At 69.4% G+C, this 110,851-nt stretch carries 107 protein-coding genes, 4 tRNA genes, 1 other RNA gene and 1 pseudogene (2 of these 113 only partly in view); 51 read left to right on the forward strand and 62 right to left on the reverse strand.

Features of this window, described 5'->3' with window-relative positions:
• Window positions 1-2,485, forward strand: partial view of a bifunctional proline dehydrogenase/L-glutamate gamma-semialdehyde dehydrogenase PutA gene (putA, locus tag L8951_RS10865; protein WP_244383075.1) — the 3' portion only. The gene continues 659 nt to the left of window position 1, outside the view; the window shows 2,485 of its 3,144 coding nt (coding positions 660-3,144); its start codon lies off the left edge, out of view; its stop codon occupies window positions 2,483-2,485.
• A gap of 135 nt (window positions 2,486-2,620) precedes the next feature.
• Here putA and L8951_RS10870 read toward each other — a convergent pair.
• Together L8951_RS10870 and L8951_RS10875 are read right to left on the reverse strand one after the other, a co-directional pair.
• Window positions 2,621-2,695, reverse strand: a tRNA-Asn gene (locus L8951_RS10870).
• A 58-nt stretch (window positions 2,696-2,753) separates the two neighbouring features.
• Window positions 2,754-3,536 (reverse strand): NAD kinase, encoded by a 783-nt coding sequence (locus tag L8951_RS10875; RefSeq protein ID WP_244383076.1) that lies wholly within the window; start codon window positions 3,534-3,536, stop codon window positions 2,754-2,756.
• A 135-nt stretch (window positions 3,537-3,671) separates the two neighbouring features.
• Here L8951_RS10875 and L8951_RS10880 point away from each other — a divergent pair, with 135 nt between their 5' ends.
• On the forward strand, window positions 3,672-4,484 hold the full coding sequence (locus L8951_RS10880) for an EAL domain-containing protein (protein ID WP_244383077.1): 813 nt from the start codon (window positions 3,672-3,674) through the stop codon (window positions 4,482-4,484).
• On the opposite strand, the gene mfd is transcribed toward L8951_RS10880, so the two are convergent.
• From mfd to L8951_RS10895, 3 genes are all read right to left on the reverse strand, one after another.
• The gene (mfd, locus tag L8951_RS10885) at window positions 4,481-7,987 is read right to left on the reverse strand and encodes a transcription-repair coupling factor (RefSeq protein ID WP_244383078.1); all 3,507 of its coding nucleotides are present in this window, start codon (window positions 7,985-7,987) and stop codon (window positions 4,481-4,483) included. The two genes, L8951_RS10880 and mfd, sit on opposite strands and share 4 nt — an antisense overlap.
• Window positions 7,984-8,244, reverse strand: coding sequence for an FAD assembly factor SdhE (locus L8951_RS10890; RefSeq protein WP_244383079.1), 261 nt, complete (start codon window positions 8,242-8,244; stop codon window positions 7,984-7,986). Before L8951_RS10890 ends, mfd begins: the two co-directional genes overlap by 4 nt.
• Before the next feature lie 152 nt (window positions 8,245-8,396).
• A complete protein-coding gene (locus L8951_RS10895) occupies window positions 8,397-9,005 on the reverse strand; it encodes a hypothetical protein (RefSeq protein WP_244383080.1) in 609 nt (202 codons plus the stop codon).
• 119 nt (window positions 9,006-9,124) lie between these two features.
• Here L8951_RS10895 and L8951_RS10900 point away from each other — a divergent pair, with 119 nt between their 5' ends.
• Complete coding sequence (locus L8951_RS10900) at window positions 9,125-10,018, forward strand: LysR family transcriptional regulator (protein WP_244383081.1); 894 nt, start codon at window positions 9,125-9,127, stop codon at window positions 10,016-10,018.
• Window positions 10,018-12,060, forward strand: coding sequence for an ATP-dependent DNA helicase RecG (recG, locus tag L8951_RS10905; RefSeq protein ID WP_244383082.1), 2,043 nt, complete (start codon window positions 10,018-10,020; stop codon window positions 12,058-12,060). Before L8951_RS10900 ends, recG begins: the two co-directional genes overlap by 1 nt.
• On the opposite strand, the gene tyrS is transcribed toward recG, so the two are convergent.
• Window positions 12,057-13,283 carry a tyrosine--tRNA ligase gene (gene tyrS, locus L8951_RS10910; RefSeq protein WP_244383083.1) on the reverse strand — a complete coding sequence of 409 codons (1,227 nt, stop codon included), beginning with the start codon at window positions 13,281-13,283 and terminating at the stop codon, window positions 12,057-12,059. The two genes, recG and tyrS, sit on opposite strands and share 4 nt — an antisense overlap.
• A gap of 68 nt (window positions 13,284-13,351) precedes the next feature.
• Between tyrS and L8951_RS10915 the strand changes: the two genes are divergently transcribed.
• Complete coding sequence (locus L8951_RS10915; protein ID WP_244383084.1) at window positions 13,352-13,864, forward strand: DOMON domain-containing protein; 513 nt, start codon at window positions 13,352-13,354, stop codon at window positions 13,862-13,864.
• On the forward strand, window positions 13,861-15,066 hold the full coding sequence (locus L8951_RS10920; protein ID WP_244383085.1) for an exo-beta-N-acetylmuramidase NamZ family protein: 1,206 nt from the start codon (window positions 13,861-13,863) through the stop codon (window positions 15,064-15,066). The genes L8951_RS10915 and L8951_RS10920 overlap by 4 nt, the downstream gene beginning before the upstream one ends.
• Here the strand turns inward: L8951_RS10920 and L8951_RS10925 are convergent.
• Window positions 15,008-16,012: a phosphatase PAP2 family protein gene (locus tag L8951_RS10925; RefSeq protein WP_244383086.1), complete on the reverse strand. Its 1,005-nt coding sequence runs from the start codon at window positions 16,010-16,012 to the stop codon at window positions 15,008-15,010. The two genes, L8951_RS10920 and L8951_RS10925, sit on opposite strands and share 59 nt — an antisense overlap.
• A gap of 70 nt (window positions 16,013-16,082) precedes the next feature.
• Window positions 16,083-17,264, reverse strand: a complete 1,182-nt coding sequence (locus tag L8951_RS10930) for a vWA domain-containing protein (RefSeq protein ID WP_244383087.1) — start codon at window positions 17,262-17,264, stop codon at window positions 16,083-16,085.
• Window positions 17,265-17,378: 114 nt separating this feature from the next.
• Between L8951_RS10930 and L8951_RS10935 the strand changes: the two genes are divergently transcribed.
• From L8951_RS10935 to L8951_RS10945, 3 genes are all read left to right on the forward strand, one after another.
• On the forward strand, window positions 17,379-18,785 hold the full coding sequence (locus L8951_RS10935) for a methyl-accepting chemotaxis protein (RefSeq protein WP_279614772.1): 1,407 nt from the start codon (window positions 17,379-17,381) through the stop codon (window positions 18,783-18,785).
• An 85-nt stretch (window positions 18,786-18,870) separates the two neighbouring features.
• Window positions 18,871-19,320, forward strand: coding sequence for a DUF2975 domain-containing protein (locus L8951_RS10940; RefSeq protein ID WP_244383088.1), 450 nt, complete (start codon window positions 18,871-18,873; stop codon window positions 19,318-19,320).
• The gene (locus L8951_RS10945) at window positions 19,320-19,565 is read left to right on the forward strand and encodes a helix-turn-helix domain-containing protein (protein ID WP_244383089.1); all 246 of its coding nucleotides are present in this window, start codon (window positions 19,320-19,322) and stop codon (window positions 19,563-19,565) included. Before L8951_RS10940 ends, L8951_RS10945 begins: the two co-directional genes overlap by 1 nt.
• Here the strand turns inward: L8951_RS10945 and L8951_RS10950 are convergent.
• From L8951_RS10950 to L8951_RS10975, 6 genes are all read right to left on the reverse strand, one after another.
• Window positions 19,562-20,410: an AAA family ATPase gene (locus L8951_RS10950; protein ID WP_244383090.1), complete on the reverse strand. Its 849-nt coding sequence runs from the start codon at window positions 20,408-20,410 to the stop codon at window positions 19,562-19,564. The two genes, L8951_RS10945 and L8951_RS10950, sit on opposite strands and share 4 nt — an antisense overlap.
• Window positions 20,411-20,484: 74 nt before the next feature.
• Window positions 20,485-21,168, reverse strand: a complete 684-nt coding sequence (locus tag L8951_RS10955) for a DUF6975 family protein (protein ID WP_244383091.1) — start codon at window positions 21,166-21,168, stop codon at window positions 20,485-20,487.
• 166 nt (window positions 21,169-21,334) lie between these two features.
• Window positions 21,335-21,628, reverse strand: a complete 294-nt coding sequence (locus L8951_RS10960) for a PspC domain-containing protein (protein WP_244383092.1) — start codon at window positions 21,626-21,628, stop codon at window positions 21,335-21,337.
• A gap of 260 nt (window positions 21,629-21,888) precedes the next feature.
• Window positions 21,889-23,886: an RNA polymerase sigma factor RpoD gene (gene rpoD / locus L8951_RS10965; RefSeq protein ID WP_244383093.1), complete on the reverse strand. Its 1,998-nt coding sequence runs from the start codon at window positions 23,884-23,886 to the stop codon at window positions 21,889-21,891.
• Between the two features lie 16 nt (window positions 23,887-23,902).
• The gene (gene dnaG / locus L8951_RS10970) at window positions 23,903-25,747 is read right to left on the reverse strand and encodes a DNA primase (RefSeq protein WP_244383094.1); all 1,845 of its coding nucleotides are present in this window, start codon (window positions 25,745-25,747) and stop codon (window positions 23,903-23,905) included.
• Between the two features lie 43 nt (window positions 25,748-25,790).
• Complete coding sequence (locus L8951_RS10975; protein ID WP_244383095.1) at window positions 25,791-26,249, reverse strand: GatB/YqeY domain-containing protein; 459 nt, start codon at window positions 26,247-26,249, stop codon at window positions 25,791-25,793.
• 146 nt (window positions 26,250-26,395) lie between these two features.
• Here L8951_RS10975 and carA point away from each other — a divergent pair, with 146 nt between their 5' ends.
• From carA to L8951_RS10995, 4 genes are all read left to right on the forward strand, one after another.
• On the forward strand, window positions 26,396-27,553 hold the full coding sequence (gene carA / locus L8951_RS10980) for a glutamine-hydrolyzing carbamoyl-phosphate synthase small subunit (RefSeq protein ID WP_244383096.1): 1,158 nt from the start codon (window positions 26,396-26,398) through the stop codon (window positions 27,551-27,553).
• Window positions 27,553-30,906, forward strand: coding sequence for a carbamoyl-phosphate synthase large subunit (gene carB / locus L8951_RS10985; protein WP_244383097.1), 3,354 nt, complete (start codon window positions 27,553-27,555; stop codon window positions 30,904-30,906). Before carA ends, carB begins: the two co-directional genes overlap by 1 nt.
• A gap of 78 nt (window positions 30,907-30,984) precedes the next feature.
• A complete protein-coding gene (gene greA, locus L8951_RS10990; RefSeq protein WP_244383098.1) occupies window positions 30,985-31,461 on the forward strand; it encodes a transcription elongation factor GreA in 477 nt (158 codons plus the stop codon).
• The gene (locus tag L8951_RS10995) at window positions 31,461-32,090 is read left to right on the forward strand and encodes a rhomboid family intramembrane serine protease (protein ID WP_244383099.1); all 630 of its coding nucleotides are present in this window, start codon (window positions 31,461-31,463) and stop codon (window positions 32,088-32,090) included. The genes greA and L8951_RS10995 overlap by 1 nt, the downstream gene beginning before the upstream one ends.
• 159 nt (window positions 32,091-32,249) lie before the next feature.
• On the opposite strand, the gene L8951_RS11000 is transcribed toward L8951_RS10995, so the two are convergent.
• The 5 genes from L8951_RS11000 to L8951_RS11020 are packed head-to-tail and all read right to left on the reverse strand — an operon-like array spanning window position 32,250 to window position 34,555.
• Window positions 32,250-32,483, reverse strand: a complete 234-nt coding sequence (locus L8951_RS11000) for a DUF4170 domain-containing protein (protein WP_244383100.1) — start codon at window positions 32,481-32,483, stop codon at window positions 32,250-32,252.
• 53 nt (window positions 32,484-32,536) lie between these two features.
• Window positions 32,537-33,076 carry a hypothetical protein gene (locus L8951_RS11005; protein ID WP_244383101.1) on the reverse strand — a complete coding sequence of 180 codons (540 nt, stop codon included), beginning with the start codon at window positions 33,074-33,076 and terminating at the stop codon, window positions 32,537-32,539.
• Window positions 33,076-33,582, reverse strand: coding sequence for a hypothetical protein (locus tag L8951_RS11010; protein ID WP_244383102.1), 507 nt, complete (start codon window positions 33,580-33,582; stop codon window positions 33,076-33,078). Before L8951_RS11010 ends, L8951_RS11005 begins: the two co-directional genes overlap by 1 nt.
• Window positions 33,579-33,929, reverse strand: a complete 351-nt coding sequence (locus L8951_RS11015) for a phage holin family protein (RefSeq protein WP_244383103.1) — start codon at window positions 33,927-33,929, stop codon at window positions 33,579-33,581. Before L8951_RS11015 ends, L8951_RS11010 begins: the two co-directional genes overlap by 4 nt.
• 11 nt (window positions 33,930-33,940) lie before the next feature.
• Complete coding sequence (locus tag L8951_RS11020; RefSeq protein ID WP_244383104.1) at window positions 33,941-34,555, reverse strand: hypothetical protein; 615 nt, start codon at window positions 34,553-34,555, stop codon at window positions 33,941-33,943.
• 161 nt (window positions 34,556-34,716) lie between these two features.
• Between L8951_RS11020 and eno the strand changes: the two genes are divergently transcribed.
• The 6 genes from eno to L8951_RS11050 all read left to right on the forward strand — a co-directional run bounded on the left by eno (window position 34,717) and on the right by L8951_RS11050 (window position 40,162).
• Window positions 34,717-36,006 carry a phosphopyruvate hydratase gene (gene eno / locus L8951_RS11025; RefSeq protein WP_244383105.1) on the forward strand — a complete coding sequence of 430 codons (1,290 nt, stop codon included), beginning with the start codon at window positions 34,717-34,719 and terminating at the stop codon, window positions 36,004-36,006.
• 106 nt (window positions 36,007-36,112) lie between these two features.
• Window positions 36,113-36,394, forward strand: coding sequence for an FtsB family cell division protein (locus L8951_RS11030; RefSeq protein ID WP_244383106.1), 282 nt, complete (start codon window positions 36,113-36,115; stop codon window positions 36,392-36,394).
• Window positions 36,395-36,557: 163 nt separating this feature from the next.
• Entirely contained in the window at window positions 36,558-37,613 is a 1,056-nt protein-coding gene (pdhA, locus tag L8951_RS11035; protein WP_244383107.1) for a pyruvate dehydrogenase (acetyl-transferring) E1 component subunit alpha, read from the forward strand.
• The gene (locus L8951_RS11040) at window positions 37,613-39,001 is read left to right on the forward strand and encodes a pyruvate dehydrogenase complex E1 component subunit beta (protein ID WP_244383108.1); all 1,389 of its coding nucleotides are present in this window, start codon (window positions 37,613-37,615) and stop codon (window positions 38,999-39,001) included. The genes pdhA and L8951_RS11040 overlap by 1 nt, the downstream gene beginning before the upstream one ends.
• 25 nt (window positions 39,002-39,026) lie before the next feature.
• Entirely contained in the window at window positions 39,027-39,644 is a 618-nt protein-coding gene (locus L8951_RS11045) for a squalene/phytoene synthase family protein (protein ID WP_341848519.1), read from the forward strand.
• 59 nt (window positions 39,645-39,703) lie between these two features.
• Window positions 39,704-40,162, forward strand: a complete 459-nt coding sequence (locus L8951_RS11050) for a CREC-EF hand family protein (RefSeq protein ID WP_244383110.1) — start codon at window positions 39,704-39,706, stop codon at window positions 40,160-40,162.
• Here the strand turns inward: L8951_RS11050 and trmFO are convergent, their stop codons facing one another.
• Window positions 40,163-41,515, reverse strand: a complete 1,353-nt coding sequence (gene trmFO, locus L8951_RS11055; RefSeq protein ID WP_244383111.1) for a methylenetetrahydrofolate--tRNA-(uracil(54)-C(5))-methyltransferase (FADH(2)-oxidizing) TrmFO — start codon at window positions 41,513-41,515, stop codon at window positions 40,163-40,165.
• A 104-nt stretch (window positions 41,516-41,619) separates the two neighbouring features.
• Between trmFO and L8951_RS11060 the strand changes: the two genes are divergently transcribed.
• Window positions 41,620-43,146, forward strand: coding sequence for a S41 family peptidase (locus tag L8951_RS11060; protein ID WP_244383112.1), 1,527 nt, complete (start codon window positions 41,620-41,622; stop codon window positions 43,144-43,146).
• 63 nt (window positions 43,147-43,209) lie between these two features.
• On the opposite strand, the gene L8951_RS11065 is transcribed toward L8951_RS11060, so the two are convergent.
• From L8951_RS11065 to L8951_RS11075, 3 genes are all read right to left on the reverse strand, one after another.
• The gene (locus L8951_RS11065) at window positions 43,210-43,683 is read right to left on the reverse strand and encodes a host attachment family protein (RefSeq protein WP_244383113.1); all 474 of its coding nucleotides are present in this window, start codon (window positions 43,681-43,683) and stop codon (window positions 43,210-43,212) included.
• A gap of 56 nt (window positions 43,684-43,739) precedes the next feature.
• Window positions 43,740-46,529, reverse strand: a complete 2,790-nt coding sequence (gene gyrA / locus L8951_RS11070; protein ID WP_265535985.1) for a DNA gyrase subunit A — start codon at window positions 46,527-46,529, stop codon at window positions 43,740-43,742.
• Between the two features lie 132 nt (window positions 46,530-46,661).
• Window positions 46,662-47,426 carry a YaaA family protein gene (locus L8951_RS11075; protein WP_244383114.1) on the reverse strand — a complete coding sequence of 255 codons (765 nt, stop codon included), beginning with the start codon at window positions 47,424-47,426 and terminating at the stop codon, window positions 46,662-46,664.
• A 164-nt stretch (window positions 47,427-47,590) separates the two neighbouring features.
• Here L8951_RS11075 and L8951_RS11080 point away from each other — a divergent pair, with 164 nt between their 5' ends.
• From L8951_RS11080 to L8951_RS11090, 3 genes are all read left to right on the forward strand, one after another.
• Window positions 47,591-48,817, forward strand: coding sequence for a hypothetical protein (locus L8951_RS11080; RefSeq protein ID WP_244383115.1), 1,227 nt, complete (start codon window positions 47,591-47,593; stop codon window positions 48,815-48,817).
• 215 nt (window positions 48,818-49,032) lie between these two features.
• Entirely contained in the window at window positions 49,033-50,679 is a 1,647-nt protein-coding gene (locus tag L8951_RS11085) for a histidine kinase dimerization/phospho-acceptor domain-containing protein (protein ID WP_244383116.1), read from the forward strand.
• 57 nt (window positions 50,680-50,736) lie between these two features.
• A tRNA-Ile gene (locus L8951_RS11090) sits at window positions 50,737-50,813 on the forward strand.
• Window positions 50,814-50,878: 65 nt separating this feature from the next.
• Here L8951_RS11090 and L8951_RS11095 read toward each other — a convergent pair.
• The 5 genes from L8951_RS11095 to L8951_RS11115 all read right to left on the reverse strand — a co-directional run bounded on the left by L8951_RS11095 (window position 50,879) and on the right by L8951_RS11115 (window position 56,042).
• Window positions 50,879-50,955: transfer RNA gene (locus tag L8951_RS11095), tRNA-Pro, on the reverse strand.
• A 43-nt stretch (window positions 50,956-50,998) separates the two neighbouring features.
• Window positions 50,999-52,360, reverse strand: a complete 1,362-nt coding sequence (locus L8951_RS11100; RefSeq protein WP_244383117.1) for a M20/M25/M40 family metallo-hydrolase — start codon at window positions 52,358-52,360, stop codon at window positions 50,999-51,001.
• Between the two features lie 43 nt (window positions 52,361-52,403).
• The gene (locus L8951_RS11105) at window positions 52,404-53,504 is read right to left on the reverse strand and encodes a PA0069 family radical SAM protein (RefSeq protein WP_244383118.1); all 1,101 of its coding nucleotides are present in this window, start codon (window positions 53,502-53,504) and stop codon (window positions 52,404-52,406) included.
• A 70-nt stretch (window positions 53,505-53,574) separates the two neighbouring features.
• Window positions 53,575-55,269, reverse strand: coding sequence for a transglycosylase SLT domain-containing protein (locus L8951_RS11110; protein WP_244383119.1), 1,695 nt, complete (start codon window positions 55,267-55,269; stop codon window positions 53,575-53,577).
• On the reverse strand, window positions 55,266-56,042 hold the full coding sequence (locus tag L8951_RS11115; protein WP_244383120.1) for a uracil-DNA glycosylase family protein: 777 nt from the start codon (window positions 56,040-56,042) through the stop codon (window positions 55,266-55,268). Before L8951_RS11115 ends, L8951_RS11110 begins: the two co-directional genes overlap by 4 nt.
• A gap of 95 nt (window positions 56,043-56,137) precedes the next feature.
• On the opposite strand from L8951_RS11115, the gene L8951_RS11120 reads away from it, so the two are divergent.
• Genes L8951_RS11120 through L8951_RS11140 form a run of 5 tightly spaced genes read left to right on the forward strand, consistent with a single transcriptional unit; the run spans window position 56,138 to window position 62,799 of the window.
• Window positions 56,138-57,790, forward strand: coding sequence for an electron transfer flavoprotein-ubiquinone oxidoreductase (locus L8951_RS11120; protein WP_244383121.1), 1,653 nt, complete (start codon window positions 56,138-56,140; stop codon window positions 57,788-57,790).
• Window positions 57,791-57,821: 31 nt separating this feature from the next.
• Complete coding sequence (locus tag L8951_RS11125; RefSeq protein ID WP_244383122.1) at window positions 57,822-59,435, forward strand: tetratricopeptide repeat protein; 1,614 nt, start codon at window positions 57,822-57,824, stop codon at window positions 59,433-59,435.
• Window positions 59,404-60,255 carry a 4-(cytidine 5'-diphospho)-2-C-methyl-D-erythritol kinase gene (locus L8951_RS11130; RefSeq protein WP_244383123.1) on the forward strand — a complete coding sequence of 284 codons (852 nt, stop codon included), beginning with the start codon at window positions 59,404-59,406 and terminating at the stop codon, window positions 60,253-60,255. Before L8951_RS11125 ends, L8951_RS11130 begins: the two co-directional genes overlap by 32 nt.
• Window positions 60,256-60,265: 10 nt before the next feature.
• The gene (locus L8951_RS11135) at window positions 60,266-61,615 is read left to right on the forward strand and encodes an NAD(P)H-hydrate dehydratase (RefSeq protein WP_244383124.1); all 1,350 of its coding nucleotides are present in this window, start codon (window positions 60,266-60,268) and stop codon (window positions 61,613-61,615) included.
• Window positions 61,612-62,799 (forward strand): class I SAM-dependent RNA methyltransferase, encoded by a 1,188-nt coding sequence (locus tag L8951_RS11140; protein ID WP_244383125.1) that lies wholly within the window; start codon window positions 61,612-61,614, stop codon window positions 62,797-62,799. The genes L8951_RS11135 and L8951_RS11140 overlap by 4 nt, the downstream gene beginning before the upstream one ends.
• Here the strand turns inward: L8951_RS11140 and L8951_RS11145 are convergent.
• The 4 genes from L8951_RS11145 to L8951_RS11160 form a co-directional block, all read right to left on the reverse strand.
• Complete coding sequence (locus L8951_RS11145; protein ID WP_244383126.1) at window positions 62,796-63,236, reverse strand: MAPEG family protein; 441 nt, start codon at window positions 63,234-63,236, stop codon at window positions 62,796-62,798. The genes L8951_RS11140 and L8951_RS11145 overlap by 4 nt on opposite strands.
• An 11-nt stretch (window positions 63,237-63,247) precedes the next feature.
• Window positions 63,248-63,694 carry an MAPEG family protein gene (locus tag L8951_RS11150; RefSeq protein WP_244383127.1) on the reverse strand — a complete coding sequence of 149 codons (447 nt, stop codon included), beginning with the start codon at window positions 63,692-63,694 and terminating at the stop codon, window positions 63,248-63,250.
• A 64-nt stretch (window positions 63,695-63,758) separates the two neighbouring features.
• Window positions 63,759-64,835, reverse strand: a complete 1,077-nt coding sequence (locus L8951_RS11155) for a 1,9-bis(guanidino)-5-aza-nonane synthase (protein ID WP_244383128.1) — start codon at window positions 64,833-64,835, stop codon at window positions 63,759-63,761.
• Window positions 64,836-64,875: 40 nt separating this feature from the next.
• Window positions 64,876-66,063 carry a type III PLP-dependent enzyme gene (locus tag L8951_RS11160; RefSeq protein ID WP_244383129.1) on the reverse strand — a complete coding sequence of 396 codons (1,188 nt, stop codon included), beginning with the start codon at window positions 66,061-66,063 and terminating at the stop codon, window positions 64,876-64,878.
• 190 nt (window positions 66,064-66,253) lie between these two features.
• Here L8951_RS11160 and L8951_RS11165 point away from each other — a divergent pair, with 190 nt between their 5' ends.
• Entirely contained in the window at window positions 66,254-67,195 is a 942-nt protein-coding gene (locus tag L8951_RS11165) for a threonine ammonia-lyase (protein ID WP_244383130.1), read from the forward strand.
• On the opposite strand, the gene L8951_RS11170 is transcribed toward L8951_RS11165, so the two are convergent.
• Complete coding sequence (locus tag L8951_RS11170) at window positions 67,192-67,446, reverse strand: hypothetical protein (protein WP_244383131.1); 255 nt, start codon at window positions 67,444-67,446, stop codon at window positions 67,192-67,194. The genes L8951_RS11165 and L8951_RS11170 overlap by 4 nt on opposite strands.
• A 51-nt stretch (window positions 67,447-67,497) precedes the next feature.
• Here L8951_RS11170 and L8951_RS11175 point away from each other — a divergent pair, with 51 nt between their 5' ends.
• Complete coding sequence (locus L8951_RS11175) at window positions 67,498-67,671, forward strand: hypothetical protein (RefSeq protein ID WP_244383132.1); 174 nt, start codon at window positions 67,498-67,500, stop codon at window positions 67,669-67,671.
• On the opposite strand, the gene L8951_RS11180 is transcribed toward L8951_RS11175, so the two are convergent.
• Together L8951_RS11180 and L8951_RS11185 are read right to left on the reverse strand one after the other, a co-directional pair.
• The gene (locus tag L8951_RS11180; protein ID WP_322597145.1) at window positions 67,668-68,123 is read right to left on the reverse strand and encodes a GNAT family N-acetyltransferase; all 456 of its coding nucleotides are present in this window, start codon (window positions 68,121-68,123) and stop codon (window positions 67,668-67,670) included. The genes L8951_RS11175 and L8951_RS11180 overlap by 4 nt on opposite strands.
• A complete protein-coding gene (locus L8951_RS11185) occupies window positions 68,120-68,776 on the reverse strand; it encodes an alpha/beta hydrolase (RefSeq protein ID WP_244383133.1) in 657 nt (218 codons plus the stop codon). The genes L8951_RS11180 and L8951_RS11185 overlap by 4 nt, the downstream gene beginning before the upstream one ends.
• Window positions 68,777-68,891: 115 nt before the next feature.
• On the opposite strand from L8951_RS11185, the gene L8951_RS11190 reads away from it, so the two are divergent.
• The 10 genes from L8951_RS11190 to L8951_RS11235 all read left to right on the forward strand — a co-directional run bounded on the left by L8951_RS11190 (window position 68,892) and on the right by L8951_RS11235 (window position 79,365).
• Entirely contained in the window at window positions 68,892-69,965 is a 1,074-nt protein-coding gene (locus L8951_RS11190; RefSeq protein ID WP_244383134.1) for a cysteine desulfurase family protein, read from the forward strand.
• Window positions 69,962-71,053 (forward strand): cysteine desulfurase family protein, encoded by a 1,092-nt coding sequence (locus L8951_RS11195; protein WP_244383135.1) that lies wholly within the window; start codon window positions 69,962-69,964, stop codon window positions 71,051-71,053. Before L8951_RS11190 ends, L8951_RS11195 begins: the two co-directional genes overlap by 4 nt.
• On the forward strand, window positions 71,050-71,379 hold the full coding sequence (locus tag L8951_RS11200) for a 2Fe-2S iron-sulfur cluster-binding protein (protein ID WP_244383136.1): 330 nt from the start codon (window positions 71,050-71,052) through the stop codon (window positions 71,377-71,379). Before L8951_RS11195 ends, L8951_RS11200 begins: the two co-directional genes overlap by 4 nt.
• 138 nt (window positions 71,380-71,517) lie before the next feature.
• Window positions 71,518-71,611, forward strand: an RNA gene (gene ffs, locus L8951_RS11205) — signal recognition particle sRNA small type.
• A 153-nt stretch (window positions 71,612-71,764) separates the two neighbouring features.
• Window positions 71,765-73,594: a DNA polymerase III subunit gamma/tau gene (locus tag L8951_RS11210; protein ID WP_244383137.1), complete on the forward strand. Its 1,830-nt coding sequence runs from the start codon at window positions 71,765-71,767 to the stop codon at window positions 73,592-73,594.
• Between the two features lie 8 nt (window positions 73,595-73,602).
• The gene (locus L8951_RS11215) at window positions 73,603-73,926 is read left to right on the forward strand and encodes a YbaB/EbfC family nucleoid-associated protein (RefSeq protein WP_244383247.1); all 324 of its coding nucleotides are present in this window, start codon (window positions 73,603-73,605) and stop codon (window positions 73,924-73,926) included.
• A 115-nt stretch (window positions 73,927-74,041) separates the two neighbouring features.
• Entirely contained in the window at window positions 74,042-75,676 is a 1,635-nt protein-coding gene (locus L8951_RS11220) for a long-chain fatty acid--CoA ligase (protein WP_244383138.1), read from the forward strand.
• Window positions 75,673-76,116, forward strand: coding sequence for a hypothetical protein (locus L8951_RS11225; protein ID WP_244383139.1), 444 nt, complete (start codon window positions 75,673-75,675; stop codon window positions 76,114-76,116). The genes L8951_RS11220 and L8951_RS11225 overlap by 4 nt, the downstream gene beginning before the upstream one ends.
• Window positions 76,117-76,159: 43 nt before the next feature.
• Entirely contained in the window at window positions 76,160-77,839 is a 1,680-nt protein-coding gene (gene ettA / locus L8951_RS11230; protein WP_244383140.1) for an energy-dependent translational throttle protein EttA, read from the forward strand.
• A gap of 116 nt (window positions 77,840-77,955) precedes the next feature.
• Window positions 77,956-79,365, forward strand: a complete 1,410-nt coding sequence (locus tag L8951_RS11235; protein ID WP_244383141.1) for a GGDEF domain-containing protein — start codon at window positions 77,956-77,958, stop codon at window positions 79,363-79,365.
• Window positions 79,366-79,378: 13 nt separating this feature from the next.
• On the opposite strand, the gene L8951_RS11240 is transcribed toward L8951_RS11235, so the two are convergent.
• The 4 genes from L8951_RS11240 to L8951_RS11255 form a co-directional block, all read right to left on the reverse strand.
• Window positions 79,379-79,915: a hypothetical protein gene (locus tag L8951_RS11240; protein ID WP_244383142.1), complete on the reverse strand. Its 537-nt coding sequence runs from the start codon at window positions 79,913-79,915 to the stop codon at window positions 79,379-79,381.
• 97 nt (window positions 79,916-80,012) lie between these two features.
• Window positions 80,013-80,777 (reverse strand): transporter, encoded by a 765-nt coding sequence (locus L8951_RS11245; protein WP_244383143.1) that lies wholly within the window; start codon window positions 80,775-80,777, stop codon window positions 80,013-80,015.
• Window positions 80,778-80,888: 111 nt separating this feature from the next.
• A complete protein-coding gene (locus L8951_RS11250) occupies window positions 80,889-81,443 on the reverse strand; it encodes a hypothetical protein (RefSeq protein WP_244383144.1) in 555 nt (184 codons plus the stop codon).
• Window positions 81,444-81,584: 141 nt separating this feature from the next.
• The gene (locus tag L8951_RS11255; protein WP_244383145.1) at window positions 81,585-82,169 is read right to left on the reverse strand and encodes a pyridoxamine 5'-phosphate oxidase family protein; all 585 of its coding nucleotides are present in this window, start codon (window positions 82,167-82,169) and stop codon (window positions 81,585-81,587) included.
• 70 nt (window positions 82,170-82,239) lie between these two features.
• Here L8951_RS11255 and L8951_RS11260 point away from each other — a divergent pair, with 70 nt between their 5' ends.
• On the forward strand, window positions 82,240-82,557 hold the full coding sequence (locus tag L8951_RS11260) for a hypothetical protein (RefSeq protein ID WP_244383146.1): 318 nt from the start codon (window positions 82,240-82,242) through the stop codon (window positions 82,555-82,557).
• Between the two features lie 68 nt (window positions 82,558-82,625).
• Here L8951_RS11260 and L8951_RS11265 read toward each other — a convergent pair whose 3' ends face one another.
• The 3 genes from L8951_RS11265 to L8951_RS11275 are packed head-to-tail and all read right to left on the reverse strand — an operon-like array spanning window position 82,626 to window position 84,194.
• On the reverse strand, window positions 82,626-82,862 hold the full coding sequence (locus L8951_RS11265) for a hypothetical protein (protein WP_244383147.1): 237 nt from the start codon (window positions 82,860-82,862) through the stop codon (window positions 82,626-82,628).
• A gap of 12 nt (window positions 82,863-82,874) precedes the next feature.
• A complete protein-coding gene (locus tag L8951_RS11270; RefSeq protein WP_244383148.1) occupies window positions 82,875-83,402 on the reverse strand; it encodes a pyridoxamine 5'-phosphate oxidase family protein in 528 nt (175 codons plus the stop codon).
• Window positions 83,403-83,462: 60 nt separating this feature from the next.
• Complete coding sequence (locus L8951_RS11275; protein ID WP_244383149.1) at window positions 83,463-84,194, reverse strand: NYN domain-containing protein; 732 nt, start codon at window positions 84,192-84,194, stop codon at window positions 83,463-83,465.
• 112 nt (window positions 84,195-84,306) lie between these two features.
• Between L8951_RS11275 and L8951_RS11280 the strand changes: the two genes are divergently transcribed.
• Complete coding sequence (locus tag L8951_RS11280) at window positions 84,307-84,642, forward strand: YMGG-like glycine zipper-containing protein (RefSeq protein WP_244383150.1); 336 nt, start codon at window positions 84,307-84,309, stop codon at window positions 84,640-84,642.
• Here the strand turns inward: L8951_RS11280 and L8951_RS11285 are convergent.
• Genes L8951_RS11285 through L8951_RS11295 form a run of 3 tightly spaced genes read right to left on the reverse strand, consistent with a single transcriptional unit; the run spans window position 84,639 to window position 86,511 of the window.
• Complete coding sequence (locus L8951_RS11285; protein WP_244383151.1) at window positions 84,639-85,262, reverse strand: carbonic anhydrase; 624 nt, start codon at window positions 85,260-85,262, stop codon at window positions 84,639-84,641. The two genes, L8951_RS11280 and L8951_RS11285, sit on opposite strands and share 4 nt — an antisense overlap.
• The gene (locus L8951_RS11290; protein WP_244383152.1) at window positions 85,262-85,567 is read right to left on the reverse strand and encodes a P-II family nitrogen regulator; all 306 of its coding nucleotides are present in this window, start codon (window positions 85,565-85,567) and stop codon (window positions 85,262-85,264) included. The genes L8951_RS11285 and L8951_RS11290 overlap by 1 nt, the downstream gene beginning before the upstream one ends.
• Window positions 85,567-86,511, reverse strand: a complete 945-nt coding sequence (locus L8951_RS11295) for a sodium-dependent bicarbonate transport family permease (protein ID WP_244383153.1) — start codon at window positions 86,509-86,511, stop codon at window positions 85,567-85,569. Before L8951_RS11295 ends, L8951_RS11290 begins: the two co-directional genes overlap by 1 nt.
• An 80-nt stretch (window positions 86,512-86,591) precedes the next feature.
• Between L8951_RS11295 and lipA the strand changes: the two genes are divergently transcribed.
• Window positions 86,592-87,512, forward strand: coding sequence for a lipoyl synthase (gene lipA, locus L8951_RS11300; protein ID WP_244383154.1), 921 nt, complete (start codon window positions 86,592-86,594; stop codon window positions 87,510-87,512).
• Window positions 87,512-87,973: a type II toxin-antitoxin system RatA family toxin gene (locus L8951_RS11305; RefSeq protein ID WP_244383155.1), complete on the forward strand. Its 462-nt coding sequence runs from the start codon at window positions 87,512-87,514 to the stop codon at window positions 87,971-87,973. Before lipA ends, L8951_RS11305 begins: the two co-directional genes overlap by 1 nt.
• On the opposite strand, the gene L8951_RS11310 is transcribed toward L8951_RS11305, so the two are convergent.
• Both L8951_RS11310 and L8951_RS11315 read right to left on the reverse strand, forming a co-directional pair.
• The gene (locus tag L8951_RS11310; protein WP_244383156.1) at window positions 87,934-88,425 is read right to left on the reverse strand and encodes a CinA family protein; all 492 of its coding nucleotides are present in this window, start codon (window positions 88,423-88,425) and stop codon (window positions 87,934-87,936) included. The genes L8951_RS11305 and L8951_RS11310 overlap by 40 nt on opposite strands.
• Entirely contained in the window at window positions 88,422-89,570 is a 1,149-nt protein-coding gene (locus L8951_RS11315; protein ID WP_244383157.1) for a bifunctional 2-C-methyl-D-erythritol 4-phosphate cytidylyltransferase/2-C-methyl-D-erythritol 2,4-cyclodiphosphate synthase, read from the reverse strand. The genes L8951_RS11310 and L8951_RS11315 overlap by 4 nt, the downstream gene beginning before the upstream one ends.
• Window positions 89,571-89,656: 86 nt before the next feature.
• Between L8951_RS11315 and dusB the strand changes: the two genes are divergently transcribed.
• The 5 genes from dusB (at window position 89,657) to hflX (ending at window position 96,103) form a co-directional block, all read left to right on the forward strand.
• On the forward strand, window positions 89,657-90,661 hold the full coding sequence (gene dusB / locus L8951_RS11320) for a tRNA dihydrouridine synthase DusB (RefSeq protein ID WP_244383158.1): 1,005 nt from the start codon (window positions 89,657-89,659) through the stop codon (window positions 90,659-90,661).
• A 90-nt stretch (window positions 90,662-90,751) separates the two neighbouring features.
• Window positions 90,752-93,001 (forward strand): sensor histidine kinase NtrY-like, encoded by a 2,250-nt coding sequence (locus L8951_RS11325; RefSeq protein ID WP_244383159.1) that lies wholly within the window; start codon window positions 90,752-90,754, stop codon window positions 92,999-93,001.
• Window positions 93,001-94,380: a nitrogen assimilation response regulator NtrX gene (gene ntrX, locus L8951_RS11330; RefSeq protein ID WP_244383160.1), complete on the forward strand. Its 1,380-nt coding sequence runs from the start codon at window positions 93,001-93,003 to the stop codon at window positions 94,378-94,380. Before L8951_RS11325 ends, ntrX begins: the two co-directional genes overlap by 1 nt.
• Window positions 94,381-94,385: 5 nt before the next feature.
• A complete protein-coding gene (hfq, locus tag L8951_RS11335) occupies window positions 94,386-94,817 on the forward strand; it encodes an RNA chaperone Hfq (protein ID WP_244383161.1) in 432 nt (143 codons plus the stop codon).
• Entirely contained in the window at window positions 94,814-96,103 is a 1,290-nt protein-coding gene (hflX, locus tag L8951_RS11340) for a GTPase HflX (RefSeq protein ID WP_244383162.1), read from the forward strand. The genes hfq and hflX overlap by 4 nt, the downstream gene beginning before the upstream one ends.
• A gap of 39 nt (window positions 96,104-96,142) precedes the next feature.
• On the opposite strand, the gene mazG is transcribed toward hflX, so the two are convergent.
• A complete protein-coding gene (gene mazG / locus L8951_RS11345; protein WP_244383163.1) occupies window positions 96,143-96,916 on the reverse strand; it encodes a nucleoside triphosphate pyrophosphohydrolase in 774 nt (257 codons plus the stop codon).
• A 94-nt stretch (window positions 96,917-97,010) separates the two neighbouring features.
• On the opposite strand from mazG, the gene L8951_RS11350 reads away from it, so the two are divergent.
• Window positions 97,011-98,264, forward strand: a complete 1,254-nt coding sequence (locus L8951_RS11350) for a DUF819 family protein (RefSeq protein ID WP_244383164.1) — start codon at window positions 97,011-97,013, stop codon at window positions 98,262-98,264.
• A 410-nt stretch (window positions 98,265-98,674) separates the two neighbouring features.
• On the opposite strand, the gene L8951_RS11355 is transcribed toward L8951_RS11350, so the two are convergent.
• The 8 genes from L8951_RS11355 to L8951_RS11390 form a co-directional block, all read right to left on the reverse strand.
• Entirely contained in the window at window positions 98,675-99,262 is a 588-nt protein-coding gene (locus L8951_RS11355; protein WP_244383165.1) for a retropepsin-like aspartic protease family protein, read from the reverse strand.
• A 16-nt stretch (window positions 99,263-99,278) separates the two neighbouring features.
• Complete coding sequence (locus tag L8951_RS11360; RefSeq protein WP_244383166.1) at window positions 99,279-100,043, reverse strand: MBL fold metallo-hydrolase; 765 nt, start codon at window positions 100,041-100,043, stop codon at window positions 99,279-99,281.
• Window positions 100,040-100,819: a TatD family hydrolase gene (locus L8951_RS11365; RefSeq protein ID WP_244383167.1), complete on the reverse strand. Its 780-nt coding sequence runs from the start codon at window positions 100,817-100,819 to the stop codon at window positions 100,040-100,042. Before L8951_RS11365 ends, L8951_RS11360 begins: the two co-directional genes overlap by 4 nt.
• The gene (gene metG, locus L8951_RS11370; protein ID WP_244383168.1) at window positions 100,816-102,321 is read right to left on the reverse strand and encodes a methionine--tRNA ligase; all 1,506 of its coding nucleotides are present in this window, start codon (window positions 102,319-102,321) and stop codon (window positions 100,816-100,818) included. The genes L8951_RS11365 and metG overlap by 4 nt, the downstream gene beginning before the upstream one ends.
• Window positions 102,322-102,331: 10 nt before the next feature.
• On the reverse strand, window positions 102,332-103,300 hold the full coding sequence (locus L8951_RS11375) for a DNA polymerase III subunit delta' (protein WP_244383169.1): 969 nt from the start codon (window positions 103,298-103,300) through the stop codon (window positions 102,332-102,334).
• Entirely contained in the window at window positions 103,297-103,926 is a 630-nt protein-coding gene (gene tmk / locus L8951_RS11380; RefSeq protein ID WP_244383170.1) for a dTMP kinase, read from the reverse strand. The genes L8951_RS11375 and tmk overlap by 4 nt, the downstream gene beginning before the upstream one ends.
• A 7-nt stretch (window positions 103,927-103,933) precedes the next feature.
• Window positions 103,934-105,088 carry a D-alanyl-D-alanine carboxypeptidase family protein gene (locus L8951_RS11385; RefSeq protein WP_244383171.1) on the reverse strand — a complete coding sequence of 385 codons (1,155 nt, stop codon included), beginning with the start codon at window positions 105,086-105,088 and terminating at the stop codon, window positions 103,934-103,936.
• Window positions 105,089-105,166: 78 nt separating this feature from the next.
• Window positions 105,167-106,261, reverse strand: a complete 1,095-nt coding sequence (locus L8951_RS11390) for a lytic murein transglycosylase (protein ID WP_244383172.1) — start codon at window positions 106,259-106,261, stop codon at window positions 105,167-105,169.
• A 149-nt stretch (window positions 106,262-106,410) separates the two neighbouring features.
• On the opposite strand from L8951_RS11390, the gene L8951_RS11395 reads away from it, so the two are divergent.
• Window positions 106,411-106,500 (forward strand) — tRNA-Ser (locus L8951_RS11395).
• A gap of 75 nt (window positions 106,501-106,575) precedes the next feature.
• On the opposite strand, the gene L8951_RS11565 is transcribed toward L8951_RS11395, so the two are convergent.
• The 6 genes and pseudogenes from L8951_RS11565 to L8951_RS11420 all read right to left on the reverse strand — a co-directional run.
• A complete protein-coding gene (locus L8951_RS11565; protein ID WP_265535991.1) occupies window positions 106,576-107,373 on the reverse strand; it encodes a putative bifunctional diguanylate cyclase/phosphodiesterase in 798 nt (265 codons plus the stop codon).
• 27 nt (window positions 107,374-107,400) lie between these two features.
• Window positions 107,401-108,528: pseudogene (locus L8951_RS11570) on the reverse strand (diguanylate cyclase domain-containing protein); the annotation flags it as partial.
• A gap of 12 nt (window positions 108,529-108,540) precedes the next feature.
• Window positions 108,541-109,104: a GAF domain-containing protein gene (locus tag L8951_RS11405; RefSeq protein WP_244383174.1), complete on the reverse strand. Its 564-nt coding sequence runs from the start codon at window positions 109,102-109,104 to the stop codon at window positions 108,541-108,543.
• An 83-nt stretch (window positions 109,105-109,187) separates the two neighbouring features.
• Window positions 109,188-109,841, reverse strand: a complete 654-nt coding sequence (gene msrA / locus L8951_RS11410) for a peptide-methionine (S)-S-oxide reductase MsrA (RefSeq protein ID WP_244383175.1) — start codon at window positions 109,839-109,841, stop codon at window positions 109,188-109,190.
• Window positions 109,841-110,383 (reverse strand): sterol desaturase family protein, encoded by a 543-nt coding sequence (locus L8951_RS11415; protein ID WP_244383176.1) that lies wholly within the window; start codon window positions 110,381-110,383, stop codon window positions 109,841-109,843. Before L8951_RS11415 ends, msrA begins: the two co-directional genes overlap by 1 nt.
• Window positions 110,380-110,851, reverse strand: partial view of a fatty acid desaturase gene (locus tag L8951_RS11420; RefSeq protein ID WP_244383177.1) — the 3' portion only. Its footprint extends 275 nt past the window's final position; 472 of the gene's 747 nt are visible here — the last part of the coding sequence; its start codon lies beyond the right edge, outside the window; it ends in the stop codon at window positions 110,380-110,382. Before L8951_RS11420 ends, L8951_RS11415 begins: the two co-directional genes overlap by 4 nt.

The following is a 110,851-nucleotide window of genomic DNA, read 5'->3' on the forward strand; positions in this document are numbered from 1 at the left end:
CCGCCTCGGCGCCGAGGGCAGGGCGGCCAGCTTCCACGGCGCGCCCGGCATCTCGGTCAAGCTTTCCGCGCTGCATCCGCGCTACGAATGGAGCCACGCCGAGGAGGCGAAGGCCGCGATCGTGCCGGTGCTTGCCGACCTCGCGCGCAAGGCGGCCGCCGCCAACGTCCATCTCACGGTCGACGCCGAAGAAGCCGACCGGCTCGAACTCAGCCTCGACATCATCGAGGCGATCGCTGCCGACGACCGCCTCTTCGCCGAGGGCTGGGAGGGCTTCGGGATGGCGATCCAGGCCTATCAGAAACGCGGGCTGCACGTGTGCGACTGGGCGATCCGGCTGGCGCAGACCTATCGCCGCAAGCTGTTCGTGCGGCTCGTCAAGGGCGCCTATTGGGACACCGAGATCAAGGCCGCGCAGGTCGCCGGGCTCGAGGACTATCCGGTCTTCACCCGCAAGCTGGGCACCGACGTCTCCTACCTCGCCTGCGCGCGCAAGCTGCTCTCGGCGCCGGGCACGATCTTCCCCGCCTTCGCCACCCACAACGCCAACACCATCGCCGCGATCAAGGCGCTCGCGGGCCCGCGCCCGGGCAAGCCGGGGTTCGAATTCCAGCGGCTCCACGGGATGGGCGATGAGCTCTATACCGAGCTGCACGCGCTCGAGGACGGGCTCGGCGAAGAGCATAGCCCGGTGCGCATCTACGCCCCCGTCGGCAGCCACAAGGAACTGCTCGCCTATCTCGTCCGCCGCCTCCTCGAGAACGGCGCCAACTCCTCGTTCGTCAACCGCATCGCCGACGAGCGCGTCAGCGTAGAGGATCTCGTGCGCGACCCCGTCGCGCTGATGGACAGCCTCGAGCCCAAGCGCAATCCGGCGATCCCGCTGCCCGACCAGATCTTCGGGCTCGGGCGCAAGAACAGCGCGGGAGTCGACCTGTCCGACCCGCTGGTGCGCGAACCGCTGATGGAGCGGCTCGACCAGCTCAGCGCGCAAAGCTACGAGGCGATCCCGACCGAACGCTCGAAGGACGAGCACCCGGTGCGCCGCATCACCAGCCCGCACGACGATCGCATCGAGATCGGCATCGTCCACGAGGCGACCGAGGGCGCGATCGACCGCGCGATGCACGAGGCCGCCGCCGCGCAGCCGGCGTGGGACCAGCTCGGCGGCGAGAAGCGCGCCGACCTGCTCGACCGCACCGCCGACCTGTTCGAGCAGCATGCCGAGACCTTCTTCAGCCTGTGCATCCGCGAAGCTGGCAAGACGCTGCCCGATGCCATCCTCGAGGTGCGCGAGGCGGTCGATTTCCTGCGCTATTACGCCGCCGAGGCGCGCCAGAAGTTCAGCCACCCGATCCCGCTTCCCGGGCCCACTGGCGAACTCAACGAACTGCGGCTGCACGGGCGCGGGGTGTGGACCTGCATCAGCCCGTGGAATTTCCCGCTCGCCATCTTCACCGGCCCGGTCGCCGCCGCGCTCGCTGCGGGCAATGCGGTAATGGCCAAACCTGCCGAACAGACCCCGCTGATCGCCGATTTCGCCATCGACCTGATGCACCAGGCGGGGATCCCGCGCGCCATCGCCCAGTTCATGCCGGGCGACGGCAAGGTGGGGGCCGCGCTGGTCGCGCATCCGCTCACCGCGGGGGTCGCCTTCACCGGCTCGACCGAGACCGCGCGGATCATCAACCGCACCATCGCCGACCGGCAGGACGGGCCGATCGTCCCGCTGATCGCCGAGACGGGCGGGCAGAATGCGATGATCGTCGATAGCAGCGCGCTGCCCGAACAGGTCACCCGCGACGTCGTCGCATCCTCCTTCCAGTCGGCGGGGCAGCGCTGCTCGGCGCTGCGCGTGCTCTACATCCAGGACGATGTCGCCGACGGCATGATCGAGATGATCGCGGGCGCGCTCGAAGCGCAGCAGATCGGCGACCCGCGCCTGCTCACCACCGACGTCGGCCCGGTGATCGACGCGCAGGCGCGCCAGGCGCTGCGCCGCCACCTCGACTGGCTCGACCATCACGCCAAGTGCATCGTGCGCCGCGAGATCCCCGAGGAACTCGACGCCTACGGCTATTACGTCAGCCCGAGCATCTACGAGATCGAGCATCTCTCGCAGCTCCAGGGCGAGAATTTCGGCCCCATCCTGCACATCATCCGCTGGAAGGCGGGCGAACTCGACAAGGTGGTCGAGGCGATCAACTCGACCGGCTACGGGCTCACGCTCGGGCTCCAGAGCCGGATCGACCTCAACCGCCGCTATGTCGAGAAGCACGCGCGCGTCGGCAACCTCTACGTCAACCGCAACCAGATCGGCGCGGTGGTGGAATCGCAGCCCTTTGGCGGCGAGGGGCTGAGCGGCACCGGCCCCAAGGCGGGCGGCCCGCACTATGTCGAGCGGTTCGCGACCGAACGCGTGACCTGCGTCGACACCACCGCGGCGGGCGGCAACGCCAGCCTGATGGCGAGCCTCGAGGGCTAGGCGGGACCGTCGCGGGGCGGCAGTAGGGGGGCGGGAGGCGCTCGCGTCCCCCCGAGCCCGCCTTCGCCGGGCCCTGAAACGCCTTGGGGCGCGATCCGAAGATCACGCCCCAAGCGGTTGCCGTAGCAGGAAAAATGGCTCCCCGAGTTGGATTCGAACCAACGGCCGTTCGATTAACAGTCGAATGCTCTACCGCTGAGCTATCGGGGAGCAGCCCGAAGGCAGTGACGGCGCGTATAGCGCAGCCGCCCGGTGATGCAACCCCCTTTTAGCCGGTTTCGAACTGCTCCAGCGCGATGCGCTCATCGAGCGCGTGGTCGGGGTCGAACAGGAGCGTCATCGGCCGCTTGCGGTCGAGCGACACCGTCACCTCGGTGACGTCGCGCACCTCGAATTGGTCGGCCACCGCCGAGACCGGTCGATCCTCGGGATCGATCACCCGAAAGGTCACCGCCGTGTCCTCGGGCAGGATCGCTCCGGGCCAGCGGCGTGGGCGGAACGGGCTGATCGGGGTGAGCGCGAGCATGTTCGCCGACAGGGGCAGGATCGGCCCGCCCGCCGACAGGTTGTAGGCGGTCGAGCCCGCCGGGGTCGCCACCATCACCCCGTCGCACACCAGTTCGTCGATCGCCGGGCGCCCCGCGACCTCGATCGCGATCTTGGCGGTGCGCCCGGTCTCGCGCAGGAGGCTGATCTCGTTGATCGCGGGGCGGGTGATGACCTGCCCCTCGAGCGTGCGCGCCGCCATCATCAGCGGCAGAATGTCGATCGGCTTGGCCGCCGCGATCCGCGCCGCGAGGTCGTTCTCGCGCCACTCGTTCATCAGGAAGCCGTGGGTGCCGCGGTTCATCCCGAATACCGGGCGCGCGGGGATCTCGCCCTCGAGCATCTGGTGGAGCGTGCGCAGCATGAAGCCGTCGCCCCCGAGCGCGAGCACCGTGTCCGCTTCGGCGAGCGGGACGAAATCGAATCGCCGCCGCAACGTCTCGCCCGCCGCCGCCGCGCTGGCGCGACGCGACACGGCCAGGCCGATCCGGGGGTGCTCGCTCATCGACAGGAATCCCTCATTTGCGTGGGTCTTGCCCAAGGCATAGAAGAGGTGGGGGGTTTAGGCTACTGTCTCATTGAGGGGCAGGGGGCCAATGCCCCGTTGCGGCGATGGTTAAAGCCGGCTGGAGAGGGGGTCATGTTGCACCGTTCCGATCCGATGATGAGCGACCTGCCCGTGCACGAGCAGGACCCCGACCTTTTCGAGGCGCTGACCGAGCGCGCCATCTCGATCCATTACCAGCCGATGATCGACCTGCATTCGGGGCGCGTCGTCGCCGCCGAGGCGCTCGCGCGCTGGGAGCCCACCGGGACCGGCGCCGATGCGCTGTTCCAGCGCGCCCGCGCGGCGCAGCTCGAGGGGCCGCTGTCGCGCTCGATCCAATATGACGCGCTCGAGAAGGCGGCGCGCTGGAGCGGCCCGCTCGGGCAGGTCGGGCTGTCGCTCAACCTGCTGCCCGACGAACTGCTCGACCGCGATTTTCCCGACAGCTTCATCGAGATGCTGCGCGACAGCGGGTTCGCGCCCGAGCGGCTCACGCTCGAACTGGTCGAGAACGGCCATGTCACCGAACATCCCGAGGCGGCGCGGCGGCTCGCGCGGCTGCGCGCGCTGGGGATCCGCATCGCGGTCGACGATTTCGGCACCGGCTATTCGAGCCTCGCCTACCTCACCAGCCTGCCGATCGACACCTTGAAGATCGACCGCGGGCTGATCGCCGACATCGTCGGCGGCGACAAGGACCGGATCGTCGTGCGCGCGCTGCTCAAGATGGCGCAGGAGCTGGGCATGCGCACCGTCGTCGAGGGCGTCGAGAATGCCGCCCAGCTCGACCTGCTCACCGAATGGGGCGCCGATCTCTACCAGGGATTCCTCGGCTCGGGCCCGCTCGACGAGGATGCGCTCGGGCGCTTCGTCGCCTTCGCCAACCGGCCGCGCCAGCGCCACTAGGCGGGCTCGGCCTCCTTCGTCTTCGCCGCCTTCCGCTCCGCCGCGCGCGCCACCTTGGCGAGCCCGCGCGAGAGCTGCAGCGCGCCGTTGATCCGGTCATGCTCGCCCGGCCAGTTGCCCGACACGACGAGCTTGCCGTCGGGGCGCAGCCGGGCGCGCCCCTTCAGCCGCTCGACATAGCCGATCAGCCCCGGCACGTCGGCAAAGCCGTCCTTGGCGAACTGCACCACCGCGCCCTTGGCGCCGGCGTCGAGCTTGGCGATCCGCGCCTTGCGGCAGTTGACCTTGATCTCGATCACCTCGAGCAGGTTCTGCGTCTCCTGCGGCAGCTTGCCGAAGCGATCGATCAGCTCGGCGGCGAAGGCGTCGATGTCGGCGCGGCTCTCCAGATCGCCGAGGCGGCGGTAGAGCCCCATCCGCAGATCGAGGTCGGCGACATAATCGTCGGGGATGAGGATCGGCGCGGCCACGTTGATCTGCGGGTTGAGCGCATCGCCCGCCACCTCGCCCCCGCCATCGGCGCGCAGCTGCACGATCGCCTCCTCGAGCATCGACTGGTAGAGCTCGAAGCCGACCTCCTTGATGTGCCCCGACTGCTCGTCGCCGAGCAGGTTGCCCGCGCCGCGCTGGTCGAGGTCGTGGCTGGCGAGCTGGAAGCCCGCGCCAAGGTTGTCGAGGTTGGCGAGCACCTGCAGCCGCTTGGCCGCGCTGTCCGACACGAGATGCGGCTCGGGGGTCGTCAGATAAGCGTAGGCGCGCGTCTTCGAGCGCCCGACCCGCCCGCGCAGCTGGTAGAGCTGCGCCAGCCCGAAGCGGTCGGCGCGGTGCACCACCAGCGTGTTCGCGCTCGGGATATCGAGCCCGCTCTCGACGATCGTGGTCGACAGGAGCACGTCATACTTGCGGTCGTAGAAGGCGCTCATCCGTTCCTCGACCTCGGTCGGGCTCATCTGCCCGTGCGCGACGAGATATTTCACCTCGGGCACTTCCTCGCGCAGATATTCCTCGATCGCGGGCAGGTCGGCGATCCGCGGGGCGACATAGAAACTCTGCCCGCCGCGATAATGTTCGCGCAGCAGCGCCTCGCGCACCACCACCGGGTCGTGCGGCATGACATAGGTGCGCACCGCGAGGCGGTCGACCGGGGGGGTCTGGATGACCGAGAGGTCGCGCAGCCCGGTCATCGCCATCTGCAGCGTGCGCGGGATCGGGGTGGCGGTCAGCGTGAGGACGTGGACATCGGACTTGAGCGCCTTCAGCCGCTCCTTGTGCGCGACGCCGAAATGCTGCTCCTCGTCGACGATCACCAGCCCGAGCTTCTTGAACTTGACGCTCTTGCCCAGCAGCGCATGTGTGCCGATGACGATGTCGATGCTGCCCTTCTCCAGCCCCTCCTTGGTCGCCTTCGCCTCGGCCGGGGTGACGAGCCGCGACAAGCGCCCGATCTCGACCGGGAAGCCCTGGAAGCGCTCGCAGAAATTCTGGTAATGCTGGCGCGCGAGGATGGTGGTCGGCGCTACCACCGCGACCTGGTAGCCCGCCATCGCCGCGACGAATGCGGCGCGCAGCGCGACCTCGGTCTTGCCGAAGCCGACATCGCCGCACACCAGCCGGTCCATCGGCCGACCGCTCTCGAGGTCGGCGAGGACATCGGCGATCGCGGCCTCCTGGTCGTCGGTTTCCTCATAGGGGAAGCGGTCGACGAACTGCGGATAGGCGCTGTCGACCGGCGCGGGCTGGCCCTCGCGCAGCGCGCGCTCGGCGGCGACCTTGATGAGCTTGCCCGCGATCTCGCGGATCCGCTCCTTCATCTTGGCCTTGCGCCGTTGCCACGCCTCGCCGCCGAGGCGATCGAGGCTCACGCCTTCCTCGCCGCTGCCGTAGCGCGACAGGACGTCGATATTCTCGACCGGGACGTAGAGCTTGTCCTCGCCCGCATATTCGAGCGCGACGCAGTCGTGGGGCGAGCCGCCGACCTCGATGGTGACGAGGCCCTTGTAGCGGGCGATACCATGTTCGTCGTGGACGACGAGGTCGCCCGGGGTCATCGCCGACAGTTCGGCCATGAAGGCGTCGGCGGACTTCCTGCGCTTCTTGCGGCGAACGAGGCGGTCGCCGAGCATGTCCTGTTCGGACAGCACCGCGACCTTGTCGGTGGTGAAGCCATGGTCGAGCGGCAGCACCATGAGCGCGGGCGCCTTGCCACCTAGCGCTTCCTGCCAGCTCGCTGCCATTCGCCGGGACTCGACGCCATGATCCTTGAGCAGGCCGTCGAGGCGCTCGCGCGCGCCCTCGGAATAGCTCGCCAGAACCACGGTGCGCCCGCCCTTGGACAGCTTGGCGATATGGTCGGCGACGGCCTCGTAGACATTGGCGTTCTGCGCGCGTTCGGGCGCGAAGTCGCGCGGCCCGCCCACCCCGACGTCGATCACGTCGTCGCTCGACGGGGCGGGGAAGGGGGTGGCGAGGTGGACGGGGAGCGCCTGCTTTTCCTCGGCCCACTCTTCGTCGGTGAGATAGAGCGCCGAGGGTTGAAGCGGGCGATAGCTGCCCGCTTCCTGCGCCTCGACGCGGCGGCGGTTCTGGAAATAGTCCTCCACCGCCTCGAGCCGCGAGCCGAGCGCGGCGTCGGCATTAGCATCGCGCACCACGATATCATTATCGCCGACATAGTCCTCGAGCGTCGCCAGCGTCTCCTCGAACAGCGGCAACCAATGCTCCATGCCGGCGAGGCGGCGGCCGTCGCTGACCGCCTCGTAGAGCGGGTCGCCCGTCGCGGTGGCGCCGAACAGCTCGCGATAGCGCGAGCGGAAGCGCTTGATGCTGTCCTCGTCGAGCAGCGCTTCGGAGGCGGGCATGAGCGTGAAGCGCTCGACCCGCCCGGTCGAACGCTGGTCGGTCGGATCGAAGGCGCGCATGGTCTCGATCTCGTCGCCGAAGAAGTCGAGCCGCACGCCCGAGGCGAACCCCGCGGGGAAGAGGTCGACGATCGCGCCGCGCACGGCGAACTCGCCCGCGTCATGCACCGCGTCGACGCGGGCGTAGCCGTTGGCCTGGAGCAGCTTCACCAGCGTGTCGCGCTCGATCTCGCTGCCCTCGCTGAGGCGCCGCACCAACCCCTTGATGCGGTCGGGGCAGAGCATCCGCTGGGCGACCGCGGTGGCGGTGGTGACGACGAGCTGCGGCGCCTTGGGCGCTCGCGCGATACGGGCGAGCGCGCCCATGCGGTCGGCCATCACCTTGAGCGCGGGGCTGGCGCGGTCGTAGGGCAGGCAGTCCCACGCCGGCAGCTGGATGACCTCGACCTCGGGGGCGAAGATCGGCGCGGTATCGGCAATCGCCCGCAGCGCCGCTTCGTCGGCGGCAATGACCCACGCGCGCCCGCCGCGGGCGGCGGCCCCGCGCGTAAGGTCGCCTGCCAGCCATGGCAGGTAGCCGGTCGGCGCGCTGGCAAGCGTGAGCGGCGCCGACGCCGCGAGGATGGCGGGGACGGTCTCGCTCAACGCGCGATCCGGATGAAATCGAGTTTCTGGAGCTTTTCGAGCATCGGACCGTGGTAACGCGCCGGCGCGGGCAGGGTGCCGATCGCCCACGCCATGATGTCGACGTCCTGCTCCATCAGCAGCGCCTCGAACCAGTCCATGTCGGCCTCGCTCATGCCCTCCTGGTGCGCGTCGAAAAAGCCGCCGATCATCATGTCGGCCTCGCGCGTTCCGCGGTGGTGACTGCGGTATTTCAGGGCGCGGCGACGCTCGTCCATGGCTCATCCTCTACACGGCAAAAGCCCGCTTGGCCGTTCGCCAGCGGGTCGATTGCCGCCCATGTAGGGGCTGGAGGCGCGGAAAGCTAGGGAGCCGGCGGGGTGAAGGCGACCGGCTCCCTTGCCGCGCCCGACGCGCGCCGAACGCGTGCCTAATGCTCGCCCATGGTGGGTGCGTGGTCGCAGGTCACGTTGGGATTATACTGCGCGTACAGCCCGTTGGGGTTGGGTTCGTGGACCCACACATGCAGGTCGTAATGCGGCGCGAAGCCGTGCGCCTCGTCAAGGTCGGTCGAGGGATCGTCGGCCATGTAGTTGTACATCCGCCCGCGGAAATTGGGGCGCCGCCCGCCATGTTCGGCATCCCACGCCGCCTTGAATACGAGGTTCTCGACCGCGACCAGCTTCATCGAGCCGTCGGCCTGCGGCTCGTAGACCAGCACCGCGGGCTCGTTGAAGTCGGTATGGGTGCCCACGCCGTCGACGCGCGGCTCGAAGGCGGTCAGCTGGAGGAGGTCGGGGCGCGCATAATGCACCCCCATCGCGCCGAGCGCGGGGTCCTTGCCCATCATCGCGGCGGTCTCGCACGGACTGGCGGGCACATAGCCCTCGGCCTCGGCGACCGCGACATCCTCGAAGCGCTTGGTGAGCTCGCGGATTTGGTGCACCGACGGGTCGGGCTGGGTGCGCGGCGGCGTGGCCTGCGCCAGTGAAGCGATCATCGCCGTCGCGGCGGCGGCACTGAGAAATTTCACGATCATCGATCTATCCCTTGTTAACTTTGCGTTATCACGCTCGCTGGGGGAATGTCCGCGAAGCGCTTGACCGCGCCAATAGAAATGGTCGAAACAGGTTATTCACGAATGAATAGGGGGGCGCATTGCAGGACGACCTGGCGATCTTCATTGCGCTGATGCGCGAGGGGACGACCGGTCGCGCCGCCGAGCGCGCGCGCTGCAGCCAGCCCACCGTCGTGCGGCGCATCGCCGCGCTCGAGGATCGCCTCGGCCTCACGCTGTTCGAGCGCAGCGCGCAGGGCTACCTCCCGACCGACCATGCCCGCCAGCTCGAGCCCCTCGCACAGCGTGTCGCCATCGCCCGCCAGCGTCTCGAGGACCATGCGCACGCGCTGGCCGAGACCGACAACGAGACCATCCGGGTGACCTTCCTCGACGACTTCCGGCGCCAGATGCTGCCGGCCTTCCGCGCCTTTGGCGCGACCTGGCCCGGGGTTCGGCTCCAGCTCATTCCTTCCTATCGCATGGTCGATATCGCGCGCGGCGAGGCCGACATCGCGGTGCGCGGCCGCATCGCGCCCGAGGACGAGGGGCTCGTCGTGCGCGCGCTGCCGACCCCGCGCTGGGGGGTCTATGTCGCCGCCGACGAGGCCCGCGTGCCGAAAGGTCCTGACGAGCTCGACCCCGCCGCGATCGCCGGTCTTGCCGGTCCCGTCGGCCGGCTGTTGCCGTTCGAGCGGGTCCGCGCGATCGCGCACGACGCGGGGCACGAGGTGATGGAATATCCCAGCTACAGCGCGCTGATCTCGGCCATCGCCTCGGGCGTGGCGGTGTCCGTGCTGCCGTTGGCGATGGGCGATCCCGAGCGCGAGATCCGGCGGGCCTTCATCGTCGACGAGGACCGCGCGGCGCTTCCCGGGCTGTTCCTCGTCGGCCGCCGGAGCGCGCTGCGCCGCCGCCCCGTGCGCGACCTGTTCGACGGTATCATCGCCAGTTTCGAGGCGCAGGGCGATTGCTTTGCGATGCGTCCGGCCTGATGCGTCCCGAGGTCCTCCAGCCGCTGTTCGCCGAGACCATCGCGCTCGACGGCGTCGGTCCCAAGATCGCCAGGGCGCTGGGGCGGCTGAAACTCGAACGCTCCGTCGATCTCGCCTTCCACCTGCCCAGCGGTACCCTCGAACGGGTCGCGACCGACCGGCTCGGTCACGACCTCGTCGGGCGGCGGATCGTCATCACGCTGACGCCGATGGACCTGCGCGAGGGCAGGGGGCGCGCGCCGCTGCGCATCTTCGCCGCCGACCGGCAGGGCAACATGGTCGGGCTGACCTTCTTCAACAATCCGGGCTGGGCCAAGAAGCAGTTTCCCCTCGGCGAGCCGGTGCGGATCACGGGCAAGCTCGACGCCTATGGCGAGGAGCTGCAGATCGTCCATCCCGAGAAGGTGGACGAGGACCCGCCGCTGTCGGAGCCCGTCTATCCGCTGTCCGAGGGGCTGACCAACAAGCGCATGCGCGAGCTCGTCCGGCAGGTCCTCGAACGCGCCCCCGAGCTGCCCGAATGGATCGAGCCATCGGTTAAGGCCGAGCGCGACTTTGCCGACTGGCGCAGCGCGCTTGCCGCCGCGCACCGCGACCCGAAGGAAGAGCGCGCCCGGGCCCGGCTCGCCTATGACGAGATCTTCGCCAACCAGCTGACCCTGCTCCTCGTGCGCCAGTCGGCGCGGCGCCGCGCCACCCGCCCGCTCGAGGGCGACGGCAGCCTGTCGGCAAGGCTCAAGCTCCCCTTCGCGCTGACCAACGCGCAGGCGCGCTGCGTGGGCGAGATCCGCGGCGACATGGCGCAGGAGCGCCCCATGCTGCGGTTGCTCCAGGGCGATGTCGGCTCGGGCAAGACGCTGGTCGCGCTGCTCGCCATGCTCGAGGCGGTCGAGGCGGGCGCGCAGGCGGCGATGCTCGCGCCCACCGAGATCCTCGCGCGCCAGCATTACGAGGGGCTGCGCCGCCTCGCCGAGCCGATCGGGGTGCGCGTCGCCATCCTCACCGGGCGCGACAAGGGCAGGGTGCGCGAGAGCACGCTGATGGGGCTCGCCGACGGCTCGATCCACATCCTCGTCGGCACCCATGCGATTTTCCAGCAAGCGGTCACCTATCACGACCTCGGGCTTGTCGTGGTCGACGAGCAGCACCGCTTCGGCGTCTCGCAGCGGCTGATGCTTTCGGAAAAGGGCAAGCGTCCGCCGCACCTGCTCGCGATGACCGCGACCCCCATCCCGCGCACGCTGACGCTCACCCAATATGGCGAGATGGACGTCAGCCGGATCGACGAATTGCCCCCCGGGCGCCAGCCGATCGAGACGCTCGTGATCGCCGAGGAGAAGATCGGCGACGTGGTTGCCGGGCTCGGTCGCCATATCGACGCAGGCGGACAGGCCTATTGGGTCTGCCCGCTGGTCGAGGAGAGCGACAAGTCCGATGCCGCCGCGGCCGAGGATCGCGCCGCCGCGCTCATGGCCCGCTTCCCCGGCAGGGTGGGGCTGGTCCACGGGCGCATGAAGGGCGAGGAAAAGGACGCGGTGATGGAGCGCTTCGCGCGCGGCGAGCTGTCGGTCCTCGTCGCCACCACCGTAATCGAGGTCGGCGTCGACGTGCCCAATGCCACGCTGATGATCATCGAAGGCGCCGAGCGCTTCGGGCTGGCCCAGTTGCACCAGCTGCGCGGGCGCGTCGGCCGCGGCTCGGGCAAGTCGCGCTGCCTGCTGCTGCGGGGCGGCAACCTGTCGGAGACGGGCCGCGCACGGCTTGCGCTGATGCGCGAGACCAACGACGGCTTCCGCATCGCCGAGGAGGATTTGCGGCTGCGCGGTCCCGGCGAGATCCTCGGCACGCGCCAGTCGGGCGACCATGTCTTCAAGCTCGCAGAGGCCGAGGACATCGCCGCGCTGGCGCCCGGGGCGCAGGCCGACGCGCAGCTCCTGCTCGACCGCGACGGCGGGCTCGAGGGGCCGCGCGGGCAGGCGGCGCGCACCTGCCTCTACCTGTTCGAACGCGACGCCGCGGTGGGGTTGCTGAAGGGCGGCTAGGCCGTCAGCAGCCCGTGCTTCTTCTTGCCGAGGCTGAGCTTCACCGGATCGCCCGCCACCGTGACGAGCAGCTGCGGATCGCTGACGACCGTATCGTCGAGCTTGACCGCGCCTTCCTTGATCTTGCGCTTGGCTTCACCGTTCGAGGCGCAGAAGCCGAGCCCGGTGAGCGCCGCCATGATGCCGATCTCGCCGCCCGTCGACAGGCTCGGCAGGTTGGCGTCGGACGCACCTTCCTCGAACGTCCTGCGCGCGGTCTCGGCCGCGTCCTTCGCCGCCGTCTCGCCATGCAACATCGCGGTGGTCGCGTTGGCGAGCACGATCTTGGCCTCGTTGATGTCCTGCCCGCTGAGGTTCGAAAGCCGCTCGATTTCCTCGAGCGGGACATCGGTGAACAGCTTGAGGAACCTGATCACGTCGGCATCGGCGGTGTTACGCCAGAACTGCCAATAGTCATAGGCCGACAGCTGGTCGGCGTTGAGCCACACCGCGCCCTGGGCGGTCTTACCCATCTTCTTGCCCTCGGCAGTGGTGATGAGCGGGGTGGTGACGCCGAACAGTTCCTCCGCACCGCCCATCCGGCGCGTCAGTTCGACCCCGTTGCAGATATTGCCCCACTGGTCCGAACCGCCCATCTGCAGCCGGCAGCCGTAGCGCGCGTGGAGTTCGCGAAAGTCGTAGGCCTGGAGGATCATGTAGTTGAACTCGAGGAAGGTGAGCGGCTGCTCGCGCTCGAGCCGCAGCTTCACGCTGTCGAAGGTCAGCATCCGGTTGATGGTGAAATGCGGCCCCACCTCGCGCAGCAGGTCGAGGTAGTTGAGGCTCCCCAGCCACTCGTCATTGTTGACCATGATCGCGCCGGTCTCGCTGCCATCGAAGCGAAGGAAGCGCTCGAACACCTTGCGAATGCTCGCGATATTGGCCTCGATGCCCGCCGCGTCGAGCAGCTGGCGGCTCTCGTCCTTGCCCGAGGGGTCGCCGACCTTGGTGGTGCCGCCCCCCATCACCACGATCGGGCGATGGCCCGCCTGCTGGAGCCGGCGCAGGAGCATGATCTGCACGAGGCTGCCGACATGGAGCGACGGCGCGGTCGCATCGAAGCCGACATAGCCGGTGACCACCTCGCGCGCGGCCAGCGCGTCGAGCCCCTCGCGGTCGGTGGCCTGGTGGATATAGTCGCGGCTCGACAGGAGGTCGAGGAGGCTGCTCTGGTAGGTCGTCATGGGGGATGCCGATAGCAGCACGCATCGCCCCTTGCCACCGGAAGGTGAGGGCGGCATGCGGTGGAGCGATGTTGCGCCTGATCCCCCACCCCGACCACCCCCCGCGCGCCGCCACGGGCGTCGAGGTGGCGATCGCCGCCGACGGCGAGCGGGTCGCGCTGACCTATCGGCTGCACGGCGATCTTTCGCGGCTCCGCCTGCCCGGGCTGGGGCGGTTGCGGCGCGAGGACCGGCTGTGGCGCTCGACCTGCTTCGAACTCTTCCTGCGGCAGGGGCCCGTCGGCTATCGCGAGTATAATTTCGCCCCCGACGGGCGCTGGTCCGCCTACCGCTTCGCCAGCTATCGGCGCGCGCGCTCGAACCTTGCCCAGCGCTGCCTGATCGAGACGCGCCGCGAGGAGGGGCTCTATATCCTGTCCGCGCACGTCCTCGGGCAGCGGGTCGCGGGGCACGAGATCGGGCTGTCGACCATTGTCGAGGAGGAGGATGGCCGGATGAGCTACTGGGCGGTGGCGCACCCGCCGGGCGCGGCGGACTTCCACCATGACGACTGCTTTGCGCTTCGAGGAGACGATTTGTGAAATTCGGCATCGACCGCCTGCTCGCCGACCCCGCGCTGCGCCGCGACCTTCGCGGCCGCCGCGTCGCGCTGTGCGCGCACCCCGCCTCGGTGACCGGCAACCTCGTCCACGCGATGGACGCGCTGGCGATCCTCGACGACATCGACCTCACCGCCGCCTTCGGCCCCCAGCACGGGATCAAGGGCGACAAGCAGGACAATATGGTCGAGACGCCCGACGAGATCGATCCCGTCCACCGCGTCCCCGTCTACAGCCTCTATGGCGAGGTGCGCCGCCCCACCCCCGCGATGATGGACAGCTTCGATGTGATCCTCGTCGACCTGCAGGACCTCGGCTGCCGCATCTACACCTTCATCACCACGCTGCTCTACATTCTCGAGGAGGCGGCGCGCTGCGGCAAGTCGGTGTGGGTGCTCGACCGCCCCAATCCCGCCGGGCGCCCGATCGAGGGACTGACGCTGCGCCCGGGCTACGAGAGTTTCGTGGGCGCGGGGCCGCTGCCGATGCGCCATGGGCTCACGCTGGGCGAGCTGGGCCACTGGTTCATCACCCATTTCGGGCTCGAGCTCGACTATCGCGTGATCGCGATGGAGGGCTACGACCCCAAGGCCGCTCCCGGCTTCGGCTGGCCGCCCGAGCGGCTCTGGATCAATCCCTCGCCCAACGCGCCCAACCTCAACATGGCCCGCGCCTATGCGGGCACGGTGATGCTCGAGGGCGCGACGCTGAGCGAGGGGCGGGGCACCACGCGCCCGCTCGAACTGTTCGGCGCCCCCGACATCAACGCCCGCAGCGTGATCGCGCAGATGCAGCGGCTGGCCCCGCAATGGCTCGAGGGCTGCGCGCTGCGCGAGACCTGGTTCGAGCCGACCTTCCACAAGCATGTCGGGCAGCTCTGTCACGGGGTCCACATCCACGCCGAGGGCGCCTTCTACGACCATCACGCCTTCCGCCCGTGGCGGCTGCAGGCGCTCGGCTTCAAGGCGATCCGCGCGCTGTTCCCCGACTATGCGCTGTGGCGCGGCGAGGACTTCGCCTACGAATATACCGAGGGGCATCTGGCGATCGACGTCATCAACGGCGGCCCCGAGTTGCGGCAATGGGTCGACGATGAAGGCGCCGAGCCGGGCGACCTCGACGCGCTCAGCCGGCCCGACGAGGCCGCCTGGGCGGACGCGCGCGCCCCGCACCTTCTCTACTGACCGGCGCGATCGCGGCGCGCGCGATCGCCCAGCTCGCCGCCACCACGATGATCGCACCGAGGCTGTCGAGCGCATAATGCCAGCCGAGGTGGACCGAGCCGATCATCACCACCAGCGCATAGCCCCAGCCGAGCAGCGCCGCGCGCGGCAGGTAGGTGGCCACGCACAGCCCGACCCACAGCGACAGCGCGACGTGGAGCGAGGGCATCGCCGAGATCCCCGTCCCGGGCAGCCCGCCTCCGGCCTGGTAGTCGGCCCACAGATAGTCGCGCCCGCTGATCACCAGCGGCTGGTAGGGCAGCTCGGCGAAGCGATCGGAGATGCCCAGCAATTGCCAGAAGACCGGCCCCGCCGAGGGCAGCAGGTACTGCACCAGCGCGGTCAGCGAGATGACGAGGAAATAGGACAGGATCAGCCGCCCCTTGGCGGGGCTCTCGGGGGCGAAGACGATCAGCAGCAGGCACCCCGTCTTGACCGGCCCCCACGCGGCATAGGCCCAGTCGAAGGCGGGCGAGGCCCAGCCCAGCAGCGCGTGGGTGAGCCGCCACGGGTCGGTGCCGAGGAAGAGCGCGGCATCGAGATCGGCGAGCAACGGGTCGGCCCAGAACCCCGCCACCATCGGCAGCATCGACTTGAGCCACATCAGCGCCGCAAGCTCGAGCGCCATCAGCCCGACGAGCAGCACGAAGACGACGACCGGGCGGCGCGGTTCGGCGCGCAGCCGCGCCAGCGGGCGGGGTTCGCGCTGCCACGCATAGATCGCCAGTTTGGCGACGATCCCCGCGAGCACCACCGCGACCGCGATCGTCATGAAGGCGATGAAATAGGCGTCGAAGGGCAGCCGGTAGGGATAGCCGTGGCGCCAGCCGATGACGAGCGCCGCACCATAGGTCAGCGCCACGACCAGCGCGGAGAGGGGGAGCCAGCGGGGCAGGGCGGGCAACATGGCGGCCAGCATGGCACAGCCGCGCCCGCGCGCAAGGGGCCCCCCGCGCGCGTCCCGCCGCGGCACGCGCTCAGTGCTTGCGGCTCAACTCGCGCATCGCCGCGTCGAGCCCGTCGAGCGTGAGCGGGTACATGCGATCATCCATCAGCTCCTTCAGGATCCGCGTCGAATGGCTGTGGTTCCAATAGGCCTCGGGCGTGGGGTTGAGCCACACCGCGCTCCTGTACTGGTCGGTCAGCCGCTCGATCCAGGTCGCGCCCGCTTCCTCGTTGTAATGCTCGATTGCCCCGCCCGGATGGGTGATCTCGAAGGGGCTCATCGAGGCATCGCCGACGATCACCAGCTTATGGTCGGGGCCGAACTTGTGGATGATGTCGAGGGTCGGCGTCTGGTCGTCCCAGCGGCGCCGGTTCTCCTTCCATACCCCCTCGTAGATGCAGTTGTGAAAATAATAATGCTCGAGATGCTTGAACTCCGAGCGCGCCGCCGAGAACAATTCCTCGACCTGCCGGACATGCGGGTCCATCGACCCGCCGATGTCGAGGAAGAGCAGCAGCTTGACCGCATTGTGCCGCTCGGGACGCATCTTGACGTCGAGCCAGCCCTGCCGCGCGGTGCCCTCGATGGTGCGCTCGAGGTCGAGCTCCTCCGCCGCGCCCTCGCGGGCGAAACGGCGCAATCGCTTGAGCGCGACCTGGATGTTGCGCGTGCCCAGCGCGACGTCGCCGTCGAGGTCGCGAAACAACCGCTTTTCCCAGATCTTGACCGCGCGGCCATGCCGCCCCGGCCCGCCGATCCGGACCCCCGCGGGATTGTAGCCCGAATGGCCGAAGGGCGAGGTCCCCCCGGTGCCGATCCACTTCGACCCTCCCTCGTGTCGCTCCTGCTGCTCGGCGAGCCGCTGCTTGAGCGTCTCCATGATCTCGTCCCAGTCTCCGAGCGCCTCGATCGCGGCCTTTTCCTCGGGGGTGAGGAAGCGTTCGGCGACCGCCTTGAGCCATTCCTCGGGCAATTCGACCGGAGCCAGCTCGTCCTCGGCGCGGGTCACCCCCTTGAAGGTCGCGGCGAACACCTGGTCGAAGCGGTCGAGCATCTTCTCGTCGGACACGTAGGTCGCCCGCGCCAGGAAATAGAATTGGGTGGGGTCGGCCGCGATCACCTCGCGGTCGAGCGCCTCGAGCAGCATCAGATGCTCCTTCAGGCTGGCCTTGAACCCGGCTTTGCGCAGCGCGTCGAGGAAGGAGATGAACATGCTCGCAGCCTCTAGCCTGCCGTCCCGCGCCGGGCAAATCGCTTGGTTAACGAATTGGTAGGGGGGGGCGCATAAACACGGCAGCGTAACGGGGTGAACAAGGAAGCGTCGAACATGGCCACGCAGGGCATCGAAGAAGTCACCGAAAACGCCATCCGCCTGGTAGCGCGCGACTGCGGCTCGTTGAGCCTCGAGTGCAGCGACGTCGCCGAATATGTCGAGACCGTCACCGAACGCGTGTCGGCCAGCCTCGAGACGCTCGACACGCTCGAGCAGGTCACCGAACAGCTGATGCGCGACCAGGCGCGGGTGTCCGATTCGACCGACGAGGCGCGGCTGCTCTCGCAGCAGGCCAAGGACAAGCTCGACAACGGGCGCGCCGCGATCGAGAGCACGATCGAGGGGTTCCGCGGGCTGACCGACCTCGTCGTCCAGCTGGGCGAGCGGATGGAACGCTTCGCCGGCGCGATGAACCAGGTGCAGTCGGTGTCGGCGACGATCGAGACGATCGCGCGCAAGACCAACATGCTGGCGCTCAACGCCACCATCGAGGCGGCGCGCGCGGGCGATGCCGGGCGCAGCTTTGCGGTCGTCGCCGCCGAGGTGAAGAAGCTCGCGCACGACACCCGCAATGCCACCGGGCAGATCGCCACCACCCTCGGCGAGCTCACCCGCGAGGCCAATGCCGTCAACGACGAGATCACCAGCGGGGTCGATCGCAGCCGCGCCGCGCAGGCGGGGATCGCCACCATCGGCGAGACCGTCCGCGAGGTCTCCGAGATCGTCGACATGGTGGATTCGCAGTCGGAGGGCATCGCCCAGTCGACCAGTCTCATCCAGACCAGCGTCGACCGGGTGAAGGCGGGGCTCAGCGAATTCTCGGGCGGGGCGCGCGCCAACAACGGCGAACTCGTGCAGGCGCAAAAGCGGCTCGCGCACCTCGAGCAGATGGCCAACGAGATGCTCGACACGCTCGCCAATTCGGGGGCCGAGATCGACGATACCCCGTTCATCGCGCGCGCGCAGGACGCGATGCGCGACATCCAGCGTATCGTCGAGCAGGCGGTCGAGGCGGGCGAGATCGACCTCGAGGCGGTGTTCGACCGCGACTATGTCGAGATCGCCGGAACCAATCCCAAGCAGTATCGCAACGGCTTCTGCGAGTTCGCCGATCGCCATATCCAGGGCGTGCTCGACGCCTTCAAGGCGAGCGACAACCGCATCATCGCCTGCGCGCTGACCGACGTGAACGGCTATTTGCCGACCCACCTGTCCGAGCGCAGCCTGCCGCAGGGCGAGGACCCGGTGTGGAACGACAAGCATTGCCGCAACCGCCTCATCCTGATGGACGAGGCCACGCGGCGCGCGGTCGAGAGCGACAAGCCGGCCACGCTCTACACCTACCAGATGCAGCTCGGCGACCAGAGCTTCCCGGTCAAGAATGTCTTCGTGCCGCTGCACTTCAAGGGCCGGCGCTGGGGCAATTTCGAGCTTGCCTATCGCGACACCGGCGCCGCCTGAGCGGGGAGGGCGCGCGCGCATGGCGCTTGACGCTGCGCGCGCGCGCGCCAACACTGCCGCGCGGGCCGGACAAGAGGGGGCGCGGATGGACGGATTGCAGGCAAGAACCCGCTGGATGGCGCTGCTCGCGCTGTTCGTGTTCGCGGTGATGATGCTGCTGTTCGCGCTCCAGCTCGCGGCGATCGACGCGCAGGTCGAGGATCGCCCCGACCTGTGGGCGCATTTCCTCCCGACCCCCTTCTACCTCTACGCGGTCGGCGCGGTCTGGTGGGCGTTGCGCTCGATCTCGGCCGGCAAGGGGTTCGCCCCGCAGGTCGCGCGGCTGCTGCGCCGGGTCGGGCTCGCGCTCGCGGTGGGCGGCATGATCGAGCTGGTCGGGCAGAACCTCCTGCCCGTGTTCCTGACCCGCGCGCCGCTGTTCGAACTCGACTCGACCGCCATCGCGATCGCCATCGTCGGCGCCGGGCTGTGGGCAATGTCCGAACTGATCGACGAGGCCCGCGCCGCGCGCGACGAACTCGACAGTTTCGTCTGATGGGGATCAAGGTCACCCTCGATGCGCAGCTGCAGCGCGCGGGCATGACGGGCAAGGATCTCGCCGAGGCGATCGACCTGTCGCAGACGCAACTGAGCCTGTTCCGCTCGGGCAAGGTCAAGGGGATCCGCTTCGCCACGCTGGCCGCGATGTGCGCGGCACTCGGCTGCCAGCCCGGCGACCTCATCCGCTTCGAGCTCGACGGCGAGGACGCCGGGGACACGGACGAGGGCGAGCCGCGTTAGCGGCCCTGCGGCCGCCGCGCGAGGAAGGCCAGCTTCTCGAACAGCATCACGTCCTGCTCGTTCTTGAGCAGCGCGCCGTGGAGCGGCGGGATCGCCTTCTTGGGATCGGCATCGGCGAGCACCTCGAGCGGCATGTCCTCGTGGAGGATGAGCTTGAGCCAGTCGATCAACTCGCTGGTCGAGGGCTTCTTCTTGAGCCCCGGGGTCTCGCGCACCTGGTAGAACAGGTCGAGCGCGCGCCGCACCAGCATCTTCTGGATGCCCGGGAAATGCACCTCGATGATCGCTTCCATCGTCTCGGCGTCGGGGAAGGCGATATAGTGGAAGAAGCAGCGCCGCAGGAAGGCGTCGGGCAGGTCCTTCTCGTTGTTCGAGGTGATCACCACCACCGGGCGCTCGGCGGCCTTCACCGTCTCGCCCGTCTCGTAGACATGGAACTCCATCCGATCGAGTTCCTGCAGCAGGTCGTTGGGGAACTCGATGTCGGCCTTGTCGATCTCGTCGATCAGCAGCACCGGGAGCCGTTCGCTGGTGAAGGCCTCCCACAGCTTGCCCTTGCGGATATAGTTGGAGATGTCGTGGACCCGGTCCTCGCCGAGCTGGCCGTCGCGCAGCCGGGCGACGGCGTCATATTCGTACAATCCCTGCACCGCGCGGGTGGTCGACTTGACGTGCCACTCGATCAGCGGCGCGTCGATCGCCTTGGCGATCTCGTGCGCGAGCACGGTCTTGCCCGTGCCGGGCTCGCCCTTGACGAGGAGCGGGCGGCGCAGCGCGACCGCCGCATTGACCGCGACCTTGAGATCGTCGGTGGCGACATAGGAGGAGGTGCCGTCGAATTTCATCCCGCCCCCCTATGGGAAGGGCGTTGCCGGTGCAAGCGGGCAGGGGCGTGGGACGGTCGCCCCGCGCAGCCCGCTCAGCCGATGCCGTCGGCCTTGTCGCGCGCCTCGGCGCGCGCCTCGAGCAGGTCGAACAGCCCGGCGTGCTGGAGGAGGAGTTGTTCGGCGCCGAAGGCGAAGGCGCGGCGCGGTCCCGCGCCCTCGAGCCGGTCGCGCATCGCCTCGCCCTGCGCGGGTTCGGGCAGCGCGCAGGCGGGCGCCTCGACCCCGTGCCGCGCGGCGACATGGTCGAGCAGCGCGCGCAGCGCCGCCCAGTCGGCGACCAGCGCGCTCGCCGCGCCCAGCGCGCAGCCGTTGCGCTCGGAACGGCCGAGCGTGTCGATCGCGTGCTGCTGCGCCTTGAGCGTGTTCTCGGTCTGCGCGGCGCCGCTGGTCGAGGGCAGGGGGCCGACTGCGGCGGTCAGCGTCACCAGGTAATGGCGTTCCTGCTCGAAGGCGGCCGCGCTCGCCATTGCCCAGTCGCGCTGCGGCCCGGCGCCGATCCGCCCGAGCGCGGTCTCGATCATCGTCGGGTGGCAGCCGTGCAGCTTGCACAGGCAGTGGACGAAGTCGGCGAGGTTGCGGGCGCTCGAGGGGGCGGTGTCGACCAGCAGGCGGCGATAGTGCGGGTGGATCGCGACCCCGCCGGCGGCGAGACCGTCGAGGGGAGCGAGCGCCGACACGGCATCATCCGGTCCGACCTTCACATGCGCCACCATCATCGTCACTCCCTCGCTGAACCTGTCAATGTCATCGTCTTCTGGTGGGGGGAAAAGCGCTAGCAGCCGCCGATTAAGACCCGGTTACCGGCGCCGAAACCTTTTGGTCAGAGGCGTTAATTTCCGCCCCGAAACGGGACAGGCGCGAAACAGGCGCGCCCGCCGCGCATCAGGCGGCGTCGGACAGCCCGACCTCGCTGTTGGCCGCCTCGGCGCCGACCAGCTGTGCGCCGGTCTGCGGCGCGGCCTCGGCGGCGGGCACCGCGCGCTCCTTGAACATCAGCCGCGAGGCGAGCACCACCAGCCCCAGCCCGGCATAGGTGATCGCCACCTCGAGGGGGAACCAGAAGAGCGGAAGGATGAGCGCGATCCGCAGCAGCGTCGGGTTGAACCCGAAATCCTCGCCCAGCGCCTCGCAGACGCCAAAGATCGTATCGTTGCGCAGGAACAGGTTCGCTTTCATCGTTCTTCCCTTGTCGACGGGCGGGAAATTCCGCCTTGCCGTGTTGATGCACCCATCGTGCCAATCGTGCTTCGCCCCGGTTTTCCGGGAATTTTTGAGCAATGCGCTCCCGGCAGGGTGGGAAATCCCACCGCCTGTCGGCGGATCGCACGCACGTTGTGCGATGCATCAAGCCAATGAAGCGCGGATGAAAAGGTGCCGCCCGCTTCGATGAACGGGCGGCCCCCTACGACCAGTTGCGATCGACTACCGACTAAGGTCTATTGGTCGAGGAAGCTGCGCATCTTGCGGCTGCGGCTCGGGTGCTTGAGCTTCCTGAGCGCCTTGGCCTCGATCTGGCGGATGCGTTCGCGCGTCACGCTGAACTGCTGGCCGACTTCCTCGAGCGTATGGTCGGTGTTCATGCCGATGCCGAAGCGCATGCGCAGCACGCGCTCCTCGCGCGGGGTGAGCGAGGCCAGCACGCGGGTGACAGTTTCCTTGAGGTTGGACTGGATCGCCGCATCGACCGGGATGACCGCGTTCTTGTCCTCGATGAAATCGCCGAGGTGCGAATCCTCCTCGTCGCCGATCGGGGTCTCGAGGCTGATCGGCTCCTTGGCGATCTTCATCACCTTGCGCACCTTCTCGAGCGGCATGGAGAGGCGCTCGGCCAGTTCCTCGGGGGTCGGCTCGCGGCCCGTCTCGTGGAGGAACTGGCGGCTGGTGCGGACCAGCTTGTTGATCGTCTCGATCATGTGCACCGGGATGCGGATGGTGCGCGCCTGGTCGGCGATCGAGCGGGTGATCGCCTGCCGGATCCACCAGGTCGCATAGGTCGAGAACTTGTAGCCGCGGCGATATTCGAACTTGTCGACCGCCTTCATCAGCCCGATGTTCCCCTCCTGGATGAGGTCGAGGAACTGCAGCCCGCGGTTGGTATATTTCTTGGCAATCGAGATGACGAGCCGCAGGTTGGCCTCGACCATCTCCTTCTTGGCGATGCGCGCCTCGCGCTCGCCCTTCTGGACCTGGTTGACGATGCGGCGGAACTCGGGGAGGCTCATCCCCGTCAGCTGCGCGATCTCGGCGATCTCGCCGCGGATGCGTTCGACCGTCTCGGCCTCGCTCTTGGCGAAGCTGGCCCATTTCTTGTCGATCTTGGCGACGCGGTCGAGCCAGGCATCGTCGAGCTCGTTGCCCTCATATTCCTCGAGGAAGCTCTTGCGGCTGACGCGATGGCGCTCGGCGAGGCGCAGCATCTGCCCACCCAGCGTCATCAGCCGCCGGTTGTAGCCGTAGAGCTGGTCGACCAGCATCTCGATCTTGGCATTGTGGAACTGCATCGATTCCACCAGCGCGGTCAGCTCGCCCGACAGCGCCTGATACTTCTTCTCCTTGGCGGCGCTCAATTCCTCGCCCGCCTCGAGCGCCTCGAGCCGCTCGGCCTGGAGCTTGGAGAATTTCTTGAAGACCGCGGTGATCTCGGCAAATTTCTCGAGCGCGGTGGGCTTCAGCGCCTCTTCCATCTGCGCGAGGCTGAGGGTGTTGTCCTCCTCCTCTTCCTCGCGGCGCTTGCGCGCGGCATCGCCGCCGGCTTCGCCGTCCTCGCCGTCGCCGGCCTCGCCGTCGTCTTCGTCCTCATCCTCGGCGATGGTCGGCCCGGCGTTCTTCTCGCTGATCTCGCCGTCGTCGTCCTCATCCTCCGACTGCGCCATCTGCTCGGCGGTCGGTCCCTTCGAGATCATCGCCTCGAGATCGAGGATCTCGCGCAGCTGCATGGTCTCTTCGTTGAGATTCTTCGACCATTCGATGATCGCGTTGAAGGTGATCGGGCTTTCGCACAGCCCCCAGATCATGAAGTCGCGCCCCGCCTCGATGCGCTTGGCGATGGCGATCTCGCCCTCGCGGCTGAGGAGTTCGACCGCGCCCATCTCGCGAAGGTACATGCGCACCGGGTCGTCGGTGCGGTCGGCGCGTTCCTTGGTGTTGGTGGTGGCCTTGACCTTCTCGGGCTTGGCATCGTCGCCGAGCGGCTCGACGTCCTCGTCGTCCTCGTCCGATTCGACGATGGTGATCCCCATTTCCGAGATCGCGGTCATCGCGTCCTCGATCTGGTCGGGGCTCATCTGGTCGGAGGGCAAGGCCTCGTTGACCTCGTCATAGGTGAGGATGCCGCGCTTCTTGCCGCGGGCGAGCAGCTTCTTGATCGCGGCATTGTTGAGGTCGATCAGCGGCTGATCGCCGTCGGCCGGGGTGTCTTTGTCGGTCTTCGCCATAGATCTCAAATTTCAATCATTCCATGCGGGCCAGCACTGCCAGCCTGTCCGTTGCATCCCTGCGAAGCCCGAGGAGCCGCTGCTGCTCGCCAAAGGCCTCGTCGCTAAACTCCCGTTCCAAACGCTCGGTGGCGGCCTCGAGTGCCGATTCGATCTCGGCGGCGGCCAATATGGTCTCGAGCGTTGCCGACAGGTCGTGCGCAGCTTGCGCGCGGTCCGCGTCGGGCTTGACGAAACTATATCCCATGAGCGGCCGGGACGGGCTGTCCAGCCTTTCGTCCGCCAATATGGGAAGAAGGGTGCCGGGATCAAGCGACTCGGCGGAAAAGGCTGCATCGAGGAGTTTTTCGCGCAACGCCGCGAGGCGCGGGTCGGACAGCTCGAGGCGGACGAGGTCCTCGGCGTCCTCGAGGAGGCGCTGCGGATGCCGGGCATAGCCGATCAGCAGCGCTTCGAGCAGGTGGGGCACGATCCCGTCGGCGGACAGTCGGCGCGCCGCCGCGCCGACGGGCGGCGCGGGGGGCACCCAGCGCCCGTCCTTGTTCTTCTTCCACGGCTTGCGCTGGCCCCCGCCGGGCCCGCCGCCGCCGCCGCGCTCGCGCCCCACCAGCCGGTCGAACCGCGCCAGCCAGTCGTCGCGATAGAGCTGCGACAGCCCCGGGTTCTGGATCGCGCGCGCATGGTCGAACAAGCGCTGCTTGAGCCCAGCGCGCTGTTCGGGGGTGTCGAGCGGGCCGGCCGCGACCTCGTGGCGCCACAACCGCTCGACCAGCGGCTCGGGCGCCTCGAGCAGCGCCTCGAACGCCGCGCGCCCGCCCGCGCGCACGACGTCGTCGGGATCCTGCCCCGCGGGCAGCTCGACGAAGCTGAGGCTGTGGTCGGGGCCGAGCAGCGGCAGCGCGCGCTCGGCGGCGCGGATCGCCGCGCGCTGCCCCGCGGCGTCGCCGTCGAAGCACAGGATGGGGGCGGGGGTGAGCCGCCACAGCAGCCGCAGCTGGTCCTCGGTCAGCGCGGTGCCTAGCGGCGCGACCGCCTCGCCGATCCCCGCCGCATCGAGCCCGATGACGTCCATGTAGCCCTCGACCACGATGACGCGCCCCGCCTTGCGCGCGGCGGCCTGCGCGCGGTCGAGATTGTAGAGCTGGCGCCCCTTGTCGAACAGCGGGGTCTCGGGGCTGTTGAGATATTTCGGCTCGCCATCGCCGAGGATGCGCCCGCCAAAGGCGATAACCCGTCCGCGCGGATCGCGGATGGGGATCATCAGCCGCCCGCGAAAGCGGTCGTAGGGCTCGCGATTGCCGTCCTCGGGATTGATCAGCATCCCGCTCTCGACGAGCTTGGGGACCCCGAACCGGTCGAGCGCGCGCTTCAGCCGGCCCCGGTCATCGGGCGCGAAACCGAGCCTGAAGCGCTTGATGATTGCGGCCGACAGCCCGCGCTTGTCGAGATAGGCGCGCGCGCCCGCGCCCTCGATCCCTGCCAGCTGCTCCTCGTACCAGTCCGCCGCCGCCTCTGTGACATCGACCAGCCCGGCGCGGCGCTCGGCCCGCTGTTGCGCCCGCGGGTCGGGGGCCGGGACCTCCATCCCCGCCTTGGCGGCCAGCTCCTTGACCGCGTCCATGAACCCCATCCCGCGCCCGTCGACGAGATAGGAGATCGCATCGCCATGCGCGCCGCAGCCGAAGCAGTGATAGAAGCCCTTCTGGTCGTTGACGTAGAAGCTCGGCGTCTTCTCGTCGTGGAACGGGCAGCAGGCCTTATATTCCTTGCCCGCCTTGAGGAGCTTGACGTCGTTGCCCACGACCGCGGACACGCGGGTGCGCGCCCGAAGCTCGTCAAGGAATGAGGGGGGAAGGCTCACGGGGTGAGGCTTACGACCGTATGGGGGGGAGCGACAAGGACGCTCAGCCGCCCGCGAGCTGCTTCTTGGCGGCCGCGCTCGCCTTGGCGGGCTCGATCGCGGCACCGTGGCGGCTGCGCACCTCGCCCATGACGCGGCCCATGTCCTTCATGCCGGCAGCGCCGGTGTCGGCGATGATCGCGGCGACGGCGGCGTCGATCTCTTCATCGCTCATCTGCGCAGGCAGGAAGGTCTCGATCACCGCGATCTCGGCTTCCTCGGTCGCGGCACGATCCTCGGCGCCGCCCTTGCGGAACATCTCGGCCGATTCGCGGCGCTGCTTGACCATCTTCTGGAGCACCGCGGTGACATGCGCGTCATCGTCCTTGACCTCGCCGCCGGTGCGCGCCTCGATGTCCTTGTTCTTCACCTCGGACTGGATCAGGCGGATCGTCGCCACCTTGTCCTTCTCGCCCGCCTTCATCGCGGCCACCATCGCGGCCTTCAGATCATCGCGAATCATCGCTGCTTCTCGCTCAACTGAAAAAGAAAAGGGTTTAGCCGCAGAACATTCGCTTTCCCACCCGTTGACGGAGGGGGGGAACAAGCGTAGCGGCTGTGGCTTAGCAACATTGCCGACACCCCCACCAACGGAGCACAGAGCTGCCGATGCCCGACCGCGCGCACCCATCCGACACCGCCACGGGGATCATCGTCTTCGCCGACGGGCGCATCATCTACGGGCAGGGGTTCGGCGCCACCGGCGAGGCGGTCGGCGAATTGTGCTTCAACACCGCGATGACCGGCTACCAGGAGGTGATGACCGATCCCAGCTATGCGCGGCAGGTGATCGCCTTTACCTTCCCGCACATCGGCAATGTCGGCACCAACCCCGAGGATGTCGAGGCGCCCGTCGCCCATGCTTTGGGCTGCATCACCCGCGAGCTGGTGACCCCGCCCTCCAACTTTCGCGCGCGCAACCATTTCGCCGACTGGATGGCCGAGCATGGCCGCATCGGCATCGCCGGGGTCGACACCCGCGCGCTGACCCGGCTGGTGCGCGAGGAGGGGCCGCCGAGCGTGGTCATCGCGCACGATCCCGACGGCCAGTTCGACATCGCAAAGCTGCGGCAGATGGCGCACGACTGGCCCGGGCTCGAGGGCATGGACCTCGCCAAGGAAGTGTCGCGCCGCCAGCTCGACCAATGGACCCATGGTGGGTGGGAACTGGGGCAGGGCTACAAGCTCGATCACGCCGACCCCGACGCGCCGCACGTGGTCGCGATCGACTATGGCGCCAAGCACAACATCTTCCGCAACCTCGTCGAGGCGGGCGCGCGGGTGACGGTGGTGCCCGCCACCGCCACCTATGAAGAGATCATCGCCCACGACCCCGACGGCATTTTCCTGTCGAACGGCCCCGGCGACCCGGCGGCGACGGGCGACTATGCCATCCCTGTCATCCAGCAACTGCTCGAGACCGACAAGCCGCTGTTCGGCATCTGCCTCGGCCACCAGCTGCTCGCGCTCGCGGTCGGCGGGCAGACCGAAAAGATGTTCCAGGGCCACCGCGGCGCCAACCACCCGGTCAAGCGCTGCGCCGACGGGGTGGTCGAGATCACCAGCATGAATCACGGTTTCGCGGTCAAGCGCGAGGGCCTGCCCGCTAATGTCACCGAGACGCACGTCAGCCTGTTCGACGACAGCAATTGCGGCATCGAACTCACCGACCGCCCGGCGTTCAGCGTCCAGTATCATCCCGAAGCCAGCCCCGGCCCGCAGGACAGTTTCTACCTCTTTGAAAAATTCGTGGGGATGATGCGCTAATGCCCGCTCGTACTGACCTCCAGTCCATCCTCGTCATCGGCGCGGGGCCCATCGTCATCGGGCAGGCCGCCGAGTTCGACTATTCGGGCAGCCAGGCGATCAAGGCGCTCAAGGAAGAGGGCTATCGCGTCATCGTCGTCAACTCCAACCCCGCCACGATCATGACCGATCCGGGGCTGGCCGACGCCACCTACGTCGAGCCGATCAACCCGCGCGTGGTCGAGAAGATCATCGAGAAGGAAAAGCCTGACGCCATCTTGCCGACGATGGGCGGGCAGACGGCGCTCAATTGCGCGCTTTCGCTCAACAAGCTCGGCATCCTCGAGAAACATGGCGTCAAGCTCATCGGCGCCACCGCCGAGGCGATCGACAAGGCCGAGGATCGCGAGAAATTCAAGGCGGCGATGGACAAGATCGGCCTCGAAAGCCCGATCAGCGACATCGCGCACTCGATGGAAGATGCCACCCGCATCCTCGAGAAGATCGGCCTCCCCGCGATCATCCGCCCGAGCTTCACCTTGGGCGGCACGGGCGGCGGCGTCGCCTACAACAAGGAAGAGTTCGAAAATATCGTGAAGGGCGGGCTCGAAGCCTCGCCCACCACCGAGGTGCTGATCGAGGAATCGATCGTCGGCTGGAAGGAATATGAGATGGAAGTCGTGCGCGACCGCGCCGACAACGCCATCATCATCTGCTCGATCGAGAATGTCGATCCGATGGGGGTGCACACCGGCGACAGCATCACCGTCGCCCCCGCGCTGACGCTGACCGACAAGGAATATCAGCGCATGCGCTCGGCCTCGATCGCGGTGCTGCGCGAGATCGGGGTGGAGACGGGCGGCTCGAACGTCCAGTTCGCGATCAACCCCAAGGACGGCCGCATGGTCGTCATCGAGATGAACCCCCGCGTCTCGCGCTCCTCGGCGCTGGCGTCGAAGGCCACCGGTTTCCCCATCGCCAAGGTCGCCGCCAAGCTCGCCATCGGCTACACGCTCGACGAACTGCGCAACGACATCACCGGCGGCGCCACCCCGGCCTCGTTCGAACCCACCATCGATTATGTCGTCACCAAGATCCCGCGCTTCGCCTTCGAGAAGTTCGCCGGCTCCGAGCCCTTGCTTTCGACCGCGATGAAGTCGGTCGGCGAAGTCATGGCGATCGGGCGCAACTTCGCCGAGAGCTTCCAGAAGGCACTGCGCGGCACCGAAACGGGCCTCAATGGGCTCGACCCGCTCCCCGACCTCGAGGGCGCCACCGAAGCCGCCATCGAGAATGCGCTCGGCCGCGCCACGCCGTTCCGCATCCTCGCCGCCGCGCAGGCGCTGCGCGAGGGTTTCAGCGTCGAGCGCATCCACCAAATTGCCCATTTCGACCCCTGGTTCCTGCGCCAGCTCGAGACGATCATCGCCGCCGAACGCGCGGTCGCCGAGGACGGGCTGCCCGGCACCGCCGCGGCGATGCGCCACCTCAAGAGCCTCGGCTTCTCCGACGCGCGGCTCGCACAGCTGTCGGCGCAATCGACCCATGCGGTCGCCGAGGCGGTCGAGGGCAGGGGGCTCGTCCACGACGCGCTCAAGGCCATGCACGGCGGGACCACCGAGGCGGAAGTGCGCGCCCATCGCCGCAAGCTCGGGGTGCGCCCCGTGTTCAAGCGGATCGACAGCTGCGCCGCCGAATTCGACGCGGTCACGCCCTATCTCTACTCGACCTACGAGGCGCCGCTGTTCGACGATCCCGTCGACGAGGCGGGCGTGTCGGATCGCGAGAAGGTCGTCATCCTCGGCGGCGGGCCCAACCGCATCGGGCAGGGGATCGAGTTCGACTATTGCTGCGTCCATGCCGCCTTCGCGCTCGGCCGCGACCGCGGCGAGACCGATCCCGACCATAAGGCCGAGGGCCATGAGGTGGTCATGGTCAACTGCAACCCCGAGACCGTCTCGACCGACCCCGACACTTCGGACCGCCTCTATTTCGAGCCGCTGACCGCCGAAGACGTGCTCGAGATCCTCGAGACCGAAAAGCAGGCTGGCACCTTGAAGGGCGTCATCGTCCAGCTGGGCGGGCAGACCCCCTTGAAGCTCGCCGCCGACCTCGAGAAGGCGGGCATCCCGATCCTCGGCACCAGCCCCGACAGCATCGACCTCGCCGAGGACCGCGAGCGCTTCGCCGCGCTGGTCAACAAGCTCGGGCTGACCCAGCCCGAGAACGGCATCGCGCGCAGCCGCGACGAGGCGCTCAGCGTGGCGAGCCGGATCGGCTATCCCGTGCTGCTGCGCCCCAGCTACGTGCTCGGCGGGCGCGCGATGGAGGTGGTCGACGGCCCCGAACAGCTCGACCACTACATCAACACCGCCGTGCAGGTGTCGGGCAATTCGCCGGTGCTCATCGACCGCTATTTGCGCGATGCGGTCGAGGTCGACGTCGACGCGATCTGCGACGGCGATAGGGTCGCGGTCACCGGCATCCTCCAGCATATCGAGGAAGCGGGCGTGCATTCGGGCGACAGCGCCTGCAGCTTGCCGCCCTTCAGCCTGCCCCCCCGGATCATTGTCGAGATCGAGCGCCAGACCGAGGCGCTCGGGACCGCGCTCTCGGTGCGCGGGCTGATGAACGTCCAATATGCGATTCAGGACGGCACGGTCTACCTCATCGAGGTCAATCCGCGCGCCTCGCGCACCGTCCCCTTCGTCGCCAAGGCGATCGGCCGCCCGCTCGCCAAGATCGCCGCCAAGGTGATGGCGGGGGCCAAGCTCGCCGACTTCGCGGCCATCGACCGCGAGGTCGACCATTATGCGATCAAGGAGCCGGTGTTCCCCTTCGCGCGCTTCCCCGGGACCGATCCCGTGCTGGGACCCGAGATGAAGAGTACCGGCGAAGTGATGGGAATCGCTCGAAGTTTCGACGCCGCCTATGCCAAGGCGCAGCTCGGCGCCGGCACCCGCCACCCGCGCGAGGGCTGCGTCTTCATCTCGGTCAAGGAAAGCGACAAGCCGCACATCCTCGCCGCCGCGCGCGACCTCGACATGGCGGGCTTCTCGCTCATTGCCACCGACGGCACCGCGAGCTACCTCGCCGACCAGGGGGTGCGCGTGGCCCGGGTCAACAAGGTCGCGCAGGGGCGCCCGCACATCGTCGACAAGATCAAGGATGGCGAGGTCGCCCTCGTCTTCAACACCACCGAGGGCTGGCAGTCGCTGAAGGACAGCCAGGACATCCGCGAGGCCGCGCTCAAGGCCCGCATTCCCTATTACACCACGGTTGGGGCGAGCCTCGCGATCGCGCGGATCGTCGGGCGCGCCGATCCCGAGACCCTTGATGTTCGCTCGCTTCAGTCCTATTATTCCGCTTCCTGAACTTTTACCCCTGAAAACCGCGAAAAATACATTGCCCCGGGCGATGAAGGCGCGGTTTTGACGAAGGATTTGATAGCGATGGCAAGCGATAAGGTGCCGATGCTGGCCGAGGGCCACGCCAAGATGAGCGCGGAGGTCAAGCACCTCAAGACCGTCGAACGCCCCGCGGTGATCGACGCGATCGAGGAAGCGCGCGCGCATGGCGACCTGTCGGAAAACGCCGAATATCATGCCGCCAAGGAACGGCAGGGGCAGATCGAGGCCACGATCAGCCACCTCGAGGACCAGCTGTCGCGCGCGATGGTGATCGACCCCGCGAGCCTGTCGGGCGACAAGGTGGTGTTCGGCGCGACCGTCCACCTGCTCGACGAGGACGACCAGGAAAAGGTCTACCAGCTGGTCGGCGAGAACGAGGCCGACGCCTCGAAGGGGCGGATCAACTTCAACTCGCCGCTCGCGCGCGCGCTCATCGGGCGCAGCGTCGGCGACGAGGTCGAGGTGACCACCCCCGCGGGCGAGAAATATTACGAGATCACCAAGGTCGAGTTCAAATAATGCCGCGCTGGGCGACGGCGACCAACCTCCTGGCCGCCGTTGTCGTTCTCGGCTATTGGGCCGCGCGGCTCGTCTGGGACGTGGCCGACGCGCATCATGTCGGCGGCTTCATCCCGGCACGACTGAGCGGGATGTTCGCCTCCGAGCACCTGCCCGCCTGGCTCACCCCGCTGACCGCGGCCTTCCTCCACGCCGATATGGCGCACCTGCTCTTCAACGGCGTCGTGCTGCTCTATTGCGGCAATGCGATCGAGCGGGTCACGGGGCCGGTGCGGCTGGTGCTGCTGTTCCTCGCGGGCGCCTATCTCGCCGCGCTCGCGCAATGGTGGACCGATCCCGCCGCCGCGCTGCCGATGATTGGCGCCAGCGGCGCGACCAGTGCGCTCATCGGCAGCTTCGCGATGCTGTTCGGCAACCGCCGCCAGCTGGTGCGCTCGCCCGGGCTCAACCGGTTCCTCAACGCCCTGTGGCTGCTCGCCTTCTGGCTGGTGGTGCAATATGCGCTCGACCTCTACGGGCGGGTCGAGGGCACGCTGATCGCCACTCCCGCGCATATCGGCGGCTTCGTCGCGGGGCTGCTGCTCGCGCGCTGGCTGCTGCCCGCACGGCCCCGCGCGGCGCGCGACTGACGCGCCGTCATCGCCACCAACAGCAGCAACGCGAAAAGGGCGCGCCGTCGCTAACGGCGCGCCGGTCCGGTCGGCGGGCAGGGGCCCCGCGCGGCGGCGAACCGACGGTCGGGGAGCGCGGGGACGCGACATCGGGGGCGAAGGCGCCCCCGGGGCGCCTCAGCCGTCGCTATCGAGCGCGGCGGTATCGGGCTCGAGCAGGCGGTGCAGGTGCACCACCACATATTTCATCTCGGCGTCGTCGACGGTGCGCTGCGCCGCGCCGCGCCAGGCTTCCTCGGCCGCGGCATAGCTGTCGAACAGGCCGACGAGGTCGAGGTTGTTGAGATCGATGAAGTCGAGGCCGCGCGGATCCTTGACCCGGCCGCCAAAAACGAGGTGAAGCTTGCTCATGGGCGGCCCGCTAGCAGGATTTTGGACGCGAGCAAAGCCGCCCGGGCAAACATTCAGGCGTCCTTGTGGCGCACGGCCTTGACGCCCGCCTCGGCCGAGGTGCGCGCGGCATCGCCGACCCCGCGCGCAATGTCGCGCACCGCGTTTTCGGCGGCATCGGCGGTCAGCCCGCGCTGCTCGAGCTCGCGCTGCCCCGCCTCGCGCGCCGCGTCGAAGGCGGTATGCGCGCGCTGGTTGATCGTCGTGCCGACGCCCCGCAGCAGGTCCTTCTCGCGGCGGCTGCGCGGGATCATCGCCCCGAGGATGAGCCCGAGGACGAGCCCGCCGCCGAGCGCCACCAGCGGGTTGTTCTCGATGCCCTCGCCGGTGCGCTGCGCGCCGCGCGACGCGCCCTGCCGGGTGCGGTCGTAGGCGCGCACGGCGCTGGCGCGGCTGCTTTCATACGCACGGCTGGCGCCCTCGCGCACCTCGTTCGCGGCCTGGTTAGCGCGGGCCTTGGCCTCGCTCGCCGCGTGGCTCGCCTTGTCCTTGGCCTTCTCGGCGGTCGCGCGCGCCTTCTCGCCGGCGCGCTTGGCTTGATCCTTGACACTCATCACACGTCCTCCGTTTTCTTCTTGGCCCGGGTGCCCTTGGCGGGCTTGGATCCCGGCTTGGTCTTTTCTTCGACCGGCTTGGTCGTCTCGTGGAATTCGGCCACCCCGGGCGCGGCCTTGGCCGCGGGGGGCGCCCGGCGGGTGCGCCGCGGCGGCGGCTTGGCGGCCACCATGCTGCTGCCGCCCTCGGCCTCGGGCGCGGCCTCGCCGCGCGCCGAGCGACAGGCGCTCACCGCCATCTTGCCGAGCGGCTTGCGGGCGAGGAACAGCCCGATCGCGGCCGCGATGCCGCCGTAGAAGAACGGCTTGGCCTTGGCCTCGAGCACCGCCTCATGCGCGAGGTCGTTCGACTTGCGCTTGACCTTGTCCCACGCCTGCTCGGCGAGCAGGTCGGGCGCGAGCCGGCGCTTGGCCTCGCCCAGCGCGAACTTGGCCGAATGCATCAGCTGGGCGCGCTTGGCCTCGACCGCGTTGCGGGCATCGATCAGTTCGGGGTCGAGGCTCACGGGCGCTCCTCCAGCTTGTTCCTGCCGAGTAGCGCGAACAGTCCCGCCGTGCCGAACAGCAGCAGCGCGGCCACCACCCCGCCCGCGAGCGGGCCGACCAGCGCCGCCAGCGCCAGCGTCAGCCCGGTGGCAAAGGCGACCATCGCCGCGATCGCGAACATCGCGGCGATGCCGAACCAGGTCGCCGCCTTCCTGTAGGGCCGCGCCTCACTGCGCAGCTTGGCCTTGGCATAGTCGATCTCGGCCTGCGCCAGTTCGCGCGCATCCTCCACCACGCGCCCCATCAGGTCGCCGATCGAGGCGTCGGGGTCGGTTTGGTAGGGATCGGGGGGCTCGGCGAGGTTCAAGACGCCTCTCCTTAGACGCGATTGCCGGGCGTGGTCGGGCTCGCCGGCTCGGGGCTGGCGAGCCGCGCGGCGGCGTCGGTGCCGCCGCCATGGTCGGCATCGGCATCGTCGCGTTCGGCGTCGAAGCCCGACTGGATCACCCGCGCCAGCGCGAAGCCGACGACCGCCGCCGCGCCGAGCGCGATGCCGGGGCTCTTGCGCACGAAGCCGCGCACGTCCTCGACCAGTTCGTCGGGATCCTTGGCCGCGATCTTCTGCGCGGTCTCGTCGAGGTAGCGCGCGGTCGAGCGTGCATAATCGCCATATTCGGCGCCGAGCGATTCATCGATGTTGCTCGCCGTGTCGCCGACCAGCCGCGACATCGACCCGATCGCCTCGGAGCCCTTGCTCAGCCCGTCGCCGATGATCCCGCGCGTCTTGCCCGCCGCCTCGCGGGCCACGTTCTGGCGCGCCTCGTTGACCTTGGCGACGACCTTGTCGCGCTTGGTGCTGCTCGCCGTGCTCGTCGGGTTGCCCTCGCTCTGTTCCACAATCAACTCCGTTTCCATGTCGCTCGCCGTGCGGGTCGCCCCTGGAATGATCCGGTCGGTTCCCTCGGGCAGCTTGTTGTCGGTCTCGGTGGGCATCGGAAAATACTCCTCTCATACGCTTCGTCCGACCAACCCGTCAGCCTCGCGCACGTTCCGTCGGCCACGACCATTGTTGCGCTGTACCGCGGTCCTCGACTAAGGCCCGCGACGAACCGACAGCTTAGGTCGGCCGAATTCATTTCGCTAGAGGAACGAACATGCCTGCCATCATCGACATCTTCGCCCGCCAGATCCTCGACAGCCGCGGCAACCCCACGGTCGAAGTCGACGTCACGCTCGAGGACGGGTCGATGGGGCGCGCGGCGGTGCCCTCGGGCGCCTCGACCGGCGCGCACGAGGCGGTCGAGCTGCGCGATGGCGACAAGGCCTTCTACAACGGCAAGGGCGTCAACAAGGCGATCGCCGCGGTCAACGGCCCGATCAGCGATGCCTTGATCGGGATGGAAGCCGAGGAACAGCCCGAGATCGACGCGGTGATGGTCGACCTCGACGGCACCGACAACAAGGCCAAGCTCGGCGCCAACGCCATCCTCGGGGTCAGCCTCGCCACCGCCAAGGCCGCCGCCGAGGCCTGCGCGCTGCCGCTCTACCGCTATGTCGGCGGGGTCGGGGCGACGATCCTGCCGGTGCCGATGATGAACATCCTCAACGGCGGCGCGCACGCCGACAACCCGATCGACTTCCAGGAATTCATGATCATGCCGGTCGACGCCGACACCTTCTCCGACGGGCTGCGCCACGGCACCGAGATCTTCCACGCGCTCAAGGGCGCGCTGTCCGATCGCGGGCTGTCGACCGCGGTCGGCGACGAGGGCGGCTTCGCCCCCGCGATCGGCTCGAGCCGCGAGGCGCTCGACCTGATCGGCGAGGCCTGCGACCTCGCGGGCTTCACGCTGGGCAAGGAAATCCTCGTCGCGCTCGATTGCGCGGCGACCGAGTTCTTCCACGGCGGCAAGTACGAGCTGAAGGGGGAGGGGCGCTCGCTCACCCCCGAAGAGATGGTCGACGAACTCGCCCGCCTCGCCGCCGACTATCCAATCGTCTCGATCGAGGACGGCATGGGCGAGGACGATTTTGCCGGCTGGAAGCTGCTCACCGAGCGGCTCGGCAAGACCGTCCAGCTGGTCGGCGACGACCTGTTCGTCACCAACACCGCGCGGCTCGCGCAGGGCATCGACGAGGGGATGGCCAATTCGCTGCTCGTCAAGGTCAACCAGATCGGCACGCTGACCGAGACGATCGAGGCGGTGCGCATGGCGCAGAACGCGCGCTACACCGCGGTGATGAGCCATCGCTCGGGCGAGACCGAGGATGCGACCATCGCCGACCTCGCGGTCGCGCTGGCATGCGGGCAGATCAAGACCGGCAGCCTCGCGCGCGCCGATCGCACCGCCAAGTACAACCAGCTGCTGCGCATCGAGGAAGAGCTCGGCGACAACGCCTGCTACCTTGGCCGCGACGCCTTCAAGCTCGACCTGCCGGCCTGAATCGCCCTGCGAAAACAGCTTGTTCCGGCGCGAAAAGGACTTGGTGAACGTCGCGTTATGTGATTAAACACGGGTTATGAGCGTGGGGACGAAAACGAGGGGGTTGATGCGGCGCGTCGTGTGGCCGCTGTTCGCCTTCGTCATCATCGGCAATTTCGCGGGCTATGCGATCGCGGGCGACAACGGGCTGATGGCCTGGGGCGGCTATTATCGCGCGCTCGAGGAACGCGAGGCCGAACTCGCCGCGCTCGAAGCGCAGCGCGACGCGCTGCGGCATCGCTCCGAGTTGCTCGACCCGCGCGCTGCCGATCCCGACATGGCCGAAGAGCTCGTGCGCCGCGACCTCGGCCTGATCCGCGAAGACGAGATCATCATCACGCTCGACTAGCCCGCGCCCGCCGGGGCGGGGGCATCGAGGTCACGGCATCGCGGTCGGGACCCGCGTGAACGTTCACACCGGGGCGCGGGCGGGTCGGCTTCCCTTACGTCAATCCCGCATTGCCAAGCGCCCGTCGCCGCCTTTATAGAGCGCGCGACCAACAGGAGAGAACATGGCGAAGAAGCCCGCCAAGAAGGCGCCCGCCGCCAAGGCCGCGCCCAAGGAGAATTTCGAACGCCCGCCGCAGCCCGAGCGCTACGCGGCGAGCCAGGGCGAACTCCTCGAATTCTACAAGCAGATGCTGCTCATCCGCCGCTTCGAGGAACGCGCGGGCCAGTTGTACGGGCTCGGGCTGATCGGCGGTTTCTGCCACCTCTACATCGGGCAGGAGGCGGTCGCGGTCGGGCTCCAGTCGGCGATGACGGTGGGCAAGGACAGCGTGATCACCGGCTATCGCGACCATGGCCACATGCTCGCCTACGGGATTGACCCCAACGTCATCATGGCCGAACTGACCGGCCGCGCCGCGGGCATCTCGAAGGGGAAGGGCGGCTCGATGCACATGTTCAGCGTCGAGCACGGCTTCTACGGCGGTCATGGCATCGTCGGCGCGCAGGTCTCGCTCGGCACCGGCCTCGCCTTCAAGCATCAGTATAGCGGCGATGGCGGGGTCAACCTTGCCTATTTCGGCGATGGCGCGGCCAACCAGGGGCAGGTCTACGAGAGCTTCAACATGGCCGAGCTTTGGAACCTGCCGATCATCTACGCGATCGAGAACAACCATTATGCGATGGGCACCTCGGTCAAGCGTCACAGCTCGGAGCCCGAGCTCTACAAGCGCGGCGAAAGCTTCCAGATCCCCGGCCTCCAGGTCGACGGGATGGACGTGCTCGCGGTGCGCGGCGCGGCCGAGGTCGCGCTCGAATGGACCCGGTCGGGCAAGGGGCCGATCCTGCTCGAGCTGATGACCTATCGCTATCGCGGTCACTCGATGTCCGATCCCGCCAAATATCGCACCCGCGACGAGGTCGACGGCTTCCGCGGCGAGCGCGATCCCTTGGAACAGGCTAGGCAGGAACTGCTCACGATGGGCGCCAGCGAGGACGACCTCAAGGCGATCGACAAGGAGATCAAGGAGCGCGTCAAGGAAGCGGCCGAATTCGCCGAGAACGCGCCCGAACCGGAGGCCGACGAATTGTATACCGACGTTCTGGTGGAGACGTACTGATGGCCACCGAACTCAAGATGCCCGCATTGTCGCCGACGATGGAGGAAGGCACGCTCGCCAAGTGGCTCAAGGCCGAGGGCGACCCGGTTGCCGCCGGCGACATCCTCGCCGAGATCGAGACCGACAAGGCGACGATGGAATTCGAGGCGGTCGACGAGGGCACGCTGCTCAAGATCCTCGTGCCTGAGGGCACCGACAATGTCGCGGTCGGCACCGCCATCGCGATGATCGGCGAGGAGGGCGAGGAGGTCGCCGCCGCGCCTGCGGCGCCCGCCGCGCAAGCCTCCGATGACGATGGCGAGGGCAAGGACGTCGGCCGCGACGAGAGCGAGGCGGCGATCACGAAGGACCTGCCCGCGACCGACAAGTCGACGCATGTCGACCCCGACCTGCCCGAGGGCACCGCGATGCAGGCCACCACCGTGCGCGAGGCGCTGCGCGACGCGATGGCCGAGGAAATGCGCGCCGACGACCGCGTCTTCGTGATGGGCGAGGAGGTCGCCGAATATCAGGGCGCCTACAAGGTCACGCAGGGGCTGCTCGACGAATTCGGCGCACGCCGCGTGATCGACACGCCGATCACCGAATATGGCTTTGCGGGCATCGGGTCGGGCGCGGCGATGGGCGGGCTCAAGCCCGTGATCGAGTTCATGACCTTCAACTTCGCCATGCAGGCGATCGACCACATCATCAACTCGGCGGCCAAGACCAACTATATGTCGGGCGGGCAGATGCGCTGCCCGGTCGTGTTCCGCGGCCCCAATGGCGCCGCCAGCCGCGTCGCCGCGCAGCACAGCCAGAACTATGGCCCCTGGTACGCCAGCGTGCCCGGGCTCATCGTCATCGCGCCCTATAGCGCGGCCGACGCCAAGGGGCTGCTGAAGGCCGCGATCCGCTGCGAGGACCCGGTCGTGTTCCTCGAGAACGAACTGCTCTACGGCCAGAATTTCGATGTGCCGCAGGTTGATGACTATGTCCTCCCCATCGGCAAGGCCCGCATCGCCCGCGAGGGCAGCGACGTCACCATCGTCTCCTATTCGATCGGGGTCGGCGTGGCGCTCGACGCGGCCAACCGGCTCGCCGAGGGCGGGATCGACGCCGAGGTCATCGACCTGCGCACGCTGCGCCCGCTCGACAAGGGCACCGTGCTCGCCAGCCTCGCCAAGACCAACCGCCTCGTCTGCGTCGAGGAGGGCTGGCCGACCTGTTCGATCGCTTCGGAAATCGCCGCCATCGCGATGGAAGAGGGCTTCGACGACCTCGACGCCCCGGTGCTGCGGGTGACCAACGCCGACGTGCCGCTGCCCTATGCCGCCAACCTCGAGAAAATGGCGCTGATCAAGCCTGAGGAGGTGGTCGAGGCGGTCAAGAAGGTCAGCTATCGCTGAGGGCGCGCTGACGCCCGACCGGGCGCTGGCGCTCACCCATTTTCCGGGCGCGGTGCGCCCCGCGGTCGAAGCCGTGCTGCGGCTCGACGCGACCCTCGCCGAGGTCGTCGCCGTCACCACCGAGCCGATGATCGGGACGATCCGGCTGGCCTGGTGGCGCGAGGCGCTCGAGAAGCTCGACCGCGAAGCCGCCCCCGCCGAACCCCGGCTCGCCGCGCTGGCTGAGCACGTCCTGCCGCGCGGCGTGACGGGGGCGATGCTGGCGCGGATCGAGGATGGCTATGCCGCGCTGCTCGAACCGGCGATCGACCTCGACCGCGTCGGCCGGGGCGGCGCCGCGCTGTTCGAGGCGGTGGCGCCCTTGCTCGGCCATGACGATCCCTATCTCGGCAAGGCCGGGGCGCTCGCCATGCTGGGGCGGGTGAGGGGGCTGGTCCCCGACGACGTCGCCCCCGCCGCGCGGGCGCTGATGCGCGAACTCGGGGGCCATCGCTTCGCCCGCCCGTTGCGCCCCCTGACCCTCTTGGCGCGCCTCGCCGCGCGCGACTTCCTGCGCCGCACGCCCGAACCCGAGGCCACCCCCGGCCGCGCCTTCGCCATGCTCAGCCACCGTCTCTCGGGGATCGTGGCGGGGGCGAATTGACCGCGCCCCGCGCATCGCGCTAGAAGGCTGCCGCCGGATCGCCAGAGGAGGAAGCACACATGCTTCGCTGGATTTCGGCGCTCGCCGCCACGCTTGTTGCGGCCACCGGGGCGGTCTTGATCGCGCGCGGACAGCCGAGCGACGAGGCGCTGCTGCCCGCCGCGCCCGAGGCCCCTGCGGTGGTGCCGGGCGAGACGCCGCGCGACCTGCCAGTCATTCCCGAGATCGAGGAACCCCCCGCCGCCGACCCGCTGACCAAGGAGCAGAAGCGCTTCAACCGGGTCGACAAGGACGGGGACGAGATCATCACCCTGTCGGAGATGGTCCACCCGCGTCGCGGCCGCTTCGCCAACCTCGACCTCGACAAGGACGGCAAGCTCTCGTTCGAGGAATGGGCGATCACCACGATCGAGAAGTTCGAGGGCGCCGATGCCGACGGCGATGCGCGGCTTACCCGCGCCGAATTCGCGACCACCGCGCCCAAGCCGCGCAAGCCCAAGCCCGCCTGTCGCTGCTGATCATTCGGCGGCGACCGGCAGCGCGTCCTCGATCCCCTGCGCCGCGAGCCAGTCGGCAAAGGCGACGCGCGCGCGCGCGGTATATTTCTTGCGCCGCTCGGCCTTCTTCATCTTGCCCGCGATCGGCGGCATCAGCCCGAAGTTGATGTTCATCGGCTGGTAGGTGTCGGCCTGCGCCCCGCCGGTGATGTGCGACAAGAGCGCGCCGAAGGCGGTCTCGACGGGGGGCGCCTCGAACCGTTCGCCCTTGACCTCGGCGGCGGTGAACCGCGCCGCCATCATCCCCACCGCCGCGCTCTCGAGATAGCCCTCGCAGCCGGTAATCTGCCCGGCAAAGCGGATATGCGGGCGGGCCTTCAGCCGCAGCTGGTCGTCGAGCAGTTCGGGCGAGCGGATGAAGCTGTTGCGGTGGATCCCCCCCAACCGCGCGAACTCGGCCTTCTCGAGCCCCGGGATCATGCGAAAAATCTCGGTCTGCGCGCCATATTTGAGCTTGGTCTGGAAGCCGACGATGTTCCACAAGGTGCCCAGCGCATTGTCCTGCCTGAGCTGGACCACCGCATAGGGCCAGCGCCCGGTGCGCGGATCATCGAGCCCGACCGGCTTCATCGGGCCATGCCGCAGCGTGTCGATCCCGCGCTCGGCCATCACCTCGATCGGCATGCACCCCTCGAAATAGGGGGTATCCTTCTCCCACTCCTTGAACTGGGTCTTCTCGCCCTCGATCAGCGCCTGGACGAAGGCTTCATACTGGTCCTTGTCCATCGGGCAGTTGAGATAGTCCTTGCCATCGCCCTTGTCCCAGCGGCTCTGGAACCACGCCACCTCCATGTCGATGCTGTCGCGGTGGACGATCGGCGCGATCGCATCGAAGAAGGCGAGCGCGTCCTTGCCCGTCGCCTGCGCGATGCTGTCGGCCAGCGCCGAGCCGGTGAGGGGCCCCGTCGCGACGACGGTCGGGCCGCCCTCGGGCAGCGCATCGACGCGTTCGCGCACGACCTCGATATCGGGATGCCCCTCGACCGCCTCGGTCACCGCCTTGGCAAAGCCGTCGCGGTCGACCGCCAGCGCGCTGCCCGCGGGCACGCGATGCGCATCGGCCTTGGCCATGATCAGCGAGCCCAGCCGCCGCATTTCCTGGTGCAGGAGCCCGACCGCATTGCTCTGGGCATCATCCGAGCGGAAGCTGTTCGAACAGACCATCTCGGCAAGCCGGTCGCTTTCGTGCGCGGGCGTCATGTCGCCGCCGCCACGCATCTCGAACAGCCTCACCTTCACCCCCGCCTGCGCGAGCTGCCACGCGGCCTCCGAGCCCGCGAGCCCGCCACCGATGATCGTCACTGCCTGTGTCATGCCGCGCGCCTTAGCGCCGGAGGGATGCCCGCGTCGAGAGAAAGCTTGCCGCCGCAGGCCTGGACGATATGGAGGCGGGACCTTTTCTCCAGCAGGGTGCCAAGATGCGTATCATCCCGTTTGCCGCCGCACTGCTCGCCGCCACCGCAAGCCCGCCGCTCGCCGCCGCGACGACGAGCGCGACGACGTCCGCGACGACGATCGCGACACCCGCCACGACGCCCTGCACGCCCGCGACCTGCTATGCAGCAGGCGCGCTGCGCAAGGACCTGCTGCGCCTCCACCGCAAGCTGCCCAAGCTGGTGCACAACCTCTACGCTCATGTCGACGCGGACGCGATGGACGCGGCCTATCGCGAGGCGCTCGCGAGCATGGTCACCGACCTGCCCAAGCCGCAGGCGCACCTCCTGTTCCAGCGCTACCTCACCACCGCGCGGATCGGGCACCTCGAGACCGATGCGGTGGTCGCCGACGTCATCGCCCATTTTCGTAGCGGCGGTCGGCTCGTGCCCTTCAACGTTCGCGTGGTCCGCAACGGCCTCGAGACCTCGCGCTTCGCGGTCGGCGACGACCGGCTCCCCGATGGCTCGATCATCACCTCGATCAATGGCGAACCCTCGCATGACGTGATCGAGCGCGTGGACCGGATCATCGCGGCCGACAGCTGGGCGATGGTAGAGGCCATCGCCGAGCAGGGCTTCCCCATCTATTATTACCTGCTCGAAGGCGAGGTCGACAGCGTCGATCTCGACGTCATCCTACCCGATGGCAGCGCCACCAGCTTCACCCTCGACGCCGGCGCGACGCTGCGCCGGATGGAGCAACATGCGCCCGGCGAGGCCGCGGCGCGCGAGGAAGGCGAGGCCGATTTCTCGACCCGCGAGATCGCCTTTCCCGGGGACGGCATCGCCTATCTTCGCCCCGGCCCCTTCCACAACCTCGAGGGCGAGGCCAAGGCCGAGGGGGTGCAATATGACCCCGCCGCCTTCGAGGCCTTCCTGACCGACGCCTTCGACCGCATCGCCGCCGCGGACGCGAGCGACCTCCTCATCGACCTTCGCGACAATCCGGGGGGCGACAACAGCTTCTCCGACCTGCTCGTCGCGCGCGTCGCCGACAAGCCGTTCAGCTGGGCCTCGCGCTTCGAAGTCCGCGCCAGCGCAGCGGGCAAGGAGCGCGTCGCCGACACGACCCCCGAGCCCGGCACGCTCGAGGCGCAGATGAAGGCGCTCGAGGATCAGACCGCCAACGGCGCCATCTACACGGTTCGCCTGCCGAAGGTCGCCCCGCGCCCGGACAATCGCTTCGATGGCCGGGTCTGGTCGCTGGTCGACCGCCACAGCTATTCGAACGCGGTGGTCGTCGCGGCGACGCTCAAGGATCACGGTTTCGCCACCATCCTTGGCGAGGACACGCGCGATGTCGCCACCACCTACGGCTCGGCCGAGCAGTGGACGCTGCCCGAGACCGGGATCGTGGTGACCTATCCCAAGAGCTATATCGTGCGCCCCGGCGGCACCGCGTTCGAAGATCATGTCGAACCCGACGTCACGCTCGACGAGGCGGCGAACGCTCGGAGCGAACGCGCGATGCTCGACGCGGCGCTCGCGCATATCCGCGCGCAGCGATAGCGAAGAAAAGGCCCGCGCCCTCCAACGAGGACGCGGGCCCGGTCATTCGGGTCTGGCGCGAGGTCAGGTCAGCACTTCGGGCGGCCCCTCGACCTTGGTCTGCTCGGCGATCAGCTTCTCGATCTCGGCCAGCGGCTGGTTGGTCATTTCCTTGTCGATCTCGAGCCGCAACCGCGCCTGGGTCTCCTTGTGCAGCTTCTTGCGCAACTCGCCCAACGTCTTTGGCGGGGCGATGATGACGAGGTCGTCGAAATCGTTGTCGAGCGCGCGCGCGTTGATCCGGTCGGCCGCCTCGTGCGCCCAGCGATCCTCCTCGAGCTGGTGGAAGTCGGTTTCCTCGTAGGACGAGCGGCCGGGCGATCCGGACATGAAGACGCTGCCCGGCTCGTCGGTCGACAGTTCGCGATCAGGCAGGTCGTCGCGCGCCGCCTTTTTTTCCACCTCGAGGTTCATATGCTCGCGGTCACCCGCATTGCGCAGGAACAGCATCTTGCGTCCGTCGGTCACGAGGACGAGCGTGTCGTTGGCGATACCCATGGGGCCTCCTTGTTCAATCGGTTACCCGACCAACGAAGAGGCCCCTTGGCCCGTTCCTACGCTTCGCCGCCTTCCGGGCCCGCTGCACCGTCCTCGTCGGTCGACGCACCGGGGGTCGGGGCGATCGTCTTGTCGTCGCCCTGCAGGTCGCCCGCGGCGGCTTCCTCGGCATCGTTCTCGGGCTCTTCCTCCTCGTCGATCCGCGCGACCGAGACCACCTTCTCGTTCTTGGCGACCTTGAAGATGGTGACCCCCTGCGTGTTGCGCCCGGCGATGCGGATGTCGGCCACGGTGGTGCGGATCATCTTGCCCTGGTCGGTGACCAGCATGAGCTGCTCGCCCGGCTCGACCGGGAAGCTGGCGACCACCCCGCCGTTGCGCTCGGAGGTGACGATGTTGGCGACCCCCTGGCCGCCGCGCCCGGTGACCCGATATTCGAAGGTCGAGGTGCGCTTGCCATAGCCGTTCTCGGTAACGGTGAGGAGGAACTGCTCCTTCTCGGCGAGCCGCGCATAGCGTTCGGGGCTGAGCCCCTCGGCGCTGTCGTTGTCGCGCCAGACGGGGGACTTGAGATAGGCCTCGCGCTCCTCGCGGGTCGACCCGGTCGAGGCGAGGATCGACATCGAGATGACCTTGTCGTCATCGAGCAGCTTGATCCCCCGCACCCCGGTCGAGGCGCGGCTGGCGAATTCGCGCACCTTGGTCGCCTCGAAGCGGATCGCCTTGCCGTTGGCGGTGGCGAGCAGCACGTCGTCGTCTTCGGTGAGCAGGTCGACCCCGACGAGGCGATCGACCGGCTGGCCGTCCTCGCCCTCCTCGAACTTCATCGCGATCTTGCCGTTCGAGGGCACGTTGGTGAAGGCGTCCATCGAGTTGCGGCGCACGGTGCCGCCCTCGGTGGCGAACATGATGTGGAGGTCCTTCCACTCCTCCTCGTCGCGCGGCAGCGGCAGGACGGTGGTGATCATCTCGTCGTTGGCGAGCGGCAGGAGGTTGATCATCGGCCGCCCCTTGGCGGTCGGCCCGCCCTCGGGCAGCTTCCACACCTTCATGCGATAGACGCGCCCGAGGTTGGAGAAGAACAGCACCGGGTTGTGGGTGGTGGTGACGAACAGGTTGGTGACGACGTCCTCGTCCTTGGTGCTCATCCCCGAGCGCCCCTTGCCGCCGCGCTTCTGTTCGCGGAACAGCGCCAGCGGGGTGCGCTTAATATAGCCGGTGTGGGTCACGGTCACGACCATGTCCTCGACCTCGATGAGGTCCTCGTCCTCGATGCCGTCGGCGGCGGGGGCCAGCTCAGTCCGGCGCGGGGTGGCATATTCGGCCTCGACCTCGTCGAACTCCTCGCGCATCACCTCGTAGAGGCGCGCGCGGTTGGAGAGGATCTCGAGCAGTTCCTCGATCGTGACCGACAGCTGCTTGAGCTCGTCGCCGATCTCGTCGCGCCCAAGCTGGGTCAGGCGGTGGAGCCGCAGCTCGAGGATCGCCTTCACCTGCGCTTCCGACAGACGGTAGGCATCGCCGACATGCTCGGACGCCTTGCCCTCGACCAGCTCGATATAGGGGAGGATCTCGCCGATCCCCCATTCCTTCGACAGGAGCTTCTCGCGCGCCTCGGCCGGGGTGCCCGAACCGCGGATGATGGCGACCACCTCGTCGAGGTTGGTCACCGCCACGACGAGCCCGAGCAACAGGTGGGCGCGTTCGCGGGCCTTGGCGAGCTCGAACTTGGAGCGGTTGCTGATGACCTCCTCGCGGAACTTGACGAAGGCCTCGATCATGTCGCGCAGGTCGAGCGTCTCGGGCTTGCCGCCGCGGATCGCCAGCATGTTGGCGGCAAAACTCGACTGCGCCGGGGTGTGGCGCCACAGCTGGTTGAGGACGACATCGGGGGTGGCGTCGCGCTTGCACTCGATGACGATGCGCACGCCCTCGCGGTTGGATTCGTCGCGGATGTCGGCGACGCCCTCGATGCGCTTGTCCTTGGCGGCCTCGGCGATCTTCTCGACCAGCCCCGCCTTGCCGACCTGGAAGGGGATCTCGGTCAGCACGATCTGGCGCTTGTCGCCGCGCCCTTCCTCGATCTCATATTTCGAGCGCAGCACCATCGAGCCGCGGCCGGTGGTGTAGGCGGCGCGGATCCCGCTCGCCCCGAGCAGCTGCGCGCCGGTCGGGAAATCGGGGCCCTTCACATGCTCCATCAGCCCTTCGACGCTGATCGCGGGATCCTCGATATAGGCCTTGCAGGCCTGGATCACCTCGCCGAGGTTGTGCGGTGGGATGTTGGTCGCCATGCCCACCGCGATGCCCCCGGCACCGTTGACGAGCAGGTTGGGGAAGCGCGCCGGCAGCACCTGCGGCTCGCTCTCGGAACCATCATAGTTGGGCTGGAAGGCGACCGTGTCCTTGTCGATGTCGCCGAGCAGGAAGTTGGCCACCTTGGCGAGCCGCGCCTCGGTATAGCGCATCGCGGCGGGCGGATCGGGGTCCATCGAGCCGAAGTTGCCCTGGCCGTCGACCAGTGGGACGCGCAGGCTCCAGTCCTGCGTCATGCGCGCGAGCGCGTCGTAGATCGCGCTGTCGCCGTGCGGGTGATACTTACCCATCACGTCACCGACGATGCGGCTCGACTTGCGATAGGGACGGCCCGCGACATAACCCGCCTCCTGGCAGGCGTAGAGGATGCGGCGATGCACCGGCTTCAACCCGTCGCGTACGTCGGGCAGCGCGCGGCTGACGATCACGCTCATCGCATAGTCGAGATAGCTCGACTTCATCTCGTCGACGATCGAGATGGGGGCGATGTCGCGATTGGGTTCGAGGGTGTCGGCGGGCGTGTCGACCACGGGCAGTTCCTGTCAGCTTGTCGTTACGGACGTTCGAAGCGCGAGGACCGGCTTCGATTCATCGCAAAAGCTAGCAGGAGGCCCCAGGAGGACCAAGAACAATCGTGCCGCTTGACGTTAACGTAAAGAGGCTCAGCCCTCGCGCACGAACAGCGGGGCGTTCTCGGACGATCCGTCGGCGTCATAGGCCCAGCCATCGCGGTTGAAGTTCGCGAGCGCGTCGACGCTATCGACCCGCTCGTCGCAGACCCAGCGCGCCATGCTCCCGCGCGCGACCTTGGCGGCGAAGCTCTGGAATTGCAGCCCCTTGGCGGTGCGCACGCGAAAATCGGGTTCGACGATCGTCACGCGCTTGGGCAATTTCCCCCGCACCACGTAATAATATTCGTTCGAGGCGAGGTTGAGCAGCACCATCGAGCCCTCCTCGCGCAGCTGCCGCCGCAATTCCTTGGCGACCGTGTCGCCCCAATGGTCGGTCAGCTTGCCGTCCTCGCCCTCGGCCGGGTTCCACCCGGTGCCCATCTCGAGCCGATAGGGGCGCATCCGGTCGAGCGGGCGCAGCATGCCGTAGAGCCCCGAGAGGATGCGGACATGGTCCTGCGCGAAGGCGATCGTGTCGGCGTCGGCGCTCTTGACGTCGAAACCGCGGTAGACGTCGCCTGCAAAAGTGCGGATCGCGGGGCGCGTCGGGGTCTCGAAAAAGGCGTCGTAGCGCTCGGCATTGAGCGCGGCGAGCTTGTCGGAGATGCCCATTATGCGCTTGAGGTCGCCCGCCGACAAACGGTCGGCGGCGCGCGCGATCTGCGCCGCCTGCCGTTCGAAGCGGGGAATGGTCGGCTCTTCGGGGTAGGGGCTCGTCTCGTCGAGCGACTTGGCGGGCGAAAGCAGGATCAGCATGGCTCCGGGGCTAGCCGATCGGGCGTCCAGCGTCAAAGCGCCCCCGCGGCGTGCTGAGCGGTGGATAACCGCGCCTTCAACGCGCGTTCAGCCAGCCGACGCTATCTCTTCCCACCGACCCGGCACTGGGCTAACGGTGCCGCCGCAAATCTTAGGAGAGTTTCATGAAGACCAGTCTTGCAGCGCTTGCGCTTGGCCTCGCCTCGATCGCCCTCCCGACCACCGCCGGTGCGGCGGTCGCGCAGGAAGCGCAGGAGCAGAAGCAGATCGTCCTGTCCGAGGCCGCCGGCCCCGCGATCACCGCGCTCGAAAATGCGCAGAAGGCGCAGGACTGGGCCGCGTTGCCCGGTCTCTACGATGCCGCCATCGCGCTCGCCGCCAAGCCCGACGACGTCTATTACGCCAATGTCATCAAGCTGCGTGCGGGGGTCGCCATGAACGATCCCGTGATGCAGGGCGAAGCGGTGCTCGGCATGGCCGATTCCGGGTTCGACGCGGCCACCGCGCTGGTCGGCAACATGGTTACCATCGCCAACGCCAACCTGGCGGCGGGCAACCTCGACCTGGCCGGCCGCCTGCTCGAGCGCGCCGATGCGCTGCGCCCCAATGACCCGACCACCAACGTGCTGCTTGGCGAAGTCTTTTACCAGAATGACAATCCCGAGGCCGCGACGCAGGCCTTCCAGAAGGCCATCGCGCTCCAGCGCGCCACCGGGCAGGAGGTTTCCGACAGCTGGTATCGCCGCGCCATCCAGACGCTGCAGGAAGCCGAAAAGCCGGTGCCCGCGAGCCTCATCCTCTTGTGGGCGAGCGACTATCCGACCAGCGACGTGCTCGGCAAGTCGGTGCGGCTCTATCGGCCCGTCTCGGGCCTCACCGACGCCGAACTGATCGACCTGTGGCGGTTCCAGCGCGCGGTCGACGCGATGGTCAGCGAATATGAATTCGTGTCCTTCGCCGACGAACTGTTCGCCGCGGGCTATCCGGGCGAAGCGCTCGCGGTGCTCGAAGAGGGCATTGCCGCGGGCGTGATCGATCCCGACACCGACAACAACAAGCGCCGTCTGTCGCGCGCTCGCGAGAACGCCCGGGGCGAGCGCGACACGATCGGCAGCGACGCCAGCGCCGCGCGCTCGGCCGCCGAGGCGGGCCGCGCGATCGCGGTCGGCGACCTCTATTACGGCTATGACGATTTCGCCAACGCCGCGACCCTCTACGAGGTCGCGCTGGGCAAGCCCGGCGCCGATGCCGACCTCGTCAACCTGCGCCTCGGCGCGGCGCGGGCGCGGGCCGGCGACCATGCCGGTGCCCGCAGCGCGCTCGAAGCGGTCAGCGGCAAGTATGAGACGCTCGCCAAGTTCTGGCTGGCGTGGGTCGACAGCCAGGGCTGATCTCGCGCGCGCTCGTTCGCCGGCCCGCTGCCGGCGACGAGCGACCGGTAACCCGTAAACTGCGAAGGGGCGTCGGACGAGGGTCCGGCGCCCCTTTTGGTTGCGCGCCGCAAGCGTTCCAAAATGGGATGGTTAACGAAATCTTACTGGTCCTCGCGGCTCGTTACGGGGCAGTTTCCAAGTGTCGAACTCCCTCGACACGGAGACCGGATCGCGTGCGCTTTGACGACCGCCTTGCGACATTGCTCACCCTGCCGGTGGCGGGGCCGCATTCGCGCAGCGTGCGCTGGCGCCAGCTGGTCGAACTGGCAGCGCGGATGAGCGAGGCGGGGAGCAGCGACCGCGTGCCGATGGTCGCCGCGCTCGCGGTCATCCGCTCCGAACGCGCCGCCGTCCCGCTCGGGGTCCGCAGCGCCGCCGCGCGCGCGGTCGCCGGGCGCGCGCTCGATCCCGATCTGTTGCAGCTCTTCGCCGAGGACGAGCTGGCGGTCGCCGCCCCGGTGCTCGCCGCGGCCGATCCCGATGCCGCGACCCGCGAAGCGCTGGTCGCGGCGGCGAGCGGCGACACGCGCACCTTCCTTACCGCGCTGTGGCCCGATGCAGCGCCCGCCGCTGGCGCCGACGACATAACGCCGCCGCCGGCCGAGAGCGGGCGCGAGGGGCGCCGCCTCGGCGCGGTGGTCGAGCAGCTCAAGGCCGCGCGCGACCGGCTCGCCGGCGACGTCGCCCCCGACGACGAGGACGCGGGGGCGGGAGCGGGGGCGGGCGGCGCCGCGCCCGACGACGCGCCCGCGCCCGAGGCGGCCGCCGGGGACCCTGGCGGCGCCCCCGGGGCCGCGCCCCCCGCGGCGCCCGAGCGCGTCACCGCCTTCGCGTGGGAAGCCGGCGCCGACGGGGCGATCCGCTGGGTCGAGGGCGCCCCGCGCGCGGCGCTGATCGGCAAGTCGCTTTTTGCCGAGTCGAGCCTGGCCGCGTTGGTCGGCGCGCGCGCGCCCTTCCGCGATATCGAGATCGACCAGCTCGGCGGGCTGCCCGGGCGCTGGTGCCTGACCGGCAGCCCCCAGCATGACGAGGACAGCGGGCGGTTCCTCGGCTACCGCGGGCGCGCGCGCCGCGCCGACCTCGCCCCGGCCCGCGCCGCGCGCGCCGCAAGCCCCGCCGCGCCCGCCGCGGCGGCGCGCACCGTCGGGCTGCCGCAGGACCCCGCCACGCTTCGCGAGCTGGTCCACGAGATCAAGACCCCACTCAACGCCATTATCGGTTTTGCCGAGATCATCGACGGGCAATATCTCGGGCCCGCGCACCGGCGCTACCGCGAGCGCGCCGCCGAGATCGTCGCGCAGGCGCGGATCCTGCTCGACGCGATCCGCGACCTCGATTTCGCGGCGCGGCTGCAATCGCGCGACCGCGCGCCCACGCCGCGCTCGCTCGCCGACGTCCTCGCCGAGCTGCGCGAGCCGCTCGAGGCCAAGGCGGCGCGGGCGGGCGCGGTCCTCGACCTCGACACGCTCGGCGAGCCCGGCGGCGCAGGGGGCTGCACGACCGACGGCGCGCTCGCCGCGCGGCTCATCGAGCGGCTGCTCGCCGCGCTGGTCGAGGTCGCGGACGAGGGCGAACGGCTGGCGGTCCGCGCCGCCATGCACGGCGAGGCCTGCCGGCTCGAGGTCGCGCTCCCCGCGCGGCTCGCCGCGACCGCGCCCGAGGATCTCGTCGACCCCGCGCTGGTGGTCGACACCAGCGGCAAGGCGCTGCTCGGCACGGGGTTCTCGCTGCGGCTGGTGCGTGGGCTGGCGCGGGTCGGCGGGGGCGAGCTCGACTTTGCCGACGGCCGCGCCCGGCTCGACCTGCCGCGCGCTTCCTGAGCGAAGGCGCTTGCCAGCGGGCGGGGCGGCTCGCTAGGGCAGGCGACACGGCCCCGGGGGCGCGTAGCTCAATTGGTTAGAGCCGGCCGCTCATAACGGCTTGGTTGCGGGTTCGAGTCCTGCCGCGCCTACCACCTCGCAGCGGTCGCCCGCCGCCATCGCGCCGCACGCGCCCGCTCGACGCCCACACGAGAAGGAATGGTCGGGGAGACAGGATTCGAACCTGCGACCCTCTGCTCCCAAAGCAGATGCGCTACCAGGCTGCGCCACTCCCCGACTGGTGCCCGCTCTTAACCGAGGCGGGCGGCCCGCGCCAAGCCTATTCGACCGGGCCCGCCATCACCAGCAGCATCGTCGTCCACGCCGCGACATTCTGGCGCAATTGCGCGGGGTCGACCTTGTCGAGCGTGTCGTTGGCGGTGTGGTGAAGGTCGAAATAGCGAGTCCCGTCCTGCCGCAGCGACAGCCCGGGCGCGCCCTCCGCGCGCAGCGGCCCGACATCGGCCCCGCCGGCCTGGTCATAGTCGCCCGAGGCAATGCCGAGCGGCGCCAGCGCCGCGCGCAGCGCATCGGCCTCGGCGCGGCGGTGCTCGCCAAGGTCGGTGGTGACCTTCCACACGCGGTCGGCGCCGAAGTCGCTCTCGGCGACGACGTGATAGTCGGTGCCATCGTGACGCTCGGCGAAATCGCGCGCGCCCCACAGCCCGACCTCCTCGGCGCCGAACCAGACGATCTCGATGGTGCGCGCCGGCGTGCCCATGTCCATCACCCGCTTGGCCGCCGCCGCCACGATCGCGCAGCCGGCGCCGTCATCGAATACCCCGGGGGCATTGTCCCAGCTGTCGAGATGGCAGCCGACCAGCACCTTCTTCGCGCTCGGGTCGCGCCCCGGCACCTCGGCGATGACATTGCCCGACGGCTGCATCCCGAGCCGCCGCGGGGTGAGCAGCAGCTCCATCCGCACCGCTGTCTCGGCGCGCTCGAGCACGCGCATCAGCTGTTCGGCGTCGGGGACGGCAAGCGCGGCGGCGGGGATCGGGTCGACCCCCTCCTCGAAGCTGGTATTGCCGGTGTGCGGGGTGCGGTTGTGGTCGGTGCCGATCGAGCGCACGACGATCGCCGCCGCGCCGCGCTTGGCCGCCTCGTTGGGGCCGACCCAGCGCGGCGCGCCGAACGGCATCGAATAGCCCGACCCGTCCTGGTTGCGCGGCATGGCGTTCGAGATGAAGACGATCCGCCCCGCCTGGTTGGCGGGATCATCGGCGAGGAAGGCGGCATAATCGACATAACCGACGACCTCGGCGGTCAGCCCCGCGGGACCGGTCGAGCCCGAATTGCCGAGCGCGGTCAGCGCGAGGTCCTGCGGGTAGGGGCCCGTCAGCCGCGCCTTCTCCTCGCCGCGCACCCAGGTCGGCATGCGATAGTCCTCGACCCGGACATTGGCAAAGCCGAGCGCGGTCAGCCGCTCGGTCGCCCACGCCCGCGCGCGCGCCTCCGCCGGGGTGCCGCCGAGCCGCGGCCCGACCTCGGTGGTGAGGTCCTCGAGGATGTCCCATGCGACCGCGTCCTCAAGCGCCTCGGCCTGCGCCTGGAGCAGCCGCTCGCGCTCGAGATCGTGCGCGGAGGCGGGGGAGGAAAGGGGCAGGGCGGCGAGCGCGGCAAGCGCGAGGGTGCGTGTCATGGGACGCAGGCTTATCGCGCGCATCGCCCCCTGTCACCTCCCGTCACAGGAGCCGCAACTGGTCCCCCGCCGGCGCCCGGAACAGCGCGCAATTGAGCGCGAATTTCTGCCGCGACAGCCCGGCGTCGCGGCACGCCTTGGCAAAGCGCCGCTGGAACAATTCGGCCCACACCCCGGTCCCGCGCAGCCGGCTGAAGAACTCGGGATCGTTGTCGCGCCCGCCGCGCAACTCGCGGATCGTCGCCATCACCTTGCGCGCGCGGTCGGGATAATGGGTCTCGAGCCAGTCCTTGAACAAGGGCGCCACCTCGTGCGGCAGCCGGACCGGCAGGAAGAAGGCGCTGCGCGCGCCCGCCGCGGCCCCCGCCGCGACGATCGCCTCCATCTCGTGATCGGTGATGTGCGGGATGACGGGGGAGACCGAGAGATAGACCGGCACCCCCGCCGCGGCGAGCTGGCGGATCGCCTCGAGCCGCTTGCGCGGCGCGGGCGCGCGCGGCTCGAGCGTGGCATGCGTCCGCGGCTCGAGGCTGGTCACCGACAGCGCCACCGCGGCGAGCTTCTTGCGCGCCGCCGCCGCGATCAGGTCGAGATCGCGCAGCACCCGGTCGGACTTGGTGGTGATGGTGAAGGGATGGTCGCAGTCGACCAGCACCTCGAGCACCCCGCGGGTCACCTTCCAGCGCCCCTCGATCGGCTGGTAGGGGTCGGTGTTGGTGCCCAGCGCGATGGGGGCGGGGGCATAGCCCTTGCGCCCGAGCGTTTCGTGAAGGAGCCGCGGCGCGTCGGGCTTGGCGAACAGGCGGCTCTCGAAATCCACCCCGGGGGACAGGTCGTGATAGGCGTGGGTGGGGCGCGCGAAGCAATAGACGCAGCCATGTTCGCAGCCGCGATAGGGATTGACCGACCGGTCGAAACCGATGTCGGGCGAGCTGTTGCGGGTCAGGATCGTCTTGGGGCGCTCGATCGAGACGGTGGTGCGGCGCGGGGCCACCCCGTCGATCGCCTCGACCTGGTCGAGCCAGTCGCCGTCGGCGACATGGGCGCGGAGGTTGAAACGGGCGGGGCTGTCGTTGCGCGTGGCCCCGCGCCCGCGGGTCGACTCGATCGGCATGCCGTGATGGTAGCGGGTGGGGCGGAACATAACAAGAACGATGCGTCGGTTGCCCGGTTCGCCCCGGCCGCGACCAGCGCGCCATTCGGTCGCCGCCGGCCTAGCGCGCGGGGAAGCGCGGGGTCCGCCCCTGAACGAGGTCGGTCAGCGCCTGCGGGGTCGACCCTGCCTCGGCGTGATAGACGAAATAGTTGCGCAGGATCGCGGGAATGTAGAAGCGCGTCTCCCAATAGGGCAGGCTTTCCATCCACAACAGGGGATCGTCGCCGGGGATCGCCGCCCAGCGCGCCACCGGCACCGGCCCGGCATTATAGGCCGCGATCACGCGCAGCAGCTCGTCGTGCGTCGCCCCGTTGGCGCGCATCGCCTCGATGAACGCCTGCCCGTGATCGAGGTTGGCCTCGGGCCGCTTGAGCGCCTCGCGGCTGATCGACTGGCCGCGGCGGCGCGCGGTATCGCTCGCGGTCCCGGGCCGCACCTGCATCAGCCCGATCGCGTCGGCGCTCGACACCACGCCCTCGCGAAAGTCGCTTTCCTGGATGATGTGCGAGAAAACGAGGAAGGGGTCGATCCGCCAGCCGTTGTCGGGCTGCCAGCCCGGCGCCGGATAGCGGTCGGCGGGATCCACCAGCGCCCCGCGCGGGCCGTTGGTGGCGAGCCAATATTGCAGCCCGAGCCGCAACGCGCCCGCGACCTCGACGAGCGCCTTGTGGTCGCCGGGCGCGCCGATCCGCGCCTGGTGGCGCAACAGCTCGGTCGCGCGCTCGCGCTCGCCCATCGCCACCAGCGCCCGCGCGCGCACCACGTTGGGCAGCGCCTCGACCCGCGCGCGGGTGGCGCGGTCGCTCGGCCCGACCCGCTGCGCGAGCCGGCGGTTGAGCCCGAGCCGTTCGCGCGCGAGCTGGCCGTAGAAGGTCTCGACCTCGCGCGCCGCCGCGCCGAGATAGGGTGCGACCGCCTGCGGCCGCCGACAGCGTTGCTCGGCGCGCGCGGTCCAGTAATGCGCCGCGCTGCGCAATTCGGTGTCGCGGGTGCCCGCCGCCGCGGTGCGAAACGCGTCGGAGGCGGCCCGGCAGTCATGCTGCCGCCACGCCGCGAGCCCGAGCGTCCAGGCGGCCTGCGCGCGCCATTCGCCGCGGCCCGCCGCGACGCCTTCTGCGGCGAGCCGGCGCGCGCCGTCGAGATCGCCCGCGACATAATGGATCCACGCCGCGAGCTGCGCGATCTCGGCCTGCTCCTCGCCGCTGCCGAGCCGCCCTTCGGCGAGCGCGGCGCGGTAGAGCGCCTCGGCGGCCGCGCCGTCGTCGGCTTCGATCGCGGGCCGCAACGCGGCGCGCAGCGTCTCGACCGCGGCGGTCGCGGTCGATCGCGCCCGGGTCCGCCGCGGCGCCCCGCCGAGCCCGACGAGCGGGCGGGCAGGCAGCGCCGCGACCGCGTCGCCACCACGCTCGGCGGCCAGCGCGGCGAGGCGCTCGGCCTGCGGCAGCTCGGGCGCGCGGCGCACCAACGCGCTCGCCTCGGCCCCGCTCACCCGCGGAGAATTGGGCGCCAGGTAGAGCTGCGCCAACGCATAGGGGGCGAGCACCCCGTCCTCCATCGCCGCGATCGAGCGACGGGCCTGGTCCCATTGCCCGGCATCGATCGCGCGAAAGATCGCGGGCCAGTCGGCGAGCAGCGGCGCGGGCGCTTCCTGCCGCGCCCCCGGGGGCAGCGGCGCGAGCGGGTCGGCCTGTGCGGCGAGCGGCGCGGGGAGCAGCACGGCGGCCCCGATCACCGCCCCGAGCAGCGCCTTCATGCGTCCCCCGCCAGCAACTGGAGGTCGATCCACGCCAGCCGCTTGTCGGCGGGCCGGTCGAGCAGCCAGCGCGGATGGAAGGTGGCGACGCAGCGCGCGCCCTCGACGGTGTGGCAGCGTCCGCGCACGCGCGCCAGCGGCGCCTCGAGCAATGCGCGCGCGGCCTGCTCGCCGAGCAGTAGCAGCCGTTGCGGGCGGGCCAGCGCGAGGCGCTTGCGCAGCGCCTCGACGAGCCCCGGGTCGAACGGCGCGCGCGAGGGCTGCCCGGGGCGATAGGCGGGATCGATCATCGCCAGCGGAGGGGCCTCGATCCCGATCGCCGCCATCATCCGCTCGAACAGTTCGCGCGCGGGCGGGGTCATCCCCTCGGGCGCCTCGCCGCGCGCGCCGACCACCAGCAGCGGCGGCTCGCTCGGCAAGGGCGCGGCGAGGTGCGCCGCCCCCAGCGTCGCCGAGCGCGCCGCCAGCCATGCTTCGATCGCCTCGAGCGTGTCGGGGACCGGCGCGGGCGCGGGCGCAGGTGTGGGCACGCGAGTGGAAGGCGAGGCAGGAGGCGCAGGCGCAGGCGCAGGCGAGGACGCCGTCCCCGCATCGCTGCCCGGCACCGCGCTGGGTGTCAGGGGCGGCGCGGACGCGGGCGCGGGCGCGGGCGCGGGCCGCAGGCTGCGCCAGCTCGGCGCGCGCTCGCGCACCGCGACGTCGACCCCCGCCGCGTCCCACCAGTCCAGCAGCGCGCGCGCGCCCGCCTTGTCGATTCCCACCCCGTCGTTCATCCTTTCATCGTTCGGCCATGTTGACGGCGCGGTCAATAAATTGGCAGGGCTGTCGAGAGCCGAAGCGACGGCAAAATACGATCAAGGGATGGGTGATGAGCGAACGTGAGTCGATGGAATATGATGTCGTCGTCGTCGGGGCGGGCCCGGCGGGCCTCGCGGCGGCGATCCGGCTCAAGCAGCTGGCGGCCGAAAGCGGGCGCGAGATCAGCGTCGTCGTGCTCGAGAAGGGCTCCGAGGTCGGCGCGCATATCCTCTCGGGCGCGGTGATCGACCCCAAGGCGCTCGACGAGCTGATCCCCGACTGGCGGACGCGCGACGACTGCCCGCTCAAGGTCGAGGTGAGCGAGAACCATCACTGGATCCTGACCGACACCGGCAAGCTCGAGATCCCGCATCTCTTCACCCCCTCCTTCATGCACAACAAGGGCACCTATACGGGCAGCCTCGGCAACCTCACCCGCTGGCTCGCGGGGATCGCCGAGGAGATGGAGGTCGAGATCTTCCCCGGCTTCGCCGCCGCCGAACTCTTGTTCGACGAGGCGGGCGCGGTGCGCGGGGTGGCGACGGGCGACATGGGGGTGGGACGCGGCGGCGAGCATCGCCCCGACTATCAGCCCGGGATGGAGCTGCACGCCAAGTACACGCTCTTCGCCGAGGGCGCGCGCGGCCACCTGACCAAGGAACTCACCCACCTGTTCGACCTGCGCAAGGACAGCGGCCCGCAGGTCTATGGCATCGGCATCAAGGAATTGTGGGACATCCCCGCCGACAAGCACGTGCCCGGCAAGGTCATCCACACGCAGGGCTGGCCGCTCGACGAGGCGTGGGGCGGGGGCTTCCTCTACCACCAGGACAACGGTCAGGTCGCGCTCGGGTTCGTCGTCGCGCTCGACTATGACAATCCCTATCTCTCGCCGTTCGAGGAAATGCAGCGCTGGAAGACGCACCCCGACATCCGCGCCGAGATCGAGGGCGGCACCCGCGTCTCCTACGGCGCGCGCGCGATCAACGAGGGCGGCTGGCAGGCGATCCCGCAGCTCGCCTTCCCCGGCGGCGCGCTGGTCGGCTGCTCGGCGGGCTTCGTCAACGTGCCCCGGATCAAGGGCACGCATACCGCGATGAAGTCGGGCATGATCGCCGCCGCCCATGTCGCCGACGCGCTCGCGGCCGACCGCGCGCACGACGTGCTCGAGGGCTATGAGCCCGAGGTCCGCGCGAGCTGGATCGGCAAGGAACTCAAGAAGGTGCGCAACGCGCAGCCCTTCGTCGCCCGGTTCGGCGGCAAGCTCGGCACCCTGCTCGCCGGGATCGACATGTGGCTCAACCAGTGGAAGATCGGCTCGCCCTTCACGCTCAAGCATCATGCCGACCACAAGCAGATGCAGCCGCTCTCGGCGGCGCGCCCGATCGCCTATCCCAAGCCCGACGGGGTGCTCACCTTCGACCGCCTGTCCTCGGTCTACCTGTCGAACACCAACCATGAGGAGGACCAGCCGATCCACCTCACGCTCAAGGACGACAGCATCCCGATCGCGGTCAACTATGCGATCTACGGCAGCCCCGAGACGCGCTACTGCCCCGCGGGCGTCTACGAGATCGTCGGCGAGGAAGAGGGCGACCCCAGGCTGCAGATCAACGCCCAGAACTGCGTCCACTGCAAGACCTGCGACATCAAGGACATGACCCAGAACATCAACTGGGTGGTACCCGAAGGCGGGGGAGGCCCCAATTATCCGAACATGTAACCCCGGCCCGGCGCTGCTCGTCGCCGCCCTCGTGCTGGCGGCCCCGGCGCACGCTTCCACCCCCGAGACCCAGCGCGAACTGTTCGTGCAGGCGCGCACCGCCGACCTGCTCGGCGACGCCGATACCGCGGCCACGCTCTACGAGCGGCTGATCTCGGCCGGGCCGGTCGCCGCCGAGATCGAGGCGCGCGCCGCGAGCGAGGCGATCGCGGCGGGGCGGTTCGACCTCGCCCTGTCGGTCGCCGCCCAGTCCTCGCAGCCGCGCTCGCTCAATCTCGACGTCCGGCTGCTGCTGCTCGCCGAGGCGCTCAAGACGCAGCGCTACCGCGAGGCGCTCGCCATGCTCGAGGACGGCGAGGCGCGGGTGAACATCGAGTTCCTCGCCCCCTTCGTGCGCGGCTGGATCGAGACCGCGACCGCGCGCCCGGGCACCCCGCCGCGCGGCCCCGCGCTCGTCACCGGCATGGCCAGCCAGCGCCCGCTCAGCCGCCAGAAGGACGAGCAGGCCGCGCTGCTCCACCTCGCCAGCGGCAGCGTCGACGGCGCGGTCGAACATATCGACGCGGCGCTCTCGCGCGCCGGCCCGCGCGAGGCGCGGCTCCGGCTCGCCTTTGCCGAACGGCTGACCGAACTCGGACGCCCCGACCTGGCCACGGTGCTGCTCGCCGGCGAGGACGTGATCCTCGCCGAGGCGCGCGCGCGGCTGGCCGCGGGCGAACCGCTGGGGATGGCGATCCGCACCCCCGCCGAGGGGCTGGCCGAACTGTTGCTGTCGATCGCGGTCGACCTCACCGAGGGGCGCGACACCGCGCTGCCGCTGGGCCTTGCGCAGGTCGCGCGCTTCGCCGATCCGGCCAACGCGGGCGCGGCGATCATCGCCGGCGCGATGCTCGAACGCGACGGCCGGGTCGAGCGCGCGCTAACGCTCTACCGCAGCGTGCCCCCCGCCTCGCCGCTCGCGCTGCAGGCCGAGGACAGCATCCTCCAGCTGCTCATCCGCAACGAACGCGCGCAAGAAGCGCTCGACCTCGCCCGCGCGGCGCAGCGTCGCACGCCCGCGCGCCCCGGCGGCTGGGCCCGGATCGGCGATGCGCTCGCCGCGCTCGACCGCCATGCCGAGGCGGCCGACGCCTATGCCGCCGAACGCGGCCAGCTCGGCGGGGGCGACTGGCCGCTGCTCTTCCTCGAGGCGGTCGCGCGCCACGAGGCGGGCGACTGGGACGCCGCCGAGGCGCTGCTCGGCCAGGCGCTCGCGCTGGCGCCCGACCAACCCATCCTCCTCAACTACCTCGGCTATTCGATGCTCGAGGAGGGCGGCGATCTTGCGCTCGCCAGCGCCTATATCCGCAAGGCCTCGCGGCTCAGCCCCGACAGCGCGGCGATCACCGACAGCCTCGGCTGGGCGCTCTACAAGCTGGGCGATATCGAGGGTGCGCTCGACGCGCTCGAACGCGCGGCGACGCAGGCTCCCGCCGACCCCGAGATCCACGAACATTTCGGCGATGCGCTCTACACCGCGGGACGGCGCATCGAGGCGCGTTTCGCGTGGGAAGCGGCGCGCTTCTACGCCCCCGACGCGGCGGCGCGCGACCGGCTCGAGGACAAGATCGCTTATGGGCTCCAGCCTGCCAACGCCGCGCCCTGAGCCGGTCCCGCTGCGCGAACCCGCGCCCGCCAAGCTCAACCTCGCGCTGCACGTCCGCCGTCGCCGCGCCGACGGCTATCACGAGCTCGAGACGCTGTTCGCCTTCTGCACCGAGGGCGACCGGCTCACCGGCACCAGCGAACCCGCGTCCGCGCATCGGCTCGAACTGGCGATCACCGGGCCGTTTGGCGCGGGGCTCGGGCGCGAGGACAATCTGGTCACCCGCGCGTGGGCCGCGCTCAAGCCCGCCGCGCCCCCGGCGCTCGTCCGGCTCACGCTCGACAAGCGGCTCCCGGTCGCGAGCGGGCTGGGCGGCGGCTCGGCCGATGCCGCCGCCGCGCTGCGGCTGCTGACCGCCCTTTGGCGCCTCGATCCCGCGATCGCGCAGGACATCGCCCCCCGGCTCGGCGCCGACGTGCCCGCCTGCCTCCTGTCGATGAGCGCGCGCGGGGAGGGGGTCGGCGACAAGCTCACCCCCGTCCCGACGCCCCAGCTGAGCGGGCGGCCGGTCCTCCTCGTCAACCCGCTCGAGGCGCTGTCGACCCCGGCGGTGTTCGCGGCGTGGGACGGCGAGGATCGCGGCGGGCTGGGCACTGACTGGCGCGCCGGGCGCAACGATCTCGAAGCTCCCGCGACAACACTCGTGCCCGCGATCGGCAGCATCCTCGAGTGGCTCGGCCGGCAACCCGGCTGCGAGCTTGCCCGCATGTCGGGAAGCGGCGCCAGCTGTTTCGCGCTGTTCGACAGCGAACCAGCGCGCGACGCGGCCGCCGCCGCTTGCCCCGACAAATGGTGGCATCTGGCGACCTATCTGCGCTAGGGGGCGCAGCATGACACGCCCGATCCTTCCCGCCGCCGAACTGCGCCGCCTCGAACAGGAGGCGATCGCCGCAGGCACCAGCGAGCGCGAACTGATGGAGCGCGCCGGCACCGCGCTTGCCACCGCCAGCCTGCGCATGTTCGGCCCGCGCGACACGCTGGTCCTGTGCGGCGCGGGCAACAATGGCGGCGACGGCTATGTCGCCGCGCGCCATCTCGCGCAGGCCGGCGCCAGCGTCCGCGTCGCCGCGATCGGCGCGCCCGGCACCGATGCCGCCAAGGCCGCCCGCGCCGACTGGACCGGCGAGGTCGGCGCGCTCGACGACGACACCGCGCCCGCCGACCTCGTCATCGACTGCCTGTTCGGGACCGGGCTCTCGCGCCCGCTCGCGGAGGCGATCGCGGTGCCCGCGCGGCGCCTGCTCGCGGCGGCGCGGCGCAGCGTCGCCTGCGACCTGCCGAGCGGGGTTGAGGCCGATAGCGGCCGGGTGCTCACCGATCTCGGCAGCTACGATCTCACCCTCGCGCTCGGCGCGCTCAAGCCCGCGCATCGGCTCGCCCCCGCGATCCATGCCTGCGGCCGCGTCGCCAGCGCGGCGATCGGGCTTGCGCCCGCGAGCGACTGGTTCGAGATCGCCGCGCCCGAGCTGCCCGCGCTCGACCCCGACGGGCACAAGTTCGACCGCGGGATGGTGCATTGCCTGTCGGGCGCGATGCCCGGCGCGATCGCGCTGAGCGCGCATGCCGCCGCGCGCGCGGGCGCGGGCTATGTCCGCGTCTCGACCAGCCGGATGATCGACAACCTGCCCTCGAGTATCGTCCAGACCGAGGAGGCGAGCGCGCTCGACGACCCGCGCATCGGCTGCCTGCTCGTGGGTCCCGGCATGGGCGACATCCCGCCGCTCCTCACCGTCGCGCTGACCAAGACCCACCCGCTGGTGCTCGATGCCGACGCGCTCGGGCACGTCGGCGAGCCCGAGCGGCTCCGCGGCCATGACGCGATCCTCACGCCGCACGAGGGCGAGTTCGTCCAGCTGTTCGGCGACCTTGAAGGGTCGAAGGCCGACCGCGCGCTGCAGGCCGGCGCCGCGACCGAATGCGTCGTCGTCTACAAGGGCCCCGACACGCTGGTCGCCAGCCCCGACGGGCGGCTCGGCTTCGCCCCGCCCGCACCGCCGGCGCTGGCGACCGCGGGGGCAGGGGACGTGCTGGCCGGCATCATCGCCGCGCTGCGCGCGCGCGGGATGGATCGCTTCGAGGCCGCCTGCGCGGGGGTCTGGCTCCACGGCCGCGCCGCCGAGGCTTGCCCCGCGCCCTTCCTCGCCGACGACCTCGTCGCCGCGATCCCGGGCGTGCTGTGAGCGAGACCGTCGTCAGGATCGCCGGGCGCGGCGACGGCGTCACCGACGCCGGGAGCTACGTCGCGCTCGCCGCGCCGGGCGATACGGTCGAGCAGGGAGAGATCATTGCGCGCGGCGCCGGCTACCAAGAGCCGCCCTGCCGCCATTTTCCGCAATGCGGGGGCTGCCAGCTGCAGCATCTGACCGATGCCGCCTTCGCGGACTATTGCCGCGACCGCATCGCCGGCGCGCTTGCCCAGAAGGGCATCGAGACCGAGCTTCGCGCGCCCCATATCTCGCCGCCACGCTCGCGCCGCCGCGCCGACCTCAAGGCGCTGCGGCTGGGCAAGAAGCGGCTGCTCGGCTTCACCCGCGAGAAATCGCACCAGATCGTCGACATGCGCGAATGCCATGTCCTCGCGCCCGAGCTGTTCGCGCTGCTCGCGCCGCTGCGCGACCTGCTCGACGACCTCCTCCCGCAGCGACGCAGCGGCCGCGTGCAGATGACGCTGACCAACCAGGGTGTCGACCTCCTGCTCGGCGGGATCGAGGCCGAGGGACTGGAGGCGGCCGAAGCACTGCCCGCCTTTGCCGAAAGACAGGGTCTCGCCCGGCTGTCGGTCGACGAGGGCTATGGCGCCGAAGCGCGCTACGAACCGCAGCCCGTCACGGTCACCTTGGGCGGGGTGCCCGTACCCTTCCCGCAGGGCGGCTTCCTCCAGGCGACCCTCGACGGCGAGGCGGCGCTGGTGGCGGGCGTCAAGGACGCGGTCGCGGACAGCCAGGGCCCGGTCCTCGACCTGTTTGCCGGGCTCGGCACCTTCGCGCTGTCGCTCGACCGCCCGGTCGTCGCCGCCGAGGCGGGCCGCGAGGCGATCCTGTCGCTGATGCAGGCCGCGCGCCGCGCCGGACGCTCGGTCGAGGCGGTCCACCGCGACCTCTATCGGCGCCCCTACGACGGGTCCGAGCTGGAAGGGATCGACGCGGTCGTCCTCGATCCGCCCCGCTCGGGCGCCGAAGCCCAATGCCGTCAGCTGGCCGGCGCCAAGGTCGCGCGTATCGCTTATGTCAGCTGCAACCCCGGCACCTTCGCGCGCGATGCCGCGATCCTGCTCGAGGGCGGATACCGGTTGGACTGGGTGCGTCCGGTCGGCCAGTTCCGCTGGTCGACCCACGTCGAGCTGGTCGCCGCCTTTTCGCGCTAGAGGTGGTGCAGGAGCTCTGCTCCGGCATGCACGGTCAGCGCGATCAGGCAGAGGGTCGACAGGAGGAAGAAAGCGGTTCGCAGCCGCGAGATATTGGCGGTGGCCTGGATCAGGCTGTGGACGATGCGCAGCCCGACATAGCCCCAGGCGAGCCAGAGGTTGAGACCGTCTCCCATCCCCATCAGCGCGAGCGCGAGCGCGATCGCGTAGAAGAGCGTCGGCTGCTCGTGGAGATGCTCGTAATTGTGCCGTGCCCAGGCGGCCTCGCGCGGGCTTACCGGCTCGAGGTCGCGCAGCCGCGTCCCCGTCCGGGGCAAGTGCGCCGCCTCGCTGCTCGCCTTGGCTCCGGCGAGCGCCTTGGCGACCGCCCAGAACAGCATCAGCAGCGTCCAGGCCACCAGCGTGACGACCGGACCGAGAATGGGACTGAAGTGCATCTTGGCCTCCCTTAGATGGCGGTGGGCAGGAACAACGCCAGCACCAGCTTGACGATCAATCCGAGCAGGCAGATCGAGCCGAGCGCGAACAGCGGGAACCGCACCGCGATCCGGTTGCGGGTCACCTGCTCGAGGCTGTGCAGCACCCGCGCGCCGACATAGGCCCAGGCCAATGTGCAGGCAAACCACCCGGTCTCTCCGGCCAGGACGAGCGCCAGCACCACCGCATAATAGAGGGTCGGCTGCTCCATCAGGTGGTTGTAATTATGCGCCTTCCACTGGACCTCGGGAGGCAGCACCCCGTCGAGGTCGCCGCCGCGCGAGCCGCGCCGGTTGCGGATATCGATCCCCTTCGCCCGCATCGCCGGGAAGCGGGTGAAATACATCCACAGCATGATTACCCCGCTCCACAGGAGCAAGGCGGCCAACGGCTGTAGCAGCGGGACGGCAAGCGACATGAAAGAACCCCCCACGATGGTATCGCGAGGGGTCCTTGTGAACGAGAATGTTACGCTTGTGAACCTAGTCGAACATCTTGGCGAAGGCGCGCTTGGCGCGGGTCTTCCAGTGGCCGCGATGATAGGCGTCGCTGGCGAGCAGCGGCAGCACCGAGGTCGCCTCGGCATAGACCATCTGTTCGAGCGCCGTGTCGACCTTGCCCCAGCTGCACGCTTCCTGGAGCGTGGAGGAGGAGCAGGCGCCGTCGCGCACGTCGGCGACGGTGATCTGGATCGCATATTTGTGCATCTCGACATCGTCGTGACCGAGGATCTCGGCGCACACCACGGTGTCCTGCGCGAAATTCTTGGGCACCCCGCCGCCGATCATCAGCAGCCCAGTGGTGCCCGCCTTGATCTTGATGTCGGTCAGTTCGCGGAAGTCGGCAATGGCGTCGAGCACCATATAGTCCTCGCCCGCCTTCATGCGGTCGACCTGGTGCTTGACCAGCCCGAAGCCCGCCGAACTATCGACGAAGGCGGGGCAGAAGATCGGCACGTCATGCTCGTAGGCGAGCTTGACGAGGCTGTTGTCCTTCTTGCCATGCTCGACGAGATACTTGCCCATTTCGCGGATGAAGGCGCGGCTCGAATAGGCTCCGGGCTCGAGGCTGTCGGCGATCTTGGCGATCGTGTGATCGGTGTCCTGGAGCGCTTCCTCGTCGATATAGGTGTCGTAGATGCGGTCGATGTAGAGCGAGCGCAGCACCTTGTCGTCGGGGATTTCGAGCGCCTGATAATGCTTGTGGCCGAGCCCTTCGAAGAAATCCATGTCGACGACGGTCGCGCCGGTGGCGACGATCGCATCGACCATGTTGTTGCGCACCAGCTCGGCATAGAGGTCCATGCACCCGCCCGCCGAGGTCGACCCGGCGACGACGAGGATGACCGCGCAATCCTTGTCCTCGAGCATCTGGTTGTAGATGCGCGTGGCGCGGGCGAGGTCGCGGCTGGTGAAGCTCATCTTGCCCATCGCCTCGACGATCGGGCGCGCGTCGAACGAGGTGATGTCGATATGCTCGACCGGGCTCTGCAACAGCTCGGCCTTGCGCTGGCGATCGATCTGCTCTTCAGCCGGATGGGTGGCGAGGTCCTCGCTCATGACTATCTCCTAGGATTTCAAACTGACGGTCGAACGCGCCCTACAGGCGTACCACGTTCGAGGCCTCGTCCTGTTCCGAACGCTGGCCATAAAGGGTGAGCATCGGCTCGTCCGAGACGCGGACCTTGTCCTCGATCCCGAAGCCGTTGAACCCGGTGCGCATCGCGCAGCCATAGGCGCCGAGCATGCCGATCTCGATATAGTCGCCGGGGCCGATGTCGTCGGGCAGGTGGAAGGGGCCTTCCATCTTGTCCATGTCGTCGCAGGTCGGCCCGAAGAAGCGGAAGGGCGCCAGCGGGGCCTCGCTTTCCTCTTCGCGGATCAGCCGGGTGGGATAGCGCCACCCGATATGCGCGGCATCGAACAGCGCGCCATAGGCGCCCTCGTTGATGTAGAGCGTGTTGCCGCGGCGCTGCTCGACCCGCGCGAGCACCGAGGAATATTCGGCGCACAGCGCGCGCCCCGGCTCGGCCCACAGCTCGGCCGAATAGCTGATCGGCAGATCCTCGAACTTCTCGTGGATCATCTGGAAGAAGGCATCGAGGGCAGGGGGCTCCATGTCGGGATAGGCCGAGGGGAAGCCGCCCCCGACATCGACGATGTCGAGCGTGACCGAGCTGTCGACGATGGCCTGCCGCACGCGCTCCATCGCCTCGCCATAAGCGGCCGGGCTCATCGCCTGGCTGCCGACGTGGAAACAGATGCCGAGCGCATCGGCCATCTGGCGCGCGGCCATCAGCAGCTGCGGCAGTTCCTCGGGCTCGGCCCCGAACTTGGTCGCGAGGCTGAGCTTGGAATGGTCCGACGACACGCGCAGCCGCACCAAGAGGTTGAGATCGGTCGCCCCGCGGGTGGCGCGGCGGATCTTCTCGAGCTCGGCGAGGCTGTCGAGGCTGAAGGTCTTCACCCCGTGGCAGAAATAGGCCTCCTCGATCGCCTCGACCGCCTTGACCGGGTGCATGAAGCACAAGGTGGCGTCCGGCAGCGTCTGCGAGACGAGCCGGACCTCGCCCATCGAGGCGACGTCATAATGGGTGATCCCCGCCTCCCACAGCACCTTGAGGAGCTCGGGGTCGGGATTGGCCTTGACGGCATAGAGGCTCTTGCCGGGGAATTTCTCGACGAAGAAGCGCGCCGCGCGGAAGGCGGCGTGCGGACGCACCAAGGTAACCGGCAGGATGGGCTTGCGGGCCTTGACTAGCCCCAGCGCAGAATGATGGTCGTGCAATTCACGGGACCTCCGAAATGTCCGGCTTCTTCAGCCTGTTCAACACTTGCTGCCTTGCGGAAGTCCCATGGGGCAGCGGACGGCGCTATAGGTCCGTCGGGACGGGAATGTAAAGAGACGAATTGATCGCCGCCGTTGGCGGCGTGTTCGACGTTGGGACTTCCTTTAGGATTGAAAGGCTTAGCTGGCGATGAACGTTCCCGATCTCAAGGCGGTCGAGGCCGCGGCCCGGCGCATTTCGGGCGCGATTCGCCGTACCCCGCTTTCCTATGCCGCGATCGGCGGGGTCGAGATCGGCATCAAATGGGAAAATCGGCAGGAGGGCGGGGCGTTCAAGCTGCGCGGCGCCTCCAACCGCTTGCTCGCGCTCTCGCCCGAAGAACGGCAGCGCGGCGTCGTCGCCTTCTCGAGCGGCAACCATGCGCGCGGGGTCGCCATCGCCGCCCGCCGGCTCGGCATGCCCGCGACCATCGTCATGCCCGCCGACGCGCCGCGCGTGAAACTGGAAGCGACCTTGGCCGAAGGCGCCGAGGTCATCCCCTACGATCGCTTGAGCGAGAGCCGCGAAGAGATCGCGGCAAGGCTCGCCGCCGAGCGCGGCGCGACGCTGGTGCCGAGCTTCGATGATCCCTTCATCGTCGCCGGGCAGGGCACGGTCGGGCTCGAGCTGCTCGAGCAGGCCCGGCGGCCCGTCCGTCGGATCATCGTCTGCTGCGGCGGCGGCGGGCTGGCGGGGGGAATCGCGCTGGCCTGCCCCGAGGCCGAGATCGTCATCGTCGAACCCGCGGGCTGGGACGACATGGCGCGCAGTCTCGAGAGCGGCCATCCCGAAGCGGTGGCGCCCGACGCGCCGCCGACGCTCTGCGACGCGATCCAGACCTTCCGCCCGGCGCAGCTGACGGTCGACATCCTGCGCCAGGCCGGGGCGAGCGCCGTCCAGGTGGACGAGGACGCGGTGCGCGCGGCGGTGCGCTGGGCATGGAAGGAAAGCGGCGAAGTGGTCGAGCCGGGCGGCTCGGTCGCGCTCGCGGCGCTATTAAGCGGGGTCGTCACCGCGCGCGAGGGCGATGTGGCGATCGTCAGCGGGGGCAATATCGACCCGGCGCTGCACGCCGAGCTGGTGGCGCGCTAGGCCGCGCCCGAGGCGCGATAGGGGCCCGGGTCCATGCGCGCCGGGCTCGAGCGCTCGACCGCCTGGATCAGCTCCTCGAGCTCGGCGGCAAGGATCTGCAATTCGGCGACGAGCACCTTGGGATCGGCCTCCTCGAGACCGGCGGACGCGTCGAGCAGCGTATCGAGCATCATGGAGATGCACGGAAGGATCGTTTCCTCGATCCGTTCGAAGGCTTCCTCGAGCCGTTGTTCGGGGCTAGTCGTGGCCATGCCCCCGCTCTAGGCGGGGACTGGTAAAGAATGAATGAAGGAAACCGCGCAATGCCGCCAATCGCCAGCGCCGCGCTCGCCATCGCGATGCTCGCTGCCTTCCTGCTCGGGCTGGTCGGCGCGATGCAGTCGCGCAAGCCCGACCGGCTGGCGCGCCAGCGCGGCTGGCTGATGATCGCGATGGCGCTGATCCTCGTCGCCAATGTGCTGATCTGGACGCTCTAGGGCGCGATGTCGAAATGGTGGACGTCCTGCCGGCGTCCCAGCTTGGAATAGAGCGCGATCGGCGCGGTGTCGCCGCGGTCGGCGCCGAGGAAGACCGTCCACGCCCCGAGCGCGCGCGCGATCGCGCGGGTCCGCTCGATCAACGCGGTGGCGATCCCGCGCCGCCGCCAGCGCGCTGCGACCGCGAGGTCGTAGATGAAGATTTCCGCGCGCTCCTGCTCGCACTTGTCGAGCACATAGGCGGTGAGCGCGCCGACCACCTCGGCGGCGGGCGTCTCGGCGACGAGCAGCAGGATCGAGCGGTCGGCGAGGCGGGCGCGCAGATAGGCATCGCCCGGCGGCGCCTGCCGATAGTCGCTGTCCTCGCCGAAGGCGGCATCGAAGCAGGCGTTCATCGCCCGCAGCGCGTCAAGGTCGCCATCGCCGAGGCGGCGGATGGCGAACCCGCTCACCGGATCGGGCAATCGGGGTCGAGGCGGAAATCGAGATAGTCGTCGATGACCTTGAACAGCTCGTCCATCTCATTTTCGAAGAAATGGTTCGCGCCGGGGATTTCCTTGTGCTCGATGGTGATGTGCTTCTGGGTGCGCAGCTTGTCGACCAGCTTCTGCACCGCGCTCGGGGTCACCACCTCGTCGGCCAGCCCCTGCACGATCAGCCCCGAGGCGGGGCAGGGGGCGAGGAAGCTGAAATCATACATGTTGGCGGGCGGCGAGATCGACAGGAAGCCGCGCACCTCGGGGCGGCGCATCAGCAGCTGCATCCCGATCCACGCCCCGAAGCTCACCCCCGCGACCCACGTCACCTCGGCCTCGGGGTGGATCTGCTGCATCCAGTCCAACGCGGCGGCGGCGTCCGACAGTTCGCCGATGCCATTGTCGAAGGTGCCCTGGCTGCGCCCGACGCCGCGGAAGTTGAAGCGCAGCGTGGCAAAGCCGCGGCGCACGAAATCCTTGTGCAGGAGCTGCACCATGCGGTTGTTCATCGTCCCCCCGGCCTGCGGGTGGGCGTGGAGGATCACCGCCGCTGGCGCGCGTGGCCGCGGCGCCGGGGTGAAACGACCTTCGAGACGCCCTTCGGGGCCGGGGAAAATGACTTCGGGCATCGGAGCTCTTCACACTATGATATAAAGTTGCACGGAAGGGCTTCCGTGCGTGGCTCGCTCCTATATAGGCAAAGCGAGGCAAGGTGCAATCGGTGGGAATGGGAGATTTGCTAGGGTGAACGCGGACCGACTCTATTTCGATCACGCGGCGGCCACGCCGCTGCATCCCGAGGCGCGCGACGCCATGGTCGCGGCTTTCGACTGCTGGGCCAATCCCAACAGTCCCTACGCCGAGGCGCGCGCGTGCAACGCCCTGCTCGAACAGGCGCGGCGCACCGTCAACCGCTGCCTCGACTGGCCCCACGACCTCCTGTTCACCGCGGGGGCCTCGGAGGCGATCGCGCTGGCCGCCGCGCGCTGCAAGCTGCCCGGCCGCATCCACGGCGCCACCGAACATGACATCGTGCCCGCCTCGATGGGGCCGGACAGCATCAAGCTGCCGGTCGACGAGCATGGCGCGATCGACCGGACCGCGCTTGCCGAGGCGCTGGCGCAGGGGCCGGCGCTGGTCGCGATCCAGCTGGTCAACAACGAGACCGGCGTGATCCAGGACATCGTCCCGATCGCCGAGCAGGTGCGCGCGGCGGGCTCGCTGCTGCTCGTCGACGCGGCGCAGGGCGGGGGCAAGATCGACCTGCCCGACGCCGACATGATCGCGCTGTCGGCGCACAAGCTGGGCGGGCCGGTGGGAGTGGGCGCGCTGCTGGTGAAGGACCTTGCCACGCTCGCCCCCGTGGGCGGGCAGGAGAAGGGCTATCGCCGCGGCACGCAGAACGTGCCCGCCGCCGCCGGGTTCGCCGCCGCGCTCGAGGCGGCGCGTTACGCCCAAGCCTATCCCCGGCTCAAGGTGCTGCGCGAGCAGCTCGACGCCGCGATCGAGGCGCGCGGCGGGGTGGTGATCGCCAAGGCCGCGCCGCGCACCGCGACGATCGGCGGCTATGCCTTCCCCGGCGCCGAGGCGCCGAGCCTGCTGGTCCAGCTCGACCTTGCCGGCGTCGCCGTCTCGGCGGGCTCGGCCTGCTCCTCGGGAGCGATGAAGGGCAGCCGGGTGATCGGCGAGATGGGACTGCCCGAGCCGATCCGCAAAAGCTTCCTGCGGATCAGCTTCGGCCCCGAGACGAGCGACGCCGACGTCGACGCCTTGCTCGAGCGGCTCGACAACGTCCTCGCGCGCTCGCGCGCGGCATGATCTATCTCGACTATCAGGCGACGACCCCGCTCGCGCCCGAGGTCGTGGCGGCGATGGCGCCGTGGCTGGGCTACAAGTTCGCCAACCCGCACGCGCCCTATACCGCGGGGCGCGAGGCGGCCGCCGCGATCGAGGTCGCGCGCGGGCAAGTGATGCGGGCGCTGGGGCGCGAGGCAGGGCAGCTCGCCTTCACCGGTTCGGCGACCGAGGCGCTCAACTGGGCGATCAAGGGATCGATCGGGCACGGCGGGCGCGACGAGGTCGTCACCATCGCCACCGAACATGCCGCCGTTCTCGACACCGTCGAATGGCTCGGCAGAACGCACCGCGTCACCGTCCTCCCCGTCGACGCCGAGGGGCTGGTCGATCTCGACGCGGTGCGCGCCGCGGTCGGGCCGCGCACCGCGCTCGTCGCGGCGATGCTGGTCAACAACGAGATCGGGGTGATCCAGCCCGTCGCCGAGATCGCGGCGATCGCGCATGCCGCGGGCGCGCGCATGCTGTGCGACGCGGTGCAGGGGCTCGGGCGGGTCGCCATTCCCGAGGGCCCCGACATGATCGCCGTCTCGGCGCACAAGGTGCACGGTCCCAAGGGGATCGGCGCGCTGTGGATGGCCGAGGGGGTGGAGCCCGCGCCGCTGATCCACGGCGGCGGCCAGGAACTGGGGCTGCGCTCGGGCACGCTGAGCCCCGCGCTGTGCGTCGGCTTCGGCGCCGCGGCGCGGCTGCTGGACGAGCGCGCGCGCGCCGACCACCGGCATGTCGAGACGCTGTGGCGCGCGGCGCGCGCGCAGCTCGCCGACTGGACCCTCAACGGCAGCGCCGAGCAGCGCTACCACGGCAATCTCAATGTGCGCCGCGACGGGCTCGATGCGGCGCGGCTGCTGGCCGACCTGCGCGGGCTCGCGCTCTCGCTCGGCTCGGCCTGCGCCAGCGGGTCGGGGCGGCCGAGCCACGTCCTGCGCGCGCTCGGGATCGGCGACCGCGCCGCGCGCAGCTCGATCCGCATCGGCTTCGGGCGCTACACCACCGCCGACGAACTGCACGAGGCGCTCGCCCGTCTCGACGCGGCGGCCAAGGCGCAATGACGCTGGTCCGCTTCCTGCGCCCCGACGGCCGGCTCGAGCGCGAGGTCGAGGCCGCGCCCGGCGCGCGGTTGCTTGATGTCGCGCAAGCCAACGGGCAGCCGCTCGAGGGGACCTGCGAGGGGGCGATGGCCTGCTCGACCTGCCATGTCATCCTCGCCAAGGAGGATTTCGACCGTCTCCCGCCCGCGAGCGAGGAGGAGGACGACCTGCTCGACTTCGCCCCCCATGTCCGCGCCACCTCGCGGCTCGCCTGCCAGGTCGAGGTGCCCGCCACGGGGACGCTGACGGTGCGCCTGCCCGGCGCGGCGAAGGATTGGAGCCGGTAGGAACCGCCGTCCTCGTCCAGCGCCCGACGGTGCCGTCACCCGAGGCCGAGGCGATGATGGCCGCGATCGGCACGGATTTCGCCGGCATGATCGGCGACTAGCCCCTTGCACCATGGCGACTTCCTCGCCATATGCGCCCTTGGAAGTCGGCGGACGACTTGCCCGTGAACCTGGTCAGGCCCGGAAGGGAGCAGCCACAGCGGTTTCGGTCGGGTCGTCGGCTTCCACCCCTTCCTCCGCCTCGTGACCATTGCCGCGTCGCTCTGTCGCGCAGCGTTCTTGCACGCCTCGCCGCGGCGCGCCCGCGCGCGTCGATCGCGCTGTCGTCGTGCGAGGGCTGCAACCCCGCTCGCCTTTGCCCCGCAACCTGCCTAGGCTCCGGTGCATGACCGACCACGAATCGCCCGACGATCCGCCCGCAGACCTCGGCCCGGGCCTCGGGCTCGACGAACCCGAACAGCCGCGATCCCCGGCCAGCGCCGAGGCCTATCGCGTGCTGGCGCGCAAATATCGCCCGCAGACCTTCGAGGAACTGATCGGGCAAGACGCGATGGTGCGCACGCTCGCCAACGCGATCGAGAGCGACCGCATCGCCCATGCCTTCCTGATGACCGGGGTGCGCGGGGTGGGCAAGACCTCGACCGCGCGGCTGATGGCCAAGTCGCTCAACTGCATCGGCGCCGACGGGCAGGGCGGGCCGACCATCAGCCCGTGCGGGCAGTGCGAGCCGTGCCGCGCCATCGCCGAGGGGCGCCATATCGACGTCGTCGAGATGGACGCGGCGAGCCATACCGGGGTCGACGACATGCGCGAGATCATCGAGGCGGTGCGCTACGCCTCGGTCTCGGCGCGCTACAAGATCTACATCATCGACGAAGTGCACATGCTCTCAAAGAGCGCCTTCAACGCGATCCTCAAGACGCTCGAAGAGCCGCCGCCCCACGTCAAGTTCCTGTTCGCCACCACCGAGGTCGACAAGGTGCCCGTCACCGTGCTGTCGCGTTGCCAGCGGTTCGACCTGCGGCGCATCCCCGCCGATCGGCTGGCCGCGCATTTCGCCGCCATCGCCGAGAAAGAGGGGATCGCGGTCGAACCCGACGCGCTGGCGATCATCGCGCGCGCCGCCGAGGGCTCGGTGCGCGACGGGCTCTCGCTGCTCGACCAGGCGATCGCGCACGGGGGCGAGACGGTGAGCGCCGCCGAGGTGCGCGCCATGCTCGGGCTCGCCGATCGCGGCAGTATCCGGCGGCTGCTCGACCTCCTCCTCGACGGCGAGGCCGGGGCGCTGCTCGACGGGCTCGACCGCGCGCATGAACTCGGGGTCGAACCCGGCGCGCTGCTGCGCGGGCTGCTCGACAGCCTGCACGCGATCAGCCGCCGCAAGGCGAGCGGACGCGACGACGTGCTGCGCTCGGCCGAGGAGCAGGCGGCGATCGCCAAGGACGCCGAGACGCTCGGCTGGCCCCAGCTCCACATGCTCTGGCAACTGCTCCTCAAGGGGCTCAAGGACGTCGAGACCGCGCCCGATCCGCGCGAGGCCGCCGACATGGCGCTGTTGCGCGCGATCCATGCCGCCGGGCAGCCCGACCCGGGGGCGGTGATCGAGGCCCTCGCCGCGGGCAAGGCCCCGCCCGCGCCGCAGCAGGGCAATGCACCCGCAGCCTCGTCGACGCCCGCGCCCGCCGACCGTCCTGCCGCGCAGGCCCCGATGGCCGAGACGCCGACGCCCGCGCCTTCGCAGCCCACTCCCGACCCGGCGCCGGAACCGGCCCCGTGGGAACCCGATCCGGCAGCGCCAGCAGCGGCAGCAGCAGCGGCACCGCCCGCCGCGCCCGAGCCCGCCCCGCTGGCGCCGTCGCTGCCGGGTGACTTCATGCAATTCTATCACCTTGTCGACGATGCCCGCCCGCGGCTCGGGGTCGAGCTGCACGACAAGGTCGGGCTCGTCGCCTATGCGCCCCCGCGGCTCGTGCTCCAGCCCAAGGCGCCGCTCGACAGCGATTTCACCCGCGACCTCGCCGCCGCCGCCAAACAGGTGACGGGCGAAGATTGGGAAATCGTGCTACAGGAGCATGGCGGCCAGCCCAGCCTTGCCGAAGCCGAGGTAATGCGCCAACAGGCCGACCGCGAACGGGTGATGGCCGACCCCATGGTCAAGGCGGTCACCGCGGCGTTCCCCGACGCCACATTGGAAGAGATCAAGGACGCAAGCTAATGCCCGACATGCCCGATATGAACGACATCCTCGCCATGGCCCAGAAGGCGCAGGAAGACCTCGCCAACGCCCAGAACAAGCTCGACGAGATCGAGGTCGAGGGGCAGGCCGGCGGCGGGCTCGTCAAGGTCCGCGCCTCCGCCAAGGGCCGGATCATCCGGGTCGAGATCGACGAGAGCCTGATGAAGCCCGAGGAGAAGGGGATGGTCGAGGACCTCGTCGCCGCCGCCTTCAACGACGCCAAGGCCAAGGCCGACCTCGCCGCCGCCGAGGAGATGAAGAAGGCCACCTCGGGCTTCCCGCTCCCGCCCGGCATGAAGATGCCCTTCTAGCGGCCGCGCACGCGCCGCCGCGAGCCCCCCGCCCATGCGGGGGCCCGCACGGGCGTTGCGGCCCCGGAAATTCCCCGTTAGCGTCGCTTTCTGTCAGGAACAGGAAAGGTGCGCGATGACCCTACGTCTGGGAACCCAGCAGGACTGGCCCTTGAACGTGATGCGGCTGGTCGACCATGCCGAGCGCGAACATGGCGACCGCGAGGTCGTCTCGGCCTGGGCCGACGGCTCGACCAGCCGGACCAGCTGGGGCGAGATCGCGCGCAAGGCGCGTCAGATGGCACGCGCGCTCGAGAAGCTGGGGCTGGGGAAGGGCGACCGCGTCGCCACCCTCGCCATGAACCACGAGCGCCACCTCATCAGCTGGTACGGCGCGATCGGCATGGGCGGGGTCTTGCACACCATCAACCCGCGCCTGTTTCCCGAACAGCTCGCCTATATCGGCAACCATGCCGAGGACCGCGTGCTCCTCTACGACGCGATGATGAAGCCGCTGGTCGACGCGATGAAGCCGGCGTGGAAGACGATCGAGCATTATATCGTCTACGACCCGCCCGCGGGCTGGGAAGGCGACCCCAGCTTCGAGGAATGGATCGGCGCCGAGGATGACGAATTCCGGTGGGTCGAGGCCGACGAGCGCGACCCCATCGGGCTGTGCTACACCAGCGGCACCACCGGCAACCCCAAGGGGGTCATCTACGAGCATCGCGGCATGGTCCTCCACGCGCTCGCCGAAGTGCAGCCCGACTGTTTCGACCTCGGCAAGCGCGACTGCGCGCTGCCGATCGTGCCGATGTTCCACGCCAACGCCTGGGGACTGCCGTGGGCGGCGCCGCTGGTGGGCTGCAAGCTGGTGCTCAGCGCCGACTATAGCGCCAAGCGGATGGTCGACCTGTTCCGCGACGAAAAGGTCACCCATTCGGCGGGCGTGCCGACCATCTGGGTCGACATGATCGCGCATATCGAGAAGACCGGCGACACGCTCGACAATCTCAAGACCGTGACCATCGGCGGCTCGGCCGCGCCGCGCGCGATGATCAAATGGTTCCGCAGCCACGGGATCGAGGTCGGCCACGCTTGGGGAATGACCGAGCTCAGCCCCATCGGCAGCCTCGCGGGCAAGCCCGCCGGCTGGGAGGACATGTCCGATGAAGAGCAGATCGAATGGACCGCGCGGCAGGGGCGCGTGCCCTTCGGCATCGAGATGCGGATCGTCGACGATGCCGGCAACGTGCTGCCCCGCGACGGCAAGGCGAGCGGCGACCTGCAGGTGCGCGGCGCCTGGGTGATCGAGCGCTACTTCAAGGAAGACGCGCCCGCGATCGATGCGGACGGCTGGTTCTCGACCGGCGACGTCGCCGCCTTGCATCCCGACGGCACCATGCAGATCACCGACCGCTCGAAGGACGTCATCAAGTCGGGCGGCGAATGGATCAGCTCGATCGAGCTCGAAAATGCCGCGGTCGGGGTCGACGGGGTGGCCGAGGCCGCCTGCATCGGCATCTTCCACCCCAAGTGGGACGAGCGCCCGCTGCTCGTCTGCGTGCGCGAAGAGGGGCACCATGTGACGGGCGAGGAGGTGCTCGCGGGGATCCGCGACCAGGTCGCCAAATGGTGGCTGCCCGACGCGGTCGAATTCGTCGACGAACTGCCCCACACCGCGACGGGCAAGCTGTCGAAAAAGACCTTGCGCGAACAGTTTGCGGACTATCGCTTCGAAGGCGTCGAAGCGATGACGGGGCGCGATTGACGGCGCCGCGCGCCTTGGGCCGCGCCGCGCGCACGCTGCTGAGCGGCGCCGCGCTCGGCGCGCTCGTGCTCGGGGTCGGCGGGCGGGTGGTGATGCGGCTGCTCGCGCTGTCCGACGCCGCGCCCCCCGGCTTCAGCTGGGGCGGCACCGGCGAGGTCATCGCCTATGGCGCGCTCGTCGGGGTGGGCGGGGGGCTGCTGCTGCTGCTGCTCGGCCTGCTCTGGGGGCAGAGCCCGCGCCGCGGCGTGCTGCTCGGGCTCCTCACTTACGGTGCCGCGGCGCTGACGCTGCCCGCGCATATCGCCGCGACCACGGCGGCGCTGGGCGAGCGCGCCGCGCCCGCTTTGATGCTGTTCGGCGTCTGCTTCCTCCTGTACGGCTGGCTGCTCGACCGGCTCGCCCCCGCGACGCCGTTTGCACAACGCGGGCGAGGTCATTAGGTAGCCCGCTAACTTCCTCACCTAACTAAGGGATTCGCGACCCATGGCCGCCCAGTACGCCTTCGTCATGAAGGACATGACCAAGTCCTTCCCCGGTGCCCAGAAGCCGGTGCTCTCGAACATCAACCTGCAATTCTACCAGGGCGCCAAGATCGGCATCGTCGGCCCCAACGGCGCGGGCAAGTCGACGCTCATGAAGATCATGGCGGGGATCGACAAGGACTTCCAGGGCGAGGCCTGGCCGGGCGAGAACATCACCGTCGGCTACCTGCCGCAGGAGCCCCAGCTCGACGAATCGAAGACCGTGCTCGAAAACGTCAAGGACGGCGCGCGCGAGATCGCCGACAAGGTCGACCGCTTCAACGAGATCACCACGCTGATGGGCGATCCGCCCGCCGATGCCGATTTCGACGCGCTGATGGCCGAGATGGGCGAGCTGCAGGAAGCGATCGACGCGGTCGATGGCTGGACCCTCGACAACCAGCTCGAGATCGCGATGGAAGCGCTGCGCTGCCCGCCCGGCGATGCCTCGGTCGCCAACCTGTCGGGGGGCGAGAAGCGCCGCGTCGCGCTCACCCGCCTGCTGATCCAGAAGCCCGACATCCTGCTGCTGGACGAACCGACCAACCACCTCGATGCCGAGAGCGTCGAGTGGCTCGAGAACCATCTCAAGGAATATGCGGGTGCGGTGCTGATGATCACCCACGACCGCTACTTCCTCGACAATGTCGTCGGCTGGATTCTCGAACTCGATCGCGGCAAGTATTTCCCCTACGAGGGCAATTATTCGACCTATCTGGAAAAGAAGGCCAAGCGGCTCGAGCAGGAAGCGCGCGAGGAAAGCGGGCGCCAGAAGAGCCTGTCGCGCGAACTCGAGTGGATCCGCCAGAGCCCGAAGGCGCGCCAGACCAAGTCGAAGGCGCGTATCCGCAAGTTCGAGGAACTGCAGGACGCACAGGCCAACCGCAAGCCGGGCAAGGCGCAGATCGTCATCCAGGTCCCCGAGCGGCTCGGCGGCAAGGTGATCGAGGCCCACAACATCTCCAAGGCCTATGGTGACAAGCTCCTGTTCGAGGATCTGTCCTTCACCCTCCCGCCCGGCGGCATCGTCGGCGTGATCGGCCCCAACGGCGCGGGCAAGTCGACGCTGTTCAAGATCATCACCGGGCAGGAACAGCCCGACAGCGGCACGATCGAGATCGGCGACACCGTGCGGCTCGGCTACGTCGACCAGAGCCGCGACGACCTCGATCCGTCGAACAACGTCTGGCAGGAAATCTCCGACGGGCTCGACTATATGCAGGTCAACGGCCACGACATGTCGACCCGCGCCTATGTCGGCGCGTTCAACTTCAAGGGGCAGGACCAGCAGAAGAACGTCGGCAAGCTGTCGGGGGGCGAACGCAACCGCGTCCATATCGCCAAGATGCTCAAGGAGGGGGGCAACGTCCTCCTGCTCGACGAGCCGACCAACGACCTCGACGTCGAGACGCTGGGCGCGCTCGAGGAAGCGATCGAGAATTTCGCCGGCTGCGCGGTGGTGATCAGCCACGACCGCTTCTTCCTCGACCGGCTCGCCACGCACATCCTCGCCTTCGAGGGCGACAGCCATGTCGAATGGTTCGAGGGCAATTTCGAGGCCTATGAGGAAGACAAGCGCCGCCGCCTTGGCGATGCCGCCGACCGCCCGACGCGCCTCGCCTACAAGAAGCTGACGCGCTAGCCCCGCGCGCGGGCGACGCCCCCTCGCGTCGCCCGCGCCGGGCGCCCCCATGACAAATCGCCGCCGCCGCGCTAGGAAAGGCGGGGAGGGCGGCTCGGTGCGCCCGTGGGGGAATCATGACGACACGCGCGCGCGCCCTGGCCCAGGTCGCGACCTTTAGCCTTCTCTATTTCGCCTGTGCGGTGGCGGCGCTGTTCGTGACCGGCGGCGAGGACGGCATCGCCGCGATCTGGCCCGCGAGCGGGGTCTATATCGCCGCGCTCCTGCTGACCGGGCCCACGCTGCGCGGCCCGCTGGTCGCCGGCGTCGCGGCCACCAGCCTCGCCGCCAACCTGTGGGGCGGCGTCGGCTGGCTGGTGGCGGTGGGCTACACCGTCGCCAACATCCTCGAGGGGCTGGTGGTGTGGCGGGTCATGGGGGCGCGGCGCGCGACCCCCTTCCTGACCCCCGCCACGCTGCTGCGCTTCCTCGTGGCGATCCTCGTCGGCGCCATCGCCAGCACCGCGATGGCCGCGCTCCTCTCGCTCAACCCGTCGCCGACCTTCCTGTCGAGCTGGGCGACCACCGTGCTGCTCGGCATGGCGACGGTCACCCCGACGATCATGTTCCTCGTGCAGGATCGGCGCGGGCGACGGCGGCTGACCAGCCCGCGCGCGTTCGCGGTGCTGGCGCTGGTCGCGGGACTGTCGGTCGCCGCCTTCGCCCAGACCGACTATCCGCTGCTCTTCCTGCCGATGGCGGGGCTGGCCTTTGCCACCTTCGCGATCGGGGTGAGCGGCACCGCGCTCGGCATCGTCATCGTCACCGCGGTGGGTTCGCTCTATACGGCGATGGGGGAGGGGCCGGTCAGCTCGGCCTTCGCCAGCATCACCAGCCAGGTGCTCTACTTCCAGGCCTATCTCGTCTGCCTGATCGCCTCGACGCTACCGCTCGCGGTGCTCCTCACGCGGCTCGGCGAGGAGGCCGAGCGCAACCTCGAGCTGGCCGAGACCGACGCGCTGACCGGGCTCGCCACCCGGCGCAAGATCCTCGCCCGGCTCGACCAGGCCATGCAGCGCGCGCGCGAGGAGGCGGGCGCGCTGTCGATCGCGATGATCGACCTCGATCATTTCAAGCGCATCAACGACCGGTTCGGGCACGAACGCGGCGACGAGATCCTGCGCACGATCACCGCCATGATGCGCGACCGGCTCGGCGCGCATGGCGAGATCGGGCGGCTCGGCGGCGAGGAGTTCATCGTCATCTTCGAAGGCGTGTGGGCGCACGAGCGGCTCGAGGTCTGCGACCGGTTGCGCCGCGCCGCCGCCGAGCGCCAATGGCCTGCCGACGGCCCCGACACGGTCACGCTGAGCATCGGACTGGCCGATTTCTCCGACCGCTACACGCTCCCCGGCGAGATGCTGCGCGCAGCCGACACCGCGCTCTATCGCGCCAAGGACGGGGGGCGCAACCGGTGCGCGATCGACGCCACGCGGGCGCCCGCGTCCCCGGACCCGCGCCCGCGACCGCGCCTCGCCAGCGGCTGACCCGTCCCCGCGCTCAATCGGCCTCGGGCGCGTCGCGGTCGGCAGCACCCTGGGCGCGCGCGGCCGCCGCGGCGGCGGCCTCGCGCGCCGCGGCCAGCTTGGCCTCGAGCCGCTCGACCTTCGCCTTCGCCTTCTCGGCGGCGCGCTGCGCCATCGCCTCGGCTCGATGCGCCTCGCGGTCGGGGTCGGCGGCGGCGCGCGCGGCGCGCTGCGTTGCCTTGGCGGCCTGTCGCTCGGCGCGTTCGGCGGCCTTCCTCGCCTGGTGCGCGGCGCGCTCGGCCTGCCGTGCGAAGCGGTCGCGCATCGCGTCGCCCTGCCGCTGCGCGCGCGCGCGCATCGCCTCGGCCTGGCACTGCCAGTCATGGCGGTTCATGTCGCGCATCTCGCCGATGGCGGCGAGGAACTCGTCGCGCGCCGCCATCGCGAGGTCCTTGAAGCGCGCCATATGCTCGCTCGCGCGGGCGCGGGCCTCGTCATGGTCATGACCGTGGCCATGGTCGTGGCCGTCGCCGTGGTCGCCGTGGTCGCCGTGGTCGTCTCGCTCGTGCATGATCGCCCTTCCTTTCCGATCTACTGTATCGTTACAGCAATACAGCTAAGATGGGAAGGGTGACGCGGGTTTCAATCCCCGCCGCGCCGCGCCGCGATCAGTCGGCGGCGCGCAGGCTGAGGAGCAGCCCCACCCCATAGTCGGGCGCGCCGCTCGACAGCCCGACCGTGCCGTAGCCGGTCAGGCTGAACCGGCGATCGAGCCGGGTCACCAGCCCGCCGAACAGCGAATGGCTGTCCGCGACCGTGTTCACGCTCGCCTGGCTGAAGTCGTAGCTGACGATGCCGATCAGGTCGGCCGACAGGATCAGCGTCGCGCCGAGCGTGCCGTAGAGGCCGTTGTCGAGGTCGCGGTCGGCGGGGTCGCCGAGCCAGCGATGGCCCAGTTCGACGAAGGGGGTGACGTTGCCGCTCGTATAGGCCAGCTCGCCGCCGAGCGAGAGATCGGCCTTGCCGGTCGACAGGTTGCGCGCGGCATCGCCGGTCGGCAGCTTGACCCGCCCGCCCATCGACAGCTCGACGCCGTCGACGTCGATCAGGTCATAGCCCGCGCGCAGCGACAGGTCGCCGACACCCGAGCGGCGCGAACTGGTCGTGTCCTCGCCCTCGACGATCGGCGCGCCGCCGCCGCCGACGACGCTGTTCGAACCGTCGATAGACAGGAAGGGCAGCGAGGCGCCGAGCGACCATCGGTCCTTGGCCACGCGCACCCCGAAGGGCACGACGAGCACGCTGGTCTTGGTGTCGGTGCCATAGCTGCCGCTCGAATAGTCGGCGCCGGTCGAAACGGTCACCCGCTGCGCTTGCGCGGGGGTGGCCAGGGCCAGGCTCGCGAGCCCGGCCAGCATCAGCGATCGAAGCATGTCGGATTGTCCTGCTGGAAAAGGAAGGGGCGCCGCCATCTCCCTTGCGCGACGCCCCTTCGGGCAAGCGGGTCGGCCCGAGGCGAGCCGACCTGCTGCATCGGTTGTGCCCTAGCGACCGCCGCGGCCGTTGCCGCGCGCGTCCCTTGCGTTCTTGCGCGCCTCGCGCGCTTCCTCGCGGGCGGCGCGGGCATCCTGGCGGGCGGCCTTGGCGACCTCGCGCGCTTCGGCGGCGGCGGCGCGCGCCTCGCTGACATGCGCCGGGCGTGCCATCTCGCGCACCATATGGCCGATACCCGGGCGTTCGGGGTCGCGCTCGCCCTGCGCCAGCTCGCGCACGCTCGCGCCGAGGCCGTTGCTCGCCGCGCTGTCCTCGCCGGCCTCGGTGTCGGTGTCGGTGTCGGTCTCGGTGTCCGTATCCGTCTCGGTGTCCGTGTCCGTCTCGGTGTCCGTATCCGTCTCGGTGTCCGTATCCGTCTCGGTGTCCGTATCCGTCTCGGTGTCCGTATCCGTCTCGGTCTCAGTCTCGGTGTCGGTGTCCGTCTCGGTCTCGGTGTCGGTTTCGGTCTCGGTGTCGCTGTCCTCGCCGCCGGCATCCTGCGCCAGCGCCGGCGTGATCGCGAACATCGCCGCAGTCGCGGCCACCAGCATCGTTTTCCTCGTCATTGGTCCATCCCCGGAAAAAAGTTTTACCCTAGGCGCCGAGGATGAGCCCGCGCCGGGGGGCGGGGTCAATCGAGCGGTATAGCCGGGGTGAACGGTTATCGGTGAGCCGAGCCGTGCCGCGCGACGAAGCGAGCGGTGCGCTCAGGGCGCCAGCCACGTCGAGCGCCCGTCGCGGCGCCACAGCGCGCGGCGATGGCCGTCATGGGCAAGGCTGAACCAGTCGATTTCCTCGAGCTCGACCTTGAGGATCGCGAACTGGTCGCGCGCCTGCGCGGCGAGCCGGGCCGGGTCGGGTTCGGTCTCGCGCACGTCGGCGGGCAGGTTGGGGAGGGGGGCGGGGTGCGCGCTGCTCGGGGGATGCGGCGCGAGATAGCAGCGGCGCGCGAAATTGCTGCTCGCCGCCCACGCCGCCTCGACCTCCTCGCCCTGCGTGGCGATCATCCCGGTGCCGCGCATCCGCAGCTGCACCTTGGCCTCGCGATCATAGGCGAGCAGCCCGATCCGCGGGTCGGCGGCGAGCACCGCCACCTTGGGCGCGCGCACGTCGGTGTGAAAGCGCAGCGTCACCGCCTCGCGGTCGACCGCGCGCAGCACCATCACCCGCGCATCGGCATCGGCGGTGGCGACGATCGGCAGGTGCATGGCGTGACGGCGATCGCGCGCCCCCGCCTCGAGCCGGTCGAGCGCATCGGCGAGGATTGCCTCGAGCGTGTCGGGTCGGGTCATGCCCCGGCCTACCATCGCGTCCTGGGCGGGGCTAGTCTTGGCCCCCGCTTCTGGTCTAGGGGGTCGCGCCATGGCTGGACAGATCAAGACGATCGGGGGAGCGGTGGCGGTTGCGGCGGCGCTGATGGTCGGCGTTCCCGGCGCCAAGATGCTCGGCGCGCGCTTGTCGGTGCCCGCCTACGAGTGGCGCGGGACGGCGGAGGAATTCTGGCCGCGCTTCCTCACCCACCGCATCGCCGCGCGCGACTATGCGCATATCCGCATCGCCTGCCCCGGCGCGATGCCGCGCCATGTCTACATGCTCGACCACCGGCTGCTTCAGCGCTCGGCGCTCGAGGCGGCCCGCGCGCGTCATCGCGCCTGCACGGTCAGCCAGATTCTGCGTTGACGAACGCCCCCGCCGCCCGGGGGCGGCAGGGGCGCGCGTGGCCGAAGGCCAGCGGGGCGGGGTACGCGTCAGACCTGGTGGTCGCCGCGGACCCGCAGCCCGTGATTGATGTCGTCCTGCTTGTCGACGCCTTCGCTGGCGTCGGGGTCCTCGACCCGCTCGAGCGCGGCCTGCGTCCCGATATCGGTCTCGAGGTCGCCCTGAAAGCGGCCCTGGAAATCGGGGGTCTCGAGGCTGCGGTCGAGGATCTCGCTGTCGTCGTTCTGCTTGGCCGTCTCGGCCCGGCGGTTGCGATCATCGCTCATGGTCGGCTCTCCTTACAATTGCACGTCGGCGCGGTGGCTCTCGTAATCGGGCTTCTCGGGGTCGCCGCCGAGGAAGTCGATCGCCGCCTGCACGAGATGCTCGGCGCCGGCATTTTCCCACACGTTGGCGGTCTCGGTGTCGAAGCGCAGGAGGACGAGGTTGGGGTCGTCCTTGCCGCCCTCGTACCAGGGCGCGATCATCGAGTTCCACAGGCGGTCGATCACCGCGCGGTCGTTGTCGACCACGAGGTTGCCGTGGATGTGCGCGAACAGGTCGTGCCCCTTGTCCTGGAAGCTGGCGATGGCGCGATGGCTCTGCCCGAGCCCCTCGACGAGGCTCTCGCGCTTGTCGGCGAAGAAGTAGATCTTGCGGTCCGCGCCCTCGCCGTCGATCTGCACCGTCATCGGCCGGGTGCGGCTGTCCTCGACCCCCTGGAGGCCGAGCATGACGAAGGGGCTCGAGCCGCCGAGCGCCTTCCACAGCTTTTTCTCGAGGTCGCGGCGCACCGTCGCGTCGGATTGGTCATTCTTGAAAAACATTCCCGTCTCCTTGTTCCGTTTGGAAAGAAAACGGGTGGGCGGGCGGCCCCGTTCCGCGATCTACCGCAGACGCTTCACCACCAGTCGCCCGTCGCTCCCCTTCTTGACCTCGTAATGGTCGAGGCTGCGCACGAGGTCGGACAGGCGGGTGAAGCCGTAGTTGCGCACCGCGAAACTCGACACCGCCTTGGCGCGCTGCCCCAGTTCGGACAATGGCGCATAGCCCTCCTCATCGCGCTTGGACGCCTTGTAGGCATTGCCGAGGATGGTGAGCAGTTCCTCGTCGACGGTGCGATCGGCGCTCGGGGTGCCGCCCCCGTTGTCGCCGCTGCGATCGGCCAGCGCGGCGACATCGAAGAAGCGGGTGCAGGCCTGCTTGAAGCTGACCGGGGTCTTGGCGGTGCCGAAGCCGTAGACCGGCAGCCCGTCCTCGCGAAGCCGCTGCGCGAGCGGCAGGAAGTCGCTGTCCGAGCTCATCAGCCCGAACCCGTCGACGGTGCCGCGATAGAGCAGGTCCATCGCGTCGATGACCATCCGCATGTCGGTCGCCGACTTACCCTTGACCACGTCGAACTGCTGGACCGGCACGATCGAATGGCGCCCGGTCAGGTCGCCCCACGTCTTGAGCGCGGGCTTGCGCCAGTTGCCATAGGCGCGGCGGATGTTGATCTCGCCCAGCTCGGCGAGCACGGTGAGCACCTCGTCGAGGTGTTCGGGGCTGGCATTGTCGGCGTCGATGAGGAGGGCGATATTGAGCTCCTCCTCGCTGCCGCGCGGCTGGCGGCTACTCATCTGTCGTTCATTCCCATTCATCTCACATAGCGGTTCGGTGGCGGAACGAAAGGCCCGTCCTTTGCGTCCCCACCAGCGTGAAATGTCTGGAACGGGAGAAGTTGCGATGGGAATGAAGACTGGTGGAGCGATGCTGGCGGCGGGGCTTCTCGTGACCGGCTGCGCGACCGACCCCTATGGCTATGACGACCCCTATTATGCGGGGCGCGACAACCAGCAGCTCGAACGCGCCGCCAAGGGCGCGGCGATCGGCGGGATCGCGGGCGCCGCGGTCGGCGCCGTGGTCGACGGGGTCAGCGTCGTCGAGGGTGCCGCCGCGGGCGCGGCGATCGGCGCGGTCGCCGGCGCGGTGATCAAGGGTCGCCAATATTATCGCGATACGCAGGGCTACTGCTATTATGTCGACGACAACGGCAACCCCGTCTACGACTATGACACCGACTGCTAGTCGTTGACGAACCGCCCGCTCGCCTCGTCGAGCAGCAGCAGCCGCCCCGTGCCGATCGTGAAGTGGCAGCCGTGGAGCTTGAGGCTCCCGGCGGCCTCGCGCTCGGCGATATAGGGGAAGGTCCGCAGGTTCGCGAGGCTGTGGCGGATCGCCGCCTGCTCGAGCGCGAGCTGCTTGTCCTCGCACGCATGATCGGCGAGCACTGCGTCGCGCGGGCCGTCGATCAGGCTGATCCAGTTGTCGAGGAAGCTGTGCCCCGGGGCGCCCTGGTCGCCGCCCGCGAGCGCGGCCTTGATGCCGCCGCAGGCGCCATGCCCCATCACCACGATGTGGCGCACCCCCAGCCCGGTGACCCCGAACTCGATCGCCGAGCGCGCCCCGGCCAGCCCCGCCTCGCTCTGGAACGGGGGCACGAGATTGGCCACGTTGCGCAGCACGAAGGCCTGCCCGGGGACGAGGTCGAACACCGTCGCGGGATCGACCCGGCTGTCGCAACAGGCGATGATCATGACCGGCGGGTGCTGCCCCTCGGCGAGATCCTCCCAGCGCCCCTTGTGGCGATAATAGTCGTTGCGGCGGAAGCGATGATAGCCGTCGAGCAGTTCGCGAAACTCGGGCATCAGAAGCGCTCGCGCCGGATGACTTCGACCTCGCCGATGGTCAGCAGCAGCCGGTGACTGTCGAGCAGCGGGGCGATCGCCTCGAGCAGCTGCCCGGCGTCCTCGGCGGTGCCGATGGCGAGCAGCATCACCTTGCTCGACCCGGTCAGCCGCTCGTCCTGCCACGCCCCGCCGCCGCCGCTGCCCTGGAGCACCGGCATCACCGTATGCCCCGAGAAGCCGGCCTCGCGGACGATCCGCCCGAGCTTGGGGACGAGCTGCTCCTCGAGCAGGATCTCGACGCGTTTCATCTTGGACAATTGCATCAGGCGAGCACTCCTGCGAGCCAGCTGAGGAAGAAGATGTTGACGACCACGTTGAAGGGGAAGGTGATCCCCAGCGACATCGACAGATAGATGCCCGGATCGGCCTGCGGCAAGGCCAGCCGCATCGCCGCGGGCACCGCAATGTAGGATGCGCTAGCGCCGAGGACGCCGAGGATCGCCGCGGTCCCGGGTTCGAGCCCGATCAGCGTGCCGAGGACCACCCCGATGATCCCGTTGGCGGCCGGCATCAGGATGCCGAGCAGCGCGAGCCGCCAGGTGATCGTGCGCGTCTCGCGCAGCCGCCGCGAGGCGAGCAGCCCCATGTCGAGCAGGAACAGCGCGAGGATGCCCTTGTAGCCGACGGCGAAGGTGGGGGCGATCGGCGCGAACCCCTCGGGCCCGGCGACATAGCCGATCAGCATCGAGCCGATCAGCAGCACCACCGAGCTGTTGAGCAGCACCTCGTGCAGCAGCTCGGCGCGGCTGCTGTCGCTGTCCTTGCGCGCGAGCGAGAGCCCCGAGATGATCGCCGGCCCCTCCATCAGCGCCAGCACCGCGACCATGAACCCCGCCGCGGGCATCCCGGCGGCGTCGAACATCTCGGCGGCGGTGATATAGGTGACGAGGCTGACCGAGCCGTAATGCGCGGCGGTCGCGGCGGCATCGACCCGCGCCAGCCGGCCGATCCGTGTCAGCAGGAAAAAGGCGGGGTAGGGGACGAGGAAGCTGAGCCCGACCCCCGCCGCCCCCGCGAGCAGGAGGTCGCGGGTGATCCCCGCCTCGGCGATCGCCACCCCGCCCTTGAGCCCGATCGCGACCATCAGGTAGATCGCCATCGCCTTGGCCATCGCCTCGGGGATCGCGAGGTCCGAGCGGGTGAATCCCGCGAACATGCCGAGCACGAAAAACAGGATGATCGGCGAGGTGAGCGTCTCAAGGATCATGGTAGCCCCACGGTAGGTGTCGCGACGTGGGCTAAGGTGCGGCCTTGGCAATGGCAAGCCTGATCGCTATCTCGCCCGGCATGAACGCACCCGTGATCCCGACCCCCAAGCGCAAACCCGACTGGATTCGCGTCAAGGCGCCCGTCTCCAAGGGCTATAACGAGACCAAGGGCCTGATGCGCGAGCTCGGGCTGGCCACGGTGTGCGAGGAAGCCGCCTGTCCCAATATCGGCGAATGCTGGGACAAGAAGCATGCCACCGTGATGATCCTCGGCGACACCTGCACGCGCGCCTGTGCCTTCTGCAACGTCAAGACGGGCATGCCGCGCCCGGTCAACCCGATGGAGCCCGAGAACACCGCGATCGCGGCGGCCAAGATGGGGCTCAAGCATATCGTCATCACCTCGGTCGACCGCGACGACCTGCCCGATGGCGGGGCCGACCAGTTCGTCAAGGTGATCCGGGCCCTTCGCGAACACACCCCCGGGACCACGATCGAGATCCTCACCCCCGACTTTCGCGGCAAGCACGAGCAGGCGATCGAGAAGATCGTCGAGGCGCGCCCCGACGTGTTCAACCACAATCTCGAGACCGTGCCGCGGCTCTATCCGACGATCCGCCCGGGGGCGCGCTATTACGCCTCGCTGCGGCTGCTCGAGCGGGTCAAGGCGCTCGACCCCTCGATCTTCACCAAGTCGGGGATCATGGTGGGGCTCGGCGAAGAGCGGCTCGAGGTGCACCAGGTGATGGACGACATGCGCTCGGCCGACATCGACTTCCTCACCATGGGGCAGTATCTCCAGCCCACGCCCAAGCATGCCGAGGTCAAGGAATTCGTGCCCCCCAAGACCTTCGAGGCCTATGCCGCGATCGGCCGCGCCAAGGGCTTCCTGCTCGTCGCCGCGAGCCCGCTGACGCGTTCGAGCTATCACGCCGGCGACGATTTCGAGAAGATGCGCGCCAATCGCGAAGCCAAGCTGGCCAAGGCGTCGCAGCGTTAATGCCGCGCCATAGCGAGACCCGCCGGCTTCCCTATTCGCCCGAACAATTGTTCGCGCTGGTCGCCGATGTCGCGCGCTATGACGAATTCCTGCCGTGGGTCAGCGCGGTGCGCGTGCGCTCGGAAAGCGAGGACGAGCTGGTCGCCGACCTGATCGTCGGCTTCAAGGCCTTCAAGGAACGCTTCACCAGCCGGGTGAAGAAGGACTATCCCGACAAGATCACGGTCGACTATATCGAGGGACCGTTGAAGTTCCTGCACAACGAATGGACCTTCGAACCCGACGGGGAAGGGGGGACCAACCTCCACTTCTGCGTCGATTTCGCGTTCAAGAACCGCATCTTCGAGACCGTCGCGGGGCAGATGTTCGACCGCGCGCTGCGGCGCATGACCGACGCCTTCATCGCCCGCGCCGACGCGCTCTACGGCGACAGCAGCGAGAGCGCTTCCAACGCCGCCTGAGTGCGGATCGCATCGCGGCTCGCGGCCGCGTCGAATTGCTTCAGGACCGCTCGCGTCGCGCCGCTGCTGTCGGCGCGCGCGAACCAGACGGTGCCGACCGGCTTTGCTGCCGAGCCGCCCCCCGGGCCCGCCACCCCCGTGATCGCTACCGCGACATCGGCGCCCGCGCGCCCCAGCGCCCCCTCGGCCATCGCCCGCGCCACCTGTTCGGACACCGCGCCGTGCAGCTCGATCAGCACCGGGTCGACCCCGACCATCCGTACCTTGGCCTCGTTGGCATAGGTGACGAACCCCGCGACGAAGACATCGGAGGAGCCGGCGATGTCGGTAAGCGCGGCGGACACCAGCCCGCCGGTGCAGCTTTCGGCCATCGCCACCCGCGTCCCGCGGCGGCGATGCGCCTCGAGCACGCCTTGCGCCGCCGCGACCAGCGCGGGCGCCAGCGCGCTCATGGCGCGGGGGTCCGGATGGTGGCGATCGCCTGGCAGGCGATGCCCTCGCGCCGCCCGGTGAAGCCGAGCTTTTCGGTGGTGGTCGCCTTGACGCTGACCTGGCCGTCGGCAAGCGCGAGGATGGCGGCGATGCGCGCGCGCATGGCCGCGCGGTGCGGCCCCACCTTGGGCGCCTCGCAGATCACGGTGGCGTCGACATGGTCGATGATCCCGCCCGCCCCGCGCACCAGATCGGCGGCGTGGGCGAGGAAGCGATCGGACGAGGCCCCCTTCCATCGCTCGTCGGAGGGCGGGAAATGTTCGCCGATGTCGCCCAACGCCGCGGCGCCGAGCAGCGCGTCGGTGATCGCGTGGAGCAGCACGTCGGCATCGCTGTGCCCCGCGAGCCCCTTGTCATGCGCGATCTCGATCCCGCCGAGCATGACGGGGCCGGGCCCCTTGAAGCCGTGGACGTCGAAACCGAGCCCCGTTCGCGATATCATTCGTGCCTCCAGCATGGCCTGCGCGCGCGCCCAGTCGGCGGGCACCGTGAGTTTGTCGAGGAGCGGATCGCCTTCGACCGTGGCGACCGGCAGCCCCGCCGCCCGCAGCACGCTCGCCTCGTCCGTCGGCGCCCCATCGGCGCTCGAATGCCTGCCCAGGATGTCGACCAGATCGGCGGTGAGGAACGCCTGCGGGGTCTGCACGCGGACCAGCCCGTCGCGGCTCTCGGGCAGCGTTAGGAAGACCCCGTCGGAGCGCGCGACCGTATCGGGGACCGCCAGCACGGGCACCGCCGCGGCATGGTCGTCGAGCGCCGCGATGAGCCGGTCGATCACCGCGGGCGGGCAGAAGGGGCGGGCGGCATCGTGGACGAGGACGTGGCGCGTTGCCACCGCCGCCAGCCCGCGCGCGACGCTTTGGCTGCGGGTGGCGCCGCCGATGATCGGGTCGCCGACCGCGCGCGTGCCGAGCGCCGCGCGCGCCTCGGCCTCCTGCCCGGCGCCGATGACGACGCGCACGGCGTCGATCCGCGGGTGGGCCGAGAGCGCGTCGACCGCATGCGCCAGCACCGCCTTGCCCGCGAGCATCCGATATTGTTTGGGCGTCTCGCCGCCCATCCGGCTTCCCGACCCGGCGGCGACGATGAGGGCGGTCACGTTCATGAGGCCATGCCATGCCGCGCAAATTCGGGCCTGTGAAGGCCCGTTCATTGCGCGATCAGGCGAAAAACCCTATGTGCGCCTCCATCATGACCCGTCTCAAGCCCATCCAGATCGGCGACATCACGATCGCCGAACCCGTCATCCTCGCGCCGATGACGGGGGTGACCGACACGCCCTTCCGCAAGGTCGTCAAGCGCTACGGCTGCGGCCTCACCGTGTCCGAGATGATCGCGTCCGAAGCGATGATCCGCGAGACCAAGCAGAGCCTCCAGAAGGCGACCTGGGACCCGTCCGAAGACCCCGTCTCGCTCCAGCTCGCGGGCTGCGAGCCCTCGCGCATGGCCGAGGCGGCCAAGCTCAACGAGGACAAGGGCGCGGCGATCATCGACATCAACATGGGCTGCCCGGTGAAGAAGGTCGTCAATGGCTATGCCGGCTCCTCGCTGATGCGCGACCTGCCGCTCGCCGCCGCGCTGATCGAGGCGACGGTCAAGGCGGTCAAGGTGCCGGTCACCGTCAAGATGCGCATGGGCTGGTGCCACGACAGCCTCAACGCCCCCGAACTCGCGCGCATCGCCGAGGATCTCGGCGCGCAGATGATCACGGTGCACGGGCGCACCCGCAACCAGATGTATCGCGGGTCGGCCGACTGGGACTTCATCGCCCGCGTCAAGCAGGCGGTCTCGCTGCCGGTCATCGTCAACGGCGACATCAACAGCCTCGCCGACGCGCACGCCGCGCTCGACGCCTCGAGCGCCGACGGGGTGATGGTCGGGCGCGGTGCCTATGGCAAGCCGTGGCTGCTGGGCCAGATGATCGCCGACCTGTGTCACGGCGAGACCCGCGATGACCCGCCGCTCGCCGAACAGCTCGCGGTGATCCTCGAGCAATATGACGACATGATCGCGCTCTACGGCGAACGCGTCGGGGTCAATTGCGCGCGCAAGCACCTCGGCTGGTACACCAAGGGGCTGCACGGTTCGGCCGAGTTCCGGAACGCGGTCAACCAGGTCGAGAGCGCGGCCGAGGTGAAGGCGATGCTGCGCGACTATTACGCCCGCTTCATCGAGGGCCAGCGCGACGCCGCCTGACCCGCGCCGGCGGCAACCCGCGCGCGGCAATGTCGCCGATCGGTCAAACTGTGTTTTTGATGCAACGCTTCCGTGCTAGGCAGGCACGGCATGATCAGCGTGAGTGATTCTCCGCGAGCCGGCTTGCCGCTGCGCCTGTCCTCGCCCTCGACCCGCTTGCGGCTGGCGACGGTGGTCGCCGCGCTTGTCCTCGTCGCCATGCTGGCCTTCTCGGCCGACATCCTGCTGCACGACCATGACACCCCGACGCTGGTGAGCCCGCCGCTGATCGCCGCGCTGATGGTCGGCAACCTCCTCCCGGCGATCGGACTGATGGTCCTGCTATCGCGGCAGATCGCCAAATATCGCGGTCGCAAGCAGGGGGTGGGGATGGGGCAGATCCACACCCGGCTGGTGGCGCTCTTCTCGATCATCGCCGCGGTCCCCACCGTCACGGTGGCGATCTTCGCCTCGCTCCTGATCCAGTCGGGGCTCGAATTCTGGTTCTCCGAGCGCGCGCGCACGATGCTGATCGACACCGTCGAGATCGTCGATTCGGTGCTGCTCGACGAGCAAACCGACGTGTCGGAAGAGGCCATCTACATGGCCTATGACCTCGTCGGCTTCCTGCCCGAGATGGACCCGCGCAGCGAGGCCTTCCGCAACGAGGTCGGCTACCAGGCCTATGTCCGCGAGCTCAACGAGGCCGCGGTCCTGGCGATCGACGAGGAGGGCAATATCGAGACCCTCGTCGCGATCAACCCGTTCCCGGGGATGATCGACCGCGACAATATCCTCGCCGCGCGCAACCAGCTCGAGGGCAATGACGCCGTCGGCATCGCGATGGTCGACCGCATCGCCTTCCTGACCGCGCTGCCCGATGTCGAGAACGGCTTTCTCTTCGCCTCGCGCGAATTCCGCTCGAACCTGCTCGAGAAGATCAACCGCGCCGACAGCATCCGCGCCTCCTATGACGACATCATCGAGCGCAGCCGGGTCAACCAGCTGCGCTTCAACGCCGCGCTCTTGATCGGCGCCATCCTGATCGTGGCGCTCGCGATCTTCGCCGCGCTCAAGCTGGCCGACCGCATCGCGCGCCCGGTCGGGCAGCTGGTGGCCGCCGCCAACCGCGTCGAGGAGGGCGATTTCACCGCGCGCGTGCCGCCGCAACCCTCGGCCGACGAGATCGCCACGCTGGCGACCGCCTTCAACCGGATGACGAGCCGCATCGAGGAACAGACCGGCGCGCTGCTCTCGGCCAACGAGGAACTCGACCTGCGCCGGGCCTTCATCGAGGCGGTCCTGTCCTCGGTGACCGCGGGGGTGATCGCGACCGACGAGGAGGACCGCATCCTGCTCGTCAACCGCTCGGCCACCCTCCTGCTCGCCGACGAGGACACCCCGCTCGAGGGCGAGCGGCTGATCGATCGCTCCCCCGAACTGGGCGAATTCCTCGCCGGGGCGAGCCAGGAGACCACGCTCGACCTCGCCACCAAGGGCGGGCTGCGCACGCTCGCGGTCAAGCGCGTGCGCTACGAGGACGGCGCGGTGCTGACCTTCGACGACGTCACCGACCAGCTCTCGGACCAGCGGCGCGCCGCCTGGTCCGACATCGCGCGCCGCATCGCGCACGAGATCAAGAACCCGCTGACCCCGATCCAGCTCGCCGCCGAGCGGCTCCAGCGCCGCTACGGCGACACGATTCCGGACGACGACGACACCTTCGAGCGGCTGACCCAGACGATCGTCCGCCAGGTCGGGGACCTGCGGCGCATGGTCGATGAATTCTCCAATTTCGCGCGCATGCCCAAGCCCAGCTTTCGCGACGAGGACGTGCACGACATCGCCCGCGCGGCGCTGTTCCTCCACGAGGTCGCGCACCCCGGCATCCGCTTCTCGATCGATCCCCCGCGCGGCCCCATCCGCATGGTCTGCGACCGCCGCCAGCTGGCGCAGGCGCTCACCAATATCGTCAAGAATGCGGTCGAGGCGATCGAGGCGCGCCGCAAGCAGGGCGACGCGCGCGAGGAGGGCGATTTCATCAGCCTCGAAATCTCGCGCCACGGCGGCGAGCTGACGATCGAGATCGTCGACAGCGGGGTCGGGCTGCCCGCCGAGCGCGAGCGGATGACCGAGCCCTATATGACGACCCGCGTGCGCGGCACCGGGCTCGGCCTCGCGATCGTCAAGAAGATCGTCGAGGAACATGCAGGCCAACTGGCCTTTTTCGACCGGGAGGGCGGGGGTACCCGCGTCCGCATCAGCTTCGATGCCGCCCGGCTGGAAGATCGCGCCGAGGGCGAGCCCGGCACCCCGCTCACGCGGTCCGGAGAGGACCAAGAGTATGACGAGGACATCTGATGCCGCTTGAGATCCTGGTAGTCGACGACGAAGAAGACATTCGCGAGCTGGTCGCGGGCGTGCTCGAGGACGAGGGCTATAGCGTGCGCTCGGCCGCGGGCAGCCGCGAGGCGCTCGAGGCGATCGAACAGCGCCGCCCGCACCTGGCGCTGCTCGACGTCTGGCTCCAGGGCTCGGACCTCGACGGGCTTCAGCTGCTCGAGGAGGTCAAGCGACGCGACCCCTCGCTGCCCTGCATCATGATCTCGGGCCACGGCAACCTCGACACCGCGGTCGCCGCGGTGCGCGCGGGCGCGGTCGACTTCATCGAGAAGCCCTTCGAGGCGGGCAAGCTGCTTCACCTCGTCGAGCGCGCCACCGAGACCGACCGGTTGCGGCGCGAGAACGCGCGGCTCAGGAAACAGACGCTGCGCGATGAACAGCTCGAGGGCACCTCCTCGGCGATCAACGCGGTGCGCGCCACGCTCAAGCGCGTCGCCCCGACCGGCAGCCGGGTCATGATCACCGGGCCCGCCGGGGTCGGCAAGGAGATCGCGGCGCGGATGATCCACGGCTGGAGCCCGCGCGCGCAGGCCCCCTTCGTCGTCGTCTCCGCCGCGATGATGGCGCCCGAGCGGGTCGAGGAGGAACTGTTCGGCATCGAGGAAGGCGGGGTGGCGCGCCCCGGGCTGCTCGAACAGGCGCACGGCGGCACGCTGTTCCTCGACGAGATCGCCGACATGCCCCTGAACACGCAGGCCAAGATCCTGCGCGTGCTCACCGACCAGAGCTTCACCCGCGTCGGCGGCGACCGCCCGGTCAAGGTCGACGTGCGCGTGCTCTCGGCCACCTCGCGCGACCTTCAAGAGGAGATCGAGGCGGGGCGGTTCCGCGAGGATCTCTTCTATCGCCTCAACGTCGTGCCCGTGACGATCCCCCCGCTCAACGAGCGGCGCGAGGACATCGTCACGCTGGTCGACCATTTCCTCGCCCGCTTCGCCGCCGAACGGCGGGTGCGCCCGCCGCGCGTGTCGGACGAGGCGATGGCCGCGCTGCAAGCGCATGAATGGCCGGGCAACGTGCGCCAGCTGCGCAACATCATCGAGCGCACCATGATCCTGACCCCGGGCGACCGGGTCGACTGCATCGAGATCGACCTGCTGCCCGCCGAGGTCACCGACGGGGGCGGCGATGCCAAGAGCGCGACCTCGACGGTGGCGATGATGGGCTCGCCGCTGCGCGAGGCGCGCGAGAATTTCGAGCGCGAATATCTGCGCGTCCAGATCCGGCGCTTCTCGGGGAACATCAGCCGCACCGCCGCCTTCATCGGCATGGAACGCTCGGCGCTGCACCGCAAGCTCAAGGCGCTCGGCGTCACCGACAAGCGCGACAAGAACTGACGCCCATGCCCACCGGCCCGTCCTCGCTGCAGGACCAGTTCCTCAACCTGGCGCGCAAGGGCGCGCTGCCCGTCACGCTGTTCCTCCTCAAGGGGGTACGACTGCAGGGGCTGATCAGCGGGTTCGATGCCTACAGCCTCACGCTCACGCGCGGCGGGGAGGAGCAGCTCGTCTACAAGCAGGGCGTCTCGACCATCCTGCTGCGCGACCAGCAGCCCTTCGCCCCGCCCGCCCCCCCGCGCGGCGACCGCCAGGCCGACTTCCTGCGCCGCCGCCTCGGGCAGGGGGTCCGGCTCCACCTCGTCAACGGGATCGCGCTCGAGGGTCGACTCGCCGGCCACGGCGCCTATGCGCTGCTGCTCGAGCAGGCGCGCGACCTCCAGCTCGTCTTCAAGCATGCGATCGCCACCGTGGCCGACGCGGAGCCCGGTGCATGAGCGTGTTCAACCGCGACGAGGAGGGGGCGGGCGGCCAGCGCGCGCTGCTGGTGGTGCCGACCCTCGCCCGCCATCCGCACAGCCGCGGCCCCGAGGCGCGGATCGAGGAGGCGAGGGGGCTGGCCGAGGCGATCGGCATCGAGGTCACCGACGCGCTCGCCTTCACCGTCCGCCAGCTGCGCCCCGCCACCCTGCTCGGGGGCGGGCAGGTCGAGGAGATCGCGGCGGCGGCGGCCGCCGATGACGTCACGCTCACGATCGTCGACCACATGCTCTCGCCGGTGCAGCAGAAGACGCTCGAGGAGCGGCTCAAGACCAAGGTGATCGACCGCACCGGGCTCATCCTCGAGATCTTCGGCGAACGCGCGGCGACCGCCGAGGGGCGGCTCCAGGTCGAGCTTGCGCACCTCGACTACCAGGCCGGGCGGCTGGTGCGCTCGTGGACCCACCTCGAGCGCCAGCGCGGCGGCTTCGGCTTCCTCGGCGGCCCGGGCGAAACCCAGATCGAGGCCGACCGGCGGATGATCCGCGACCGCATGGCGCGCATCCGCAAGGAACTCGAGCAGGTCAAGAAGACGCGCGGGCTGCACCGCGACCGGCGCCAGCGCGCGCCGTGGCCGGTGGTCGCGCTGGTGGGCTATACCAATGCCGGAAAATCGACGCTTTTCAATCGCCTGACCGAGGCTTCTGTCATGGCGAAGGACCTCCTGTTCGCCACGCTCGACCCGACGATGCGCAACGTCAAGCTGCCGGGCCACGACAAGGTCATCCTGTCCGACACGGTGGGGTTCGTCTCGGACCTGCCGACCCAGCTCGTCGCCGCCTTCCGCGCCACGCTCGAGGAGGTCGCCTCGGCCGACCTCATCCTCCATGTCCGCGACATCGCGCACCCCGACAGCGAGGCGCAGGCCGACGACGTCGAGCAGGTGCTCGCCGACCTCGGGCTCGAGGAGGGCAAGGGGCCGCCGCGGCTCGAGGTCTGGAACAAGGCCGACCTGCTCGCGCCCGACGACTACGCCACGCTCGAGGGCCGCGCCGCCACCCGCGGGGCGATCCTCGTCAGCGCGCGCAGCGGGCAGGGGGTCGAGCGGCTGCGCGCGATCGTCGGCGAGGCGCTCGATCCCGACCGGCAGCGTCATGACGTCGCGCTATCGCTCTCGGACGGTGCGCGCATCAGCTGGCTCCACGCCAACGGCAAGGTGGTCGGGCAGCGGGTCGAGGACGAGCGGCTCCACCTCACCGTCGAGCTGTCCGAACAGGACTGGGAACGCTTCAACGCGCTGTAGCCCCCCGTCGCGATCCCCGCTCGCCCCCGGCGCGGGGCCTCACTCCTGCAGCGCGCGCTTGGCCTCGCGCCACAATTGCTCCTTGCCATCGAGGTCGCGGGCGGCGAATTCGGGATGCGCCTCGATCGCGCGAAAGCGCGCCTCGAACTTGCGGTTGGCCTTGCGCAGCGCTTCCTCGGCGTCGATCCCCAGGAACCGCGCGAGGTTGACCACCGCGAACAACAGGTCGCCCAGTTCCTCCTCGCGATGCGCCGCCCCGCGCGCGTCCTCGAGTTCGGCCAGTTCCTCGTGGATCTTGGCCGTCGCCCCGCTGGCATCGGGCCAGTCGAAGCCGGTGCGCGCGGCGCGTTTTTGCAGCTTCTGCGCGCGTTCGAGCGCGGGCAGGGCGAGCGCCACCCCCGCCAGCGCGCTCTGGTCCCCCGTGCCGGCCTTGTCCTCGCGTTCGGCCGCCTTGATCTCTTCCCACAGGTGGTGGCCGCCGGCATCGGCGGCGCCGAAGATGTGCGGGTGGCGGCGCTCCATCTTGTCGGCGATCTTCGCGAACACGTCGGCCAGCGTGAAGGCGCCTTGCTCCTCGGCCATCACGCTATGGAAGATCACCTGCAGCTGGAGGTCACCCAGTTCCTCGGCGAGGTCGGCCATGTCGCCGCGCGCGATCGCGTCGGCCACCTCATAGGCTTCCTCGATGGTGTAGGGGGCGATGCTGGCGAAATCCTGGACGCTGTCCCATTCGCAGCCGGTCTCGGGATCGCGCAGGCGGCGCATGATCGAAACGAGCCGCTCGAGGCCCGCGCTCTGCTGCTGGTCGGTCATCGCCGCACCATGGCGCGCGCGCGGCGGAATCAAAAGCCTTTTCCCGAGCCGCCCGAGCCGCCATGGTGGCGGGCGAACAGCTACAGGATTTCTCGTGGACGAACAGGTTGCGCCGAGCGCGCTCATCACGTCGGATGCCGTCACCTTCGGCATCCTCGCCGCCATTCTCGGCCTTCTCTTCTGGACCCGCAGCCTCGGCGGGCGATGGGCGAAATTCTACGGCGTCGTGCCGATCATCCTGCTGTGCTACCTCATTCCCTCGCTGCTGACCTCGTTCAACGTCATCACCAGCGAGACCAACCTGTGGCAGGTAGCCAAGGACTATTTCCTGCCCGCCGCGCTCATCCTCCTCACGCTGAGCATCGACATGAAGGCGGTGATCGGGCTGGGGCCCAAGGCGCTGATCATGTTCTTCACCGCCACCGTCGGGATCGTCATCGGCGGGCCGATCGCGGTGGCCCTCGTCGGCACCTTCAGCCCCGAGACCGTGGGCGGGGAAGGGGCCGATGCCGCCTGGCGAGGGCTCGCCACCGTGGCCGGCAGCTGGATCGGCGGCGGGGCCAACCAGACCGCCATGCTCGAGGTCTACGGCTACAACATCGAGAATTACGCGGCGATGGTCGCGGTCGATATCGTCGTCGCCAACATCTGGATGGCCTTCCTGCTCTACGGCGCGGGCAACCCTGAACCGATCGACCGCTGGCTCAAGGCCGACACCAGCGCGATCACGCGGCTGCAGACCAAGATGGCCGACTATTCGGCCTCGATCGAGCGCGTCTCGAAGACCGAGGATTTCATGGTGATGGTCGCGCTGACCTTCGCGGGGGTGGGGCTGTCGCACCTCGTCGCGCTCCTCGTCGGGCCGGCGATCGCGGCGCTTCCCGGGATGGAGGAAAGCGTGCTCACCAGCGGCTTCTTCTGGGTCGTCGTCGTCGCCACCACCTACGGGCTGGCGCTGAGCTTCACCCGCGCGCGCCAGCTCGAGGGCGCGGGCGCCTCCAAGCTCGGCACCGTCTTCATCTTCCTGCTGGTCACCATCATCGGCACCAAGATGGACATCTTCTCGGTCGCCGAGCGGCCGCTGTTGTTCCTCGTCGGCATCATCTGGATGCTGGTCCACACGATCCTCCTGTTCACGGTGGCCAAGATGATCCGCGCGCCCTTCTTCTTCATCGCGGTGGGCTCGAAGGCCAATGTGGGCGGCGCCGCCTCGGCGCCGGTGCTCGCGGCGGCCTTCCATCCGGCGCTGGCGCCGGTCGGGGTGCTGCTCGCGGTGCTCGGCTATGCGCTCGGCACCTATGGCGCGATCCTGTGCGCCGAGATGATGCGGGTGGTGGTCGGGGGCTGACGCCCCGCTCACCTGCGGCATCGCCCGCTGCGGCTGCGGCGCTACGGTGATGGCCTTGGCGGACTGCAGCGCTGCGGCAGGGGCGCTGCGCGGGCGCTACCGATTTGTGCGAGACCGCGAAGATAAGGGACTGCGGGACCGGCGCTTCCGGACGACGGCGCCACCGCCGCGGCGCCGGGGAACGATCGCGTGCCGCTTCCAGCGCGCTCCGTTGCCGCGCGCTGCGACTGCGGCGTTGCCGCGCGCTGCGACCGCGGCGCCGTGCCGCGCGAGGGGGCCCCGACCCGAACCACTTCGGCAAGTCTGATAATATATATTATGTAAAGTGACAGAGGTCTCGTGCCCGTGGCATTCAGCGCCAACCCCGACCCAGCGTCACGCGCGCCCGCCGCTTGGCGGCGGCGTCCGGCTCAGGGTTCGAGCACCAGCCAGCGTCCCTCGACGCCCCACCGGTCGAGCGTCGACAGGAAGTTCATTCCGATCACGTTGAGGTCGACCTGGTCGGTGACGTGCACCGCCATGTCGCGCCGCTCGATCGGTCCGAGCGAGAGGCTGTCGGCGCGCCCGCGCGAGACGCGCACCACGCCATTGCCGGTGCGCACCATCTGGTCGCGGCGCGGATTGATCGCGACCCCGGCGGCCTCGGCGGTCGGGCGCGCCAGCGTGGTCATCGTCGCGCCCGAATCGACGAGGAAGTTGACCGGCATCCCGTTGACCTCGACCTCGACCCAGAAATGGCCGTCGATCGCCATCGGCACGCGGATCTCGCCCGCCGCGGTGATCGGTTCGCCGGTGACTTCGGAGCGCAGCCGGTCGCCGACCATCCCGAGGTCGTCGCGAAAGGTGAAGATGACGAAGCCCGCGCCGAAGATCGCGACCCACGCCAGCGCCATCTTGGCGAGCCGCGCCACCGGCTCGCGGCGGGTCAGCAGCGCCGACACCACGATCGCGAGCGCGAGCATGATATAGACGCCGCCGAGCATCCAGTCGTTGGTCACAGGCTCGCTTCCAGGCTCACAGGGTCAGTTCCAGTCCGTCATGACAGGGCGCCGCCCAATCGGGCAGCATGGAACTAAGTTGGGCATGATCCATCACGATGTCGAGATGCGTGAGCCATAATTGCCCGACTCCGAGCTCTTTCGCCCAGCGCAGGACGGCATCGAGATGCGCGTGGGTCGGGTGCGGTTTCAACCCGAGACAGTCGCAGATCCAGACATCGACGCCCGCGTAAAGTGTTGCCATTTCGCTGGTAAGCTCGTGAAAATCAATCGCATAGGCCAGACTCTTTCCATCGCGATCGAACCGCAAGCCGAGGCTGTTAATACTGCCATGTGGCTGGTCGACGAAGCGAAAGCGCCCGCCCTGCCATGCGCGCTCGCTATCGAGCGCGACCGGCTCGAACAGCGGCGAATAATTTTCATAGCCCGCGAAGGCATAGGCGAAACGCCGCTCGAGCTGGTCGAGCGTGTGCGCCCGCGCCCACAGCGGCAGCCGCCGCCCCGAGCGGCGCACCAGCCCGCGCAGGTCGTCGATCCCGTGGCAATGGTCGGCATGGTCGTGGGTGACGATGCACGCGTCGAGCCCGCGCACCCCGGCATCGAGCAATTGCTCGCGGCAATCGGGGCCGCAGTCGACGAGCAGCCGCCCCTCGCCCGCCTCGACCAGGATCGAGGAGCGGCGACGGCGGTTCTTCGCGTTGGCGGGATCGCACGCCCCCCAGTTGCCGTCGACATGGGGCACCCCGCCCGAGGTCCCGCAGCCGAGGACGCGGATCTTCACGCCGCGGCTTTGTCGAACAATCGGAAGAAGTTGGCGCTCGTCTGCGCGTGCAGCGTCGCGACCGCCTCGCCGCGCAGCTCGGCCACGAAGGCGGCGGTATCGGCGACGAAGGCGGGCTCGCAGGTCTTGCCGCGATGCGGCACCGGCGCGAGGAACGGGCTGTCGGTCTCGACCAGCATCCGCTCGGCAGGCAGCGTCTTGGCGGTGGCCTGCAGCTCCTTGGCGTTCTTGAAGGTGACGATGCCCGACAGCGAGATGTAGAAGCCGAACTCGAGCGCCCGGTCGGCGAGCCACTGCGAGCTGGTGAAGCAGTGGAGCACGCCCCTCACCCCGCCCCGCGCCACCTCGCGCGACAGGATCTCGGCGGTATCCTCCTCGGCATCGCGGGTATGCACCACCAGCGGCAGCCCGGTCTGCCGCGCCGCCTCGATATGCGCCTCGAACCGGGCCTTCTGCGCGCCGCGGTCGGACTTGTCGTAATAATAGTCGAGCCCGCATTCGCCGATCGCGACGACCTTGGGATGCGCCGCCGCCGCGACCAGCGCCTCGACCCCGAGGTCGGGATGCGCGTCGGCCTCGTGCGGATGCACGCCGATGGTCGCCCACACGTCGTCGTGGCGCTCGGCGGTGGCGACGATCGCGTCCCACTCTCGCTGGCGGGTCGAGATGTTGAGCATGCCGGTGACGCCGCGCGCGCGCGCCGCGTCGAGCACCTCGTCCTGCCGCTCGACCAGCCCCTCGTAATTGAGGTGGCAGTGGCTGTCGATCAGGCTCATGCGTCCTCCGTCTTCATCTCGAGGCGCGGGAAGGCCGGGGTCGGCTTGGCGATCGGCGCGCCCCCCTCGCCCGCGGCGAGCTGGTCGAGCACCGCCTTGGCGCCCGTCGGCACCACCGGCAGGATGGCGGTGGCGAGCGGACGAAGCGCCGCCGCGAGCGTGCCCAGCACCGCCGCCATGCGCTTGGGATCGGTCTTGCGCAGCGCCCACGGCGCCATCTCGTCGACATAGGCATTGCCGGCGTAGACCGCCTGCAACCACGCCTCGATCCCCTTCTCGAACGCCCATTCGCCGAACGCGGCGGGCAGTTGCTCCTCGCAGGCGCGGCGCACCTTCTCGAGCAGCGCCAGGTCGGCCGCCTCGCTGCCCGCGGGCGGGATCACCCCGTCGAGGTTCTTGTGGATCATCGACAGCGTGCGCTGCGCCAGGTTGCCGAAGCTGTTGGCCAGTTCGGCGTTGACGCGGGTGACGAGGCTTTCCTCGCCCACGCTCCCGTCCTGCCCGAAGCTGACCTCGCGGAGCAGGTAGTAGCGCAGCGAATCGACGCCATGACGTCGCGCCATCGCCATCGGGTCGACGACATTGCCGAGGCTCTTCGACATCTTCACCCCGCCCTCGCCGAGCAGGAAGCCGTGCGCGAACACCTGTTTGGGCAAGGCCACCCCGGCGCTCATTAGGAACGCCGGCCAGTAGACCGCGTGGAAACGGATGATGTCCTTGCCGATCAGGTGGCAATCGGCGGGCCAATATTTGTCCCAGGCCTCGCCCCCGTCGGGATAACCGACACCGGTGATGTAATTGGTCAACGCGTCGAGCCAGACGTACATCACATGGTTCTCGCTGCCCGGCACCGGCACCCCCCAGTCGAAACTGGTGCGGCTGACCGACAGGTCGCGCAGCCCGCCCTTGATGAAGCTCACTACCTCGTTGCGGCGGCTGTCGGGCTGGATGAAGTCGGGGTTGGCGGCGATATGGTCGAGCAGCGGCTGCTGGTAGGCCGACAGCTTGAAGAACCAGGTTTCCTCGACCTGCCATTCGACCGGCGTGCCCTCGGGGCTCAATTTCTGCCCGTCCTCGCCGACGCGCAGCTCCTTCTCGTCGTAGAAGGCCTCGTCGCGCACCGAATACCAGCCCTCGTAGCGCCCGAGATAGAGGTCGCCGCGCGCCTCGAGCTGCTTCCACAGCGCCTGCGCGGCGCGGTGATGGTCCGCGTCGGTGGTCCGGATGAAGCGGTCGTAACTGATCGCAAGATCGTCGCACATCGCCTTGAAGATCGCCGACATCTTGGCGCCCAGCTCGGCGGGCGTCAGCCCCTGCTCGCGCGCCGTCTGCGCCATCTTGAGCCCATGCTCGTCGGTGCCCGTCTGGAAATAGACGTCGCGGCCGCGTGCGCGCTGGAACCGCGCCATGACATCGGCGGCGATCGCCTCATAGGCGTGGCCGACATGCGGCGCGCCGTTGGGATAGGAGATGGCGGTCGAGAGATAATAGGGCGTGGACATGCCCCGGCGACTAGCCTTGCCGTGCCGCCGCCGCAAGATGGCCCGTCAGGACATAGACGGTCGAGGCGGGGTCGCTCGACAGCCGCGGCGCGAGCTGCGCGGTGCGCCGTGCCTCGGCATAGGCGTCGAGCAGCGCGGCGCGGCGCGACCCCGTCGCCCCCCGCGCCTCCTGCGCCACGATCCCCGGCAGCATCGCGAGGAAGATCGCGTAGCGCTCCGCCGCCGCCTTGCTCGACAGGCTCTTGGCGAGCGCGGCGCGGCGCGCGTTGGTGGGATCGCCTTCGCGCATCAGCTGCGTCGCCGCCTCCGCGAGCGGGGTGAGGTCGTGCTCGGCGATCGCCAGCGCGCGGCCCGCCGACCCGCCCGCCAGCGCGGCGAGCCGCTCTCGCTCGCGCGCCTCGGTGGCCGGCCGCACCTGCTCGATCACGCGCGCGACATCGTCCGGCGCAAGCGTCGCGAAATCGAGACGGCGGCAGCGCGAGCGGATCGTCGGCAACAGCCGCCCCGGCGCGTGCGCGACGAGGAAGAACAGGGTGTTGGCGGGCGGCTCCTCGAGCATCTTGAGTAGCGCATTGGCCGCGCTCGCCTCGAGGTCGTCGGCGCTGTCGATGACGATGACGCGCCAGTCGCTCATCGACGGGGTGACCGCGAACAGCCCGCCCAGCTCGCGCACCTGCGCGACCGAGATGTTGCGCGCCAGCGCGGTCCCCGACTTGTTCATCCCGCGCTCGAGGCGGCGAAAGTCGGGGTGCGAGCCGGCGTCGATCAGCCGTGCGGTGGGATGGTCGGGGTCGACGTCGAGCCCGTTGCCCGCCGGCATCGGCCCCGCCGCCTCGGCCAGCACGCGCAGCGCCGCCGCCTGCGCAAAGCTCGCCTTGCCCACCCCCTTGGGACCGGCCAGCAGCCAGGCATGGTGCGGGGTGCCCGAACGCCAAGCAGCAAGGAACCGCCCGACCGCCTGGTCCTGCCCGATGATCATGGCAATAGGTCCCCGAGCGCATAGAGCAGCCGCGCGGTCACCGTCGCGGCACTGCCGTCCGCGTCGACCAGGCGCACCCGCTCGGGGTCGGCCGCGGCGCTTTTGGCAAAACCCGCATCGACCAGCGCATGGTAGGAGGGCGGGCGCCCGCCGATACGATCGGCGCCCCCGGTGTCGCGGCTGGCGGCGCGGCGCGCCCCTTCCCCGCCCTCGAGCCGCAGCACCAGCGTGCGGTCGGGCAGGAAATCCTCCGAGCCGAAGCGATGCAGGTCGCGGATCGCCTCGAACCCCAACCCGCCCGCCTCGCCCTGGTAGGCAAGCGAGCTGTCGAGGAAGCGATCCGACAGCACCCACTTGCCCTCGGCCAGCGCGGGGCGGATCGTCTTGGCGATATGGTCGGCGCGCGCAGCGGCGAACAGCAGGGCTTCGGCGCGCGGCGTCCAGCGTCCGTCCTCGCCCTCGAGCAGGAGCGTGCGGATCGCCTCCGCGCCGGGGCTGCCCCCCGGCTCGCGGGTCACCACGACTTCGAGCCCGCGCCCCTCGAGCGCCTGCGCCAGCGCGGCGAGCTGGGTCGACTTGCCGACCCCCTCGCCGCCCTCGAGACTGATGAACCGCCCCCTTGCCATGGTCCGATCAGGCCATGCCGAAGAGCTGCTTGAGCCCGATCAGCGCGCGGCGGAAGAAACCCGCTTCCTCGACATCGGCACCCGCGACCAACGGCAGCACCGCTTGCTCGCCGTCGACGGTCACGACCAGTTCGGCGACCTTCTCGCCCTTGGCGATCGGCGCCTTGAGCGGCCCGGCGTAGCGGACCTTGGCACTCGGATCGGCGGCGAGCCCGGCGGGAAAACTGGCGGCAAGGTCGCGCGGCGCGACCAGCGCGACGCTGTCGGCGCTGCCCAGCTGGACCCGCGCGCGCGCCACTTCGGCACCCTCGGCGAACAGCGGCATGGTATCCCACGCGTTGAAGCCCCATTCCATCAGCGCGACGCTCTCGGACACGCGCGCGCCATAGCTGTCGAGCCCCGCGATCACCATGATCAGCCGGCGTCCGTCGCGCTCGGCCGACCCGGTGAAGCCGTAGCCCGCTTCCTCGGTATGCCCGGTCTTGAGCCCGTCGGCCCCCGGCACCTTGCCGAACAGCGGGTTGCGGTTGGGCTGGGTGATCGGCTGTCCGCCCTGCGTCTCGCCCCAGGTGAAGTCGGGCTTGCCGTAATATTTGCGATAGAGGTCGGGATGGTCCTCGATGGTCGAGCGCGCGAGCGTGGCGAGGTCGCGCGCGGTGACCAGCGTGGCGCCCTCGTCGGGCCACCCCACCGGGTTGCCGAAGCGGCTGTCCTCGAGCCCGAGCGCATCGCCCGCCGCGTTCATCCGGTCGACGAAGGCCTCGACCGTGCCCGAGATGCATTCGGCGAGCACCATCGTGGCATCGTTGCCCGACACGGTGACCACCCCGTAGAGCAGGTTCTCGACGCTGACCTCCTCGCCCGGCGAGAGGAACATGGTCGAGCCTGCCTGCGGCCCCGACCATTCGCGCCACGTCTCAGGGCGCACCCTGCACATCTTGTCCTCGTCGAGCTTGCCCGCGTCGATCAGCTCGAAGGCGACATGGGTCGTCATCATCTTGGCCATCGAGGCGGGCGGGATCTGCCGGTCGGCATCCTTTTCGTAGAGCACCTGCCCCGACGACAGGTCGATCAGATAGGCGATCGGCGCGGCCCCGTCGAAGCTGGGCGAGGCGAGCGCGGCGGCGGGCAGGAGGGCGATCGGCAGGAGGGAAAGACGCATGGGCAGCGGACCTTCGCGAATAAGAGGAACCATCGGTGGTGACCCGTCTTAGGACGGGCAGGCCCCCGCCCTCAAGGACTAACGCTCGATCGCGTCGGCGACGAGGCCGATCGTGAGCGCGTAGAAATTGGAGCAATTATAATCGAGGATCGCGTCATAATTGCGGGTCAGCAGGTAGGCGGTGTTGCCCGGCCCGTCGGGCTCGAACAGCTTGAGCATCACCCCGTCGGAAAAGCTCGTCGTCACCGGGGTCACCCCGAGCGCGCGCCATTCGGCCATCGTCTTCCAGCGGCTGTGCCGGTTGAACACGGCGGGGCAGCGCTCGGGCGGGGTCAGGCGGCGGATCGCCTCGCGGTCGAGCGAGGCGGGCACCTCGACCGCGATCCCCCAGTCGATCCCGCGCTCCCACCCTTTGGTGGCGAGATAGTTGGCGATCGAGGCATAGGCGTCGGGCTCGGAGCCCCAGATGTCGGCCCAGCCATCGCCGTCGCCGTCGCGCGCGAGGCTGAGGATGTTGGAGGGCATGAACTGGGTCTTGCCCGCCGCGCCGGCCCAGCTGCCGGTGAGATGGTCGCGCGTATAGCCCTTGTCCATCAGCTTCATCGCGGCGACGAACTCGCCCTCGAACAGCTCGCGGCGGCGGCCCTCCCACGCCAGCGTGCCGAGCGCCTCGAACAGGTCGAAATTGCCGGTGATCCGCCCGTAGCTCGTCTCCTTGCCGTAGATGGCGACGAGGATGTCCTTGTCGACGCCATATTGCTCCTGGAGCCGCCACAGCGTGTCCCAGTGCTGGCGCACCTCGGCCTTGCCGCGCTCGATGATGTCGCGGGTGACGTGGCGGCGCTGGTAGGGGGCGTAGGGCGGGATGACGGTCGAGCCCGGCGCCCCGCCCGGCTGCGCGCGATCGAGCTCGATCGAGCGGCGGTTGATCTCGAGCCCGGGCAGCACCGCGTCGACGGTGCGTCGGCTCACCCCCTCGGCGAGGCTGCGCGCGGCGAGGTGGCGCTTGTAGGCCTCCCAGCTCAGCGCCCCGGAGGGCGTCGCGGGGATCGCGGGCACGGCCTCGGCGGCGCGGGCCGCGCCCTCGGGGAGCGGGGCCAGCGGGTCGCGCTCCTGGCCGCAGGCGGGCAGCGCGGCGGCAAACGCGCTCGCGGCGATCAAAGTCATACGCATCAAACAGGCTACGCTCATGCCCGCATCCTTATCCTTCGCGACGGCGAAAAACAGCCGCGTTCATCGCGAGCCTTGCACGCCCCGGCCTTTCGCCATAGCGAGGCAAAGCTGAATTGCGGGTGGACGACGACCGGTCCATCGACGCGCGCGGAGAGGTGGCAGAGTGGTCGAATGCTCCGGTCTTGAAAACCGGCGTGGGCGCAAGCTCACCGTGGGTTCGAATCCCACCCTCTCCGCCATCGTCTCCCGACCGGTTCGAGTGCCGGCCCCTTCTCCTCGCGCCCTGCCCCCTGCCGCTCCGGTCGGCGCGGGCCTCAGGCCGGCAGCGCGGCGCTGCCCGGCGCGAGCCGCTGCATCCGCTTGATCTCCTCGGCGGGCACCGCGCGCGAGAACAGGTGGCCCTGCAGGTGGGTGCACCCCAGCTTGGTCAGCAGCGCCTGCTGCTCGAGCGTCTCGACCCCCTCGGCGACGACCCCGATCGACAGGTTGCGGCTGAGCGTGGTGACCGCCTCGATGATCGCGCGCGCCGCGCGCGAGCGGTCGAGCTCGAAGATGAAGGTCTTGTCGATCTTGACCTTGTCGAAGGGGAAATCGTTGAAATAGCACAGCGAGGAATGCCCCACCCCGAAATCGTCGATCAGGATGCTGACCCCCAGCGCGCGCAATTCGGCGAGCTGCTTGAAGACGCATTCGACATTCTTGATCACCACCCGTTCGGTGACCTCGAGGTGGAGTCGGTGCGGGGGCAGCCCGGTCCGCTCGAGCGCCTGCTTGACGAAGGGCACGATCGTTTCGGATTCGAACTGGTGCGGCGAGATGTTGACGCTGACCGCGATTCCCGGGTCCCACCCCCGCGCATCGGCGCAGGCGCGTTCGAGCACCCGGCGGCCGAGTTCCTCGATCAGCCCCGCTTCCTCGGCGATCGGGATGAAGGTGTCGGGGGCGATGCGCCCGCGCGTCGGGTGCACCCAGCGCGCGAGCGCTTCGACGCTGACGATCTCCTGCGTGGCCGCCGACACGATCGGCTGGTAGTTAAGCGTCACGCCATCGTGCTTGAGCGCGGCCTGGAAATCGGCCTCGAGCTCGACCTTCTCCTTGGCCGCGGTGTCCATCGCGAGGTTGAACGCGCAGTAGCGATTGCGCCCCTCCTGCTTGGCGCGATAGAGCGCGAGATCGGCATTCTCGCGGATCCGGTTGGAATCGAGCCCGTCGTCGGGGAAGATCGCCGAGCCGATCGAGGCGCCGATGGTGACGCTGATGCGGCCGACGTCGATCGGCTCGGCGATCGCCTTGATCAGCGCGGCCGCGAGCCGGTCGCAGCGAAAGCGCAGGTCGTGCCCGGTCAGGACCGCGATGAATTCGTCGCCGCCAATCCGCGCGACGCAGTCGTTCTCGCCCATCTCCTCGCGCATCCGCGCCCCCACCTCCTCGAGCACGCGGTCGCCCGCCTGGTGGCCATATTTGTCGTTGACCGCCTTGAACCGGTCGAGATCGATATAGAGCAGGGCATAGCTGTCCTGCCCCGCGGTCAGCCCCTCGAGGACCTCGGCCAGGCTCTTGCGGTTGAGCAGCCCGGTGAGGCTGTCGAACCGCGCCAGGCGATAATTCTCGGCCTCGGTGCGGCGGATGTCGGTCAGGTTCTCGGCAATGCCGAGGATCAGCCGCCCCTCGCCGTCGGGCGCCTCGGTGAGCACGCGGGTGATCTTGAGGTGCTGCCGCTCGCCGTTGGGCTGGAGGATATCCCGTTCGTTGACCGTCGGCCGGCGGGTCGAGATGGTCTCGAGGTCGCGCGCCTCGAGCACCGGCCCGACCCCCGGATGGAGGTCGCGGTCGCGCAGCCCCGTGAGCGGGCGCTTGCCCCCGAGCAGGTCCTCGGCCTTCTGGTTGGCGAGGACGTAGCGGCGCGAGGCGACGTCCTTCACGAACAGCGCCACCGGCAGGTTCGAGATCACCGAGTTGAGGAAGGCGCGCGTGCTCGCGCACTCCGCCTCGAGCGCCTTGCGCGCGGCGATGTTGCGGATGATCGCGGCAAAGCCGTCGCGCGAATCGTGGCGCTGCCACCGCGCCAGCGACAGCTCGATCGGGAATTCCCGTCCCTCCTTGTCGATCGCCTCGAGTTCGACCGGGTCGCCGCCGACAATGTGCGAGGGCGCGCCCGCCCGCATCCGCTCGAGCCCCTTGCAATGCGCCTCGCGAAATCGATCGGGAATGATCAGCGAGACGTTGCGGCCGATCGCTTCCTCGGCGGCATAGCCGAACATCGCCTCCGCCGCCGGGTTTCACTCGATGATGCGCCCCTGCTCGTCGGCGGCGATGATCGCGTCGGAGGTCGCCCTGATCACCTGCTCGGCGACCCCGTCCCCGCCGCTGACGTGGTCCTCGAGCAGCATCGCCGCGAGCCGGGCGTGGATCTTGAGGTCGCGGCGCAGGTCGGCTTCGTCGGCCGCGCGCGGTTCGGGGTCGAGCAGGCACAGCGCGGCGACCGGTTCCCCGTTGGCGGCGAGGATCGGCGCCGCGGCGAAGAAGCGGAAGGGCGCCGGCCCGCCCCCGAGCGGGTCGCCGATCCGCTCGGGACAGGCGGTGATGTCGGGCACCACGAGGGTGCGGCCGGTCGCGATCGCGTGATGGAGCAGCCGCCCGAGAACGCGCCGCGCGCCATCGGGCAGGCCGTGTCCGACAAAGACCCGCGCCTTGCGACCGCAGCTCTCGACAATGGCGGCGCCCTGCACCGCGAAGGCGCGGGCGGCGACCCGCACGAGGTCGCGCATGGGCTCGCGACCGGACCCGTCGTGCACCGCTGCGACGGTGGACGCGCGCTCGTCGATCGGGCCGGGGCGTTCCATGCCGCCAATAAATCGCCGCACGCTTAAAAAGATCGCAAGGATTGGTCCCATTCGGACCGATTGGCGCGGCGTTCCGCGGCGGCCTAGCGCGCGAGCTCGGGAAAGAGCCGCTTGAAAGCGGCGACCTTGGGGGCGTCGTGGCGCACGATATAGGGATGGCGCGGATGCCGGCGCGCGAAATCCTGGTGATAGGGCTCGGCGACGACGAAGGGCCGGGCACGCTCGAGCGTGGTGACGATCGGGCGGTCATAGACCCCGGCGCGCTCGAGCTGCGCGAGGTAGGCGCGCGCCTGCCGCGCCTGCCGCGCGTCGACCGGGAACAGGGCGGTGCGATAATGCGCGCCGAAGTCGGGGCCCTGCCGGTTGCGCAGGGTCGGATCGGCGATCACCGAGAAATAGACGCGCAGGAGGTCGGTATAGGACACGACCGCGGGATCGAACACGACCCGGACCGTCTCGGCGTGCCCGGTGCCGCCCGCGGTGACCTCCTTGTAGGTCACGCGGTCCGATCGTCCCCCGGCATAGCCCGAGACCGCGGCGGCCACCCCCGCGACCTGCTCGAACACCGCCTCGACCCCCCAGAAGCAGCCGCCCGCGAAATAGGCGGTCTCGCGCGCCGCCTCGTGGGGGATCACGAGCCACGCCGCGGGCACCTTCTCATCGCCCCCGCTCGCCACCGCTTCGCCGCAGCCCGCCAGCAGCAGCAGGACGGCGACGGCGAGGGCGGCGCGGGGCATCAGCCGCCGCTCCGCAGCTCGGGCACGTCCTCGGGGTCGCGCACCCCGCGCGGATGGTGGCGCCGCAGCCGCGCCTTGAGCACGCGCACCGGCGGCGCGTAGAGGAAGCCGAAGGACACGCAGCCGTCGCGCCCGTCGACCGCATGGTGCAGCCGGTGCGCCTGGTAGAGTCGCTGGAGATAGCCCGACTTGGGCACGATCCGGAACGGCCAGCGCTGGTGCACCAGCCCGTCGTGGGCGATGAAATAGAGGATCCCGTAGAGCGTCGTGCCGAGCCCGACGTACCACGCCCACACCGGGCCCAATGCGCCCGCGGTGAACAACCCGATGGCGAGCAGCGCGAACACCACCGCGTAGAGGTCGTTGCGCTCGAACAATCCGGTGCGCGGGGCATGGTGCGAGGCGTGCCAGCCCCATCCCAGCGGGCCGTGCATGACCCAGCGGTGGACGGCATAGGCGGTGGCTTCCATCGCCACGACCACGCCGAGCGCGATCAGCAGCCCCTGCCAGACGGGAAAGGTGGAAAGGAAGGCAAAGCTCATGAGGCCCGGGTCCGTGCGCGCACCCGCGGCAGCCGCCACCAGGGCGCTCCGGGGTGGAGGTGATGTTCGTGATGATAGCCGAAATGGAAGCAACTCAACAGGCTGCCGAGGACCGAGAAGTCGTTCGAGCGGCTGTTGTGGTGATCGGCGAAGGCCTCGCCGTGCCGGTGGCGGTGCGGGCGGAAGGTGCCGAAATAGAAGAGCTGGATCGAGGCGGCGAGCGAGGGCCCCGCCCAGAAGGCGAGATGGACCAGCCGTTCCCAGCCGCCGACCATGTACAGGATCGCGCCATAGGCGATGACGATCGTCCCAGTCACCCAGAACACGTAGCGGTCGAGGTAGCGCCGCATGAAGGTCCAGTACCAGCGCAGCCCGTCGGTCGGATGGTCGGCATCGAAGTCGGGGTCGTCGCGGCTGCCGACATGGTCGTGATGCGCGTGGTGCTTGGGATGGAGCCGGTCGTAGGAG

It is taken from the genome of Sphingomicrobium astaxanthinifaciens, from assembly GCF_022865105.1.
Taxonomy (GTDB): Bacteria; Pseudomonadota; Alphaproteobacteria; order Sphingomonadales; family Sphingomonadaceae; genus Sphingomicrobium; species Sphingomicrobium astaxanthinifaciens.

What these genes read in the sequence shown, in the direction of transcription:
- L8951_RS10875 (WP_244383076.1), bottom strand. Translation starts at nt 3,536, where the DNA reads ATGAGCGAGCACCCCCGGATCGGCCTGGCCGTGTCGCGTCGCGCCAGC.
- L8951_RS10880 (WP_244383077.1), top strand. Translation starts at nt 3,672, where the DNA reads ATGTTGCACCGTTCCGATCCGATGATGAGCGACCTGCCCGTGCACGAG.
- L8951_RS10890 (WP_244383079.1), bottom strand. Translation starts at nt 8,244, where the DNA reads ATGGACGAGCGTCGCCGCGCCCTGAAATACCGCAGTCACCACCGCGGA.
- L8951_RS10895 (WP_244383080.1), bottom strand. Translation starts at nt 9,005, where the DNA reads ATGATCGTGAAATTTCTCAGTGCCGCCGCCGCGACGGCGATGATCGCT.
- recG (WP_244383082.1), top strand. Translation starts at nt 10,018, where the DNA reads ATGCGTCCCGAGGTCCTCCAGCCGCTGTTCGCCGAGACCATCGCGCTC.
- tyrS (WP_244383083.1), bottom strand. Translation starts at nt 13,283, where the DNA reads ATGACGACCTACCAGAGCAGCCTCCTCGACCTCCTGTCGAGCCGCGAC.
- L8951_RS10915 (WP_244383084.1), top strand. Translation starts at nt 13,352, where the DNA reads ATGTTGCGCCTGATCCCCCACCCCGACCACCCCCCGCGCGCCGCCACG.
- L8951_RS10925 (WP_244383086.1), bottom strand. Translation starts at nt 16,012, where the DNA reads ATGTTGCCCGCCCTGCCCCGCTGGCTCCCCCTCTCCGCGCTGGTCGTG.
- L8951_RS10930 (WP_244383087.1), bottom strand. Translation starts at nt 17,264, where the DNA reads ATGTTCATCTCCTTCCTCGACGCGCTGCGCAAAGCCGGGTTCAAGGCC.
- L8951_RS10935 (WP_279614772.1), top strand. Translation starts at nt 17,379, where the DNA reads ATGGCCACGCAGGGCATCGAAGAAGTCACCGAAAACGCCATCCGCCTG.
- L8951_RS10940 (WP_244383088.1), top strand. Translation starts at nt 18,871, where the DNA reads ATGGACGGATTGCAGGCAAGAACCCGCTGGATGGCGCTGCTCGCGCTG.
- L8951_RS10945 (WP_244383089.1), top strand. Translation starts at nt 19,320, where the DNA reads ATGGGGATCAAGGTCACCCTCGATGCGCAGCTGCAGCGCGCGGGCATG.
- L8951_RS10950 (WP_244383090.1), bottom strand. Translation starts at nt 20,410, where the DNA reads ATGAAATTCGACGGCACCTCCTCCTATGTCGCCACCGACGATCTCAAG.
- L8951_RS10955 (WP_244383091.1), bottom strand. Translation starts at nt 21,168, where the DNA reads ATGATGGTGGCGCATGTGAAGGTCGGACCGGATGATGCCGTGTCGGCG.
- L8951_RS10960 (WP_244383092.1), bottom strand. Translation starts at nt 21,628, where the DNA reads ATGAAAGCGAACCTGTTCCTGCGCAACGATACGATCTTTGGCGTCTGC.
- rpoD (WP_244383093.1), bottom strand. Translation starts at nt 23,886, where the DNA reads ATGGCGAAGACCGACAAAGACACCCCGGCCGACGGCGATCAGCCGCTG.
- L8951_RS10975 (WP_244383095.1), bottom strand. Translation starts at nt 26,249, where the DNA reads ATGATTCGCGATGATCTGAAGGCCGCGATGGTGGCCGCGATGAAGGCG.
- carA (WP_244383096.1), top strand. Translation starts at nt 26,396, where the DNA reads ATGCCCGACCGCGCGCACCCATCCGACACCGCCACGGGGATCATCGTC.
- carB (WP_244383097.1), top strand. Translation starts at nt 27,553, where the DNA reads ATGCCCGCTCGTACTGACCTCCAGTCCATCCTCGTCATCGGCGCGGGG.
- greA (WP_244383098.1), top strand. Translation starts at nt 30,985, where the DNA reads ATGGCAAGCGATAAGGTGCCGATGCTGGCCGAGGGCCACGCCAAGATG.
- L8951_RS10995 (WP_244383099.1), top strand. Translation starts at nt 31,461, where the DNA reads ATGCCGCGCTGGGCGACGGCGACCAACCTCCTGGCCGCCGTTGTCGTT.
- L8951_RS11000 (WP_244383100.1), bottom strand. Translation starts at nt 32,483, where the DNA reads ATGAGCAAGCTTCACCTCGTTTTTGGCGGCCGGGTCAAGGATCCGCGC.
- L8951_RS11005 (WP_244383101.1), bottom strand. Translation starts at nt 33,076, where the DNA reads ATGAGTGTCAAGGATCAAGCCAAGCGCGCCGGCGAGAAGGCGCGCGCG.
- L8951_RS11020 (WP_244383104.1), bottom strand. Translation starts at nt 34,555, where the DNA reads ATGCCCACCGAGACCGACAACAAGCTGCCCGAGGGAACCGACCGGATC.
- eno (WP_244383105.1), top strand. Translation starts at nt 34,717, where the DNA reads ATGCCTGCCATCATCGACATCTTCGCCCGCCAGATCCTCGACAGCCGC.
- L8951_RS11030 (WP_244383106.1), top strand. Translation starts at nt 36,113, where the DNA reads ATGCGGCGCGTCGTGTGGCCGCTGTTCGCCTTCGTCATCATCGGCAAT.
- pdhA (WP_244383107.1), top strand. Translation starts at nt 36,558, where the DNA reads ATGGCGAAGAAGCCCGCCAAGAAGGCGCCCGCCGCCAAGGCCGCGCCC.
- L8951_RS11040 (WP_244383108.1), top strand. Translation starts at nt 37,613, where the DNA reads ATGGCCACCGAACTCAAGATGCCCGCATTGTCGCCGACGATGGAGGAA.
- L8951_RS11050 (WP_244383110.1), top strand. Translation starts at nt 39,704, where the DNA reads ATGCTTCGCTGGATTTCGGCGCTCGCCGCCACGCTTGTTGCGGCCACC.
- trmFO (WP_244383111.1), bottom strand. Translation starts at nt 41,515, where the DNA reads ATGACACAGGCAGTGACGATCATCGGTGGCGGGCTCGCGGGCTCGGAG.
- L8951_RS11060 (WP_244383112.1), top strand. Translation starts at nt 41,620, where the DNA reads ATGCGTATCATCCCGTTTGCCGCCGCACTGCTCGCCGCCACCGCAAGC.
- L8951_RS11065 (WP_244383113.1), bottom strand. Translation starts at nt 43,683, where the DNA reads ATGGGTATCGCCAACGACACGCTCGTCCTCGTGACCGACGGACGCAAG.
- L8951_RS11075 (WP_244383114.1), bottom strand. Translation starts at nt 47,426, where the DNA reads ATGCTGATCCTGCTTTCGCCCGCCAAGTCGCTCGACGAGACGAGCCCC.
- L8951_RS11080 (WP_244383115.1), top strand. Translation starts at nt 47,591, where the DNA reads ATGAAGACCAGTCTTGCAGCGCTTGCGCTTGGCCTCGCCTCGATCGCC.
- L8951_RS11100 (WP_244383117.1), bottom strand. Translation starts at nt 52,360, where the DNA reads ATGACACGCACCCTCGCGCTTGCCGCGCTCGCCGCCCTGCCCCTTTCC.
- L8951_RS11105 (WP_244383118.1), bottom strand. Translation starts at nt 53,504, where the DNA reads ATGTTCCGCCCCACCCGCTACCATCACGGCATGCCGATCGAGTCGACC.
- L8951_RS11110 (WP_244383119.1), bottom strand. Translation starts at nt 55,269, where the DNA reads ATGAAGGCGCTGCTCGGGGCGGTGATCGGGGCCGCCGTGCTGCTCCCC.
- L8951_RS11115 (WP_244383120.1), bottom strand. Translation starts at nt 56,042, where the DNA reads ATGAACGACGGGGTGGGAATCGACAAGGCGGGCGCGCGCGCGCTGCTG.
- L8951_RS11120 (WP_244383121.1), top strand. Translation starts at nt 56,138, where the DNA reads ATGAGCGAACGTGAGTCGATGGAATATGATGTCGTCGTCGTCGGGGCG.
- L8951_RS11130 (WP_244383123.1), top strand. Translation starts at nt 59,404, where the DNA reads ATGGGCTCCAGCCTGCCAACGCCGCGCCCTGAGCCGGTCCCGCTGCGC.
- L8951_RS11135 (WP_244383124.1), top strand. Translation starts at nt 60,266, where the DNA reads ATGACACGCCCGATCCTTCCCGCCGCCGAACTGCGCCGCCTCGAACAG.
- L8951_RS11145 (WP_244383126.1), bottom strand. Translation starts at nt 63,236, where the DNA reads ATGCACTTCAGTCCCATTCTCGGTCCGGTCGTCACGCTGGTGGCCTGG.
- L8951_RS11150 (WP_244383127.1), bottom strand. Translation starts at nt 63,694, where the DNA reads ATGTCGCTTGCCGTCCCGCTGCTACAGCCGTTGGCCGCCTTGCTCCTG.
- L8951_RS11155 (WP_244383128.1), bottom strand. Translation starts at nt 64,835, where the DNA reads ATGAGCGAGGACCTCGCCACCCATCCGGCTGAAGAGCAGATCGATCGC.
- L8951_RS11165 (WP_244383130.1), top strand. Translation starts at nt 66,254, where the DNA reads ATGAACGTTCCCGATCTCAAGGCGGTCGAGGCCGCGGCCCGGCGCATT.
- L8951_RS11170 (WP_244383131.1), bottom strand. Translation starts at nt 67,446, where the DNA reads ATGGCCACGACTAGCCCCGAACAACGGCTCGAGGAAGCCTTCGAACGG.
- L8951_RS11175 (WP_244383132.1), top strand. Translation starts at nt 67,498, where the DNA reads ATGCCGCCAATCGCCAGCGCCGCGCTCGCCATCGCGATGCTCGCTGCC.
- L8951_RS11185 (WP_244383133.1), bottom strand. Translation starts at nt 68,776, where the DNA reads ATGCCCGAAGTCATTTTCCCCGGCCCCGAAGGGCGTCTCGAAGGTCGT.
- L8951_RS11195 (WP_244383135.1), top strand. Translation starts at nt 69,962, where the DNA reads ATGATCTATCTCGACTATCAGGCGACGACCCCGCTCGCGCCCGAGGTC.
- L8951_RS11200 (WP_244383136.1), top strand. Translation starts at nt 71,050, where the DNA reads ATGACGCTGGTCCGCTTCCTGCGCCCCGACGGCCGGCTCGAGCGCGAG.
- L8951_RS11210 (WP_244383137.1), top strand. Translation starts at nt 71,765, where the DNA reads ATGACCGACCACGAATCGCCCGACGATCCGCCCGCAGACCTCGGCCCG.
- L8951_RS11215 (WP_244383247.1), top strand. Translation starts at nt 73,603, where the DNA reads ATGCCCGATATGAACGACATCCTCGCCATGGCCCAGAAGGCGCAGGAA.
- L8951_RS11220 (WP_244383138.1), top strand. Translation starts at nt 74,042, where the DNA reads ATGACCCTACGTCTGGGAACCCAGCAGGACTGGCCCTTGAACGTGATG.
- ettA (WP_244383140.1), top strand. Translation starts at nt 76,160, where the DNA reads ATGGCCGCCCAGTACGCCTTCGTCATGAAGGACATGACCAAGTCCTTC.
- L8951_RS11235 (WP_244383141.1), top strand. Translation starts at nt 77,956, where the DNA reads ATGACGACACGCGCGCGCGCCCTGGCCCAGGTCGCGACCTTTAGCCTT.
- L8951_RS11240 (WP_244383142.1), bottom strand. Translation starts at nt 79,915, where the DNA reads ATGCACGAGCGAGACGACCACGGCGACCACGGCGACCACGGCGACGGC.
- L8951_RS11245 (WP_244383143.1), bottom strand. Translation starts at nt 80,777, where the DNA reads ATGCTTCGATCGCTGATGCTGGCCGGGCTCGCGAGCCTGGCCCTGGCC.
- L8951_RS11250 (WP_244383144.1), bottom strand. Translation starts at nt 81,443, where the DNA reads ATGACGAGGAAAACGATGCTGGTGGCCGCGACTGCGGCGATGTTCGCG.
- L8951_RS11255 (WP_244383145.1), bottom strand. Translation starts at nt 82,169, where the DNA reads ATGACCCGACCCGACACGCTCGAGGCAATCCTCGCCGATGCGCTCGAC.
- L8951_RS11260 (WP_244383146.1), top strand. Translation starts at nt 82,240, where the DNA reads ATGGCTGGACAGATCAAGACGATCGGGGGAGCGGTGGCGGTTGCGGCG.
- L8951_RS11265 (WP_244383147.1), bottom strand. Translation starts at nt 82,862, where the DNA reads ATGAGCGATGATCGCAACCGCCGGGCCGAGACGGCCAAGCAGAACGAC.
- L8951_RS11270 (WP_244383148.1), bottom strand. Translation starts at nt 83,402, where the DNA reads ATGTTTTTCAAGAATGACCAATCCGACGCGACGGTGCGCCGCGACCTC.
- L8951_RS11275 (WP_244383149.1), bottom strand. Translation starts at nt 84,194, where the DNA reads ATGAGTAGCCGCCAGCCGCGCGGCAGCGAGGAGGAGCTCAATATCGCC.
- L8951_RS11280 (WP_244383150.1), top strand. Translation starts at nt 84,307, where the DNA reads ATGAAGACTGGTGGAGCGATGCTGGCGGCGGGGCTTCTCGTGACCGGC.
- L8951_RS11285 (WP_244383151.1), bottom strand. Translation starts at nt 85,262, where the DNA reads ATGCCCGAGTTTCGCGAACTGCTCGACGGCTATCATCGCTTCCGCCGC.
- L8951_RS11290 (WP_244383152.1), bottom strand. Translation starts at nt 85,567, where the DNA reads ATGCAATTGTCCAAGATGAAACGCGTCGAGATCCTGCTCGAGGAGCAG.
- L8951_RS11295 (WP_244383153.1), bottom strand. Translation starts at nt 86,511, where the DNA reads ATGATCCTTGAGACGCTCACCTCGCCGATCATCCTGTTTTTCGTGCTC.
- lipA (WP_244383154.1), top strand. Translation starts at nt 86,592, where the DNA reads ATGAACGCACCCGTGATCCCGACCCCCAAGCGCAAACCCGACTGGATT.
- L8951_RS11305 (WP_244383155.1), top strand. Translation starts at nt 87,512, where the DNA reads ATGCCGCGCCATAGCGAGACCCGCCGGCTTCCCTATTCGCCCGAACAA.
- L8951_RS11310 (WP_244383156.1), bottom strand. Translation starts at nt 88,425, where the DNA reads ATGAGCGCGCTGGCGCCCGCGCTGGTCGCGGCGGCGCAAGGCGTGCTC.
- L8951_RS11315 (WP_244383157.1), bottom strand. Translation starts at nt 89,570, where the DNA reads ATGAACGTGACCGCCCTCATCGTCGCCGCCGGGTCGGGAAGCCGGATG.
- dusB (WP_244383158.1), top strand. Translation starts at nt 89,657, where the DNA reads ATGACCCGTCTCAAGCCCATCCAGATCGGCGACATCACGATCGCCGAA.
- L8951_RS11325 (WP_244383159.1), top strand. Translation starts at nt 90,752, where the DNA reads ATGATCAGCGTGAGTGATTCTCCGCGAGCCGGCTTGCCGCTGCGCCTG.
- ntrX (WP_244383160.1), top strand. Translation starts at nt 93,001, where the DNA reads ATGCCGCTTGAGATCCTGGTAGTCGACGACGAAGAAGACATTCGCGAG.
- hfq (WP_244383161.1), top strand. Translation starts at nt 94,386, where the DNA reads ATGCCCACCGGCCCGTCCTCGCTGCAGGACCAGTTCCTCAACCTGGCG.
- hflX (WP_244383162.1), top strand. Translation starts at nt 94,814, where the DNA reads ATGAGCGTGTTCAACCGCGACGAGGAGGGGGCGGGCGGCCAGCGCGCG.
- mazG (WP_244383163.1), bottom strand. Translation starts at nt 96,916, where the DNA reads ATGACCGACCAGCAGCAGAGCGCGGGCCTCGAGCGGCTCGTTTCGATC.
- L8951_RS11365 (WP_244383167.1), bottom strand. Translation starts at nt 100,819, where the DNA reads ATGAGCCTGATCGACAGCCACTGCCACCTCAATTACGAGGGGCTGGTC.
- metG (WP_244383168.1), bottom strand. Translation starts at nt 102,321, where the DNA reads ATGTCCACGCCCTATTATCTCTCGACCGCCATCTCCTATCCCAACGGC.
- L8951_RS11375 (WP_244383169.1), bottom strand. Translation starts at nt 103,300, where the DNA reads ATGATCATCGGGCAGGACCAGGCGGTCGGGCGGTTCCTTGCTGCTTGG.
- tmk (WP_244383170.1), bottom strand. Translation starts at nt 103,926, where the DNA reads ATGGCAAGGGGGCGGTTCATCAGTCTCGAGGGCGGCGAGGGGGTCGGC.
- L8951_RS11385 (WP_244383171.1), bottom strand. Translation starts at nt 105,088, where the DNA reads ATGCGTCTTTCCCTCCTGCCGATCGCCCTCCTGCCCGCCGCCGCGCTC.
- L8951_RS11390 (WP_244383172.1), bottom strand. Translation starts at nt 106,261, where the DNA reads ATGCGTATGACTTTGATCGCCGCGAGCGCGTTTGCCGCCGCGCTGCCC.
- L8951_RS11565 (WP_265535991.1), bottom strand. Translation starts at nt 107,373, where the DNA reads ATGGACACCGCGGCCAAGGAGAAGGTCGAGCTCGAGGCCGATTTCCAG.
- L8951_RS11405 (WP_244383174.1), bottom strand. Translation starts at nt 109,104, where the DNA reads ATGGAACGCCCCGGCCCGATCGACGAGCGCGCGTCCACCGTCGCAGCG.
- msrA (WP_244383175.1), bottom strand. Translation starts at nt 109,841, where the DNA reads ATGCCCCGCGCCGCCCTCGCCGTCGCCGTCCTGCTGCTGCTGGCGGGC.
- L8951_RS11415 (WP_244383176.1), bottom strand. Translation starts at nt 110,383, where the DNA reads ATGAGCTTTGCCTTCCTTTCCACCTTTCCCGTCTGGCAGGGGCTGCTG.